The organism is Pseudomonas sp. GW822-FHT07A10, from assembly GCF_058798795.1.
This window is the reverse complement of the sequence record NZ_JBXAKV010000001.1, coordinates 288,358-403,700: the sequence shown is the minus strand read 5'-3', so window position 1 is coordinate 403,700 and position 115,343 is coordinate 288,358. Positions and strand designations below refer to the sequence as shown.

97 protein-coding genes and 4 pseudogenes (2 of these 101 only partly in view) are annotated in these 115,343 nt (G+C 58.1%); 66 read left to right on the top strand and 35 right to left on the bottom strand.

Annotation, left to right across the window (positions count from 1 at the left end; all coding sequences use genetic code 11):
• A protein-coding gene (locus AC1RL4_RS01715; protein WP_018927846.1) for an IclR family transcriptional regulator crosses the window boundary here: on the bottom strand, window positions 1-51 show its 5' portion. 690 nt of this gene lie to the left of the window's left edge; only the first 51 of its 741 coding nucleotides appear in the window; the start codon lies at window positions 49-51; the stop codon falls past the left edge of the window.
• A 60-nt stretch (window positions 52-111) separates the two neighbouring features.
• Entirely contained in the window at window positions 112-1,086 is a 975-nt protein-coding gene (locus AC1RL4_RS01710; RefSeq protein ID WP_026286553.1) for a helix-turn-helix domain-containing protein, read from the bottom strand.
• 214 nt (window positions 1,087-1,300) lie between these two features.
• On the opposite strand from AC1RL4_RS01710, the gene AC1RL4_RS01705 reads away from it, so the two are divergent.
• The 5 genes from AC1RL4_RS01705 to AC1RL4_RS01685 all read left to right on the top strand — a co-directional run bounded on the left by AC1RL4_RS01705 (window position 1,301) and on the right by AC1RL4_RS01685 (window position 5,706).
• Window positions 1,301-2,677, top strand: coding sequence for an aspartate aminotransferase family protein (locus AC1RL4_RS01705; protein WP_018927844.1), 1,377 nt, complete (start codon window positions 1,301-1,303; stop codon window positions 2,675-2,677).
• Window positions 2,678-2,710: 33 nt separating this feature from the next.
• On the top strand, window positions 2,711-4,165 hold the full coding sequence (locus AC1RL4_RS01700; protein ID WP_028940850.1) for an aldehyde dehydrogenase family protein: 1,455 nt from the start codon (window positions 2,711-2,713) through the stop codon (window positions 4,163-4,165).
• A gap of 105 nt (window positions 4,166-4,270) precedes the next feature.
• Window positions 4,271-4,834 carry a cytochrome b gene (locus AC1RL4_RS01695; protein WP_018927842.1) on the top strand — a complete coding sequence of 188 codons (564 nt, stop codon included), beginning with the start codon at window positions 4,271-4,273 and terminating at the stop codon, window positions 4,832-4,834.
• A 154-nt stretch (window positions 4,835-4,988) separates the two neighbouring features.
• Window positions 4,989-5,372 (top strand): fluoride efflux transporter CrcB, encoded by a 384-nt coding sequence (crcB, locus tag AC1RL4_RS01690; RefSeq protein WP_019578583.1) that lies wholly within the window; start codon window positions 4,989-4,991, stop codon window positions 5,370-5,372.
• 10 nt (window positions 5,373-5,382) lie between these two features.
• Window positions 5,383-5,706: a DUF190 domain-containing protein gene (locus AC1RL4_RS01685; protein ID WP_019578582.1), complete on the top strand. Its 324-nt coding sequence runs from the start codon at window positions 5,383-5,385 to the stop codon at window positions 5,704-5,706.
• 121 nt (window positions 5,707-5,827) lie between these two features.
• Here AC1RL4_RS01685 and AC1RL4_RS01680 read toward each other — a convergent pair whose 3' ends face one another.
• On the bottom strand, window positions 5,828-7,165 hold the full coding sequence (locus AC1RL4_RS01680) for an alginate export family protein (RefSeq protein WP_019578581.1): 1,338 nt from the start codon (window positions 7,163-7,165) through the stop codon (window positions 5,828-5,830).
• 237 nt (window positions 7,166-7,402) lie between these two features.
• Here AC1RL4_RS01680 and AC1RL4_RS01675 point away from each other — a divergent pair, with 237 nt between their 5' ends.
• The 17 genes and pseudogenes from AC1RL4_RS01675 to AC1RL4_RS01595 all read left to right on the top strand — a co-directional run bounded on the left by AC1RL4_RS01675 (window position 7,403) and on the right by AC1RL4_RS01595 (window position 21,731).
• Complete coding sequence (locus AC1RL4_RS01675) at window positions 7,403-7,795, top strand: DUF6152 family protein (RefSeq protein WP_019578580.1); 393 nt, start codon at window positions 7,403-7,405, stop codon at window positions 7,793-7,795.
• A gap of 62 nt (window positions 7,796-7,857) precedes the next feature.
• Window positions 7,858-8,640, top strand: coding sequence for a hypothetical protein (locus tag AC1RL4_RS01670; protein WP_230172170.1), 783 nt, complete (start codon window positions 7,858-7,860; stop codon window positions 8,638-8,640).
• A 32-nt stretch (window positions 8,641-8,672) separates the two neighbouring features.
• Window positions 8,673-10,181, top strand: coding sequence for an alpha/beta hydrolase domain-containing protein (locus AC1RL4_RS01665; RefSeq protein WP_096480374.1), 1,509 nt, complete (start codon window positions 8,673-8,675; stop codon window positions 10,179-10,181).
• A 20-nt stretch (window positions 10,182-10,201) separates the two neighbouring features.
• Entirely contained in the window at window positions 10,202-10,690 is a 489-nt protein-coding gene (locus AC1RL4_RS01660) for a DUF6644 family protein (protein WP_019578577.1), read from the top strand.
• Between the two features lie 32 nt (window positions 10,691-10,722).
• Complete coding sequence (locus AC1RL4_RS01655) at window positions 10,723-11,211, top strand: DUF6644 family protein (protein ID WP_019578576.1); 489 nt, start codon at window positions 10,723-10,725, stop codon at window positions 11,209-11,211.
• A gap of 38 nt (window positions 11,212-11,249) precedes the next feature.
• Complete coding sequence (locus AC1RL4_RS01650; protein WP_230172168.1) at window positions 11,250-11,972, top strand: DUF6162 family protein; 723 nt, start codon at window positions 11,250-11,252, stop codon at window positions 11,970-11,972.
• Window positions 11,969-12,901: a metal ABC transporter solute-binding protein, Zn/Mn family gene (locus tag AC1RL4_RS01645; protein ID WP_019578574.1), complete on the top strand. Its 933-nt coding sequence runs from the start codon at window positions 11,969-11,971 to the stop codon at window positions 12,899-12,901. The genes AC1RL4_RS01650 and AC1RL4_RS01645 overlap by 4 nt, the downstream gene beginning before the upstream one ends.
• Entirely contained in the window at window positions 12,898-13,605 is a 708-nt protein-coding gene (locus AC1RL4_RS01640; protein WP_018927831.1) for a metal ABC transporter ATP-binding protein, read from the top strand. The genes AC1RL4_RS01645 and AC1RL4_RS01640 overlap by 4 nt, the downstream gene beginning before the upstream one ends.
• Window positions 13,602-14,507 carry a metal ABC transporter permease gene (locus tag AC1RL4_RS01635; RefSeq protein WP_018927830.1) on the top strand — a complete coding sequence of 302 codons (906 nt, stop codon included), beginning with the start codon at window positions 13,602-13,604 and terminating at the stop codon, window positions 14,505-14,507. The genes AC1RL4_RS01640 and AC1RL4_RS01635 overlap by 4 nt, the downstream gene beginning before the upstream one ends.
• A 35-nt stretch (window positions 14,508-14,542) precedes the next feature.
• Window positions 14,543-15,499, top strand: coding sequence for a metal ABC transporter solute-binding protein, Zn/Mn family (locus tag AC1RL4_RS01630; RefSeq protein ID WP_096480377.1), 957 nt, complete (start codon window positions 14,543-14,545; stop codon window positions 15,497-15,499).
• Between the two features lie 12 nt (window positions 15,500-15,511).
• Window positions 15,512-15,853 (top strand): hypothetical protein, encoded by a 342-nt coding sequence (locus AC1RL4_RS01625; RefSeq protein ID WP_019578571.1) that lies wholly within the window; start codon window positions 15,512-15,514, stop codon window positions 15,851-15,853.
• An 8-nt stretch (window positions 15,854-15,861) separates the two neighbouring features.
• Complete coding sequence (locus AC1RL4_RS01620) at window positions 15,862-16,686, top strand: DUF4198 domain-containing protein (protein WP_028940857.1); 825 nt, start codon at window positions 15,862-15,864, stop codon at window positions 16,684-16,686.
• A 151-nt stretch (window positions 16,687-16,837) separates the two neighbouring features.
• Window positions 16,838-18,223, top strand: coding sequence for an anthranilate 1,2-dioxygenase large subunit (gene antA / locus AC1RL4_RS01615; protein ID WP_028940858.1), 1,386 nt, complete (start codon window positions 16,838-16,840; stop codon window positions 18,221-18,223).
• Window position 18,224: 1 nt separating this feature from the next.
• Complete coding sequence (gene antB, locus AC1RL4_RS01610; protein ID WP_018927825.1) at window positions 18,225-18,713, top strand: anthranilate 1,2-dioxygenase small subunit; 489 nt, start codon at window positions 18,225-18,227, stop codon at window positions 18,711-18,713.
• An 18-nt stretch (window positions 18,714-18,731) separates the two neighbouring features.
• Window positions 18,732-19,763 (top strand): anthranilate 1,2-dioxygenase electron transfer component AntC, encoded by a 1,032-nt coding sequence (gene antC / locus AC1RL4_RS01605; protein WP_096480380.1) that lies wholly within the window; start codon window positions 18,732-18,734, stop codon window positions 19,761-19,763.
• Window positions 19,764-20,165: 402 nt separating this feature from the next.
• Window positions 20,166-20,432: pseudogene (locus AC1RL4_RS01600) on the top strand (PAS domain-containing protein); the annotation flags it as partial.
• 225 nt (window positions 20,433-20,657) lie between these two features.
• On the top strand, window positions 20,658-21,731 hold the full coding sequence (locus AC1RL4_RS01595) for a methyl-accepting chemotaxis protein (RefSeq protein WP_413696007.1): 1,074 nt from the start codon (window positions 20,658-20,660) through the stop codon (window positions 21,729-21,731).
• Window positions 21,732-21,877: 146 nt separating this feature from the next.
• Here the strand turns inward: AC1RL4_RS01595 and AC1RL4_RS01590 are convergent, their stop codons facing one another.
• The 6 genes from AC1RL4_RS01590 to AC1RL4_RS01565 all read right to left on the bottom strand — a co-directional run bounded on the left by AC1RL4_RS01590 (window position 21,878) and on the right by AC1RL4_RS01565 (window position 26,690).
• The gene (locus tag AC1RL4_RS01590; RefSeq protein ID WP_019578566.1) at window positions 21,878-22,279 is read right to left on the bottom strand and encodes an ExbD/TolR family protein; all 402 of its coding nucleotides are present in this window, start codon (window positions 22,277-22,279) and stop codon (window positions 21,878-21,880) included.
• A gap of 1 nt (window position 22,280) precedes the next feature.
• Window positions 22,281-23,006 (bottom strand): MotA/TolQ/ExbB proton channel family protein, encoded by a 726-nt coding sequence (locus AC1RL4_RS01585; protein ID WP_019578565.1) that lies wholly within the window; start codon window positions 23,004-23,006, stop codon window positions 22,281-22,283.
• An 85-nt stretch (window positions 23,007-23,091) separates the two neighbouring features.
• Window positions 23,092-23,904, bottom strand: coding sequence for an energy transducer TonB (locus tag AC1RL4_RS01580; protein ID WP_230172165.1), 813 nt, complete (start codon window positions 23,902-23,904; stop codon window positions 23,092-23,094).
• A gap of 36 nt (window positions 23,905-23,940) precedes the next feature.
• A complete protein-coding gene (locus AC1RL4_RS01575; protein WP_019578563.1) occupies window positions 23,941-24,966 on the bottom strand; it encodes an ABC transporter substrate-binding protein in 1,026 nt (341 codons plus the stop codon).
• Between the two features lie 25 nt (window positions 24,967-24,991).
• Window positions 24,992-25,804: an ABC transporter ATP-binding protein gene (locus AC1RL4_RS01570; RefSeq protein WP_019578562.1), complete on the bottom strand. Its 813-nt coding sequence runs from the start codon at window positions 25,802-25,804 to the stop codon at window positions 24,992-24,994.
• A 1-nt stretch (window position 25,805) separates the two neighbouring features.
• Window positions 25,806-26,690: an ABC transporter permease gene (locus AC1RL4_RS01565; RefSeq protein WP_096480384.1), complete on the bottom strand. Its 885-nt coding sequence runs from the start codon at window positions 26,688-26,690 to the stop codon at window positions 25,806-25,808.
• Window positions 26,691-27,072: 382 nt separating this feature from the next.
• Here AC1RL4_RS01565 and AC1RL4_RS01560 point away from each other — a divergent pair, with 382 nt between their 5' ends.
• Complete coding sequence (locus AC1RL4_RS01560; RefSeq protein ID WP_019578560.1) at window positions 27,073-28,161, top strand: LLM class flavin-dependent oxidoreductase; 1,089 nt, start codon at window positions 27,073-27,075, stop codon at window positions 28,159-28,161.
• A 72-nt stretch (window positions 28,162-28,233) separates the two neighbouring features.
• On the opposite strand, the gene AC1RL4_RS01555 is transcribed toward AC1RL4_RS01560, so the two are convergent.
• Both AC1RL4_RS01555 and AC1RL4_RS01550 read right to left on the bottom strand, forming a co-directional pair.
• Window positions 28,234-29,028, bottom strand: a complete 795-nt coding sequence (locus AC1RL4_RS01555) for a class II aldolase/adducin family protein (protein WP_019578559.1) — start codon at window positions 29,026-29,028, stop codon at window positions 28,234-28,236.
• 345 nt (window positions 29,029-29,373) lie between these two features.
• Window positions 29,374-30,279 carry a LysR family transcriptional regulator gene (locus AC1RL4_RS01550; RefSeq protein WP_493118968.1) on the bottom strand — a complete coding sequence of 302 codons (906 nt, stop codon included), beginning with the start codon at window positions 30,277-30,279 and terminating at the stop codon, window positions 29,374-29,376.
• A gap of 220 nt (window positions 30,280-30,499) precedes the next feature.
• On the opposite strand from AC1RL4_RS01550, the gene AC1RL4_RS01545 reads away from it, so the two are divergent.
• The 12 genes from AC1RL4_RS01545 to AC1RL4_RS01490 all read left to right on the top strand — a co-directional run bounded on the left by AC1RL4_RS01545 (window position 30,500) and on the right by AC1RL4_RS01490 (window position 47,450).
• The gene (locus AC1RL4_RS01545) at window positions 30,500-31,108 is read left to right on the top strand and encodes a cysteine dioxygenase family protein (RefSeq protein ID WP_019578557.1); all 609 of its coding nucleotides are present in this window, start codon (window positions 30,500-30,502) and stop codon (window positions 31,106-31,108) included.
• Window positions 31,105-32,688 (top strand): rhodanese-related sulfurtransferase, encoded by a 1,584-nt coding sequence (locus tag AC1RL4_RS01540; protein WP_230172163.1) that lies wholly within the window; start codon window positions 31,105-31,107, stop codon window positions 32,686-32,688. The genes AC1RL4_RS01545 and AC1RL4_RS01540 overlap by 4 nt, the downstream gene beginning before the upstream one ends.
• Window positions 32,689-32,807: 119 nt before the next feature.
• Window positions 32,808-33,776, top strand: a complete 969-nt coding sequence (locus tag AC1RL4_RS01535) for an ABC transporter substrate-binding protein (RefSeq protein ID WP_019578555.1) — start codon at window positions 32,808-32,810, stop codon at window positions 33,774-33,776.
• A 28-nt stretch (window positions 33,777-33,804) separates the two neighbouring features.
• Window positions 33,805-35,175, top strand: a complete 1,371-nt coding sequence (locus tag AC1RL4_RS01530) for an LLM class flavin-dependent oxidoreductase (protein ID WP_019649113.1) — start codon at window positions 33,805-33,807, stop codon at window positions 35,173-35,175.
• Between the two features lie 14 nt (window positions 35,176-35,189).
• Window positions 35,190-36,200, top strand: coding sequence for an ABC transporter substrate-binding protein (locus tag AC1RL4_RS01525; RefSeq protein WP_230172161.1), 1,011 nt, complete (start codon window positions 35,190-35,192; stop codon window positions 36,198-36,200).
• 244 nt (window positions 36,201-36,444) lie between these two features.
• The gene (locus AC1RL4_RS01520) at window positions 36,445-37,632 is read left to right on the top strand and encodes an acyl-CoA dehydrogenase family protein (protein ID WP_230172159.1); all 1,188 of its coding nucleotides are present in this window, start codon (window positions 36,445-36,447) and stop codon (window positions 37,630-37,632) included.
• Window positions 37,629-38,588 (top strand): D-isomer specific 2-hydroxyacid dehydrogenase family protein, encoded by a 960-nt coding sequence (locus tag AC1RL4_RS01515; protein ID WP_096480391.1) that lies wholly within the window; start codon window positions 37,629-37,631, stop codon window positions 38,586-38,588. The genes AC1RL4_RS01520 and AC1RL4_RS01515 overlap by 4 nt, the downstream gene beginning before the upstream one ends.
• A gap of 420 nt (window positions 38,589-39,008) precedes the next feature.
• On the top strand, window positions 39,009-41,141 hold the full coding sequence (locus AC1RL4_RS01510; RefSeq protein WP_230172157.1) for a TonB-dependent receptor: 2,133 nt from the start codon (window positions 39,009-39,011) through the stop codon (window positions 41,139-41,141).
• A gap of 52 nt (window positions 41,142-41,193) precedes the next feature.
• A complete protein-coding gene (locus AC1RL4_RS01505; protein ID WP_019578549.1) occupies window positions 41,194-42,768 on the top strand; it encodes a flavin monoamine oxidase family protein in 1,575 nt (524 codons plus the stop codon).
• Window positions 42,769-42,792: 24 nt separating this feature from the next.
• Entirely contained in the window at window positions 42,793-43,290 is a 498-nt protein-coding gene (locus AC1RL4_RS01500; protein ID WP_064617170.1) for a RidA family protein, read from the top strand.
• 37 nt (window positions 43,291-43,327) lie between these two features.
• Window positions 43,328-45,817 carry a TonB-dependent receptor plug domain-containing protein gene (locus AC1RL4_RS01495; protein WP_230172155.1) on the top strand — a complete coding sequence of 830 codons (2,490 nt, stop codon included), beginning with the start codon at window positions 43,328-43,330 and terminating at the stop codon, window positions 45,815-45,817.
• Between the two features lie 250 nt (window positions 45,818-46,067).
• Window positions 46,068-47,450, top strand: a complete 1,383-nt coding sequence (locus AC1RL4_RS01490) for an LLM class flavin-dependent oxidoreductase (protein ID WP_019578546.1) — start codon at window positions 46,068-46,070, stop codon at window positions 47,448-47,450.
• A 25-nt stretch (window positions 47,451-47,475) separates the two neighbouring features.
• On the opposite strand, the gene AC1RL4_RS01485 is transcribed toward AC1RL4_RS01490, so the two are convergent.
• The gene (locus AC1RL4_RS01485; protein WP_019578545.1) at window positions 47,476-47,640 is read right to left on the bottom strand and encodes a hypothetical protein; all 165 of its coding nucleotides are present in this window, start codon (window positions 47,638-47,640) and stop codon (window positions 47,476-47,478) included.
• Window positions 47,641-47,829: 189 nt separating this feature from the next.
• On the opposite strand from AC1RL4_RS01485, the gene AC1RL4_RS01480 reads away from it, so the two are divergent.
• Window positions 47,830-48,804 carry an aliphatic sulfonate ABC transporter substrate-binding protein gene (locus AC1RL4_RS01480; protein ID WP_230172153.1) on the top strand — a complete coding sequence of 325 codons (975 nt, stop codon included), beginning with the start codon at window positions 47,830-47,832 and terminating at the stop codon, window positions 48,802-48,804.
• Between the two features lie 165 nt (window positions 48,805-48,969).
• Here AC1RL4_RS01480 and AC1RL4_RS01475 read toward each other — a convergent pair whose 3' ends face one another.
• Window positions 48,970-51,990, bottom strand: a complete 3,021-nt coding sequence (locus AC1RL4_RS01475) for an EAL domain-containing protein (RefSeq protein ID WP_493118959.1) — start codon at window positions 51,988-51,990, stop codon at window positions 48,970-48,972.
• Window positions 51,978-52,997, bottom strand: a complete 1,020-nt coding sequence (locus AC1RL4_RS01470; RefSeq protein WP_019578542.1) for a substrate-binding domain-containing protein — start codon at window positions 52,995-52,997, stop codon at window positions 51,978-51,980. The genes AC1RL4_RS01475 and AC1RL4_RS01470 overlap by 13 nt, the downstream gene beginning before the upstream one ends.
• Before the next feature lie 657 nt (window positions 52,998-53,654).
• On the opposite strand from AC1RL4_RS01470, the gene AC1RL4_RS01465 reads away from it, so the two are divergent.
• The 9 genes and pseudogenes from AC1RL4_RS01465 (at window position 53,655) to AC1RL4_RS01425 (ending at window position 62,923) form a co-directional block, all read left to right on the top strand.
• Window positions 53,655-55,856: a type VI secretion system Vgr family protein gene (locus AC1RL4_RS01465; RefSeq protein WP_230172150.1), complete on the top strand. Its 2,202-nt coding sequence runs from the start codon at window positions 53,655-53,657 to the stop codon at window positions 55,854-55,856.
• Window positions 55,857-55,867: 11 nt separating this feature from the next.
• Window positions 55,868-56,314, top strand: coding sequence for a DUF6484 domain-containing protein (locus AC1RL4_RS01460; protein ID WP_019578540.1), 447 nt, complete (start codon window positions 55,868-55,870; stop codon window positions 56,312-56,314).
• A gap of 15 nt (window positions 56,315-56,329) precedes the next feature.
• The gene (locus tag AC1RL4_RS01455) at window positions 56,330-57,442 is read left to right on the top strand and encodes a DUF2169 family type VI secretion system accessory protein (RefSeq protein ID WP_028940908.1); all 1,113 of its coding nucleotides are present in this window, start codon (window positions 56,330-56,332) and stop codon (window positions 57,440-57,442) included.
• Window positions 57,439-58,479, top strand: coding sequence for a hypothetical protein (locus AC1RL4_RS01450; protein ID WP_155954666.1), 1,041 nt, complete (start codon window positions 57,439-57,441; stop codon window positions 58,477-58,479). Before AC1RL4_RS01455 ends, AC1RL4_RS01450 begins: the two co-directional genes overlap by 4 nt.
• Complete coding sequence (locus AC1RL4_RS01445; protein WP_230172149.1) at window positions 58,479-59,693, top strand: PAAR-like domain-containing protein; 1,215 nt, start codon at window positions 58,479-58,481, stop codon at window positions 59,691-59,693. The genes AC1RL4_RS01450 and AC1RL4_RS01445 overlap by 1 nt, the downstream gene beginning before the upstream one ends.
• A gap of 23 nt (window positions 59,694-59,716) precedes the next feature.
• Entirely contained in the window at window positions 59,717-60,643 is a 927-nt protein-coding gene (locus tag AC1RL4_RS01440; RefSeq protein ID WP_230172145.1) for a hypothetical protein, read from the top strand.
• A gap of 42 nt (window positions 60,644-60,685) precedes the next feature.
• The gene (locus tag AC1RL4_RS01435) at window positions 60,686-61,951 is read left to right on the top strand and encodes a TIGR02270 family protein (RefSeq protein ID WP_230172143.1); all 1,266 of its coding nucleotides are present in this window, start codon (window positions 60,686-60,688) and stop codon (window positions 61,949-61,951) included.
• 61 nt (window positions 61,952-62,012) lie between these two features.
• Window positions 62,013-62,263: pseudogene (locus tag AC1RL4_RS01430) on the top strand (LysE family translocator); the annotation flags it as partial.
• A gap of 159 nt (window positions 62,264-62,422) precedes the next feature.
• A complete protein-coding gene (locus tag AC1RL4_RS01425) occupies window positions 62,423-62,923 on the top strand; it encodes a helix-turn-helix transcriptional regulator (RefSeq protein WP_018927751.1) in 501 nt (166 codons plus the stop codon).
• Window positions 62,924-62,980: 57 nt separating this feature from the next.
• Here the strand turns inward: AC1RL4_RS01425 and AC1RL4_RS01420 are convergent, their stop codons facing one another.
• A complete protein-coding gene (locus AC1RL4_RS01420; RefSeq protein WP_230172369.1) occupies window positions 62,981-68,035 on the bottom strand; it encodes a trifunctional serine/threonine-protein kinase/ATP-binding protein/sensor histidine kinase in 5,055 nt (1,684 codons plus the stop codon).
• A gap of 353 nt (window positions 68,036-68,388) precedes the next feature.
• Between AC1RL4_RS01420 and AC1RL4_RS01415 the strand changes: the two genes are divergently transcribed.
• On the top strand, window positions 68,389-69,381 hold the full coding sequence (locus AC1RL4_RS01415) for a response regulator (RefSeq protein WP_305409250.1): 993 nt from the start codon (window positions 68,389-68,391) through the stop codon (window positions 69,379-69,381).
• A 41-nt stretch (window positions 69,382-69,422) separates the two neighbouring features.
• The gene (locus AC1RL4_RS01410; protein WP_019578533.1) at window positions 69,423-69,788 is read left to right on the top strand and encodes a response regulator transcription factor; all 366 of its coding nucleotides are present in this window, start codon (window positions 69,423-69,425) and stop codon (window positions 69,786-69,788) included.
• 4 nt (window positions 69,789-69,792) lie between these two features.
• Here the strand turns inward: AC1RL4_RS01410 and AC1RL4_RS01405 are convergent, their stop codons facing one another.
• Window positions 69,793-70,725 carry a helix-turn-helix transcriptional regulator gene (locus AC1RL4_RS01405; protein ID WP_204125122.1) on the bottom strand — a complete coding sequence of 311 codons (933 nt, stop codon included), beginning with the start codon at window positions 70,723-70,725 and terminating at the stop codon, window positions 69,793-69,795.
• 584 nt (window positions 70,726-71,309) lie between these two features.
• Between AC1RL4_RS01405 and AC1RL4_RS01400 the strand changes: the two genes are divergently transcribed.
• The 4 genes from AC1RL4_RS01400 (at window position 71,310) to AC1RL4_RS01385 (ending at window position 75,243) form a co-directional block, all read left to right on the top strand.
• Window positions 71,310-72,659 (top strand): MFS transporter, encoded by a 1,350-nt coding sequence (locus AC1RL4_RS01400; RefSeq protein ID WP_230172135.1) that lies wholly within the window; start codon window positions 71,310-71,312, stop codon window positions 72,657-72,659.
• Window positions 72,660-72,757: 98 nt separating this feature from the next.
• A complete protein-coding gene (locus tag AC1RL4_RS01395) occupies window positions 72,758-73,450 on the top strand; it encodes a fumarylacetoacetate hydrolase family protein (RefSeq protein WP_230172134.1) in 693 nt (230 codons plus the stop codon).
• Window positions 73,451-73,493: 43 nt separating this feature from the next.
• Window positions 73,494-74,252, top strand: coding sequence for an SDR family oxidoreductase (locus AC1RL4_RS01390; RefSeq protein WP_230172133.1), 759 nt, complete (start codon window positions 73,494-73,496; stop codon window positions 74,250-74,252).
• Window positions 74,253-74,286: 34 nt separating this feature from the next.
• Entirely contained in the window at window positions 74,287-75,243 is a 957-nt protein-coding gene (locus tag AC1RL4_RS01385; protein ID WP_230172131.1) for a 2-hydroxyacid dehydrogenase, read from the top strand.
• Between the two features lie 98 nt (window positions 75,244-75,341).
• Here the strand turns inward: AC1RL4_RS01385 and AC1RL4_RS01380 are convergent, their stop codons facing one another.
• Complete coding sequence (locus AC1RL4_RS01380) at window positions 75,342-78,491, bottom strand: efflux RND transporter permease subunit (RefSeq protein WP_230172130.1); 3,150 nt, start codon at window positions 78,489-78,491, stop codon at window positions 75,342-75,344.
• On the bottom strand, window positions 78,488-79,597 hold the full coding sequence (locus AC1RL4_RS01375; protein WP_096480409.1) for an efflux RND transporter periplasmic adaptor subunit: 1,110 nt from the start codon (window positions 79,595-79,597) through the stop codon (window positions 78,488-78,490). Before AC1RL4_RS01375 ends, AC1RL4_RS01380 begins: the two co-directional genes overlap by 4 nt.
• A gap of 219 nt (window positions 79,598-79,816) precedes the next feature.
• Between AC1RL4_RS01375 and AC1RL4_RS01370 the strand changes: the two genes are divergently transcribed.
• Window positions 79,817-81,277 carry an efflux transporter outer membrane subunit gene (locus tag AC1RL4_RS01370; RefSeq protein ID WP_230172129.1) on the top strand — a complete coding sequence of 487 codons (1,461 nt, stop codon included), beginning with the start codon at window positions 79,817-79,819 and terminating at the stop codon, window positions 81,275-81,277.
• A 100-nt stretch (window positions 81,278-81,377) separates the two neighbouring features.
• Entirely contained in the window at window positions 81,378-82,163 is a 786-nt protein-coding gene (locus AC1RL4_RS01365) for an SDR family NAD(P)-dependent oxidoreductase (RefSeq protein ID WP_018927739.1), read from the top strand.
• A gap of 112 nt (window positions 82,164-82,275) precedes the next feature.
• Here the strand turns inward: AC1RL4_RS01365 and AC1RL4_RS01360 are convergent, their stop codons facing one another.
• Together AC1RL4_RS01360 and AC1RL4_RS01355 are read right to left on the bottom strand one after the other, a co-directional pair.
• Window positions 82,276-83,547 (bottom strand): OmpP1/FadL family transporter, encoded by a 1,272-nt coding sequence (locus tag AC1RL4_RS01360; protein WP_230172125.1) that lies wholly within the window; start codon window positions 83,545-83,547, stop codon window positions 82,276-82,278.
• Between the two features lie 198 nt (window positions 83,548-83,745).
• Window positions 83,746-84,372 carry a TetR/AcrR family transcriptional regulator gene (locus AC1RL4_RS01355; protein ID WP_018927737.1) on the bottom strand — a complete coding sequence of 209 codons (627 nt, stop codon included), beginning with the start codon at window positions 84,370-84,372 and terminating at the stop codon, window positions 83,746-83,748.
• 384 nt (window positions 84,373-84,756) lie between these two features.
• On the opposite strand from AC1RL4_RS01355, the gene AC1RL4_RS01350 reads away from it, so the two are divergent.
• The gene (locus AC1RL4_RS01350; RefSeq protein ID WP_230172124.1) at window positions 84,757-85,932 is read left to right on the top strand and encodes a PAS domain-containing sensor histidine kinase; all 1,176 of its coding nucleotides are present in this window, start codon (window positions 84,757-84,759) and stop codon (window positions 85,930-85,932) included.
• Window positions 85,933-86,414: 482 nt separating this feature from the next.
• On the opposite strand, the gene AC1RL4_RS01345 is transcribed toward AC1RL4_RS01350, so the two are convergent.
• On the bottom strand, window positions 86,415-87,341 hold the full coding sequence (locus tag AC1RL4_RS01345) for an AraC family transcriptional regulator (protein ID WP_204125129.1): 927 nt from the start codon (window positions 87,339-87,341) through the stop codon (window positions 86,415-86,417).
• A gap of 165 nt (window positions 87,342-87,506) precedes the next feature.
• Here AC1RL4_RS01345 and AC1RL4_RS01340 point away from each other — a divergent pair, with 165 nt between their 5' ends.
• From AC1RL4_RS01340 to AC1RL4_RS01330, 3 genes are all read left to right on the top strand, one after another.
• Window positions 87,507-88,205: a zinc-binding dehydrogenase gene (locus tag AC1RL4_RS01340; RefSeq protein ID WP_230172123.1), complete on the top strand. Its 699-nt coding sequence runs from the start codon at window positions 87,507-87,509 to the stop codon at window positions 88,203-88,205.
• A 44-nt stretch (window positions 88,206-88,249) separates the two neighbouring features.
• Window positions 88,250-89,272, top strand: coding sequence for an alpha/beta hydrolase (locus AC1RL4_RS01335; protein WP_096480416.1), 1,023 nt, complete (start codon window positions 88,250-88,252; stop codon window positions 89,270-89,272).
• Window positions 89,273-89,361: 89 nt separating this feature from the next.
• The gene (locus AC1RL4_RS01330; RefSeq protein ID WP_230172122.1) at window positions 89,362-90,570 is read left to right on the top strand and encodes an MFS transporter; all 1,209 of its coding nucleotides are present in this window, start codon (window positions 89,362-89,364) and stop codon (window positions 90,568-90,570) included.
• A gap of 72 nt (window positions 90,571-90,642) precedes the next feature.
• On the opposite strand, the gene AC1RL4_RS01325 is transcribed toward AC1RL4_RS01330, so the two are convergent.
• Window positions 90,643-90,831, bottom strand: a complete 189-nt coding sequence (locus tag AC1RL4_RS01325; RefSeq protein ID WP_230172121.1) for a short-chain dehydrogenase/reductase — start codon at window positions 90,829-90,831, stop codon at window positions 90,643-90,645.
• Between the two features lie 139 nt (window positions 90,832-90,970).
• On the bottom strand, window positions 90,971-91,402 hold the full coding sequence (locus AC1RL4_RS01320) for an Lrp/AsnC family transcriptional regulator (RefSeq protein ID WP_019578517.1): 432 nt from the start codon (window positions 91,400-91,402) through the stop codon (window positions 90,971-90,973).
• Window positions 91,403-91,602: 200 nt separating this feature from the next.
• On the opposite strand from AC1RL4_RS01320, the gene AC1RL4_RS01315 reads away from it, so the two are divergent.
• From AC1RL4_RS01315 to AC1RL4_RS01300, 4 genes are all read left to right on the top strand, one after another.
• Complete coding sequence (locus AC1RL4_RS01315) at window positions 91,603-92,322, top strand: YczE/YyaS/YitT family protein (protein ID WP_028940926.1); 720 nt, start codon at window positions 91,603-91,605, stop codon at window positions 92,320-92,322.
• Between the two features lie 99 nt (window positions 92,323-92,421).
• Window positions 92,422-93,906 (top strand): AmmeMemoRadiSam system radical SAM enzyme, encoded by a 1,485-nt coding sequence (amrS, locus tag AC1RL4_RS01310; RefSeq protein WP_230172118.1) that lies wholly within the window; start codon window positions 92,422-92,424, stop codon window positions 93,904-93,906.
• On the top strand, window positions 93,903-95,048 hold the full coding sequence (locus AC1RL4_RS01305; RefSeq protein ID WP_230172110.1) for a trans-sulfuration enzyme family protein: 1,146 nt from the start codon (window positions 93,903-93,905) through the stop codon (window positions 95,046-95,048). The genes amrS and AC1RL4_RS01305 overlap by 4 nt, the downstream gene beginning before the upstream one ends.
• Window positions 95,049-95,110: 62 nt before the next feature.
• On the top strand, window positions 95,111-96,367 hold the full coding sequence (locus AC1RL4_RS01300) for an aminotransferase-like domain-containing protein (protein WP_028940929.1): 1,257 nt from the start codon (window positions 95,111-95,113) through the stop codon (window positions 96,365-96,367).
• An 84-nt stretch (window positions 96,368-96,451) separates the two neighbouring features.
• Here the strand turns inward: AC1RL4_RS01300 and AC1RL4_RS01295 are convergent, their stop codons facing one another.
• The 4 genes and pseudogenes from AC1RL4_RS01295 to AC1RL4_RS01280 form a co-directional block, all read right to left on the bottom strand.
• Complete coding sequence (locus AC1RL4_RS01295; protein ID WP_028940930.1) at window positions 96,452-97,084, bottom strand: LysE family translocator; 633 nt, start codon at window positions 97,082-97,084, stop codon at window positions 96,452-96,454.
• Window positions 97,085-97,442: 358 nt separating this feature from the next.
• A pseudogene (locus tag AC1RL4_RS01290) lies at window positions 97,443-97,686 on the bottom strand (Arm DNA-binding domain-containing protein); the annotation flags it as partial.
• Between the two features lie 454 nt (window positions 97,687-98,140).
• A pseudogene (locus tag AC1RL4_RS01285) lies at window positions 98,141-98,383 on the bottom strand (spermidine/putrescine ABC transporter substrate-binding protein PotF); the annotation flags it as partial.
• Between the two features lie 40 nt (window positions 98,384-98,423).
• Window positions 98,424-98,669 (bottom strand): hypothetical protein, encoded by a 246-nt coding sequence (locus tag AC1RL4_RS01280; RefSeq protein WP_271043238.1) that lies wholly within the window; start codon window positions 98,667-98,669, stop codon window positions 98,424-98,426.
• Window positions 98,670-98,849: 180 nt separating this feature from the next.
• Between AC1RL4_RS01280 and AC1RL4_RS01275 the strand changes: the two genes are divergently transcribed.
• Window positions 98,850-100,553, top strand: coding sequence for a VPA1262 family N-terminal domain-containing protein (locus tag AC1RL4_RS01275; protein ID WP_493118944.1), 1,704 nt, complete (start codon window positions 98,850-98,852; stop codon window positions 100,551-100,553).
• On the top strand, window positions 100,550-102,487 hold the full coding sequence (locus tag AC1RL4_RS01270) for a hypothetical protein (RefSeq protein WP_493118942.1): 1,938 nt from the start codon (window positions 100,550-100,552) through the stop codon (window positions 102,485-102,487). The genes AC1RL4_RS01275 and AC1RL4_RS01270 overlap by 4 nt, the downstream gene beginning before the upstream one ends.
• Window positions 102,488-103,308: 821 nt before the next feature.
• Here the strand turns inward: AC1RL4_RS01270 and AC1RL4_RS01265 are convergent.
• Window positions 103,309-104,124, bottom strand: a complete 816-nt coding sequence (locus AC1RL4_RS01265) for a hypothetical protein (RefSeq protein ID WP_493118940.1) — start codon at window positions 104,122-104,124, stop codon at window positions 103,309-103,311.
• Between the two features lie 215 nt (window positions 104,125-104,339).
• On the opposite strand from AC1RL4_RS01265, the gene AC1RL4_RS01260 reads away from it, so the two are divergent.
• Entirely contained in the window at window positions 104,340-104,558 is a 219-nt protein-coding gene (locus AC1RL4_RS01260; protein ID WP_493118939.1) for a hypothetical protein, read from the top strand.
• 102 nt (window positions 104,559-104,660) lie between these two features.
• Here AC1RL4_RS01260 and AC1RL4_RS01255 read toward each other — a convergent pair whose 3' ends face one another.
• The 4 genes from AC1RL4_RS01255 to AC1RL4_RS01240 all read right to left on the bottom strand — a co-directional run bounded on the left by AC1RL4_RS01255 (window position 104,661) and on the right by AC1RL4_RS01240 (window position 108,244).
• Window positions 104,661-105,329 carry a hypothetical protein gene (locus AC1RL4_RS01255; protein WP_493118937.1) on the bottom strand — a complete coding sequence of 223 codons (669 nt, stop codon included), beginning with the start codon at window positions 105,327-105,329 and terminating at the stop codon, window positions 104,661-104,663.
• Window positions 105,319-105,783, bottom strand: a complete 465-nt coding sequence (locus AC1RL4_RS01250) for a hypothetical protein (protein ID WP_493118935.1) — start codon at window positions 105,781-105,783, stop codon at window positions 105,319-105,321. The genes AC1RL4_RS01255 and AC1RL4_RS01250 overlap by 11 nt, the downstream gene beginning before the upstream one ends.
• A gap of 139 nt (window positions 105,784-105,922) precedes the next feature.
• Entirely contained in the window at window positions 105,923-106,891 is a 969-nt protein-coding gene (locus AC1RL4_RS01245) for a GIY-YIG nuclease family protein (protein WP_493118933.1), read from the bottom strand.
• A gap of 129 nt (window positions 106,892-107,020) precedes the next feature.
• Complete coding sequence (locus AC1RL4_RS01240; protein WP_493118931.1) at window positions 107,021-108,244, bottom strand: hypothetical protein; 1,224 nt, start codon at window positions 108,242-108,244, stop codon at window positions 107,021-107,023.
• Window positions 108,245-108,463: 219 nt separating this feature from the next.
• Here AC1RL4_RS01240 and AC1RL4_RS01235 point away from each other — a divergent pair, with 219 nt between their 5' ends.
• A complete protein-coding gene (locus AC1RL4_RS01235) occupies window positions 108,464-109,033 on the top strand; it encodes a hypothetical protein (RefSeq protein ID WP_493118929.1) in 570 nt (189 codons plus the stop codon).
• Window positions 109,034-109,095: 62 nt separating this feature from the next.
• Here the strand turns inward: AC1RL4_RS01235 and AC1RL4_RS01230 are convergent, their stop codons facing one another.
• The 3 genes from AC1RL4_RS01230 to AC1RL4_RS01220 all read right to left on the bottom strand — a co-directional run bounded on the left by AC1RL4_RS01230 (window position 109,096) and on the right by AC1RL4_RS01220 (window position 113,111).
• Window positions 109,096-111,333, bottom strand: coding sequence for a hypothetical protein (locus AC1RL4_RS01230; RefSeq protein ID WP_493118927.1), 2,238 nt, complete (start codon window positions 111,331-111,333; stop codon window positions 109,096-109,098).
• A 406-nt stretch (window positions 111,334-111,739) separates the two neighbouring features.
• The gene (locus tag AC1RL4_RS01225; protein WP_493118926.1) at window positions 111,740-112,447 is read right to left on the bottom strand and encodes an RES family NAD+ phosphorylase; all 708 of its coding nucleotides are present in this window, start codon (window positions 112,445-112,447) and stop codon (window positions 111,740-111,742) included.
• A complete protein-coding gene (locus AC1RL4_RS01220; protein ID WP_493118924.1) occupies window positions 112,440-113,111 on the bottom strand; it encodes a hypothetical protein in 672 nt (223 codons plus the stop codon). The genes AC1RL4_RS01225 and AC1RL4_RS01220 overlap by 8 nt, the downstream gene beginning before the upstream one ends.
• A gap of 580 nt (window positions 113,112-113,691) precedes the next feature.
• Between AC1RL4_RS01220 and AC1RL4_RS01215 the strand changes: the two genes are divergently transcribed.
• A protein-coding gene (locus tag AC1RL4_RS01215) for an AAA family ATPase (RefSeq protein ID WP_493118922.1) crosses the window boundary here: on the top strand, window positions 113,692-115,343 show its 5' portion. Its footprint extends 181 nt past the window's final position; the window shows 1,652 of its 1,833 coding nt (coding positions 1-1,652); the start codon lies at window positions 113,692-113,694; its stop codon lies off the right edge, out of view.

Here is a 115,343-nt window from a genome sequence, read left to right as displayed (position 1 = left end):
TTCCGGGCGAAACAGGTCGAAGACCATGAGCAGGCGGCGCAGGCTATTCATCTTTCTCTACATCCTTGTGAAGCCAACGGTCACCCCACACTGCTTTCAGCGGGCGGGTGTTCAGGCATGAGCGCAACCGGTGATGGCAGCGCGGGGGGTATGGGATGGCAACTCTGCGAACAGCTCCTGGTACTCCGCCGCAAAATGGCTGAGGTGAAAGAAGCCCCATTGGGCAGCGGCATCGCCGATCGAGAGATGCGACGCGCGGGTGGACATCAAGGTCCGGCGTACACCGTTGAGCCTCACAGAGCGCAAGTAATTCAGCGGCGTCGTCTCGGCAACCGAGCGAAAGCTGTTCTGCACGGTACGCCGACTGACCTGGAGTCGCTGGCACAACTCGATCACGCTGGGCACGTCGATCATCTCCGCGGTCGCCAAACGGTGGCATTTCTCGACAATGAAGCTGCGCGTGGAGCTTGCGGAGCGTTGTTGCTTGTCGCAAGCCGGGTCGGTCATGAGTTGCAGCAACTCGCCGAGCATCGCCTGTTCCAGCGCCAGCTCCCGCTCCCGATCTCGCGTGCTGTCGAGTTCTTCGTACACCAGGGCCTGGGAGAACATTGCCAGCAATCGGCGACGAGCGTCTGCAAAGCGCGGCGTGGAAACCCTGATCACCGGCTGACGCAGCAACAGGCTGACCTCCTTCGCCGAAGCCGTTTGCGCCAACGCCTGCTCGAACAATTCACGTTCAAAGGTGATCGACAGCAGCTCCATGCCCATCGGCATATGGAACATGAACTCCTCGCCACCGTGAAGAAAGAACAGGCTGCTATCGTCCGCCTCCCGTCCCTGCATCCGAATCGAACCCGGGGTGGTGATCGGCACGGCAAAGCACATCTTGCCTCGGGGAGCCACGCCGTGCTGCACGACACGCTGGTTGATCTGCTCGAGAAAGACGTGGACACCCGCCGTCGACAACTGCATCAGCGAACTCTCAGTCGAGCCTGCCGTTAGCTGACTGTAGTCCTGATTCCACTCCTGGACGGTGGCCGCATGAACATGGACGTCTCTGAAATGGCTGATAGTCTGATTTTTCATGATGTCGAAAGCCTCTGCCAATATTCTTGTTTTTAGATCGCCTTCCTATGCGATATTCGCACATAGTGAGAATTTTGCACAATTCTTTATGAGATTTTAAATTCACTGGACAGTGCGCTCAGGGCGGTCCACTCATATGCCAATTCGGGCTACCGGCCATACACACACCACGGAGATGATCAGCACACTTAAATCGACATCCAGAGTGAACGTCATGAGTGAAGCCAAACTTGAATCCCTCCACTTCGCGGATGCCCCGCGAATTACCTCCAGCACACTTCCCGGCCCCAAAACCAGCGAGGCCCTGGCGTTGTCGGCGCGTACCGAGTCGATGGCGCGCGGCGGCGGACGCATGCCCGTGGCGATGGACCGTGCCTTCGGCGCTACCTTCAAAGACCCGGATGGCAACACCTACATCGATTTGTCCGCCGGCGTGGGCGTCAGCAGCGTAGGCCGCTGCCACCCGAAAGTTGTGCAGGCGATCCGCGAACAGTCCGAAGTGCTGATGCATGCCCTGGAGGTCAACAGCACCCGGCGCACCGAGCTGGCGGCCAAGCTCTCCGAGATCGCGCCCGACGGCTTGCGTGGCGACTGCATCACCTTCTTCACGCAAAGCGGCAGCGATGCGCTTGAAGCAGCCATCAAGTTCGCCAAACGCATCACCGGGCGGCACCAGATCATCGCCTTTCATGGAGGCTACCACGGCGTATGGAACGCCTCGGGTTCCCTGACGACAGGTACGGCATACCGCAAGGGTTACGGAGCCCAAATGGGCGGGGTGATTCACGCCCCCTACCCTTACGCCTACCGTTTCCCTTTCGACACCACTCACAAAAGCGCCGAGCAGATCGCCGGCGAATACGTGGACTACCTGTTGAACACCCCCTACACCGCCGCCGATGATGTGGCTGCCGTTATCGTAGAGCCGGTGCAGGGCGAAGGCGGCTACGTGCCTCCTTCACCAGAATTCCTGCAGCTGTTGCGCAAAGCATGCGACCGTAGCGGCACGCTGCTGATCGTCGATGAAGTGCAATCCGGCGCAGGGCGCACCGGCAAGATGTGGGCGGTCGAGCACTCGGGCGTGAAGCCGGACATGCTCACATTCGGCAAAGGCATCGGCAGCGACCTGCCAATGGCGGGCCTGATCATGCGTTCGGACCTGGCGGCCGCGATTCCTGACGGATCAATGCCCAATACCTTCGCCGCCAACTCGTTGTCCGCGGCAGTGGCGCTGACCAACATCAGCATCCTGCAGGACCCGGAGCTCGATCTGCTCAACCGTGCGCACACGCTGGGGTTGGAGGCGCAGGAACGTATCCGTGGCTTCAACAGCCCGTTCGTCGCTGAAGTCCGCGGCCGCGGCCTGATGATCGGTATCGAACTGGTTGAAGACCCAGCCACCAAGGCTCCCCTGGCGCCCGAAAAAATCGGCCAGCTCATGGGTTACCTGCTGAACCACGGCGTGCTGATGATTCCCTGTGGTCGCTACAGCAACGTGATGCGAGTCATGCCGTCGCTGACGATCTCACGCTCGCTGTTCTTCAAGGCACTGGACATCTTCGGCGACGCCCTGGCTTCCCTTGAGGCATGACCCGACCACTGCACATCACTTATGGACCGCAAAATGACTGAGCACTTGAATCACTTCATCGAAGGCGCGTCCTTCGAAGCCTCCGACGGCCGTCGCATAAACCTCGTCAACCCCGTGACAGAACAGGTGTACGGCAGTTCCGCACAGGGCACGACTGAGGACGTGGACCGCGCAGTGGGGGCCGCACACCGCCAACTTGAGGGTGGCGCCTGGAGCCAGCTCGACGGCGCCCAGCGCGGTCGACTGCTATCTAAACTCGCTGACCTGGTTGAACGCGACAGCGAATTGCTGGCCGATCTGGACGCCAACGCCATCGGTCGCTCACCCATCGAACCGCGCCGGATGGACTTGCCCAACGCAATCGCCAACCTGCGTGCCGCCGCCGGCTGGGCCAACCAGCTTGAGGGACGCACCATTCCCACCGGTGGCTACTTCGGCACCAAGACCCTTTCGTACACGGTACGCGAGCCCGTGGGCGTGGTCGGCGCCATCGTTCCCTGGAATTCGCCGTTGATGATCACCGTCTGGAAGCTCGCCGCGTTGCTGGCGGCAGGCTGCACCGTGGTCATCAAACCTTCGGAAGAGACGCCGCAGTCTGCCCTGCACCTGGCGGTGCTGGCTCAGGAAGCGGGCTTCCCTGACGGTGTGATCAACGTGGTCACCGGCTACGGCAATGAGGTGGGTCGCGCCTTGTGCGAACACCCGCTCGTTGCCAAGATCAGCTTCACCGGCAGCCCCGAGGCCGGACGCGAAATCCAGCGCACCGCCGGTGTACTGTTCAAGCGCGTGGCATTGGAGTTGGGCGGCAAGAGCCCCCAGATTGTCTTCGACGATGCCTCTTTCGACGACGCGCTGCGCGGGTGTGCGCTCGGCCTGTTCGCCAACCAGGGCCAGGTCTGTGCAGCCGGCTCGCGCATCCTGGTGCACCGCAGCATCGCAGATCGCTTCGGCGCAGCGCTGGCCGATGCCGCGCAGGCAGTCAACGTGGGCGACCCTCGCCAGCCCGGTGTACAGATGGGACCGGTGGCCAAGAAAGCACAATTCGATCGCGTTAACCGATACATCCAACTGGGTATAGACCAAGGCGCCTCGCTACTGGCCGGCGGTGTATCGACGCCAGAACGGGGCTGGTTTGTCCGGCCGACGATCTTCACCAACGCGAACAACGCCATGGCGATCGCCCAAGACGAAATCTTCGGGCCCGTCGGCACGCTGATCACGTTCGACAGCGAAGAGGAAGCTATCGCACTGGCCAATGACTCCTCCTACGGCCTGGCGGCCACGGTCTGGACGACCGACCTGGTGCGAGCGCACCGCGTAGCCGCTGCGGTGAAGGCCGGTGCCGTGGGTATCAACTGCTGGAGCCCGCTGGACGCCAACCTGCCCTGGGGCGGCGTAAAGACCAGCGGTATCGGCCGTGAAGGCGGGTTCGCCGGCGCGGTGGCCTACACCGAGGAGAAAGTCATCACCGTGCTGCTACCTTCCTGAGCACGATCCCTGTCCTGACCGAATAACCCTCCGGACCCTGTGCCGCGAGGGTTAGCGTTCAAAAGTGCATCCCTGATGCCGTTGATAATCAATGGAGAGACTGCGATGAACCCGATAGATCAACAAACAACCGATCGGTATCCGACGTCCCTGCGAATGTTGCACTGGGTGCGCGCCGCACTCATCGCGGGCCTCCTCTGGGCAGGCTGGCATATGACCGGTCTGAATGACGAAGTGGCGAGCAAGTACGAGCTCTATTACCCGTGGCACAAATCCTTTGGACTGTTGGTGTTTCTGGTTGTCCTGACTCAGATCGCCCTGCGTTTTCGGACCCCCGTGCTTCCGCAGCCGCTGGAAACGCTGGCAAGTTATGAAAGGTTCCTGTCAAGGCTTACGCAGCGTGTCATGTATGCGCTCGTCGTGATCGTGCCGTTGATGGGCTACTCAATGTCGAGCACTTACACGATGAGCGACGGGGTGTTCTTTTTTGGGGTCAACCTGCCTGAGCTCCTTCCGAAAAATGACAATTGGTTCGTCGTCTTCCAATGGCTGCACAAAGTGCTCGCCTACACCCTGCTCGGGCTGATCCTGTTGCATGTCGTAGGCGCCCTCAAACATCGGTTTTACGACCGGGACCCTCGAAACGACGTCCTGCGCCGCATGCTGTAACTTGATGAGGCGTGGGCGCAAGATGTCCACGCCTTCGTGGCTCTGACCTGAGGGGGCCCGGTACAGTCACTTGCGTACGGGGTTCTTGAAGTCTTCAGTTCTGTTGTGCTTACCTGCTATCAGTTTGGCCCAGGTCTGACGAGGTGAGCCCGCCATGCTGAAATCACTCGCTGTTATCGCCGTTGGTGCGTCACTTGGTGCCTGGTTGCGCTGGCTCCTGGGCGTGAAGCTGAACGCCCTGTTCCCCACGATTCCCCCGGGCACGGTGGTCGCGAACATGGTCGGGGGCTACATCATTGGCCTGGCTATCGCGTTTTTGGCCGCCTCACCCACCTTGAGTCCTGAGTGGCGCCTGCTGATCATCACGGGTTTCTGCGGTGGGCTTACCACCTTTTCTACGTTTTCCGCCGAAACAGTTGCCCTGATCCAGGAAGGCAGACTGCTCTGGGCGCTCGGCTCAATTTCATTGCACGTCGTAGGCTCGTTGGTGATGACCGCTGCCGGGCTTTTGTCCTATCAAATCATTGGCATGCGATGAGGAGATGAAAATGAAAGGTTTTCTGGTGATTTTCTTCACTCAACAGAACCGCCGTTATCAGGGAAAGATGCTTGGCGAATGGATCGTCGATGTGGCCAAGGAGATGGGGCTGCGTGGTGCGACTCTCTCTACGGCTATCGAGGGTTTTGGACACACCGGTCGACTGCACTCTTCGCATTTTTTTGAACTCGCGGATCAGCCTACGGAGATTCGCATGGCTATCACCGAGGACGAATCCGAAAGGTTGCTCAAGAGGCTGGAGGCTGAGGAAATCTCTGTGTTCTACATAAAGACCCCAATCGAGATGGGCTTCGTCGGCAAAAAAACCACCTAGCCTGGCCCCTCCTCGATCGTCTGTTGCCTGGCGACCTCCCATCGGGAATGCGCCACCGCGGGTGGCGCCCCCGATCAAGATACCGGCAACAAACCTTCGTCGTTACGGCGTGAGCGGCGACTCAGAACGTCATCCACACGATGAACTGGAAGTAAGTGTTCGTTGATGCGCTCCCGCTCTGCAGACCACCGTCCCCGAGCCACTTTTCAGGCTTGTAGAAGCCGACCAGAGGCGAGAGTGTGACGTTATCCGTCACCATCCAATCCAGAAAAAGGTCGACCTCACGTGCAGCGAAGTCCTGCTCATGCGTACGGGAGAGCTGGTGGTAGTTGAAGGCCATTGCGTTAAGGGTCAATTTATCGGTCGGCTTGACTGAGAGGAGCACGTCGTTGATCGCCATGTTCGAGGTCACTGAACCTGCGTAATTGGCGGCGACTTCACCCTGGTATCGCTTGCGAAAACCTCCCTGGAACAGAAAGTCGTAGCCTTCGGAATAGCGCGAATATCGATAGCTCACCGTCGGTTGCCATTGGGTGTCGGCAAAGGTGTAGCCCGCTTCAAAGAACATCGCCCGCTGTGAGCCCGAGCGTTTTTCCTGACGTGCCACCTCGAACGCAAAGTCGGCATTCTCGATCCCGGCATTGCCCTGCCCACGAATGCTGTAGACGTTCATTCCCTTGCGCTCAAGCCGATCACCAAAGGCATATCGCTCGTCAACATCCAGGCCGTGCACGTACGTCGAACCGATCGAGCCGACGGGCGTCGTGTAGTCGAGGGTGGCGGCAGCCACTTCGGTCTTCGACTGCCCCGGGTTATCGGATTTGAGCCATATCAGGCTACCGTGCAGGCCCTCCAGACCACCCAGTTTCAAGACTGCCGTATTCCCGAACGCCAACCGCGGGCCAAGGTAAAAGGCGCCACCGCGATTGAACCGGCCATCCCTTACGCCCTCGATAGGGTTGAAGGCCTTCCCGGGGGCGAACCCGTCATCGGTGATCAGGAAGCCGTCCACCGTAACGAGCTGGCGGCCAAAAGAGAAATCAACGCCGTCCTTGCCCAGTGCTGGAATCAGATCACCTGACTTCCAGCCCAGGTAGGCGTCTTCCACAGCCGTTCTTCTTTCATCCCCGACGGTGAGTCCTCCCGCGTCCCCATCGCCAAATGATCCCGTACTGATCCAGCTGAGCCCACCATAGACGGAACCGGCATTGATCTTGTTTGTCGTGCCGTTGAGACCGTACTTGGCGAAGCCTTCTTGCCAGCGCATCCTGCCGGGCTCCCTCTCAGGGTCGCCAATGTAGTTTTTCTCGCTGCCGAACCAGCCAAACGCCGCCGACAGGTCGGCGTTCAGGACGGTTCCACCATCGTCTTCGTTGTAGAGCTGGTAGGCGTGTACCTGCGGCTCAAATGTACAGAGTGCGACCAGCGAAAGTAATGGGGCGTAACTGAGGGTGCGCATGACGTCTCTCCTGTTTTTATATTTATGAGGCGAGCCATGAGTGTTCCGGCTTGGGTCGCGCAAGCGGTAACCCAAATCAGCACTTTCAAGGGGCTGGCCGTCCATCCCTTCGCGCGATACCTCCCCCACTGCAAAACATCCTCAGCGCCTTCAATAGTTGCCGTTTTGGGCTACGGCCTCTGAGCGCACTCCCCCTATGCTGGGCCCATAAGAACCATAAGAACCGAGGCACCTGTCATGACCCCTTTGTCACCCTCCCCGCTGTTACGTCAGGGGCTTTGTCTTCTGACCCTCTTCGCCTGCAGTGCCCTGGCACCTGTTGCCAGTGCTCACCATTCGTTCGCGCTTTTCGACCAGACCCAGACCGTCTCGATCAAGGGTGTCGTCGAGCGCTTTGCCTGGACCAATCCCCACATCACGATTTACGTCGATACGCCCGGCCCGCCGGCCCAGCGATTCAAGATCGAAACGGGCAGTGTCAACGCGTTACAGCGCACGGGCTGGACCGCTGAGTCGATCAAGGCCGGCGAGACTGCCGAGGTGTCCTTCAAACCGTTGAAAAACGGTGAGCCAGGCGGGCTGCTCGTGGAAATCAAGAGCGGAGACGTCGTACTCACGGGCGGCGGATGAGAAGTCCCTCCCCGGCTTCCTGACGAACTCACCGACCAGACCAGCAGCGTGGAGACGTTTCAATGAAACCGACACGAACCTTGAACACGGCAATGATCTTCCTGGGCATCGCCCTCGTGACTGCCGCCGGGATGTGCAGCGCCGCAACACCTTCGAAACCTCTAAGCGACAAACACAGCGTCAGCGCACGCCCCAACATCAGCGGCACCTGGGAACGAACCCCGGACGACTGGTTCGGTGAGAACCCCGACAACCCGGTGCACCCGGGTGGGCCGATGGACCTGAAGGCGCCCTATGCCGACGAATACGTCGCGCTGAAGAAGAAGCAAGCCGCTGCGAACGAGGCCGGAACGCCGTTGGCCACAACAAGTTCCAGATGCCTGCCCGAGGGAATGCCAACGTTGATGGCGGCGCTCTTCCCGATCCAGATCATTCACGACGACAAGCAAGTGATTGTCCTCGGTGAGTATCTCCAGCAGGTCCGCCGGATTCTCTTGAACGAAGCGATGCCTGCAAAAGAGACCCTGGACCCTAAATATCAAGGCCATTCACGCGGCCATTGGGAAGGCGACACGCTCGTCGTGGAAACACAACGAGTGCGAACGGACGTGAGTTTCTACGACGTTCCGCACGGCAAAGACATGAAGATCATCGAACGCATCAGGCTGACGGCGCCGGATCACCTGGAGAACCAGGTCGTGATCGAGGACCCGCAGGTGCTCAAGACCCCGTATCGCTTCACGTTCGAGTACAAACGGTCCAACTACGCCATTCAAGAGTATGTCTGCGAGAACAATCAGATCGTGATCGATAAAGAGGGCAAGGCATCCCTCAGTCTCGAGTGAAGTCGCCATTAATCGCCATCGGAGCTGACCAAATGGAAAGACTGACAACCTTCAGCATCCTGCGGCCGACGCTGCAAAGCGCCCTGCTGTTGCTGATCCTCACGTCGAACACATTCGCAGAAGTGCCGCGCATGCCCACGGCCATCGCGGTGCCGCCCTCCGGCAAGCCACCGCTCTCGTCGGCGAAACGCCCGGGCACCGAATACAGCGACCTCGACAAGTACGGCTACATCGAGGAGGAGTTTTACCTGCAAGGCGTTGCCCCGGCCATTACCGCCTCGGGCAAAACCCTGTTGGAGGCGCCTTACACCACACGCATTCTGGTGCGCAAACCGGCTGACCCCGCGCGCTTCAATGGCACGGTCGTGATCGAGCCGTTCAGTTGGTTCGGCGAGCGCGCCGCGGGATGGATCCTGACCCGCGACTATTTGCTGCGTCGCGGCTACGCGTACGTCGGGTACACGCTGAATGTGAACAAGCCGCCAGTCGATCCCAAGTTCATCTCGGACACCCCGGCTGCCGAGGCCGAGCAGATCGCTCAGTACGGACGGATCGTGAACTTCGAGTTCATGCGCCGCTTCGACTTTGCACGCTACGCGCCGCTGGGCACCTATTACGACCCGGAACACTTCACCCGCGGTGAAGCTCCCGATCCGTTCGCTCCACAGTCCCAGGGCATCGGGGCGCAACTGGCGTTGCTGCTGAAAACCAATGCAGCGCAAAGCCCGTTGGCAGGTCTCGATGTTCAACGCATCTACGTCAATAGCTGGGCCGTAACCGCGCAAGTCTGGATGGACTACCTCGACCAGGGCCGGCACCAGCAATGGCGCATGCCCGACGCAAGGCCGCTGATCGATGCCTACATGACCGGCCGCATGGCCTACGGAGAAGTGGGCGGCGACGTCATCCGGGTGCCGCGCCATACGCCCGATGGCGTGCCGTTCGTGACCGTCTACAGCCAGTCCGAACTGATGCACGACGTGATCGAAGGCATCAACCTGCCGCCGGACACCGACAGCCCGCAGATTCGCTACTACGAAGTGACCGGCATGCCACACCTGCGGCTGGCCGACCTTGGTACGGAGCATACCGAACAGCTCGCTGCCGACATCGGCAAGGGCGACGACCCACGGTGCCGGACGCTGTACGACGAACCGGCGGAACTGATCGTCTCGGCGCTCCTGGATCGCATGGACCAATGGGTGCGCCAAGGCAAACCCATGCCGAATGCTCCGCGGGTCGCCCGCGATGGCAAGACCGCCGCGCGCGACCCTGTTACCGGCAACCTGCAAGGGGGCGTACGCCCGCCGTGGATCCAGGTGCCCAGTGCGACCTACCTCACGGATCAGGAGACCGGCTGCGGACTGATCTACGACACCAAGGTGCCTTACTCCAGGGACGTCCTTGGCCAGCGTTATGGAAGCTTCAGCAACTACGAACAGAAATTCGAAGACGCCAAGGCCCTTTCGATCAAGGAAGGGTACCTACTGCCGGAGGATGCGGCGGGTCTGCGCTCGATCGCAAAGCCTCAAGACTTCTAACCCATTGGGAAGAACAGCAAATGTCATCATCACTCATCATTGCCTGGATCTATGCGTCACCTTTGAGCACAGCCATCCGGGACATTCTCTGGATCATACCCACCGTCCAGAGCATTCATATCCTCGCTATCACAGTGCTCTTCGGCTCTGCGGTCATCTCCGATCTTCGGCTGGCGGGTGTGTTCGCCACGGACGAGCCCTTGCGTGGCGTCGTTCGCCGGTACTACCCGTGGATGCGCAATGCGCTCCTCGTCCTGCTCTTCACGGGGTTGATCATGATCATCGCCGAGCCTGATCGCGTACTCGTCAACTCGACCTTCTGGCTGAAGATGGCGCTGGTCGTGAGTGCGTTCACGCTGACCTTGCTTCTGCGGCGCCCCCTTCTGCGCCCTGCCGACGATGCGCAACGTGATGACAAGCCTCCTCTTGTCAAGGCGCTAGCCTGGCTGTCGATCGGCTTGTGGTGCGTCGTCATCATCTGTGGTCGCTGGATCGCCTACGCGATCTAAGCGTTTTCAACGAAAGCTCCCAGGTATTCGCCATGGACATTCAACCAACACTACAAGCCCTCCAGGACACCTCTGTCGCCACCTTCATCCGAGAGTCGGGCTCCGTCTTTCCAGCCCTTGAATCGGTACATGTGATCGGCATCGCTCTTGTGTTCGGGACCATCGCCGTCGTCGATTTGCGTCTGCTCGGCGTTGCCTCCCATCGCCGCAGCGCGCTACGGCTGATAAAAGATTTGCTGCCGTTCACCTGGGTCGCTTTCGTGGCTTGCGTGATCACCGGCCTGCTCATGTTCGCCGCCAATGCCACGACCTATGCCGAGAACACCGCATTCTTGTGCAAGATGGGCGTGTTACTGCTGGCGGGGCTCAACATGGGGGTATTCCATTTGGGCGTCTTTCGCCGCATTGCCGAATGGGACACAACGCTAACGCCTCCCAGCCAGGCGCGTGTCGCGGGGTTCAGTTCGTTGGCATTGTGGGCGGGCGTGGTGTTCCTCGGCCGCTGGATCGCGTTTCTCTGATGGCTCGTCTATCGCCGCGTCGCGCATCCGGTGCAGATATGCCCAGCGATCACGCAAACAGCTCAATCAAGGTGGTGCGCCCGGTATCCGGCCGATGGGAATCACTGGCATTGTTGCTTGCGGCCCTGGCAGTCATCGCCAGCGTGGCAGGCTATATAACGCTGCGCCCCCAGAAAGTCGGCCCACCGATAACCTTGAGCTGGCAGGTGCGTTCCTTCGATGGCCTGGGTGCAGTCGATCAGGCGATTCACAGCGCTCTGCTGCCAGCCGGTGAAGAAATCATCTGGTTCAACAACGATACCGGCGGCTGGATCACGCTGGAGCATGCGCAGAAAATTTTGCTGCCGCCCTTCTACCGTGACGCCTTCTGGAAGACCAATGGCGAGGTGCAGTGGCAATTGATTCTGCCTGGCACTCACCAGCCGCATGCCGCTTCCGGCGACGTGCACGTCGATGCGCCTGTCACCCCGCCGGACCAGACCGCCAACAAGGTGTCGCAAGCCACCCAGGGCCAGGGCGCTACGGTCTATTACGGCTCCGGCGGCCGCGCGCCGGGCCAGAGCGCCTACCTGCTCGTCATCGGTCACGCGCATGCCGGTGTCATGTGGGCCAACCAAGCGACGATCTGGGTCCACCGCGACCCGAACGCGCCCTACCCTGGCATCGTCAAGCCCGAATCGCTAGTCGGCGATGGCTGGCGCCAGGTCATCCCTTACAACGGTGCCAGCGAAGTCGAACGCGTAAAAGGAACCCAGCCATGACCGTTTCTACGAAACACCGCGCACTGTGGCGCCGATGCATCGCGCTATTGCTGCTGATACCCGCCATCGCACTCGCCAGCCCGGCTCCCTCTTCGGGCAAGAAGCTCAAGATCGGCGTCACACTGCATCCCTACTACAGTTTCGTGGCAAATATCGTTGGAGATCGGGCGGAGGTCGTTGCGCTCATCCCAGCGGAGGCGAATCCGCACAACTACCAGCCGCAGCCCGATGACATCACCCGCGCGATGAATATCGATGTTCTGGTCGTCAACGGCATCGGACACGATGAATGGGCCTTCCAGATCATCAAGGCCGCTGGCCGCGGGGCGACCCTGCCGATCATCCAGGCCAATGCCTCGGTTGCGCTCATTCCAATCGGCGGCGGCCAGGACGGCGTCAAGGTGGTCAATCCGCATACCTTCGTATCCACCACGGCAGCGATACAACAGGTCTTCGAGATCACTCGCCGGCTGGGGGAGCTGGACCCGGACAACGCTGCGGCGTATCGACAAAACGCCCTGACGTATGCCGCGCGTATCCGGGCGCTAAGGGCCGGCTTCATGACCCGTTTCGCCGCGCTGGATTTGTCTTCCTTCCGGTGCGCGACAACGCACGCTGGCTACGACTACATGATGCAAGAGTTCGGCCTGTTCGTGAGTGCGGTGATCGAGCCGCGTCACGGCGTCGCGCCGACTGCGCGCCAGTTGGCCAACACCATCGACGCGATCAAGAAGGCCAATGTGCGTGTGCTTTTTGCCGAGAAGAATTTCTCCCTCGACCTGGCCAAGCCTATCGAGGCAGCCACCGGCGTGAAGGTGTTCGCGCTGTCTCACATCACCGGCAATACCTACAGCCCGGACGAATTCGAGGTAGCAATGCGCGAAAACCTAGAGACCTTGGCCGAAGCCGTTGAGTTTACGCAGCGATGAACGCGATGAAAGAGGAACAAGCGATGCGCGGCCCCGCCATAGTGTTCGATGACGTCTCCCTGCAATTGGGAGGTACGCAAGTGCTCGACAAAGTGAGCTTCCGGGTAGAAGCCGGTGCGCTGCACTGCCTGGTAGGCCCGAACGGCGGCGGCAAGACTTCACTGGTGCGTGCGCTGCTGGGCCAGATGCCGCATTCAGGGACGGTCCGGTTCGAAGGCGAGGTCACGACACCCATGGGGTATGTCCCGCAATTGCCGGACTTCGACCGCAACGTGCCGATGACGGTCAACGACATCATGGCCCTTCTCGGTCAACGCAGGCCGGCCTTCCTGGGCTCAAGCCGATCTGCCAAGGCGGCCAATGCCCAAGCACTGGAGCGCACCGGCGTGGCCGGAATGGGCGCAAAACCTTTTGGCAGCCTGTCCGGTGGCCAGCGTCAGCGAGTGCTGCTGGCCCAGGCGATCAGCCCGGCGCCCTGGCTACTGATCCTTGACGAACCGACCGCCGGCATCGACGAACCGGGTGTGCGACTGGTGGAGGCGCTGGTGGCCGAGCTGAACGGCCGCGGCGTCACCATCCTCTGGATCAACCATGACCTGGAACAAGTCAGGCGCATCGCGCAATCGGTGACCGTTATCAACCGGCGGGTGCTGTTCCATGGTTCGCCCGACCAGGTCGCCTACCCTCTGGAGGCTACCCAATGAGTGCCCTGTACGAATTGATTCGCAACCAGCTCCAGGCGCTTGCCGCGAGTGGCATCCTGCCGCAACCGTTCGAGTACGAGTTCGTGATCAATGCGCTGCTCTGTGCAGTGCTCATCGGACCGCTACTGGGCGTGCTGGGCTCGATGGTGATGATCAAGCGCATGGCGTTCTTCAGTCAGGCCGTCGGTAATGCGGCGATGACCGGCGTTGCCATTGGCGTGCTGATCGGCGAGTCCTACACCTCCCCCTACTTCTCAATGTTCGGCTTCTGCCTGCTGTTCGCCCTGACGCTGAAGTACACGCAGCACCGCACCACGCTGGCCAATGACACGCTGATCGGCGTGTTCTTGTCCATCTCGCTGGCGGTCGGGGCCTCGTTGCTGCTGTTCGTGTCGGCGAAGATCAACACGCACGTAATGGAAAGCGTGCTGTTCGGTTCCATCCTGGCGGTCGACTACACCGACATGAACGTGCTGCTTGTGGTAACGGCGACGTGTGCTCTGCTCGGACTGCCGATGTACAACGGCATGCTGTTGGCCAGCCTCAATCCGAGCCTGGCACATGCTCGCGGCGTGCGCGTGCGAAGCGTCGAGTACCTGTTTGTCGTACTGGTCACCCTGGTGACGGTAGCCTGCCTGAAAATCATCGGCGCAGTACTCGTCGAAGCCCTTCTGCTCATACCGGCCGCGGCAGCACGCAACATCAGCCATTCGCTCCCGGGGCTGGTCGTGCGCGCCATCCTGATCGCGACTTTTTCCTGCGTGGTCGGCATCCTGGCACCCATGCAATTCCACATCCCCGTACCGACAGGCGGCGCAATCGTGATCGTCGCCGCCCTGGTGTTCGTCGTCACCACCGTCATCCGCGCTACCGGGGCCCGGTTCAGAGGTGCCAGCGTATGAAATGGCTTTGCATGTCACGTCGACCCTGGCTAGCGATGCTGGTACTGCTGCTGGGCAATCCGCTTTCTGCCTTCGCGGATACCGGCAGGCAGCAGGTGCTTGTCGCACTGCCGGCGGTGTATGCGCTCACCTCGACGCTCAGCGACGGCACAACCCTCAAGGTCGTCCGCCTTCCGGCAGACGCTGCCGTGCCCATGGAAAGCCAGGCCAACGCGCTGTCGCGCCTGGAGCCCGCCGTGTTCCAGCAGGCCACCGCCGTGGTTACCCTGGGCAACCTCTGGCGCGCGGATCCGCTTTACACCACGGCACGTCGCCACAATCTGCGAATCGTCGAGATCGATGCCTCGCACTCATGGGACACCGTCAAGCCCGGAGTGGCCGTGGCCCGCGTGCCATCGAACGACGTTCCCTGGGCAACCGAACGCGACGTCGATGGCGGACTGTCGCCGTACGCCTGGCTCGGCCCCGTCAACGCCATGCGCATGTCGGCGATTATCGCTACCGACCTGGCACGCCTGTCTCCCCCCGATGCGCCTCGGATAGAGCGCAACCTCGCCGCACTCGAAGGCCGATTGCGCCAGCTCAAGGCCAACTACGGTGCCCGGCTGCTGGCAGTGCCGGATCTGCGCGTGCTGTCGCTGGCCGATGAGTTCACCTACTTGTTCGGCGAGTTCGGGATTTTTGTCGACGGCTGGTTCGTCCGACAGGACATCGACTGGAGCGACGCCGACTGCACCGCACTGACCCGATACCTGCGCGAGCGTGACATCCACGTGGTGGTCCACAAGTGGGCACCGGACGCCAGGATTGCCAAGGCCATCGAGGACGGCGGCGCACGGTTGTTGATACTGGACGCCGGCAACCCGGGAATGCTCACCGACGCGGCCAACGGGTACGAAGCACTCCTGAGTTCGAACCTGGATTCCTTACTGACGGCCTTCGCGCCACTTGGCCCCAATACGAGCGGCGATCACAAATCGCCGCTCCAATGATCAACCTCGACCGTGGAGATCGAAGACCTTATGAAACCCCTAGGCTCAGCACATCGGATACTGATCGCCGGCGCCCTGGTGTTCTGCCAGGCAGCCTTCGCTCATGGCCCCGTCTTCGACTGCTACATCGAGAGCGATGATCTGGTGAAGTGCGAGGCGGGTTACACCGACGGCAGCTCCGCCGCTGGCAGAAAAGTCCATGTCCAGGACACTAGCAACAAGGTGTTGCTCGAAGGAAACGTCGGCACCGACAACACCTACGCATTCCAGCCCCCAGCCGGGAAATACTCCGTTGTGTTCATGGGCGGAGACAACCATCAAGCCACGATTCAGTCATCCGACATTTCAAGGTGAAATCGACCATGCCGATCAAACGACGACTGCTCCAGGCACTTGCCGCCGTTACATTAGGTTGCCTGACAGGCGCTGCACAGGCCCATTTCCAGATGCTCTATGTTGAGGAAACGGCGCTGCCACGTGCGGATAAACTGGAGTTCGCGCTGGTGTTCACGCATCCCTTCTCCGGCGGCCCCACCATGACCATGGATGAACCCCGCGCCTTTAGCCACATCAGCTCGCACGGCGGGGAAAAAATCGATCTGCGCCAATACTTGCGCCCTGTCCAGTGGCAGAGTCGCGATAACCAAACGACTGCCTATCGTGCGTCGATTCCGCGGGAGTTGGTTCGCTCACTGGGTGACCATATCTTCGTACTCGAGCCCGAGCCCTACCTGGAAACCGAGGAAGACGTCTACATCCAACAGTTCACCAAGCTGATCGTGAATGTGGGCGGAGTACCCGGCAACTGGGCAGAACCACAAGGGTTGCCGGTTGAGATCCAGCCACTGAACAAGCCTTATGCAAACTGGACAGGCGGAGTGTTCCGCGCCTTGGTGCTGGCCGATGGCAAGCCCGTTCCGTTCGCCGAAATCGAAATCGAATACATCAACCATTCCGTCGATATCGAGAAAAACGCCTTCGGCCAGCAAGACTATGTAACGGCACCTCAAGCTTCATTCAAGTCCCTGAGCACCTACACGGACGCCCAGGGCGTCGTGACCATCGGCCTGCCCCGGGCCGGCTGGTGGGGTATTGCAGCGCTCGACATCGGTACAACGAAAACCCACAAGGGCAAGCCCTTGTCGCAAGACGCGGTGCTGTGGGTGCAGGCCAGGGATATGAAATGAAAAGCGCATAAAGCAACCGCGCCTGATAGCCCTCACGGAAAGCGCCCCCCCCCTCAGAAACGGATAGATATCGCCTCGAATCCGGATAGATGCACCGCACAGAAAGGCTTTCAATCAGGTCGTGCCTAAAACTACAAAAAGGGTGTACCTGATGAACAGCTCTAGAAGCATTGCGCAGTGGCAAGATTACATTCAGGGTTGCCTGGATTTTCGGCCGGCTGAAGGTATTTACCGTGTCGCCCGTGACATGTTCACAGAGCCGGAACTGTTCGACCTGGAGATGGAGCTGATCTTCGAGAAGAACTGGATCTACGCCTGCCACGAGAGTGAAATCGCCAATCCCAATGATTTCCTGACGATGCGCGCAGGTCGTCAGCCGATGATCATCACCCGCGATGGAAGCAATCAGCTCCACGCGCTGATCAACGCTTGCCAGCACCGGGGCGCGACCCTGACTCGCGTCAGCAAAGGTAACCAATCTACCTTCACCTGTCCGTTCCACGCCTGGTGTTACAAAAGTGATGGCCGCCTGGTCAAGGTCAAGGCTCCGGGGGAATACCCGGAAGGTTTCGACAAAGCAACCCGCGGCCTGAAGAAGGCCCGGATCGAGAGCTACAAGGGCTTCGTCTTTATCAGCCTGGACGTCAATGGCAGCGACTCGCTGGAAGACTACCTCGGCGATGCCAAAGTGTTCTTCGACATGATGGTCGCGCAGTCTCCGACCGGCGAACTGGAAGTACTGCCCGGCAAGTCGACCTATAGCTATGACGGCAACTGGAAACTGCAGCACGAAAACGGCCTGGATGGTTATCACGTCAGCACCGTGCACTACAACTACGTCTCCACGGTGCAGCATCGCCAGCAAGTCAACTCGGCCAAGGGCGGCGGCTCCGACACGCTGGACTACAGCAAGTTGGGCGCCGGCGATGCCGAAACCGACGACGGCTGGTTCTCGTTCAAGAATGGCCACAGCCTCTTGTTCAGCGACATGCCCAACCCGACTGTACGCGCCGGGTATGCCAGCGTCATGCCGCGTCTGGTGAAGGAATACGGCCAGCAACAAGCCGAGTGGATGATGCATCGTCTACGCAATCTCAACATCTACCCAAGCCTGTTCTTCATGGATCAGATCAGCTCGCAGCTGCGTATCGTGCGCCCAGTGGCCTGGAACAAGACCGAGATCACCAGCCAGTGCATCGGCGTCAAGGGTGAGTCCGACGCAGATCGGGAAAACCGGATCCGCCAGTTCGAGGACTTCTTCAACGTTTCAGGCATGGGCACTCCCGACGACCTGGTGGAGTTTCGCGAAGCCCAACGTGGATTCCAGGCCCGCCTCGAGCGCTGGAACGAAGTATCCCGCGGCAGTGAAAAATGGGTCGAAGGCCCCACCCCGAACAGCGAGGTTCTGGGCATCAACCCGGTACTGACCGGCACCGAGTTCACGCATGAGGGGCTCTACATCAATCAGCACGGATCCTGGCAGCGCTTCCTTCTGCAAGGTCTGGCACAAAAAGCCCTGAAGTTGAAGGAGGTGTGAAATGAGCGCACTACAACATTCCGTCGAACAATTCCTCTACCGCAAAGCCGAGCTGTGTGATCAGCAGGATTGGGACGCCTACATCGCCCTGTTTGATGAACAGAGCGAATTCCACCTGCCGCAATGGGAGTCGGAGCATGTGTACACCACCGATCCCAAGCGCGGCATGTCGCTGATTTACTACTCGAACCGCTCCGGTTTGGAAGACCGGGTATTTCGTCTGCGCACAGGCAAGTCGGCGGCTTCAAACCCGATGCCGCGCACCTTGCATCAAATCAGCAATGTGCGAATCAAGGAGATCGATAACGGCTTGCTTGAAGTCAAGGCAGCCTGGGTCACGCTCTACACCCGGCAAGGGCTGTCCGAGCAGTTCTACGGCCATGTGACCTACCACCTCAAAGCGGACGCAGACAGCTGGAAGATCACTCGCAAGCACATCGTGCTGCTCAACGACACGATCAACTCAGTGCTTGATTTCTATCACCTGTGAACTGTGGGGCACGCTGTCATGAACCATAAAGTCGCTTTCAGCTTCGCAGATGGCAAGACCTCGTTCTTCGAGGTCAAGCCCAACGAACTGCTGCTCGACGCCGCGCTACGCAATGGCGTGAACATCCCGCTGGACTGTCGCGAAGGTGTCTGTGGCACTTGCCAGGGTCGCTGCGAATCAGGCCAATTCACCCAAGACTACGTCGATGAAGAGGCCCTTTCCGAACAGGATCTGGCGCAACGCAAAATGCTCTCTTGCCAGACCCGCGTGCAATCGGATGCGTCGTTCTATTTCGACTTCGATTCGAGCTTGTGCAACGCTGGCGCAACCCGGTTACTGCAAACGGTGATCACCGGTGTAGAACAGGTGTCGGCCACCACGGCGATCCTTCATCTGGACGCTTGCGGCCACCAGCAGCAATTGGACTTTCTTCCGGGGCAATACGCTCGACTGCATGTACCGGGCACCAGTGAGTGGCGCTCCTACTCATTCGCCAACCGCCCCAACCCCACCAACCAATTGCAGTTTCTCATCAGGCTCCTGCCTGATGGCGTGATGAGCAACTTCATCCGTGAGCATTGCCGCCCCGGTCAAGTACTCGAGCTCGAGGCCCCATTGGGGAGCTTCTATCTACGTCAGGTGACCAAGCCTCTCGTACTGGTGGCAGGAGGAACCGGCCTGTCGGCCTTCCTCGGGATGCTTGATAACATTGCAGAAAAAGGTGGCTGCGGGCACCCGATCCAACTGTTCTATGGCGTCACCCAGGACAATGACCTGTGCGAAACTCAACGCCTGGCTGATTATCGCGAACGAATCGCCGACTTCGACTATCACCTTGTGGTTTCAAAACCCTCCGTGGATTGGCAAGGTAAAACCGGGTGGATTCCTGACCACTTCGACCGTCAGTCCTTCGAAGCCAACCCATTCGACATCTATCTGTGCGGTCCTCCGCCCATGGTCGACGCGATTAAAACCTGGTTCAACGATCAGAAGATCGAGCAGTTCCAGATGTATTACGAGAAGTTTATCGATAGCAATTCCACACATTGAGCAACAGGGAATTATCCGGAGAGGCATCCAGATATTTCCCTGTTTTTTTATCGTCTGACTACTTCGCAGCCAACCTCCCTTCCTCAAAGAATCAGCGAGGTTTGGCGTGCACTAGACGCCATCATCCGCTGTTGCGCTACCAACAGTCGGTTTCAGCGCAGAATACAGAGCAGGCCGACACAGGCGGTTGACGTCAATCAAGTAATCCAGACAAGGCCATTCCTACAACCTTGCGTAAACCTGGATGTCGAGGACGGACCTGGAAAAAAACCATTCTGGACCCGATCCCCAATGAGCAAAATTGATGTAACTCATTGTTGTTAAATATAATTTTAAAAAAATTACTCACATTTTCCTGGCGTCTGCCGATGGCTTTTTTACCGGACCCAGGGAGCTGCAGGAATGAGGAACAACCAACCCGTTACGCAACGTGAGGTCGCGCTTGCACCTCAACAGAAACTCATCTCGACAACAGATGCTCGAGGAGTCATCACTTACTGCAATGACGCCTTCGTAGAAATCAGTGGCTTCGACAGAGCCGACCTGATTGGCGCACCGCAAAATATCGTCCGCCATCCCGATGTGCCTCCTGCCGTATTCGCCCATATGTGGGGCGCTCTCAAGCAAGGCAACCCGTGGATGGGCATTGTCAAAAACCGCTCCAGAAACGGTGACCATTACTGGGTCAATGCCTATGTCACACCGATTTTCGAAGGCAGCCAAGTGGTTGGCTATGAATCAGTCGGGGTCAAACCCACTGCCGAACAAGTTCACCGCGCCGAATCCCTCTACAAGCGCATCAGTCAGGGCAAGGCGGCCATCCCCGCGCGTGACAAGTGGCAACCGGCCCTGCTTGGCTGGCTGCCATTCCTGGTTATGGGCTTGGCGGGGGCTTTGAGTGGTGTCTTACTCAACACCTTCGTGGCCATTGCCATCACGGCAGTTGTCTCTGCACCGCTCGGACTGATCGTCACGCGCTGGCAAAAGCAGGGGACATTGCGCTTGCTACAGATGGCTGAACCCTCCACCTCCGATCAACTGATCGCGAAAATGTACAGCGACGAGTGTGGCCCTCAGGCACGCCTTGAAACCGCCTTTGTGAGCCAGGCCGCGCGCCTGAAGACCTGTCTTACACGTCTGCAGGACACCGCGGAGCAACTCAGCGGACTAGCCGGGAGGTCCGACGTATTGGCCGCCGACAGCTCACGGGGTCTTGATCGCCAGCGTGTCGAAACCGAACAAGTGTCCGCAGCGGTCAATCAGATGGCGGCGACCACACAAGAAGTCGCCAGCCATGTCCAACGCACCGCTGACGCCTCCCAAGAAGCTAACTTGCTGACCGGACGCGGACGCGATGTGGCCCGAGATACCCGCGAAGCGATCCAGCGACTGTCCGCTGTGGTTGGCGAAACCGGGCAGACGGTCGCGCAGTTGGCCAAGGACAGCAATGAAATCGGAACCGTGGTCGATGTCATCAAAGGCATTGCCGATCAAACCAACCTACTGGCCCTGAATGCCGCGATCGAAGCTGCGCGCGCTGGTGATATGGGTCGAGGCTTCGCCGTGGTGGCGGACGAGGTGCGTCAGTTGGCACAGCGCACCTCTGAATCCACGACGCAGATCCATGGCCTGATAACCAAGCTCCAGATGTCTTCCGATAACGCCGTGCAGACGATGGAAAGTGGTCGCCGTCAGGCCGAAGAAGGTGTGGTGTGGGTGCTTGAGGCAGACAAAGCGTTGGTAGGTATCAGTGAAGCGGTCGCCAATATCACTGATATGACAACCCAAATTGCAGCGGCCACTGAAGAGCAAACCGCCGTTGCAGAGGAAATCAGCCGTAATATCACCACCATCGCGCACCTGGCAGATCAGACATCAGAGCAGGCCCATCATTCGGCAGAGTTAAGCAAGGAGTTGACCCGGACGGCTAATACTCAGTATTCATTGGTCGAGCGCTTTAATCGATGACTAGAGGTGTTTGAGCTGACCGAAGAAGCTCGCAGTTGACCAGCGAAAATACGGGAGAGCACCGACCTCAAGTGGTTTGCGCCACAATCGGCATGGGGACGGCCTTCATAGGCCGTTTCCCTGCCACAATGCAATAAACCCGAAACCTATTTCGCCGTAATCACCGACAACTTGGTAATCCCCGCCCGCTCGATCGAGGCCATCGCCCGCGCTACTTCGCCATAATTCACTCCGTTGTCCGCCTGCAGTTGCACGCGCACGTCGGGATTTTTCGCTTTGGCCGCTTGTAGGTTGAACTCGAGCAGATCCGCCTGGATCTCGTCCTTGTTGATGAACACCTTGCCCTTGTCGTCGATGCTCACCACCAGCGGATCTTTCTGTTCCACCGGCGCCACCGATTCGGTCTTCGGCAGGTTGATCGGGATCGCGTTGGTCAGCAGTGGCGCGGTGACGATAAACACCACCAGCAGCACCAACATCACGTCCACCAGTGGCGTAACGTTGATCTCGCTGAGCACTTCATCGCTGTCTTGTGTGGAGAAGGCCATTTCAGGAGGCCTCCTTGACTTGCTGTCCGGCGACGGTCGCGCCGGACTTGCTCAGCACCGGGTGCAACAGAACGCGGAACGCGTTTTTCTGCGCCAGGCTGTAGAAGTCGTGGGCGAAGTCATCGAGGTCGGCGACGGTCAGTTTCAGGCGACGCAGGAAGTAGTTGTAGACCAGCACCGCCGGCACCGCGACAGCGATACCTACGCCCGTCGCAACCAGTGCTGCGCCGATCGGCCCAGCCACGGTTTCCAGGCTCGCCGAGCCTGCCGCACTGATGCCTTTCAAGGCCGACATGATGCCCCATACCGTGCCGAACAGGCCGATGAAGGGCGAGGTGCTGCCAATACTGGCGAGGATCGCCAGGCCGCTTTCAAGCGAACGCCGTTCGCGCACGATCTGTTGGCGCAGGGCACGCTCGAGACGGTCCTGGTGGTTGATCGCCTGGCTCAAGTCGGCGGCTTGTGCGCCCTCTGGCACCTGGATCGCGGCATAACCGGCCAGTGCCACGCGAGCCGCAGCGCCCGGTTGGCCATGGGCCAATTCAGCGGCGGAATCGAGACTGGAAGCGGCCCAGAAGTGTTTATGGAATTTGCGATCCTGGGTCTTGAGACGGGTGAACTGCACGCCCTTGAGCAAAGCCAGGCCCCAGGTGGCGACGGAAAAGAGGATCAACAGCCAGATGATAGTGTGTTCGATGGATTCGAAAGGGGATGCGATCAGGTTCATGGTCAGGCTCTCCAACAAGGCATTAAATCGGTTGTAGCGATGCGCCTTTTGTCAGGTGGCCCGCGGTATACGTCGACAGGTTGCGTTACTTGATTTTGAAATCGATGGGCACGCTGACCCAGCCATCCTGGGCGACATCACCCTGCTTGGCCGGGACGAAACTCCAGCGCTTGACCGCCGCCAGTGCCGCGTCATCAAGTTGGTCGCGGCCGCTGCTTTTCTGGATCTGGATTTCACCGGGCTTGCCACTGGCCAGGACGTGCACACGCAACAACACCGTGCCTTCCCAGCCGCGACGCATCGCCAGCGACGGGTATTCCGGTGCTGGGTTCTTCAAGTAACCAGCGCTGGCCGACGCCGGGGTCACCGGTTTCGGTGGCGGCGGTGCGGGTGGCGCTAGTGCGGCGACCGGTTGTGGCGACGCAGGTGACGCAGGCGGCTGCTCCACCGGTTTGGCCACGGGTTTGGGCACCGGTTTAACCACAGGCTTGGGCTTGGGAATCGGTTTGGGAGGCGATGGCTTGATCGCCAGCTCATCCTCCACGGAAGGAGGTGGCTCGACCACGGGTTGTGGAATCGGCTCCGGCGGTGGAGGCACCACCACCGGTGGCGCCGGCTGCGAGAACTCGATGGTCATCGGCGGAATCTCAGGCGGCACCACCGGCAGTTGCGGCGGCGGGGTCTGGTTGACCCAGACAATCACCGCGCCATGCAACACCAACGCGAACACCCCCAGCAAGACCGCTTCGCGGCGACTCAACACGTGCCTGGGCGTGCTGAGCTGCCGCGACAGCGCCAAGGGTTCCCGGAAGACCCGGCCAAGATCGAGCAGTTCACCGCCGGGTAGTGGGTGCCGGAACACCTCTAGGGCACTGGCGGCATTCTGGACATTGCCCATTGATAGACTCCTGTAAATCTTCAGGTAGAACCCGGACTACCGCGACGGTTCCGATTGCGTGACTGTCAGTGGCGCAGCGGAAAACACCGCCGTATCGGTGAGTTTTTCCACATCAACACGATGGGGAAAGATCTTCTTTTCCACGAACAAGTCATCGACTTGCTGCAAGGCCTGCACATCCCGCGGTTCAACCGGCAACAGCGACTCATCGCCCCAGCTGCGCAGCGTCTGCGAGACTTCAAGGGGAATGTCGTTGACCTTGGCGAAGACCCGAGCGTACTCGTCGGGATTGCGCTGCGCCCATTCGAACGCCTTGGCGAAGCGCCGCAATACATCACTCAGTGCCTTGCGTTTGAGCGGGTCGGTCAGCACTTCATCGGAGGCGGTGATAAACGTCAGCCCGGTGTTGATGCCTTCGCCACTGATCAGCACCCGAGCGCCCTTCTGCTCGGCGAATGCCTGATACACCCCGAACGTAGCCCAGGCTTCGATTTTCCCGGCGTTGAACGCCGGCAAGGCGTCGGTCGGCAAGACGAAGCCGACGTTGACGTCTTTCTCATCGACCCCGGCATTGGCCAGCGCGCGAATCAGCAGGTACTGGGAAATGCTGCCTCGGGCCGACGACACCACCACGTTGCGACCTTTCAAATCCGCAACGCTGCGAATCGTTGAATCCGGTGGAACCAGAATCGCGATCCCTCTCGATTGACTGCGCCGTACCGCGACAATCCGCAACGGCGTGCCGCCAGTCGCCGCCGCGAGCACCGGGGTATCACCGGCCGGCCCCAGATCGACAGCGCCGGCGCGCAGGGCTTCGAACAGCGGCGCGGCGCCCTGGAAGTTGGCCCACTGCACCTTGTAGTCGATGCCCTCCAGCGCATTCGCCGCCTCGACCACCGTGCGCAGGCCCTTGGCCTGATCGCCCAGCACCAGCGTCACGCCGGACAAATCTGACTGGGCCGCCGATGAGGACTTTGTCTCGACGGTCTCACCGCAACCGCCGAGCAACAGCGCGGCGCCAGACAACAGCACAGCCGTGGTTTTCCAGATGCGTCCTGGCATGGCAAAAAATTCCTTTATCAAAAAATCAGCCATGAGCAAAACGCCGGACGTTGCCAGTCGACACTGCTGGTACAGCGCCGGCCGCTTGAATCGCTGGCTCGTTCGCTTCAACCCCCAACAGGCTCAACAAACGCGCGCGGATTTGCTGAAAGCCTTCCTGACCAGTATCCCGGGCCCGCGGCAGGTCTATGGTCAATTGCTCGGCGATCTTGCCGTTGGCCAGCACGATGACCCGATCGGCCAGCAGGATCGCTTCATCCACGTCGTGGGTCACCAGCAGCACGGCCGGCGTGTGTTTGCGCCATAGCTCGATGATCAGCCGATGCATGCGAATCCGGGTCAGGGCATCGAGTGCGGCGAACGGTTCATCAAGCAGCAACAGCTTGGGCTCGCGCACCAGACCGCGGGCCAGCGCCACTCGCTGCGCTTCGCCACCAGAGAGCGTCGCCGGGTAGGCTTCCAGGCGATGGGCCAGGCCCACTTCGGTCAGCGCCTGCACCGCACGCGCCTTGGCATCGGGGATGTGCAGGCCGAGAATCACGTTCTTCCAGGCGCGCTTCCAGGGCATCAGCCGAGGTTCCTGAAACACCGCCGCCCGCGCCTTGGGCACCCGCAGCTGGCCGCTGTCGATGCTGTCGAGTCCGGCCAGGCTGCGCAATAAAGTGGTCTTACCCGAACCGCTGGCCCCCAGCAGCGCGACGAATTCGCCGGGGGCAATGTCCAGGTCCAGGCCGTCGATGACCCGCTGTTGACCAAACTGGCGCACCACATTGCGCAGCTGTACGGGTGCTGCTGAATGCGCGGTTTTAGACGCGTCCAAAAGATCGATGCTCGACATATCAGTTCCTCACAAAGGATGGGCGCCAGGCCAGGGCAAAACGCTCCAGCGTACGAATCAGTCCGTCGATCAACAGGCCGAGGACGCTGTAAATCAGCAGGCAGATCACGATCACATCGGTGCGCATGAAATCCCGCGCATCACTGGCCAGATAGCCAATGCCGGCGGTGGTGTTGATTTGCTCGACAAACACCAGGGCCAGCCAGGAAATTCCCAGGGAGTAACGCAGGCCGACGAAGAATGAGGGCAACGAGCCCGGCAGAATCACATGCCAGATCAACTCGCGACGATTCAGGCCCAGAGTGTTGGCCGCCTCGATCAGTTTGGGATCGATGTTGCGAATGCCGGCGAACAGGTTCAGGTACACCGGAAAGGTGGTGCCGGTCACGATCAGGGCAATCTTGGTGAACTCGCCGATACCGAACCAGAGAATGAACAGCGGCACCAGCGCCAGCGAAGGGATGGTGCGCAGCATCTGCATCGGCGAATCGAGGATCACTTCGCCGCGCTTCGACAGGCCGGTAATCAGCGCCGCGACGACACCGATGCTTACGCCGATGCTCAGTCCCACGAGCGCCCGCTGCAGGGATACCAGCAGATGTTTGCCCAGCTCCCCGGAAGTGATCATGGCCCAGAGCGTGCCGCCAATCTGCGACGGCGCGGCGATCACGCGTTGCGGAATCAGCCCCCACTGCGACGCCAGTTCCCACAACAGCAGCAGCGCAATCGGGCTGATCAATCGCAGCAATGCCTCAGGTGTTCGCCAGTTGCGCAACCAATCGGGGAGCAACCTTGACGCACCCCGGCTATCACCAGTGAGGCGAGCGGCCTTATTGACGGAAAACGAGCTACTGGCGCTCGGCGTATCGAAAGTCTTTTCAGTCATCAGGCTTCCTTCCTCATAAAGAACATGGCTGGAGGCGCCATGCGTCTGCTTCGGATTCATGCTATTCGTATAAAAAACCTCAGTGAAATTCTTTTTGGGAATAACCTAATATGATTAAAAATCAGATAGCTGATCAGCCAGATAAATTATTTGCATAGTAAACCGGCTCAGCCCGGGTCCTTTGCAGGGTCTGCCACCGACTCAACACAAAATGCGTATCTCTGATACATCAAACAAAAAGTAATCAATTAATTTAATAATTAACTTAGAACAAAACGGCATTTCACAGCCCTGCCCCGCTGCGCCTACTTTCCACACCACAGACCGACCCCTTGCCCGGTGGAGGCTTTAATCACGCCCGTTCAACGACAAGGAACTCATCATGAGTATTGAATTCATCGGTTACATCGGCGGTCATCATTCTTCAGAGATCCACCCTCGCAGCGGCCCTACCCTGCAACCGGAGTACGTGGAGAAAGTCGCCCGCGCTCATGACGAGGCCGGTTTCGACCGCGCCTTGGTGGCCTTCCACTCCAACAGCCCGGACAGCACGCTGATTGCCTCGCATGCCGCCAGCGTGACCAAGAATCTGAAATTCCTGATCGCCCATCGGCCAGGTTTCGCCGCGCCGACCCTGGCCGCGCGGCAGTTCAACACCCTTGATGTGCTCAATGGCGGACGCACCGCGGTGCACATCATCACCGGCGGCGACGACCGCGAACTGCGGGCCGACGGCAGTTACATCGGCAAGGACGAACGCTACGCACGCACCGATGAATACCTCGATGTACTGCGCCAGGAATGGACCAGTGAAAAGCCCTTCGACTATCAGGGCACGTACTACCAGGTCGAGGGCGCGCATTCGGCGGTGAAGTCGCCGCAGCAACCGCACATTCCACTGTATTTCGGCGGCTCATCGGCAGCGGCCATCGCGGTGGCGGGCAAGCATGCGGATGTTTATGCACTGTGGGGTGAAACCTACGAACAGGTGCGCGAAGTGGTGAACCAGGTGCGTGCCGAAGCGGCCAAACACGGGCGTAGCATCCGCTTCAGCCTGTCGCTGCGACCGATTCTGGCGGACACCGAAGCGCAAGCCTGGGAGCGTGCCGAACGCATCCTGCAACAGGCTACCGCCCTCGCCGAGCAGAACGGTTTTGTCCGCCGCGAACCACCGAACGAAGGCTCCCGGCGCCTGCTCGCGGCAGCGGCCCAGGGCTCGCGGCTGGACAAGCGATTGTGGACCGGCATCGCCGGCCTGCTCGGCGCGCAAGGTAATTCGACGTCGCTGGTCGGCACTGCGGAACAGGTCGCCGAAGCCCTGCTCGACTATTACGACCTGGGCATCACCACCTTCCTGATTCGCGGCTTCGACCCGCTCGACGATGCCATCGACTACGGCAAGCGGCTGATCCCACTGACCCGCCAATTGGTGGCCGAGCGTGAACGGCAAGCAGCGGAAAAAGTGGCTTGACCACCCCGATTCTGCGAAACAAAAAAGGGGCTTACCTTGCGGTAGGCCCCTCTCTTTTGAAGTGGATTCGTATCACTCTTTATAAGCCGTATCGCTGCGCTCCAACTGCCGAATCAGCGCATTCCAGTGCCGGGCAACACCCGGCCCGTCACCACTTTTGAACACCTCGGCCTGTTTCTCGACCTTGGCCACCACTTCGGCCGGCGGGAAGATCAGTTCGGCGTTGCCACCCGCCTGTGCCGCGATCTGAATAGTGCAGGCCCGCTCCAACACATGCAGTTGCTGGAACGCATGCTCGACGCTGATGCCCGCCGTCAACAACCCATGATTGCGCAGGATCAACACGCTCTTGTCACCCAGATCCGCCACCAGCCGTTCGCGCTCGTCCAGGTCCAGCGCAATGCCTTCATAACCGTGATAAGCCACCCGCCCGGAAAAACCAATGGAATGCTGAGAGATCGGCAGCAGGCCATCGCGCTGGGCGGACACGGCGATGCCGTCGCGGGTGTGGGTATGCAGGACCGCTTGCAGGTCTGGACGCGCACCGTGAATGGCGCTGTGGATCACATAACCGGCGTAGTTGATACCGAGCCCGGTCGGGTCGTCGACGAGGGTGCCATCGATGTCGACCTTGACCAGGTTGGAGGCGGTGATTTCATCGAACAACAAGCCGAAGGCGTTGATCAGGAAATGCTCGTCGGGGCCCGGCACCCTTGCGGAGAAGTGCGTGTAGATGTGATCAGTCCACTTGAACAAGGCCGCCAGCCGATAGGCCGCGGCCAGTTTCACACGCACCTCCCACTCTTCGGGGCTGACGCGCTGGCGAACATTTTTCGAGACACTGGATAACGGGCTGACGCTGCTCATGGCAAAACTTCCTGGATGGCCTTAAGGATCTCCAGCAAGCCTAGGGGAAGGCAAAAAATAATAAAAAGCACATTTTAATCTAAGCTAATTATTATTTTTTTTTATTATAAATCTCCCTTCTCACGCTAATGCCGTTCACTTCAGCAATTTCAGCCGCGACGCATTCTTTGTAGCAGCTGTCGAGCCTGCGAGGCTGCGTTCGACTGCGAAGCAGTCGTCAAACCAGTGATTGCGGTGTGTCAGGCAGACCGCACTAGCCGAATTCACGACTGCTGCGCAGCCGAACGCGGGCTTCGCCAGCTGCTACAGATCACATTACGGCTTTAGTAAACAGCATTACTCCCCTCACGCCGCACTCTTGATCTTCTGCAGCGACCCGGCAACCAGTTTGCCAAAGGCGTCGACCGGCCCTTGCAGGTTGCCGAGAAAATGCGGATAGATCAGCCACAGGTCCATCAGCGGCTTGAAGTCCTTGAGCAGCATCACCGCCAATTGCTCGCGGTGGGCACTGCGCTCCAGCAATGGACGCGGCACCAGCCCAAGGCCCAGGCCATCGGCGACCAGGCCCAGCTGCAACTCGGTACCGAACGTTTCCAGGTTCACCCGCAGGGCCAGGCCCTGGTCCGACAGGGTTCGTTGCAGCCCGGCGCGGAAGCCGCAACCATCAGGGTTGAGAATCCAGCCGCTCTGGTAAACGTCGGCGAGTTTGCACGGACGCTTGGGCAATTGCGCCTGGGCGCACACCACCACCAGTTCCATCTTGCCGATCGACTCACCGACAATGTTGTCGGGGAAAATCTTCCCGGCCGGGAACAGCGCAGCCGCCGCGTCCAGTTCACCGCGTTCGATTTTGCCGACCAATTGACTGCCCCACCCCGTGGCCACCTGGGCGCGCAATTCGGGGTATTCGATTCGCAGGTGCTTGAGTGCATCGAGCAGCACCACATCGCCGATGGTTTGCGGAACGCCCAGGCGCAACAGCCCGGTGGGCGGCGCGTCGGTGGCGACCAGTTCGCGCAAGGCATCCATTTCCCGCAGGATCAAACGGCACTGCTCGTACACCCGCGTGCCGATCAGCGTGGGCTTGAGCGGCTTGGTGTTGCGGTCGAACAACTCCACGCCCAACGCCTGCTCAAAGTTCTGCACACGCCGTGTGATGGCGGGTTGAGTCAGTTGCAGCGACTCGGCGGCATGGCTGATGGACTGGCAACGGATCACTTCGACAAAGGCGTCGATATCATCAATTTTCATTTGGCCCGCACATAGAGAACAGTCAATAAGATGTCTGAAAAGCATAGTTCTATTGGTGATATCTGGATAGCCCGGCGCGCCTATCGATAACGTCTAACGCTATGCACAAGGGTTCTAAATTCCTTTCAGCTATAACCTAATCATTAAAAAATAGCATATTAAGCAAAATCATTATGCTTAAATCATGACATCACTTTTCAACACGGACGATGGAATCGCCATGACCCAAGCCCGACACCCAGAGAGACTCAGAGCATTCATAGGTGCCCTGGCGGAACTGATCGACAGTAACCCCCGCGAAGGCGATTTACTGCACCGTGGCGGCAAACTGCTCGCCCAACTGGTTAGCCATGACGACTGGTTGCCCGAAGACTTTGCCCGACCAGACCCGGAGCGCTATCAGCAATACCTGCTGCATGCCGACTCACGGCAGCGTTTCAGTGTCGTCAGTTTTGTCTGGGGGCCGGGGCAAAGCACACCGATCCATGACCATCGTGTGTGGGGGCTGATCGGTATGTTGCGCGGCGCGGAGTATTCGCAGGGGTTCGAACGCCACGCCGACGGCACACTGGTGGCCGAGGGCAACCGGGTTCATCTGCTCCCCGGCCAGGTCGAAGCCGTATCGCCCCGGATCGGCGACATTCATCAAGTCAGCAACGCCTACAACGATCAGGTCTCCATCAGCATCCATGTCTATGGCGCCAACATCGGCGCCGTGCGCCGCGCGGTGTACCAGCCCGATGGCAGCGAGAAACTGTTCATCTCCGGTTATTCCAACACCGTCCTCCCCAATATCTGGGATGTGTCCAAAGAGAGCCAAGCCTTATGAGCACTGCACTCACCCGCTCCTACGCCGAGATCCGCCAGGCGCTGCTGAACCGTGAAGAACTGGCGTTAGTGGATGTACGCGAAGAAGCCCCCTTCGCCGAAGCGCACCCACTGTTTGCTGCCAACATCCCGCTGTCCAAACTTGAGCTTGAGGTGTACTCACGGATACCCCGGCGCGATACACCGGTGACGGTCTATGACAACGGCGAAGGCCTGGCGAGCATCGCCGTGCAGCGCTTGCAGGACCTGGGCTATGTCAATGTCAGGCTGCTCAAGGGAGGCCTGGAAGGTTGGCGCATCAATGGCGGCGAGTTGTTCATCGACGTCAATGTGCCGAGCAAAGCCTTTGGTGAACTGGTTGAGAGCCAGCGTCATACGCCTTCCTTGGCGGCGGAAGAGGTCCAGGCATTGCTCGACAGCGAGGCCGATGTGGTGGTGCTCGACGCCCGGCGCTTCGATGAGTACCAGACCATGAGCATTCCCACCGGCATCAGCGTACCGGGAGCGGAGTTGGTGCTGCGTGCCCGGGAGCTGGCGCCGGATCCGGCGACCCGCATCATCGTCAACTGCGCCGGGCGCACCCGCAGCATTATCGGCACGCAGTCGCTGGTCAACTCCGGCATCGCCAACCCGGTTTCAGCCTTGCGCAACGGCACCATCGGCTGGACCCTCGCCGGTCAAGCCCTGGAACACGGCCAATCGCGCCGATTCGCGCCGACCAGCGAAGAGAATCGACACATCGCCGCCCGCGATGCCCGTCGCGTCGCCGACAAAACGCTGGTGGGCCGTGCCACCCTGGCCGACCTGCAACGCTGGCAACAGGAACCGAGCCGCAGCACTTACCTGTTCGACGTACGCACCCCGGAAGAATTCGAGGCCGGTCACCTGCCCGCTTCCCGCTCCACGCCCGGCGGCCAACTGGTGCAGGAAACCGACCACTTCGCCAGTGTGCGCGGCGCGCGCCTGGTGCTGGTCGACGATGATGGCGTGCGCGCCAACATGTCGGCCTCATGGCTCGCACAATTGGGTTGGGAGGTGCATGTGCTGGATGACTTGCAGCCTGCGCACTTCAGTGAAAAAGGTGCGTGGAAGGCGCCGGTTCCCACGCCGCCGCAGGTAGAGGAAATCAGCGCTGAAACCCTGTCTCAATGGCTGGCCGAGGGTGACAGCGTGGTGCTGGATTTCACCAGCAGCGCCAACTACGTGAAACGCCATATCCCCGGCGCGTGGTGGGCATTGCGCGGGCAATTGCGTGAAGCCCTGGCCAAGGTACCGCCGGCGCAGCGGTATGTACTGACCTGCGGCAGCAGCCAGTTGGCGCGGCTGGCGGTCGCCGAGGTCGAAACGTTGACCGGAAAATCGGTGTTTCTGCTGCGCGACGGCACTGCCAGCTGGATCGCCGCGCAACTGCCGCTGGAGCACGGCGAAACTCACTTGGCTTCGCCGCGCATCGACCGCTATCGCCGCCCTTACGAGGGCACCGATAACCCGCGTGAAGCGATGCAGGCTTATCTGGATTGGGAATTCGGGCTGGTGGACCAGTTGGCCCGCGACGGTACCCATGGCTTTTTCGTGATCTGAACACCCCGGCTCGTGTGCCTTTTGCGGGCACATCAGCCACCTGACATTAAATTCGGACCGACCCCTTTCTCCAGGCGGAGGTGCCCTGAAACAGCAAGACCCGCCTGGAGCATGCCGTTATGCGCATCACCCTGCCCTTCAAATCGCTACTACTGGCCGTCGCCCTCAGCCTCGGCACCACGGCGCAAGCCGCCGACCTGCAACCGCTGCGGGTGGCCAATCAGAAATCCACGCTCAAGGTACTGCTGGAGGTGTCCGGCGAGCTGAAGAATGTGCCCTACGAAATCCAGTTCTCCGAGTTTCCCGCCGCCGCGCCGTTGGGCGAGGCGCTGAATGCCGGTGCGGTGGACATCGGCGGTCTGGGCGATGCGCCCTACGTGTTTGCCCTCGGGGCCGGCGCGCCGCTCAAAGTCGTCAGCATCGTGCATGCCGAGGGCCGCTACACCACGGCCATTCTCGCGCCCAAGGACTCGCCGCTGAACGACGCCCGCGACCTCAAGGGCAAGCGGATCGTCACCACCCGCGGCTCCATCGGTCACTTCCTGGCGATCAAGGCTTTGCGCGATGTCGGCCTGAGCACCCAGGATGTGCAGTTCATTTACCTGCTGCCCAGCGAATCGCGCATTCTGCTGGATAACGGCAGCGCCGACGCCTGGTCGACCTGGGACCCTTACACCACCATTGCCACCACGCAGAGCCAGGCCAAGGTGCTGGTCAGCGGCGACACCTTGCTGACCAATCACTTGTACCTGGCCGCCACCCGCCAGGCCATCACCGACAAGCGCCAGCAACTCGACGACTTCGTTGCCCGCATCGATCGTGCCTACCGCTGGACCAACGCCCATCCCGAAGAGTTTGCCGCCGCCCAGGCGCAAGTCACTGGCTTGCCGCTGGCGGTGCACCTGGCGGTGGCCAAAGCCACACACATAGCGCCGGTAGCGATTGACGACCAGGTCATCAGCGGTCTGCAAACCACCGCGGATATCTATCAGCAGGAAGGCATTCTCACCAAACACATCGATGTCTCCCAAGGCTTCGATAAAAGCTTCAACGCCCCGCGTGCGCAACTTAACCAGGCATCGCGCTAACGATGCGACGGATTCAGGAGTAGAAACCATGAGCAAACAACGTCAACTGAAACTCGGTGCAATGGTCCATGGCGTCGGCCATGGCTGGGGCGAATGGCGCCACCCACTGGCTCTGGCCAACGCCAGTGTGAATTTCGGCTTCTATAAACAGCAAACGCAATTGGCCGAAGCGGCGAAGTTCGACTTCGTGTTCATCGCCGACAGCCTGCACATCCACGAGAAGTCCAGCCCGCATTACCTCAACCGCTTCGAACCGCTGACCATCCTCTCGGCCCTGGCCGCGACCACCCGGCACATCGGCTTGGTGGCGACCGTCACCGTCAGCTACACCGAACCGTTCCAGGTCGCCCGGCAGTTTGCATCCTTGGACCATATCAGCGGCGGTCGCGCGGGGTGGAACGTGGTGACGTCGTGGCTCAGCGGCACCGCCGACAACTTCGGCAAGGCCGAGCACCCGCCCCACGCCGTGCGCTACCGTATCGCCAAGGAGCACGTGGCGGTGGTCAAGGGTTTGTGGGACTCCTGGGAGGACGACGCCTTCGCCTACAACAAACAAAGTGGTGAGTTTTTCACCCCCGGCAAATTGCACGCCCTGGAACACAAGGGTGAATTCTTCTCGGTCAAAGGCCCGCTCAACATCGCCCGTTCGCAGCAAGGTCAGCCGGTAATTTTCCAGGCCGGCACTTCTGAGGACGGCCGTAACTTCGCAGCCGAAAACTCCGATGCGATTTTCGTCAGCCCCGAGGGCTTCGACGAAGCGCGCGCCTACTACCAGGACCTGAAAAAACGCGCCAACGGCTTCGGCCGCGACGCACAAGAGCTGTCGATCCTGCCCGGCATCCGTCCGATTGTTGGCCGCGATGAAGCGGAAGTTGAAAGCCGCTATCAACAGGCAGTGGAGCTGGTGAGCATCGAAGATGCCATCGTCGCGCTCGGTCGACCGTTCAATGACCATGACTTCAGCCAATACCCGTTGGACGCACCGTTCCCCGAACTGGGCGACCTGGGCTCCAACAGCCAGAGAGGCGGCTCGGACCGGATCAAACAATTGGCCAAAGACGAAGGCCTGACCTTGCGTGAAGTGGCCCTGCGTTTCTCCCGGCCACGGCGCGATTTCGTCGGCACACCCGAACAGGTCGCCGATGCCATTCAGAAGTGGTTCGAGGAAGACGCCGCCGACGGCTTCATCATCAATTCGGTGTTGCCGGACGGCCTGCAGTATTTCACTGAACTCGTGGTGCCGGTGCTGCAAAAGCGCGGGCTGTTTCGCAGTGAGTACAGCGGCAACACCCTGCGCGACAACCTTGGCCTGCAAGTGCCCGTCAACCGTTACGCGCAGGCTGAAGAAAAACGCGCGGCAGTGAGCGGATCCTTCAACCCGCTGCTGGCGGCCATCTGACGAGGGGCCTGACCATGACCAAACCGATCACACACGGACAGTTCAATCGGCGCGGCTTCCTGACGGCCAGCTCCATCGCCCTCGGCGCGTTGGGGTTGTCGTCGCTGGGACTCGCCTCACGCGTGTTCGCCCAAAGCACCAACCTTTCGGACCTGACCCTGGGGGTCGCCACCTACCGGGGCCAGGACTCGTACTTCGTCGAAGACGCTGGCACCGCCACGACGCCGTACAAAGTTGAATATTCGGAGTTCGCCGGCGGAAACCTGATCGTCGAAGCGCTGGCCTCGGGCAGCCTGGACCTCGGCAATATGAGTGAGATCCCACCGATTTTCTCGATCCAGAGCCATCGCCAGCCGCGATTGATCGCAGTGCTGCAAGGCGACGTGAACAATCAGGTGTTCCTGATTCCCAAGGACTCGAAGGTCGAGTCGGTCGGCCAGTTGCGCGGCAAGCGGGTCGGCTATGTGCGCTCCACCACCTCGCACTACTTTCTGATCAAGGCGCTGAAGGAACAGGGCCTGACCCTGAACGACATCACGGCGGTGGCGCTCACTCCGCAGGACGGTTTCACCGCGTTTCAAAGTGGCCAGCTCGATGCCTGGGTGATCTATGGCGTGTTCATCCAGTTGGCGAAATTCCGCAGTGGCGCCCGGGTGTTGAAAACCGCCCTGGGTTACTTGTCCGGTAACTACCTGATCGCCGCCCGGCCCGCTGCACTGGAAGACCCGCTGCGCAAGCAGGCAATCCAGGATTACCTGCAAAGACAGGCGCGCACGCTGGAATGGATCAACAACAACCCCGAACCCTGGGCAACCAAATCGGCGCAACTGCTGGGCGTCGACAAAGCGGTGTTTCTCGACATGCACAACAGCCGAAGCCAACCCTACAAAATCATCGAAGTAAACGACCAGGCCATCGCCTCGCAACAGGAAGTCGCCGACCTGTTCTTCGATGCGGGCGTGCTAAGCGAACGGCTCGATGTGAGTCCGTTGTGGGACAGAAACTTTCGGTTGCTGCCGTTATGAACCCTGTGTTCACACAACGCTCCATTGTGACAACACCTGTGGCGAGGGGGCTTGTCGGAACGCCGCATCGCCCCGTTCGGCTGCGCAGCAGTCGTAAAACCTGGCGACTCGGTAAGGTGGGAAATCGAAACGGGGCCGCTTCGCGCCCCAACGGGGCGATGCGGCGTTCCGACAAGCCCCCTCGCCACAGTGATCATCGGAACAACTATCGACTTCTCACCTTTTTTTGATTGAGTGAATTCCTATGAGTCTTTCTTCTCAACACGCTCCGCCACTGCGATCGGTGGAAGCGGCCAACTTCGAAGCATTGCTGGAAAGCATCGGCCAACAACTCGGCGCCACTGCCCACGTTTATGACGAGAGCGGCGCCTTCCCCCATGACAATTTCAAGCTGCTGCATGAGCACGACCTGGTCGCCCTGACCGTCCCCAAAGCCCTCGGCGGCGGCGGCGCGAACCTGGCCCAGGCACGCAACGCAATCAGCGCAATTGCCAAAGGTGAGCCGTCGACGGCGTTGATCCTGGTGATGCAGTACATCCAGCACGCGCACTTGCAGGACAGTAAAAACTGGCCCGAAGCGCTGCGCCTGCAAGTGGCGCAAGACGCGGTCCAACAGGGCGCATTGATCAACGCCTTGCGGGTCGAACCCGATCTCGGCACCCCGGCGCGCGGTGGCCTGCCTGCGACCATCGCCCGACGCACCGCCGCCGGTTGGCGGATCAGCGGCCGGAAAATCTACTCCACCGGCAGCCATGGCCTGACCTGGTTCAGTGTCTGGGCACGCAGCAACGATGAAGACCCACTGGTCGGCACCTGGCTGGTGCACAAGGACACCCCCGGCATCAGCATCATCGAGGACTGGGACCACTTGGGCATGCGCGCCACCTGCAGCCATGAAGTGGTGTTCGACAATGTGCTGGTGCCGCTGGACCACGCGGTTAGCGTCAGCCCTTGGAGCGCCCCGCAACCCGAGCTCGATGCCGATGGCTTCCTGTGGATGTCGGTGTTGCTGGCATCGGTCTATGACGGGGTCGCCCAGGCAGCTCGCGACTGGCTGGTGGGCTGGCTGGAAACACGCAAGCCGTCCAACCTCGGGGCGGCGCTCTCGACCCTGCCACGCTTTCAGGAAACCGTCGGGCACATCGACACCCTGCTGTTCGCCAACCGCAGCCTGCTTGACGCTGCCGCGAACGGTCACACACCGGCCAGCAATGCTGCGCAGCTGAAATACCTGGTGACCGGCAACGCCATCCGCGCCGTCGAACTGGCCATCGAGGCATCCGGCAATCCCGGTCTGTCACGCCACAATCCGCTGCAACGGCATTACCGCGATGTGTTGTGCAGCCGTGTTCACACCCCTCAAAACGACGCCGTTCTACAAGGCGTCGGTAAAGCGGTCTTCGCCCAGCGCCAACCAAAGGAGCGCCCATGAGCCAGCTCGTTATCGCTAGCCAACTGGATGAAGACTTCAACGAAGTGATCCGCCAGCGCCTTGAGCAAACACACCCGGGGGCCAAGGTCCTCAGCGTTCCGGTCGGAGTGCCCAGCGACCTGCCGGCGGATGTCAGCATCTTGCTGGCGCGGCCGATCAATGTGCGCGGCTATCTGGCACCGGACACGCCGCCACCGGGTTGGCCGTATGGCCTGCGGTGGATTCAGGTGGTGTCTTCAGGCATTGACTTCTATCCGCAATGGCTGTTCAACGGCCCGCCGGTGAGCACGTCGCGGGGCAGCGCCGCCGAGAACATCGCCGAATTCGCCCTGGCGGCGATCTTCGCCGCTGCCAAGCGTCTGCCGGAGATTTGGGTGCACGACTCGCAATGGAACTTCAGCGCGCTGACCCCGCTCAAGGGCAGCACCCTAGGGATTCTCGGCTTCGGCGCCATCGGCCGCAGCCTGGCGGGCAAGGCCCACGCATTGGGTATCCAGGTGCTGGCGTTGCGGCAGAGTCAGACGCTGTTCGAGGTCGAAGGCGTGCAGGCGGTGCGCGACATCCATGAACTGTTCGCCCGCTCCGACCATCTGGTGCTGGCCGCGCCGTTGACCGAGGCGACCCGGCATATCGTCGACCGCGCCGTGCTCGCCAGTGCCAAACCCGGCCTGCACCTGATCAACATCGCCCGTGGTGGCCTGCTGGATCACGGGGCGTTGCTTGAAGCACTGGACAGCGGAACGATCGGCCTGGCTTCGCTGGATGTCACCGAGCCTGAGCCACTGCCGGACGGACATCCGTTGTACATCCATCCACGGGTGCGCTTGTCACCCCATACCTCGGCGATTTCCACCAACAGTCGGCATGATATTGCTGACAGTTTCCTGGCCAATCTTGAGCGTTATCTCAACGGTTTGGCGTTGGAAAATCAGGCGAACGTACAACGCGGGTATTGAGTCCAGTCGATCTACCGTCATCGCGGGCAAGCCACGCTCCTACAGTTGGAATGCATTCCCCTGTAGGAGCGTGGCTTGCCCGCGAATGCGTTTTAACTACCCCACATAAACATCAGTTTTACGCATTTCTATACAACACTTAATGCCTATTTTTTATAATTAACTTATAACTAATCGGACTTTTACAGCGCCTGTTTATACAAATACTGTTACAACCATCACCGACCCCTGACCAGGTGGAGGCCCACGGAACTGTACGTTTTTCCGGCCGACACCACCCCACGGTCAATCGCCACACCCAAACCTGAAAACCGGCTCAAGCCGCCCCACCGCCAAGGCCTGCGGCCCCTGGCCCGGGCAACGCTTTGCCGAAAAAAACATAACGACGCCAACGCAGCACTCACACACCCGGGGCTCACCATGCACAACATTTTCAGTACAAACCGTTTGCCGCTGGCCGTGTGGCTGGCGATGTTCGGGCTGTCGGCCCAGGCCGAAGAAGCCGCCAGGGAGGGAGCCCTGCCCGTGGTCACCGTGACCGCCGAACACCATACCGAGGACTTGCAAAAGACCCCGCTGGCGATTTCCGCGTTCGACGAAAAAGCCCTTGAAGACAAGCAGATCAAAAGCATCCGTGACCTCTCCGGGCAAGTGCCGAACCTGACCCTCAGCCGCCAGTCGATCTCCTACAGCGCCCAGACCTACGGGATACGCGGTATCGGCGAAACCGATCCGATCCAGGAGGCAGCCGTCGCGGTGTACGCCGATGACCTGTACATCCCGCGGGCGATTTCCTCGATGCTCGACTTCAACGACGTCGAGCGTGTGGAAGTGTTGCGTGGCCCGCAAGGCACGCTCTACGGGCGCAACAGCAGCGCCGGTGCGATCCGTGTGATCACCCGCGATCCGACCCAGGAAACCCGGGGTTTCTTCGAACTCGGCGGCGGCAACTACAACGCACAGAACGGTCGGTTCCTGATCAGCGGCCCGCTGGTGGACAACGCGCTGTTCGGCAGTTTTTCGGCGATTCGCCTGACCCGTGACGGCACCGTCTCCAACCCGACCCGTGGCGAGGATGTGAACAACGTCGACATCCAGTCCTACCGCGGCAAGCTACGCTTCAACCCCATTGATTCGCCATGGGATGTGCAACTGACCCTGGCCGGCACCTTCGACCGTGGCGACACCACTAGCTACACGCCGTTTGATGCCAACGGCCACTTCGACAAATTCAAGAGCTACAGCAGCCTCGACCCGAAGAACCGTCTCGACCAAGGCAGCTCGGTGCTGCGCGCTATCTACGCCATTGACGACCACCTGAACTTCAAATCAGTGACCGCTTATTCGGCGTTCAACCAGCCGGTGGACTACGACAACTCGGGCCAAGCGGCGCTGATCCAACAAAACCTGATCACCTACAGGCAGGACTACGCCACCCAGGAATTCCAGCTCAACGGCGACTACGACAAATTCAGCTTCAGCACCGGCCTGTACCTGTACCGCGAAAAGTTCGAAGCGGACCGCGACAACCTTACCTATTCCGTTGCACGCAACCGGGTCATCGGCCAGGGCCAATACAGCACGACCAACACTGAAAGCTACGCGTTGTATGGCCAGGGCAGTTACAAAATCACGCCGCAGCTGTCGCTGATCGCTGGCCTGCGCTTTACCCGCGAGCACAAAAACTTCGAGTACACCAACTACGCCATCAATACCAACCGGCAGATCACCGGGACCAACTTCACCGCAGAATCAAGCAAGTCGTGGCAGTCCACCAGCCCGAAGCTCGGCTTCGAATACGCCTGGACGCCGCACCTGAATCAATACGCCTACGTCGCCAAAGGGTTCAAGGCCGGGGGCTACGACAACCGTGCGCCAACCCAGGCCGCCGCCGAACAGGCGTTCTCGCCGGAAGACGTGACCACCTGGGAAACCGGCTTCAAGGGTGACTTCTTCGATCAGCGCCTGCGCGCCAACCTCGCGCTGTTCTACAACGACTACAAGGACTTGCAAACCAACGCCTACGACCCGGCTCTGGGTGTCAGCCTAAGGACCAACGTCGGCCAGGCACACACCTATGGCGTAGAACTGGAAACCCTGACCGCGCTGACCCGTGACCTGCAACTGACCGCCAACCTCGGCTACCTGGAAAGCCAGTACGACGACTTCGAAAATGCCAGCGGTGCCGGTGTCGATGCCAACGGCAAACAGTTGGTGTTCTCGCCGCGCTGGAACGCCAGCGTCGGCCTCAACTACACCATCCCGGCCGGATTACCCGGCACCTGGCTGGCCGGCACCGATGCCCAGTTCCAGACCAAGTCCTACGCCAACGCGCTCAACGACGACGTCCAGGAAATCCCCCAGCAGACCTTCTGGAACGCCAACACCCGCTACATCTCCGGCGACGGTCACTGGACCACCACGCTGGCGGTGAAAAACCTGCTCGACCGCGCCTACCCGCAATCGGTCGGCTACGTGCCCTCCAGCGGTGCCCGCTTCTACTCCATCAACGACCCACGAACCCTCTTGTTGTCCGTGCGCTACGACCTTTAACCCCTAACGCGAACACCGGATTCCTTACCGCCTGAACGCAAGGAGCACCACGATGGCTTTTACCCGCAGAGAACTGATTTCCCGTATTGCCGCCGTCGGTGGCTATTCCGCTGCTGTCGGCGCCCTCGGCGCGCTGGGGCTCACACCTCAGGCCGTGGCGGCGAGCTTCAACCCGTTGCAACTGGGCAGCAGTGGCAAAGGCAAGCATGTGGTGGTGGTCGGCGCCGGTATTTCCGGGTTGGTCAGTGCCTATGAACTGCGCAAGGCTGGCTTTACCGTGACCATACTCGAAGCCCGAGAGCGAGTGGGCGGACGCAACTGGACCCTGCGGCGTGGCACCAAAGTCGATTTCGACGACGGGGTCAGCCAGACCGTCGACTTCGATGACGGGCACTTTTTCAACGCCGGTCCCGCGCGCATTCCCAGCCATCACCAAACGATCCTCGGCTACTGCCGCGAGTTGGGCGTGGAGCTGCAAGTGCTGGTCAACAGCAGCCGCAACGCACTGGCCTTGCCGGACCCGAAACGACCGGCCTTCCAATTGCGCCAGGCGGTCAACGACACTCGCGGGCAACTATCGGAACTGCTGGCGAGAACCGTCAGCCGCAAAGCCCTGGACCAGGACTTGAGCGTCGACGACCGTCAGGCACTGTTGAACTTCCTCAAGGTCTATGGCGACCTCAACGCCGACTTCAAGTACAAAGGTTCGGTGCGCTCGGGTTACACCCGTATCCCCGGTGCCGGCGATCAAACCGGCATCACCCGTGCACCGCTGGAGCTACAGACCCTGCTCAACCCCAAGCTCTGGGGTGCGTTGGTGTTCGATGAAATCCCGGAGTTTTCCTCGACCATGTTCCAACCGGTTGGCGGCATGGACCGGATTCCCTACGCGCTCTACGAGAAGCTCAAGGATGCGGTGCGTTTCAACGCCGAAGTCAGCGATATTCAGACCTCCGAAAACGGCAGCCGCATCACCTACCGGAACCGCAAGACCGGCACAGACCAGACTCTGAGCGCCGATTACGCCATCGTCACTGTGCCCCTGCCGTTGCTGGCCAAACTACCGAGCAACTTCAGTGCACCCTTCAAGCAAGCGATTCTCAGCGCACAAAGCGATCAGGCCAACAAAGTCGCCTGGCAGTCACCGCGCTTCTGGGAAACCGACTTCAACATCTACGGCGGATTGTCGTATCTGGACCATGAAGTCAAAGGTTTGTGGTACCCCAGTGATCGGCTGAACAGTGCCCAGGGCATTCTGGTCGCGGCCTACAACACCAGCGAATCGGCCCAGGCCTTCAGCAAAAAATCCCTCGCCGAACAGTTCGCCTCCTCGCGGCAAGCGGTCGAACTGCTGCACCCCGGACACAGCACCAAACTGCAAAAACCGGTGGCCATCAACTGGGCCAAGGTGCCCTTCAGCAAAGGCCCGTGGATCGTCAATGACGAGGTCGGCGAGAGCGCTTACCAGATCCTCAACGAACCCCAGGGCCGCACGTATCTGGCCAGCGACGCCCTCGCCCATGGTGGCGTCGGCATCTGGCAGAACAGCGCCGCCGACTCGGCGCGACGCATCGTATCCCTGATCGGCCGCCATGCCGAACGCCAGCAACCGGGCGTTGCTGCCTGACTTTTTCCAATAAAGGACTGACCGATGAAAACCATGACTTTGCTCACAGGACTCCTCATGACCGCGACCGCCCTCAGCAGCCACGCCGACGAGATCAAACGCGTCGCCCTGCCCAACTCGAACTTCCCGATTTCGCTGGCGGTGTCGGTGCCGGCGCAAACCGACCTGCTGTTCGTCAGTGGCCTGCTCGCCGACCTGCATGACCCAAAAGCAGCGAAGGATACCTTCGCCGCCTATGGCGACACCGCAACCCAGACCACCTCGATCCTCAACAAGCTCAAAGGCGTACTGCAAAGCCAAGGCCTGGACCTGGGTGATGTGGTGCAACTCCGGGTGTTCCTGGTGGGTGATCCGGCCAAGGGCGGCAAGCTCGATTTCGCCGGGTTGCAGGAAGGCTATACGCCGTTCTTCGGCAGCACCGCGCAACCGAACAAACCGACGCGCACCGCCGTGCAGGTGGTCGCCCTGCCGTTGCCGGGCGGGCTGGTCGAAATCGAAGCCGTCGCCGCGCGCAAGAAGTGACACGGCCATCATCCGACATTCACGGAGTTCCACGTTGATGCTCAACTGCCCAGCGCGCCGCACGGCGCCGACTTACCGTCCGTTATTACTGCCGCTGTCGATTGCCTGCGGCCTGGCTTCGTTCAACATCGAGGCTGCCGAAAGCGCCTCACCGATCCTCGACACCGTGGTCGTCACGGGTAACCGTGGCACTGTCGAACGCACCGTCACCACCAGCCCGACACCGATCGACGTGGTAACCGGAGAACAATTGCGTTCGGTGGGCAAACCGAGTTTGTTGGAGGCGCTGAGCAAATTCATCCCCTCCTTCAACCTGCCCGACCGTGCTGGTTGGGATGCCAGCGGCGTGGTTCGCTCGGCGACCCTGCGGGGACTGACCGCGTCCCATGTGTTGGTGCTGGTCAACGGCAAACGCCGGCATACCAGCGCCACGCTGAACATCAACGGCATCAACAGCGGCGCGGCGCCCAGCGATCTCGACCTGATCCCGGTGGCGTCCATCGATCACATCGAGGTGCTGCGCGATGGCGCGGCGGCACAGTACGGCTCGGATGCGATCTCCGGGGTGATCAACATCATCCTCAAGCAGACCACCGGCGGCAGTTCCGACACCACCCTCGGCCAAGGCTACGACGGTAAACGCGGAACCGCGCAGGAAGCGCTCAATTATGGCTTTCAGGTCGGCGAAGCCGGTGTGCTCAATGTCTCGCTCGACACTCGCTACCAGGAGCGCGACAACAAGGCCGGCAGCAATGGCTACAGTGCGCATTACTATCCGCAGGCCGACGGTTCGCCCGACCCGCGTGAGGCCGATGCCAGCCACCACACCTACAAAGGCTACGGCTTGCCCCGCAGTCAACTGGCCGATATCGCCTACAACCTCGACCTGCCGCTGAACGATGCTGTCACCCTTTATTCGTTCTCGACCCTGGCCACCCGGGAGAACAATGACGGCCAGAACTTCCGCCTGCCCAATGGGCGCAACACCATCACCACCGGCCCTAATGGCTATCCCGACGGTTACAGTCCTTACTGGCTGATCAACGAAACCGACTTCCAGTCCGCCTTCGGTGCCAAGGGCGAGGATTTCGGCGGCTGGGCCTGGGACCTGAGCAGCACCTACGGGCGCAACTACGCCAAGCAACGCACCTACGACAACCAGAACCCGTCGCTGGGTGAAAACACCCCGAACAAGTTCACCTCCGGCATCTACATCGCCGACCAGTTGACCAGCAACCTGGACCTGAAAAACAGCTACGAAATCGGCCTGGCCAAGCCGCTGGATGTTGCCTTCGGCTTCGAGCATCGGCGTGAAAGCTATGAGACCCGCGCCGGCTCCGAAGCCTCGTACATCGATGGCGGCTACGTGTTTCCCGCCGGCCATCCACGCGCCGGACAACGGCCGGATCCGGGCGCTCAGGTCACCAACGGCATCAGCCCTGATGACGCACAAAAAGTCAGCCGCAACAGCGTCGCCAGCTACGTAGACCTGGGTTTCTACCCTGTCGAACAGTGGTACCTCGGCGTCGCCGCGCGTTACGAGCATTACAACGAAGGCGTCGGTGGCACTCGCAGTGGCAAACTCAGTACCCGCTATGAGTTCAACCCGGTGTTCTCGGTGCGCGGCACCATCAGCAACGGCTTTCGCGCACCGTCGCTGGCCAACCAGATATTCACCGCGCGCTCGACCGGGTTCGACACCATCAATGGCGTCTACCAGTCTTACAACTACGTGATTCTGCCGGTGGATTCGGCCGGCGCCCAGGCCCTTGGGGCCGAGTCGTTGAAACCCGAACGTTCGACCAACTTCAGTCTCGGTTTCGCCCTGACTCCCAGCGAAGACCTGAGCCTGACCGTGGACGGCTACGTGATCAACCTGCGCGATCGCCTGGTGCTCAGCGAGCGTTTCCAGGGACCGGGCGTCGCGGCCCTGCTCGACAGCATCGGCGTACCCGCCACCGCCGGCGCGCAGTACTTCACCAACGGCGCCAACACCCGAACGTCCGGGGTCGATGTGGTCGGCAATTACCGGCAGAACCTGAACCAGTTCGGCTCGGTGAGATGGACCGCGGCGCTGAACTACAACCACACGCAAATTCTCAGCGTCAACGACACACCATCACAACTGACCGCCCTGGGCAGTAACTTCCAGTTGCTCGGACGCCAATCGCGAGCGCTGATTACCAAAACCTCCCCCAGCAGCAAGATGATCTTCTCCGCCGACTGGGCGATCAGCGACTTCGACGTCAATCTGCGGCTGACCCGTTATGGCACCTACACCGAGGTCAACAGCTCAAGCGATCCAAGCCTGGATCGCGAGTATTCGGCCAAATGGATCACCGACCTCGACGTGGCGTATGCGATCAACAAACAACTGACCGTGGCCGTCGGCGCACAGAACCTGTTCGACAAGTACCCCGACCATATCGGCGTAAGCAACTCTTCGTTCGGCGATAACTGGGGCAGCTATTCACCCTTCGGCTTCACTGGCGGTTACTACTACACCCGCCTGCAATACGCGTTCTGACTCCTCGGGCGCGCAGAGCAAGAGCAAAAGCAAAAGCAAAAGCAAAAGATCGCAGGGTATTTCGAAGTGCAGCCATTCATTCTGAGCAATGCCGAGCCCGGTAAGGATGGCGCCTGAGGCTTAGGTTCCATATAGCCTGACACAAGGCTCTTATTCCATTAAAGAAGTACATATTGTTTTTATAGTGCGTTTCAATCTATGCGCTGGAGTTGATACAGAAACGTCCCTTTAAATTTGTTCAGGAGCCATGATGGCTGATCCAAAACCTCTGTTGTTTGCACTCTACGAACAAGCCAGTGTGGGATGTGGAGGTGCGCCGAGCCTCTGGACGCATCCGGCTGACGAGCGTCTGGCAATCAACTCGTTGGGCTACTGGTCGAACCTGGCGCGCATCGCCGATCAAGCCAACCTCGACATGCTGTTCTTCGGCGACGTGCTGGGTTTCTACGACGTCTTTGGCGGCAATGCCAATGCCGCGATGAAGTGGGCCGTGGAAGCTCCGGCCAACGACCCGCTGATGATCATTCCCGCCCTGGCCGCGGTCACCGAAAACCTAGCGTTCGGCGTCACGGTCACCACCAGCTATGAACACCCCTTCTCCCACGCTCGGCGCTTCAGCACCCTAGACCACCTCACCAACGGCCGGGTGGGCTGGAACATCGTGACCTCTTACCTGTCCAGCGCCGCGCGTAACTTCGGCCTTGAACAGATGATCAAACACGATGACCGCTACGAACGCGCCGAAGAATTTCTCGATGTGGTGTACAAGCTGTGGGAAGGCAGTTGGGCCGACGATGCGGTGGTCGCGGACAAAGCTCACCAGCTGTATGCCCTGGGTGATCGGGTACGGCCGATTAACCACGTCGGCGAGCACTATCGAGTCGCCGGGCCGCACCTCACCTCACCGTCGCCGCAGCGCACACCGCTGCTGATCCAGGCCGGCTGGTCGGGTCGTGGTCGCGAGTTCGCCGCCAAGCACGCTGAACTGATCTTCATTGCCAAATCCAACCCTCAGGAAATCCGTCAGGGCCTGGAGGACATATGGGCCAAGGCCCAGGCGCTCGGTCGCCAGCGTGAGGATGTGAAGTCCCTGACTGTATTGCGCATCGTCACCGCCAAAACCGAAATTGAAGCCCAGCGCAAATATGAGGCGTTGCAAAGCAACTACCACCTTCAGGCGCAACTGGTCAGTTATGCAGGCGACACAGGTATCGATATCAGTCGCTATGCCGACAGCGATGCACTGTCGACCCACACCGAAGGGCTGACGTCCTATGTCATGCGCCCCGATGGCAGTGGTAAGCCGTTGACCGCCGGGGATGTGAAGCAACGTTTTGCCAAGGTCACCCGCGGCAGCGACCTGATCCTGGTGGGCACTCCACAACAGGTAGCCGACCGGATCGAAGAACACGCGCGCATTTCCGGCACCAGCGGCTACATGATCAATCCGTTGATCAGCCCTGGCACACTCGAAGATTTCGTGGAGTTGATCATTCCCGAATTACAGAAGCGCGGCCTCTACAGAAGCCAGCCGCAAAGCGGTACCTTCAGGTCCAGGTTAAGGGAAGATGGCAGCAGCCATTTACCCGACTCGGCTTATGGCGCTTCATTCCGCTTCGGCAAGGCGCTATAGCCCGAAGGCGACTGCTCAAGCGTCATCAAGCAGTCGCCGAACGTTCGAGGAAAACGTCGCGGGGCAGCGGCGCAGCGGTGGTTCTTTCAAGGGACACTTTCAATTCCGTTCCCGGCAACTCTTCGATCACTTGTGATTGCGCCAGCAACTCCTCGCCGGGCAACTCCATCAGCACAGTGGCTATTCGCACTGGATGTGCAGGGCATTAAGGTGCGCCTCCTGCCATAACATCAAAAGAAATAAATAATAATTTATTTATTTCTAAATTGAATATTTGAAACCACTAAGCTAATTCCAAAAAAATCTTTATAAAATATTTTTTATAACCATATTCTTCATGGCAGATAGCCCTTCTCTCTTGCTGAATGCCGAGCGTGCCATGCCACAGTCCATCAAAAATGCTGAAGCGAAATTCCGTCGTCCGGTGCTGGCCGCTCTGGTGGTAGCCCTGACCTTGTCATTTACCGTCCCGGCTCAGGCCCGGGAAACGCTGCGAATCGGTTACCAGAAGTCATCGACTCTGATCACCCTGTTGAAAACCCAAGGCACGCTGGAAAAAACCCTCGCGCAGAAGAACATCGATGTGAGCTGGCATGAGTTTTCAAGTGGTTTGCCACTGCTGGAAGCGCTGAATGTCGGCAATGTCGATATCAGCGCTGACGTGGCGGACACCGTGCCGATTTTTGCTCAGGCCGCGCAGGCCAAGTTGACCTACTTTGCGCAAGAAGCGCCCTCGCCTTCCGCCCAGGCGATCGTCGTGCGCGAGGACTCGCCCCTCAAGCAACTGGCAGATTTGAAAGGCAAGAAAGTCGCGGTTACCAAGGCGGCCGGCTCCCACTATTTGCTGATCGCTGCTCTGAAAAAAGCAGGCTTGGTTTTTTCGGACATCCAACCGGCCTACCTGTCACCCGCCGATGGCCGAGCAGCCTTCGAGAACAACAAGGTCGATGCCTGGGTCACGTGGGAACCCTTCCTCACCAGCGCGCAACGTCAACTGCCGACGCGCACCCTGGCCGACGGCACAGGCCTGGCCAGTTATAAACGCTACTACCTGGCCAGCACGAGTTACGCCAAGGTGCATCCCGAAGTCCTCAAGCTGGTTTACGAACAACTGCACAAGACAGGTGACTGGGTAAAAACCAACCCACGTGACGCGGCACAAATACTCAGCCCGTTGTGGGGCAACCTCGATGTGGCAACAGTCGAATCGGCCAACACCCATCGCAGCTACCAGGTACAGCCTGTGAATGGTGACCAGTTGGGTGAGCAGCAGAAAATCGCCGATGCCTTTTTTGCCGCAGGTTTATTGCCCAAGGGGGTAGATGCCAGAGACGTCGATATCTGGAAACCGTAAGGCAGTCTTCGATTACGAGCTGACGCTCACACCCTGTTCGATCTCACGATGTCTTCCGGTCGTCCCGTAATCTGCCTGCGCAGCCTTTGAATGGGGTGGGGCTCGTTGTCTTCGTAGTGCGAGGACCACTTCTGACACAGCAGCGTTTTACCGTACGCCAAGTCATTAATGCCCGGGCATTGGACTGCGTGGACGTTTTACATCGCGTTTTCGCCTTACCGCGTCAGGGCTGGTAATGCGGCTCGGTTGAGGCAATCGGGGCGTGCGCAGTAACAGACTGATTTCCTCTGCGCTGACCGCTCTGCTGAAAAAGTGGCCCTGAATTTCATCGCAGCCGTTCTCACGCAGGAAGGTTTGCTGCTCTTCGGTTTCGACACCTTCGGCTATGACCTTGAGGTTCAGTTGGTGCCCCAACGAAATCACTGCGGTAGCGATAGCTTTGTCGTTCTCGTTGTCGGGTAGATCGTGCACGAAAGACTGGTCGATCTTGAGCCTTGCGATGGGGAAGCTTTTCAATGCGGCGAGGCTGGAGTAGCCGGTGCCGAAGTCGTCGATCGACAGACTGATCCCCATTGATTGCAGTTCCTTCATTTTGCTGATGGCTTGCTGAAGGTCTTGCATGATCAGACTTTCGGTCAGCTCCAGCTCAAGGTACATCGGGTCCAGTCCGGTCTCTTGCAAGGCATGCCTCACCCGGTCGATCAGGTCCCTTTCGATGAACTGGCGTGCTGAAATATTCACCGACATGGTGATCGGCGGCCAGCCCGCATCCTGCCAGTCCTTGTTCTGTCTGCACGCGGTATGAATCACCCAATCGCCTATGGGCACGATCAACCCGGTCTCTTCGGCCTGCGGAATGAATTTGACTGGAGACACCATGCCGAGTTCGGGATGCTGCCAGCGGATCAGTGCTTCTACGCCGATAATCTGACCTGACTGCAAATCCACCTGTGGCTGGTACAGCAGCAGGAACTCGTCATGGTTGAGTGCGTTTCGTAGCCCGTCTTGCATGGCGAGCTTGCCCTGATCCTTGTTATTCATCTCGCTCGTATAGAACTGGTAACTGTTGCGACCCAGTTCCTTGGCCCGGTACATGGCGGCGTCCGCATTGCTGAGCAACGTGTCGGTATCGCTGCCGTCAGCTGGGTAGGTGGCCAACCCCATGCTGCAGGTGACGTGGAGTGTATGCCCGCTGAGCTGAATCGGCCGCAGGATGGCTTCCTGGATCTTGTGCAGGGCTGGAGTAACGCCGTCGAGGTCTGAGGGCTGGTCGAACAGGATGATCACAAACTCGTCGCCACCCAGTCGCACGACGGTGTCGGTGCGGCGCACACACTCCTGCATGCGCTGGGCGACGGTTTTCAGCAGTACGTCTCCAGCGCTGTGCCCAAGGCTGTCATTCACCAGTTTGAATTTGTCCAGATCGAGAAACACCACCGTCACCAGCCGGCTGTAGCGCTGGGCATAAAGTATTGCCTGCTTGAGACGGTCTTCGAGCAGTGTACGATTCGGCAGCCCGGTCAGTGCGTCATGGTCGCCCATATAGCGAATGCGCTTTTCGGTCAGTTGGCGTTCTATCGCAATGCCGGCAAGAGGTGTCGCCATGTCGATCAGTCGCGTCTCGGTCGAGCTGGGGCTGCGGACGGTGTTGGAATACAAGGCAAACGTACCCAATACCTTTCGCTCATGGGACAGAATCGGCGTCGACCAGCAGGCGCGAAATCCATAGGGCGCAGCGGCTGATCGGTACTCCTCCCACAGCGGGTCCAGCTCGATATCCGTGACGATGACCGGTTCTCGTCGATACACCGCGGTGCCGCAAGAGCCGACGTTTGGACCGATCGCAATCCCGTCAATGAGCTGGTTATAGGCTTTCGGCAAACTGGGGGCAGCCCCGTGCAGCAGGTGCTTGCCATCCTCATCCAGCACCAGGATGGACACCATCATCCCCTCCAGTTGGGACTCGACCAGGTGAGCCAGACTATCGAGGACTTCTGCAAGCTCGGTGCTCCTGGCGATCAGCTCCAGGACATGACCTTGTCCGGCACGGATGATGGCTTCTTGCTCTAATCGGTTGTTTTGCAGGGCGAGCCGCTCTGTGGCGATACTCAATTGGACCGTCTTTTTTTCCAGCTGAAGACGGTCTTTGAGGAATTGATTCACCGCGCGAGCCATGTTGCCGATCTCGTCTTTCCCATGTTCCACCATCATCAAATGCGTTTTGTCAGTGCGTTCCTGACGCAATTGCCGGCTTATTTCATTCAGGCGCACGAGCACATGACGGCCCATGAAGACCCGGGTCACAAACCAGGCGAATATCAGGCTGGCGCCCAACATGATCAGTACCCATCGCTGGCTACGATTTGAGGCCTCGACCAGACGTTGCACGGCTTCGCGATAGTCTTCGGTGTAAGCACTGGATTGCGCACGGGCCACCGCGACCAGCACCCCGGCCTCATTCTTCAACTCCTCATTGAAGCGCTGGATGACGTTGTGCTGATTGATGAGCCTCAGGCGCAGGGAGAAGAGATCGGGCGTTTCCACGGCAGCGTCGGGTAACTTGCCAGCGGCGCGTGACAGGCGCTCATATCGGATCCGCAGCCGTTGTACGGCATCACTGTCATTAGCCTGCGGCAGATCGAAAAGTAACACCGCCAGTTCCAGGCTGGCCCGGGTCTGGGTCGCGGTTAACCGGGCAGCGTGATCCTCCAGGGCTCGCTCGAAGGTGACCTCGGTCTGCAACAGGCTTTCTCGCAGTTGCGCAACGATGTTGGCGGTATTGCGGAACATCTGACTCGACTGATGCATGTCGAGTATCGCCTCGCCACTGTTCGCGGCAGTCAGCTCCTGCACCAGTTGATCAAGGGCTTCAAGCTGTTCGACAGTCGCCGCATAGCTTGAACGCAGGGCGTCGGGGGAACGGGTTGTCAGAAGCTGATCGGTCTGGCGTTCGATCAGCAAGGTCCGCTGCACCATGTCTTGCCCATTTTGCATACGGACCAGTCGTTCATCCGTCAGCTGGCGGGTGGCGCTGTTTGACGTGCGCAACGCGTAGACCGCTGTGGCACCGCCCGCCAGAATCAGCAGCGCCAGCGTCAGGAACGCCAGTGTGAACTGGGCGCGCAACGATTGCGGCAATAGTCGGCGTCCGAGCCGGGAAGTAACGTCCAATGTCATGGATTCCATTGGTGGCGATAAATGTCTCGATAACCATTGTCAGGGTCGTACTGGAATTTCTTCCCGCCGTCGAAGGCGATATTGTCGGCATTGACCAGGTGAATCGGTGCTACGAAGCCGCTCACCGGCTGCCCTGCAAACAGCCGGTTCAATTCATCCATCACTTGCCAGCCATGCAGGTTGAGCGGCTCGGCCACGGTGACGGTCTGGTAGGTTTTTGCCTGTATGCGCAAGAAAGCCGAAGCGCTGCCATCACCGGCAGACAACAGACTGATGCCGTCACTGGGTATTGCAGCGTTGGTCAATGAGGCAATCGAGTAGTCGAAATAGATATCGTTGATGGCCAGTGTGTGGGTCCAGCGCTTGCCATAGCGCTGAAGCAGCTCCTTGGTGAGCGCCGGCATCTTCTCACCACTTTCAGAGATCGCCACATCGCGCACTTCCAGCAACGTACATTCCCGACAGGCCCGAATGACGTTTTCCATGGCCTTGGCTTTCGCCATGGCGATGCTGTATTTGGAGTCGGTCAGGATGACCACGCCGGCGTGTCCGTTTGACTGTGCCACTGCCGCCATGGCCGTAAGGCGAGCCACCTCGAGCGGGTCGGTCGTGACGTTCATAGCCACCGGCGTGCCGTCAATCGGCCCGGGGCGTGCCCCGGCGTGCCAGCCAACCACCGGCACATCCCTGTTGGCGAAGAGGATCAGCGCCGCATTGTTCTCAAGGGCATCGGAGCCGCACAGAATGAGGCCGTCGGGTTTCTCTGCCAGCGCATCGGAAAAGGCCTTTGCGCGCCCGGCCGATGATCCAGCGCCATCGAATATCTTCAGCGTCCAGCCCATCGCCTTGGCTGCCTCGCGAGCGCCCTGCGCGACACCGACGATGCCTCCGTTACGCAAATCCTCTGCGACAAGGGCGATGCTCTTGCCCCGCTGGGCTTTCGGGCCGGATTCAGGGCCGCTCCAGCGAACGGCTTCAAGGGTGGCCCTGGAAACGATTTCCTGCGCTTCAATCACCGTAACCGTGGCGCTTTCGACACCCGCCGCGGTTGGCAGATTCTGGCCGTATCCGGGCGTTGCCGTGAAAAGACAGAAAACCGTAATTGAAGCCATCCAGGGTAGCCAACGCCTGAGTAACCAGGGCCCGATCAGACAGGTTCGATCACCGCATGGAATGCCGGGTGTGGAGCCGATGGCGCGATCATAGTCTGGCATGGCGTCCCTTTTTGCCAAGAGTGCAGCGTTCACTATCCGAAAGGATAGTCGGTTCTGCTGCCATCAGGTCTTCGGTGGTTAAAAGTTCGCGAACTTTAGTTTTACAGTACTCATCCTTTACGCAACTTTGAAAGATGCTCTTCATAAGCACGACTGAATTCGCGCCTGAATAAATTGCGCGGGTACTCACTTTTTAGAATAAAGCCTATAACCAAAGATACTAAATAATGACCTCCGATTACCGATCTTGAAACGCCTCAGTGTTCACCCCACTGGTCGGAGAGTTTCTTGACAAGCATTGAACAGCGCTAACACTTCCTTGAATTGTAAGGGTTAGAGATGACGCCAAAGAGGCGCTGGGCAGAAGGTTAATCCGCAGGAAACGGATTCAGTCGTACGTTGCGTTATGTATTCGAGACGGCCGACTGACGCCCAAACACGAGGCAGAGGAAGCCGTGCATGGCAATCACGCAAAACAACCGTTTGGTGCAGGTCAACTGCCCCCTCGGCGGCGATGTCCTGCTGCTGCGGAGCATGGAAGGCAACGAAGAATTGGGGCGGTTGTTCCACTATGAATTGAACCTCACCTCCGAAGACCGGGCGATCACGTTCGACCATTTGCTGGGCAAGCCGATGGGCCTGACCCTGGAGCTGCACGACGGCGGCAAACGCTACTTCCACGGCATCGCCTGCAGCTGTCGACAACTGACCGGCCATGGCCAGTTCGCCGGCTACCACGTCAGCCTGCGGCCCTGGTTCTGGCTGCTCACGCGCACCTCGGATTGCCGGATTTTCCAGAACAATACGGTGCCGGACATCATCAAGCAGGTGTTCCGCGACCTCGGTTTTTCCGATTTCGAAGACAGCCTGAGCGGCAGCTACCGCCAGTGGGAATATTGCGTGCAGTACCGCGAAACCAGCTTCGACTTCGTCAGCCGATTGATGGAACAGGAAGGGATCTATTACTACTTCCGCCATGAGCAAGCGCGTCATGTACTGGTGTTGGCCGACGCCTATGGCGCCCACTCCACGGTGGCAGACTACGACTCAGTGCCGTTCTACCCGCCCGATCGGCAAATGCGCGAGCGAGATCATTTCTACGATTGGCAACTGACGCGGGAAGTCCAACCCGGCTCGCTGGAGCTCAACGATTACGACTTCCAGCGCCCCCGTGCCAACCTTGGGGTGCGCTCCAGTGTGTCGCGCAGCCATGGCAACGGCGACTACCCGCTCTACGACTACCCCGGTGAATACGCACAGAGCAACGACGGCGAGCACTATGCGCGTACCCGCATCGAAGCCATCCACAGCCAGTTCGAGCGCGTACAACTGCGCGGCCGTGCCCGCGGGCTGGGCTCCGGCCACCTGTTCACGCTGACCGGCTACGAGCGCGAAGACCAGAACCGCGAATACCTGGTGGTCAGCGCGCGCTACCACATCCACCAGGAGCCCTATGAAAGTGGCACCCAGGATCTCTCCGAGCAGTTCGTGGGCGAACTCGCTTGCATGGATGCCAGCCAGGTTTTCCACCCCCTCCCCCTGACCCCCGTGCCGATTGTCCGAGGGCCGCAGACCGCGGTGGTGGTCGGCCCCGAGGGCGAGGAGATTTGGACCGACCAGTATGGCCGGGTCAAAGTGCACTTCTACTGGGATCGCCACGACCAATCCAACGAGAACAGCTCCTGCTGGATGCGCGTCTCCCAGGCCTGGGCCGGCAAGAACTGGGGGGCGATGCAAATCCCGCGAATCGGTCAGGAAGTGATTGTCAGTTTCCTCGAAGGCGACCCGGATCGGCCGATCATCACCGGCCGCGTCTACAACGCCGAACAGACCGTGCCCTACACGCTGCCGGCCAATGCCACCCAGAGCGGCGTGAAGAGCCGTTCAAGCAAGGGCGGCTCACCGGCCAACTTCAATGAAATCCGCATGGAAGACAAGAAAGGCGCGGAGCAACTGTTTATCCACGCCGAGAAGAACCAGGACATCGAGGTCGAGAACGACGAGACCCACTGGGTCGGCCACGACCGCAGCAAGAGCATCGACAACGACGAAACCGTGCACGTCAAACACGACCGCACCGAAACCGTCGATAACAACGAGGACATCAGCATCGGCGTCAACCGTACGGAACGCGTCGGCAGCAACGAGACCATCAACATTGGCAGCAACCGCACGATCAGCGTCGGCGCCAACGAAACCGCGACCGTGACCCTGCAGCGCACCCATGCGGTAGGTATCAACGAGACGATCGCCATCGGCGCAGCGCAGGAAGTTGTCATCGGTGCCTTTCAAACGGTGAATGTCGGGGCCTACCAAAACGTCAATGTGGGCCTCTACCAGTCGACCAATGTGGGCGCCAACCGCTCGGTGGACGTGGGTGCCAATCTTTCAACCACGGTAAAGGCAAACGAATCGCGCAAGGTCGGTGCAGGACGCACGACCGATATCGACAACAACGATGCGCTGACGGTGGGCAAGGACCTTGTCATCGATGCCGGTGACTCGGTGACCATCACCACCGGCAAAGCCAGCATCGTCATGAAGAAGGACGGCACCATCAGCATCCGCGGCAAGGACATCACCATAGACGGCTCTGGTGCGATCAACATCAAGGCCAACAAGAACGTGGTGATCAAGGGACGCAAGATCCTGCAAAACTAGGAGTAACGCGTATGACGGTTCAATACCCACTACCCACCCAGGCCCGCATCGATGGCGTGGTCATCGGCGTCCTGCTCGACCTGCCGCAGGCCAGTGCGCCCCTGGTGACCTACCCCGGTTGCCCCGAGGAACAGAGCATCGCCGCCCGCAGCACCACCCTGCTCGCCCCTGAGGACATCGGCATTCAGGTGGCGCTGATGTTCGAAGATGGCGACCCTTTCCGCCCGCTAGTGATCGGCCGCCTGCTTGGCCAGGCCGCGGCACCCGCACCGGTTGCCTGCGTGCAACTGGACGACCAGCGCCTGGAATTGAGTGCCGAACGCGAGATCGTGCTGCGTTGCGGCAAGGCCAGTATCACCCTGACCCGCGCGGGCAAAGTGATTATCCAGGGCGCCTACCTGTCCAGCCGCTCCAGCGGGGTCAACCGCATCAAGGGTGGTTCGGTGCAGATCAACTAGACAGGTATTCGGCCCATGGAACTGCTCAACGCCAGCAAACTGCTTGCTGCCTATACCCAGGGCATGGAGCCCGATGGCCGCGAATCCCTGGTGGTGGTGGCCAAAGGCACTTTCAATTTACCGCTTGACGGCCACGCGGCGACCCTCGCCGACAGCCAGCAACCGCTGCTGATGGCCGATACCTTCCTCGGCGAGCCTGGTCTCAGCGCCCCGCTGCAGGAAATGGACTTCGCCCCGATCAAGCCATTCTGCGATGTGCTGGTGCGCGGCAAGGCCTATGCCCCAGGCGGGCGGCCCGTGAGGCAACTGGCTGCGGGCATTCGCGTCGGTCAGATGAGCAAAGCCTTTTCCGTCCTCGGCCCCCGGCAGTGGCAACCGGGGCTATTGGGCGTTTCTCCCGGCTTGCCGCAGCCCTTCACCGAGCAGCACATCTCTTATGCCCAGGCCTTTGGCGGCAGTCATCCGATGGCCAAAGACTCCGAAATGCGTCACTGCTACCTGGACAATCCGACCGGTTGTGGCTGGTTCCCACGCCATATGGGTAGTGCTGACATCGTTGGCATGCCGATGCCGAACACCGAGGAATTGGGCAAGGCGATCGACAGTCCCTCTGGCGACTACCGCCCGATGGCCCTCGGCCCCATCGGCCGTAGCTGGCCGCAACGCGCCCGCTTCGCCGGTACTTATGACGAGACCTGGTTGGCCGACTGCTTTCCGTTTCTGCCGGGTGATTTCGACCGCCGCTACTTTCAGGCGGCCCCTGACGATCAGCAGATCCACTATCTGCGAGGCGGCGAGGACGTGCTGCTGCTCAACCTCACACCCCAGGAGCGCGCGGGCTTTCGCATCCCCGAAATCGACGTGCCGGTGACCTTCTTCCTGAAAAAAGGCGGTCATGAGACTGTGCAGGCGGTAATCGATACCCTGCTGATCGACACCGATGCGCTCCAGGTGCAGCTGACCTGGCGTGTCGCCCGTCCGCTACGGCGCAACATGTTCGAGATCGCTCAGGTGCTGGTCGGCACGATGTCCACGGGCTGGTGGCGCGCCCGCGAACTGGGCAAGGATTACTACCCGTCGCTCTCCTCCCTGGTAAAAGACAAGCACGCACCCGAGGAGACGGACTGATGACCGCGCTTTGCATCATCGGCTCCGGCATGGTCAGTGCTGTCGGCCTCAGCGCACCCGCGAGCTGCGCGGCGATCCGCTGCGCCATCGACAATTTCCAGGAAACCCGCTTTATCGACCAAGGCGGCGAATGGCTGATTGCCGCCAGCGTGCCTTTGGAACAGCCCTGGCGCGGCCGCACCAAACTGATCAAGATGGCCGCCCGCGCCATCGCCGAGGCACTGCAAAGCACCCCCAACGTCGACCCGGAGAAAACCCCGCTGCTGCTGGGGGTGGCGGAAATCGAGCGCCCCGGCCGCCTCGATGGTCTCGATAAGGGGCTGCTGCACGCCATTGAAGCCGAACTGGGCCTGCGCTTTCATCCCGGTTCCAACGTCATTGCCCGTGGTCGGGTCAGCGCTGCCGTGGCCCTGCTGAATGCGCGCACGCTGATCTACCAGGGCGGCCATCGCCACGTGCTGATTGCCGGCGTCGACTCCTTCCTCAGCGGACCGACCCTGGCCGCTTTCGAAGCACGCGAACGCCTGCTCACCAGCCAGAACTCCAACGGATTTATCCCCGGCGAAGGTGCCGCCGCCGTGGTGCTGGCCGCCCCCGTTGCCAGCAAAGAGCCGCAATTGGCCTGCATCGGCCTGGGGTTCGGTATGGAGAAGGCCACGGTGGAGGCCGAAGACATTCCCCTTCGCGCCGACGGCCTGACTCAAGCCGTACGCGCCGCCCTGAGCGAAGTCGGCTGTGGGTTGGAGCAAATGGATTATCGGCTCACCGACATCTCCGGCGAGCAGTACTACTTCAAGGAAGCGTCCCTGGCCCTGAGCCGCACCCTGCGCGTGCGCAAGGAGTTCTTCCACCTCTGGCACCCCGCCGACTGCATCGGCGAAGTCGGCGCCGCCATCGGCCCGGCGATGCTCGCCGTGGCCCTGGCCGCCAGCCGCAAGGGCTATGGCGAAGGCCCGAATATCTTCTGCCACTTGGGCAACGACGCCGGCGAACGCGCCGCCGCGATGCTCAGTTACCAGACTGTGAGGGCTGCGTGATGGCCAACCAGGTCTTTGCCAACAATATGGAGATCTCCTGCAAGGCGGCGGACGGAAAGGCGATTGCCTGTTTTCCCGACGTCTGCTTCACCCCTCCCCAAGCACCGCCGACTCCCACCGGAGTGCCCATTCCCTACCCCAACACAGGCATGGCCAAGGACACGACCAAGGGTAGTAGGACGGTGAAGATCAGCGGCAAGGAAGTAATGCTCAAGGACAAGAGTTACTTCAAGACCAGCTATGGGGATGAGGCTGGGAATGCGCCCAAGAAGGGGGTCATCAGCAGCAAGATAAAGGGAAAGGTGTATTTCACCTCTTGGTCGATGGATGTGAAGTACGAGGGGAAGAATGTGGTGCGGCATATGGATTTGACCACCCACAATCACGGCTCAAATAGCAACACTGCACCTTGGACTTATGCAGATCGGATGTCCTTCGCTGAAGGATTGAGCGGCTGTGATGGCGAGAGAGTTAGAGCCACTGCGAATGATGCATGCGGAGAGGACTTAAAGAAAAAACCTCCGTGCCCGGACAACTCAAAAATAAAGAACGAAGAATCTGCAAGACGTAAAGCAAAACGCAAGGCTAAGAAGGCTGGCAGAAATTTTAAAAATGACTCCGAATATAAGCGGAGACACACCAACGTGATATCAGAATACAGAGCCTTTGCAAAAGCCATCAATGAAGACAATTGCCATAGAGCACTACGATGCTTTCTCACCCCATTCAAGGCAAGCAAAGGCTATTGCTGCCCGGGACAAACCGGAGACCACCTCATCGATGCGGCCTCCTTCACCGAAGGGCCGCAGTATCCCAAGCAACCCAGAAGCCAGCACCCGAAGAAACCCGGCTGGAAAAAAAATTACAACCTCAACGATGCCCCGGTCATGTGCGCAGAGGGCACCAATCATACCACCGCAACCCACGGCCAGATGCATACCCGGCGTGGGGTGGTGGCCTTGTTCGAGGCCGATGCAAAAGGTGAATGGCCAAGATCCAAGGCAACGGAGACAGGGGCCAAAGCGGCCAGGAAAACTTTCCCGGACTCCCACTGTACTCAGAAGTGCCTGGAAGCCCAGTTGAACTTGTATCACGACACAGCAAAGGACCCTGGCAAGGAACAACCGATCAGAGCCAACGCGTCCATGACCAGCGATCCACAGCAGCGCGGCAAGGCTGTGGCCGAGATGTTCGCTAGCGAGTCTGGCCACTAATTTACTCACATCAGGAGACCAACATGGACACTCGAGATCCACGGTTCAGCGGACTCAGCATTGGTACTGGAGTCGTTCGCTATTCAGACCTCTGCTATTTGATTGCCACGATCGATGCCGTTATCAACGAAGGTTACACAGGTTCGCTACTGTTCACTCTGGATCGTGGAACTTGGGGCGCCGGCACAGTGGAATGGCTTGCCTGTTCCGGAACGGTCTGCCATGTGCCGGCCGAGCGTTACCTGGTGCTGGGCACCGATGGATCGGTACGAGCTAGTGGTGGCGGCGCTGTAAAGGAAGAGGCACCCATTGCAAGCTGCGGAGTAGACCCGCGGAAGCGCGGCCCTCTTCGTGAAATACGTGGTATCGCAAAAGGTAGAGCCTATGCCGTAGGAACTTGCCGGCAGGCCTATGTTCGCGATGGAGAAGATCAGTGGAAATGCATTGACCAGAGCGCCCAAGTCGGTGACACCCTGATCACCGACACGAGCTTCGAGTCCATCGATGGGTTCAGCGAACAGGAAATTTATACGGTCGGTTGGGAAGGCGAAATCTGGAAGTACGACGGTTCCTTCTTCACCCAGCAGAATAGTCCGACCAACCTGGCGCTCTACAAAGTCCGCTGCGCGTCGGACGGTTTTACCTATGCCTGCGGCCAGCTCGGCACCTTGCTTCGGGGACGCGATGATCAATGGGAAGTGATCGAGCATGAAAGCACCAAAGAAGACCTCTGGGGCATGGAGGTTTTCGACGGACAGCTGTACCTGTCTTCCACCCATTTCGTCTATCGACTCGAGGACGGCAAGCTCAAGCTCGTCGATTTCGGGGACGAGATCCCGCAGACCTGTTATCACCTGAGCGCGGCCGACGGGATCATGTGGTCCATCGGACCCAAGGATGTAATGGCGTTCGATGGTTCGAACTGGAAGCGGATTCTGCGAATTGACTGACCCGGCTATCCCGGCCTGCCCATGCATCAGGATCGGCAACTGATGAGCACACTACCCATCATCCTTGACCTCTACACCGAAGAAGCCAGCTTCCTCGCCGTCCTGCGCGACTATGCCAAGCGCGCGCCGCATTACGATCTGGATGACCTCAGCAACCTCGACAACCGCCTCGAAGCCCACCTCGACGGCCTACGTATTGCCGGCCCCAACGGCCTGGAAACCCTCCTGACCCAACTCGGCCCGCACGCCATCGGCGAGATGTTCGCCAGTGGGGTACTGGCCTTCGAGGCGGGTAACGCGCAGGTGTTGTCGCGGCTCAGCGAGCACTTGCGCAGTGCCGTGGAAACGGAGCGCGGTTATCTGATGGCCTTGGGTTGGCTCGACTGGGAGTGGATATCGCCCTGGATCGACCGCATGCTCGCCTCCCCTGAACCCCTGTTCCACCGCCTCGGCCTGGCCGCCTGCGGCATGCACCGCCACGACCCTGGCCCTGCCCTGCTTACCGGACTTTCCCACGCCGACCCAAGCGTGCTGGCACGTGCCGCCCGCACTGCCGGCGAGCTGCGTCGTCGTGACCTGATGCCGACAATTCGTGCCCACCGTCTACACCCGGATCCAGCCACGCGCTTCTGGGCCAACTGGGCCACCGCACAGATGGGCGATGAGCACGCTCTGGAACCGCTGCGCCAGTTCGCCGAGCAACCGGGCGAGTTCCAGTACCGCGCGCTCTGCGTATTGCTGGCCTGGCAAAAGCGTGAACACAGCATCGCCTGGATACGCCAATTGATAGAGAACCCTGGGCAACAGCGCATCGGCATCCAGGCCATCGGGCTGCTGGGCGACCCGTTCAGCGTGCCCTGGTTGATCCAGCAGATGAGCGACCTGCCTCATGCCCGCGTCGCCGGCGAAGCCTTCAGTCTGATCACTGGCGCTGACCTGCCGCTGCTCGACCTGGAATTGCAGGACCTGCCGGATTTCGATGCCGGCCCGAACGACGATCCTGAGGACGCTAATGTCGCCATGGACCCCGATGAAAACCTGCCCTGGCCCGATCCGCAATTGATTGCAGCCTGGTGGCAGGCCCATGGAGGCGATTTCCAGGCGGGCGTGGGCTATGTGCTGGGGCTACAGCAGAGCGAGAGCAGTTACCGGCGCGTCCTTGTCCAGGGCCAGCAACGCCAGCGTATTGCGGCCGCCTTCGGCGTTGCTCGCTGGCGGCCGAGCGAAGTGCTGTTCCCCACCAGCGCACCCGCCTGGCGGCAAAAGATGTTGTTGGGGGAGCCAGCGTCGCCCGTTCGGCCCCTCTGAGGTTTTGCCAAAATAGAATGCAGCCCCTAAGCCAGACAGCTTGGAAATACTTAAATGGTTGGGCCTTTTCGTGCTGGCATTCATTCCGCAGTTTGTCGACCCGCACCGCGGCTCAGTGAGTATCCAGATGCAGGTGTACGGCGTGTGATTTGCTGTACTTACGGCAGCTGGATTCGCGCTCATGGGCGCTTTCGCCACTACACTTTCCGGTTTTCTACGCCAGCGGCCACGACTTGTGAATGGTCTGACGTGGGGGCAGGAATGACGTTTGTGGCATCGGGGGTATCGATCGCGGCGCTCAGCCAAAAATAGAGCAAGGGACTCGCCCCGCTGAGCACCCTACGCGCGCGCCTCGTATGGCTTTAATCACCCACGCCGATCGGTCGCGGCGTTTCATAATTCTTAAGGTTTGATTAAGGACTTTAAAGGTCGCCGGCGGACAGACTTTCCCTAACGATCAGGAGAGCCGCCATGAACCCGCAATCGGTGAATTCAGACCATCCATGTGAACTTGCGAGACCGCTGGGCGCCCTGTCCAGCTGGCAAGAGCGCCGCGCCAAGGAACTGATGCTGCGTGATATGGGCAGTTGCGTTCGCATCAGCGAGATTGCCGAACACTGCAACCTTTCGCGCAGCCATTTTTCCCGGGCGTTCAAAAAAAGTACCGGCCACTCACCCCAAGGTTGGCTGGTGAGGATGAAAATCGAAAAAGCCAAAAGCCTGCTGATCACCTCGATGCCAATCACCGACGTCGTCTATGAATGCGGTTTCGCGGACCACTCGCATTTCACCCACACCTTTAGCCGGCTGGAAGGGATGACACCCAAGGCTTGGCGGCGGGCCGTTGATCACGTGATCACAAACCGACGTCCCAACACACCAATGATTGATCGAGACATATCCGACAGGAGAATCCCCGATAGCGTGGTCGACGGCTTGCGACAACTTCGCGCGCAGGCGCTGCACGCGTGAACTGATCGAGGCCAACAGAACGAACTCCTCCCCTTTGGCCGCTCATGCGGCCTTTTTTTATCCGACGCTGGCCGCCGCGATCGGCAGATTGAAACAGATCCTGGCGCCCTGCTCGCTGTCCTGGACCACCAGCGTCCCGCCGTGCGCACCGATCACTGACCTGCAGATGGCCAGCCCCATCCCCATGCCGCTGCCTTTGGTGGTGTAGAACGCATCGAAGATTTGCTCGCGCTGCGGTGCGTCAATTCCCGGCCCATTGTCCTGGAAGCAGACTTGAACATGATCATCCTTGACCGCTGAGCCGATGATGATGCGTCCATCTGGCAACCCGGCTCCGACGATGGCTTCCTGCGCATTGGTGATCAGGTTGAACACCACTTGCTGGATCTGCACCGCATCGACCCAAACCGGGCATTGCGCATCAAGCCGGGTTTGCAGTTGCACGTTGCGGTTCGCCAGATCGGTGGCGGTCAGGCGCACGACCTCACCAATCAACTCGTCGATCTGCACCGGTAGCCGTTGCAACGGCGCCTGTTTGGCGAGCGCGCGAAGTGCCTGGATAATATCGGCGGCGCGGGCGCTGTCTGAGCGAATGTCTTCCAGCCCCTGAATCGCCTCTTCCAGATCGGGCTGATCGCGCTTAAGCCAGCGCAGGCTCGCCGAGGCGTTAGACAAGATGCCCAGCAGCGGCTGGCTAATTTCATGGGCAATCGAAGCAGACAGCTCGCCCATGACTTTAAGGTGCGAGCTACGCGCCAGTTCTGCCCGGGAACTGCGCAAGTCCGCTTCCATTTGCGCACGCAGTCGGGTGTCTTCGACCAGCTGTGCATACAGCCTGGCGGTATGCAGTGACACAGCGGCCTGAGAGGCGAGTATTTCCAGCATGGTCAGGCGCTCGGCGCTGAACAGCTTGGGGACCAGGCTGTTTTCGAGATAGACCAGACCGATCAATGTGCCTTGTCTGAGCAACGGCAGGCACAACATGGAACGCGTCTGGCGCTGTAGGAGGTCGGCGCTGTAGGCCTCGGGACAATCTGCCCGGGCATCGTCGAGCACCAGAGTGTTGCGGGTGCGCTTGCTGGCGTTGAGCACCGAGGCAGGCGCCATCTGTTCGAGCGGCTGCCCGGTGTCCAGCGCGACCCGCACGTTGCCGGCCTCGACAGAAGCGGTTGCCGCGAGTTGCAGCTCGGCGCCGCTGACAATCATCAGAACGCCATGATCGGCACCCGCCTGAATCATCAGGTGGTTCATCAGGGTTTCGACCAGTCGTTCCAGCAATACCTCTTGCGAAAGTGCGCGCGCCGCCTCGATTCCCACTTCAAGATCAAGGCGGACCTGGGTCACAGGCCGGACAGGTTCGAACGACGACTCTGTGTTCAGAAACGGGTGCAAGGCTTCCAGCTGGCGGGCCTTGCTGTTGGCCCCCCAGAGGTTGTAACAGTCGCGCGCGACGCGCAGGTGGTGATTGGCACCCGACACCAGCCCGTTAGGTAAGCAGATATCGGCTAGCTGTTCATGCGCCAGCGCCTGCTCGTGGATGAAACCGGCCGCTGCAGCAGCGATCTGGGACTGATCAAAACAGCGGATGGCAACCAGCTCCTGACCGCGTAAACGGGCGATGACCCCTTCGATCAGCAGCAATTTACTGCGAAAGGTTGCCGGGTTGAGCTCGACCCATGACAGAAACCGCAGACGTTGCCGTTCGAGTTGTTCCAGTTTTTCGGCCACCTCCCCCGGTGCCTGCGCACTGCCCAGAGCCAGGCTGTAGAACAGGTAGTAATCGGCGAGATTGATGTGTGCCGGAATGGACCAGGTCAGCGCGGCCGCCTCTTCGAAACGCCGCAATGCGTAAGGGATATCGCCGTAGTAAAACGCGGACATGCCTGAATACAGCCACGTCCAGAACAGAGTCGGCTGTGACACGCTGGTGCGGTCGATGGGGCCGAAACGGTCATGTTCAGTGCCGTCCAGTTCGGTCAGCGGCCGGTGCTGACGCCCATCGCGCAGATCGCTGGCGTACGCCTGTTGCGCCAGCAGGATGCGTTCGATGTCGATATAGTGAAACTGACGCACCCAGGCCAGGCCATGCTCCAGTTCGCTCAACACTCGTTGTAAGGGTTCGCCCATGAACAACAGATCGGAGCCGATGTGGTTGCAGGCATAACAGGACATACCCAGATCACCGCCGGCCTGACCGCACTCGAATGCTGCGAACGCCTTCTGTCGGGCGTACGCCATCGGTCGGGTCCACGGGCTGACTTGATCAAGCGCCACCAGCGTACCTGTGCGTCCGGCTTCGTAGCCGTGTTTGTCAGTGAGTTCAAGGGCCACTTCGGCGAAGGACTGCCCGTCCACATACTCGCCATAGCGCTCGGCAATCATCACGCCAAACCAGGCAAACCCATAACCGCTGCTCGGCGTGGTGCCATGCATCAACGTAAGTTCGACCATTTTCGCCAAATGCAGAAAACGAATGTCGTCGTTGACGAAGAACGAGGAAATCAACGTGCTGAGCAACTCCATGGCCACTTCGACAAGCGGGTCATCGGCCTTGGGCAAATGCACCAGATCGGCGATGCGGCGCGCGCCCACGAGTGCGCGTACCTGGGCAAACACGAGGCTCAGCTGATCGTGCGAGGGCTTGCGCTGCAGGGGAATATCCAGCAGGGCCAACCCGGTCAACGCCTCGGTTATCGCACCCTCGTAATCGGAGTGCAACGTGCGCAAGGTGGCCCGTAACCGATAGGTTTTCGCGCGGTCGAGCGCTGTGGTGGCGTGATTCAGGCAGTCGTCGAGGCGGTGTTGGGCGCTGGCCAGATCGGCCAGCAGCATGTCACATTCGGCAGCCAGCCATTGGGTGGCGAACGCCTGAGTGTAAAGGCTCGACCAACCGGTCTGCCCGAGCAGACGCTCGGCCGTGCGCAGATAGCCCACGGCCTGCTCGACAGCCGCGGTGTCCCTGGCACGTTCGGCAGCTTCGACCAACAGCTCGACGAACGCGGCACGGCGATGCGCCTCCAGTTTATCCACGTCAATACGCTGAACCTGGCTGGCGACTTCAAATACACGCTCATGGATCTGCTCACCCCACTGATCAAGCATGGCGACGGCGATACGGGCATGCTCGGCGGCGCGTCCCGCTGGCGCAGCAAGCTGACAGGCTGCCTCAAGTACACGGTCGTGGGGAAACACCAGTTGCTCACGCTCACGCAACAGAAAACCGGCATCGACCAGACTTTGCACTTCACGGTTGATCTGTTGCTGATCACACGGTAACAACCGGTGCAGCAGCGATTCATCACAGCGCCCGCCGACATACCCGGCCGTGCGCAACACTTCGCGTTCCATCGGTGCCAGCCGTTCGAATCGCTGCACCATCAAGTCCGCGACGTTATCGGCGTAACGGTAACCATCCACCTCCTCCTGGTTCCAGACCCAGCGGCGACCGTGCACGTCGAAGCACACCAAACGTTCATCGATCAACGCGCGCAACACCTGGCTGATGAAAAGAGGGTTGCCGGCCGTCTTGTAGTGCACGACTGGCGCGAGCGACTCGATAGCCTCGGGGTCGGTGTCCAGTTCAGCGGCGATCAGTTCCGCGACTGCTGGCACCGATAGTGGACCCAGCATGACGCTTGTACAGGGTAACGATTGCCCATGCTCCAACACCTGCAGCAATCCACCCTCACGCTGGAGGGACTGCGATTCGGCCTCACGGTAGGCCAGAATGAGCGCCAGATGCCGGGGCGGCCGGGCGATGAAGGCTTGCAAGAACGACAGCGTCGAATCGTCGGCCCACTGCACGTCATCTACGAATAGCACCAGGGGTCGTCCCGGCTGAGCGAAGACTTCCAAAACATCGAGTAGCGTTTGATTGGCGCGATCAAGCGCATGCCGGGCCGGCATGTTCGGCAGTTCAGGCGCGACACCGATGACCAGCTCGGCCTCGGGCGCCAGATCCGCCAGGAGTTTACCCCGTCCCTTGAGGCGTTCGATCAGTTGCTCGCCCAGCGTCTCCAGTTCCAGAGCCGGCTTGCCCAGCAGTTGGGTCATCAGCGACTTGAGGATCTCTGCCAATGGCGCGTAGGGAATTTCCTGCTGCAGCAGATTGCTCTTGCCGCTGGCCCAGTAGCCGGGCGCCAAGGGCCGGACACCCTGGTGGATCAGCGTCGACTTGCCGGCACCCGGCGCGCCACCTACCAGCAGGACCCGGGCGATGCCATCGCTGCGCACCTGACTTATCTGCTCGATCAACTGCATGCGTTCAGCCTCGCGGCCGAACAGAACATCACCGCGGGCCGCAGAAGGCAACGCATCGAAGGCGCCCAGCCGAAACCCATCAATGCGCTCGTGTTCCAGCCACTGCTGTTGGCACCAGGCCAGATCCGCGGCCATCGACTCTGCGCGCTGATAGCGGGCACCCGGTTCCTTCGCCAAGCCTTTGAGCAGCACTTGGCAGATGCCTTCCGGCAGATCGGCAACATGGATTGCCGGTGATTGCGGTTGCACGGCGGCGTGCACGTGCAGCCATTGCGAGGGGTCGCGGGCGGTGAGCGGCAGTCGGCCGGTCAGCGCTTGATAGAGGATTACGGTCAGGGCGTAGATATCGCTGCGCGCGTCAAAACTGGCGGCATCGCGCCGTACCTGTTCGGGCGCCAGGTACGGCCATTGTTCCAGACCGGGCAATTCAGCGGTGGGCACCTCTGCGGCATGACTGTGAAAACCCAGGAGTCTGACCGAATCGGCGGTTTCCACCATCAAATGGTGGGGCAGCAGGCTGGCATGGCGCACACCCGCGTTCTGCGCGCTGGCCAGCGCGTTGGCCGCCGCCACGGCGATGGCCAACAAGCGCCCCAGCGGCAGCCCGGCGTCACCGATCAGATCCATCAGCGGCGTCCCCGATGCGGGATAGATCAACAAGGGCCCCTCGGCCGAGCGGATAAACGCGACAGGTGCAATCGCCCATGCCGGATCCAGGCGCAGATGAAAATCGCGCTCAAGCCGCTGGCACGTGCCGGGCAGCTGAATCGGTGCCCGGGCGGCAAGCCAGTGTGTGCCCGACGGCCGGTCCTGAAGCGTGAACCAGGTCAGGTCATTTTCCCGGCGCAGCATGGAGAAGGTGCAGAGTTCCAGCCAGGCTTCATCGTGGACGACCTCAAGACTGCGGGAACCGGATGATGAGAGAGGACGGCTGGACATGAACAATCACCGCTGAAGATTCGTTTCGGGCTGAGCCCTGGAGTATACGCAAGGCTCTGGCCCAACGGCTGCATGCCGGTAATCCTGTCCGTAATCGGCACCATGATGGCTGTCGTGCTACCCCGTTGCCGATGGTTTTTGCGCACTGAAATCACGGTGTGTTATCCCTCGGGATAATTGCATTATGCGGGGCCGTCCCCTAGCGTGTACCTCTGATGAATCGATGCTCCGGCGTCACTCTCCATCCACGCAGTGCAGAGGAACGCATGATCCGACTCGGCCAAGCCACTATTTCCCTGGAGCGGCGCGAAGCCTTTCTTGATGGACGGCCGCTGCGTGTCGGGGGCCGGGCGTTCGAAATCCTCTCGGTGCTGATGCACGCCGATGGCCGGATTGTCAGCAAAGATGAATTGATCACACAGGTCTGGCCCGACACTGTCGTCGAGGAAAATAATCTGCAGGTGCAGATTTCCTCACTGCGCAAGTTGCTCGGTGAAAAAGAACTCATCCAGACGGTCCCGCGCCGAGGTTACCGATTATTGAAAAAACGTGAACCGCCCCTGCCCCTGTTCCATCCGGTGGCACCGGGCCCTTTGGCGACCGAGGATCAGGAGACGATCGATCCTGATAGCGTGCCGGTGTTCATCGTCGACGATGAAGCGAGCGTGCGTACAGCTCTCAGCCGACTGCTGCGGGCTGAAGGCATCGCGCACCGGATATTCGCCTCGGCCGAAGAATTGCTCAACGCTGACCTCGACACCGGCCCCGCTTGCCTGTTGCTTGACGTCAGTCTGCCCGAAACGACAGGCCTGGAACTTCAATCGGCGCTCGGACAGCGCGGGCATCCGTGGCCGGTCATTTTCATGACCGGTTTCGGCACCATCTCGATGTCGGTGCAGGCCATGAAAGCAGGTGCGGTCGAATTCCTGACCAAACCATTCAACGACGACCAGTTGTTGGACACCCTGCGCGCCACCCGTCAGCGTGCAGCGACGGCGTTCGAGCAATGGCAACGCATACAAAGCGCCCGTCAAAGGGCTGCCCTGTTGACCCCCCGTGAGCGCGAAGTGCTGCCGCTGATCGTCGCGGGTCTGTCCAATAAGCACATCGCCAACCAGCTGGGCACCAGTGAAGTCACCGCCAAGGTCCATCGCAAACACATCATGGAGAAAATGCAGACACGCTCGCTGGTCAATCTGGTCAAGCTGTATGGCTTGATCAGCACGGAGCCAGCGTTTGGCATGCAGGGTTCTTCATGACTACGGAGACTGGCTGCGCCCCCGAATCATCCCGTAGCGCCATGATCATCGTCTGCATCGTGGACGACGATGCGTCCGTACGCAAAAGCCTGGCCAATCTGCTCCGGTCGGCCGGATACCGTTCTCGGGTGTTCGCCTCGGGCGAGGAATTCCTGGCCCTCGAAAACTTCGATGACGTTGCCTGCCTGCTGTTGGATCTGAAAATGAACGGCCTGTCAGGGCTGGACGTCATGCGTGCGCTGACGCTCAAGGGCAGAAAGTTTCCAGTGATTTGCATGTCGGCACACTGGGATGAAGCCACACTGGCCGAATCCAGCCGCTATGAGCCCATCGAATGCTTGCGTAAACCCTTCAACGGCGATGCCTTGCTAAGCGCCGTCGAGTTTGCGCTGCAACGTGAGCGATGAACAATCACGTGTTGGACGGTGATTGCGGCGTATCAGGATTGAGTTGCTGACGCCTGAATTGCCCTGGAGGCTGGCCGTGGATCTGGCGGAAGCGTCGCGAAAAATAGGCCTCGTCAGCGAAACCGCACAACCTCGCCACCTCCCCCACTGGTCGTGTCCCATTGAGCAAATAATTGCGTGCCGCGTGCATCCTGCGCTCGAGCACCAGCTCAGTGAAGGTCTTGCCGATTTCCTTGCGCAACCAGTGCGTCAGGTACGTCGGTGACAGGTAAGTCGCAGCAGCCACCTTGATCAGGTTGAGGTCGGGATCGGCAATGTTCTTGCGCAAGTATTCGGACATCCTGCTCAGCGCATCGCGTCGGCTGACTTCGGCGGCATTCTCTTCGGCCAACCGCTTGAGCGGCTCGGCATACAAGGCACAAACGCTCCCCACCAGTTGCAGCAACAATCCCTTGAGCATCTCGCGAGTGCCGAACTGACGGTTTTCATCGAGCACGCGCATCTGTTCGATCAGGGCACAGACTTTGCTGAAATCTTCATCGGCCAGAATGAAATCCAGATGCTCCTGAAAGCGGAACGGCGACAACTCGGGTGCCAGCAGAATCGAGACCTCCTCCAGGTCCATCGGGTCGCACTGCAAATGCGGCAACAGGAAGGTCTGGGAAAAGTTGATCACCATGAAATTGCTGTCGGCCGGATGCGGAATCACGTGCACGCGATGCGGCAGGATGAAGGCCAGCGTGTTGCGCGGAAACGGCCGCTCGACGTTGCCGATGTGCTGCACGGTATCGCCACCGAGGTTGACCTGGATCTGGAAATACTCATGGCGATGCGGGCTGGTTTCGGCGCGCCGGCCCTTTTTGTCGCGGATGTAAAAGTCCGTCAATTCGCTGCGTTGCTGCATGACATAAGTGGGTACTCGACTCGGTGACGACATCGCCTGAGGATCCTCGACAGGTACATGGACAGGTTGTCGTCGCGCCGCGACGCAGGCGGCGACCGCAGTGATTGTGAAGGCAGACACCGCCGGCTTCAACATGTCATAGGATGACAACGAAACACAGAGAATTAATTGTATCCATGTGTGATGTGTCGCCTGTCCAAAAAACCACGAGCACGCAAAAATATTTAATCTTTTAAAAACATCAACTTATGAATCGAATAAAGCATAACGAAGGAAATGAGCTGATTTGATTTTTCTTGGACACCTGCATTGATCGCCTTTTACAGGAGAAAAAACGATCTAACGGCTCCGTTGATTTTGAGAGGTTGTACGACCACTGTAACAACCAATGCAGCCCGACCCTTCCAATAACAATCAAAAGGTGCGCTCGTGATGAACCTGCTTTTTTCCCTCGCCAACCCTCCCCCGACCGAGCCAGTCCGAAGGCGTATCTGAGCGCCTGACAGTAGCTGTCCGCGCCCTCATTCAAGTAGCGACTGCCCTGCCCCGGCACTGGGGGCATCGGCTTCGGCTGCGCGCGAACATCTCGATTCTCCTAACAATAAGAAGGTCTACCCATGTCGAATTCGCAAACCTCCCCGTCCACCGCGCCGTCGGTGAGCGCCGGCGCCCGGGACGCCCTGTTGCCTCAGCGACTACCGACGCGTCGGCGCTGGTTCATGCTGTCGTTGCTGCTGATTGCAACCATCATCAACTACATCGACCGCGTAAATATCTCGATTGCCGCACCGTTCATGGCCAAGGATCTGGGCCTGGACAAGATCGAAATGGGCCTGATTTTTTCCGCGTTTGCCTGGACCTACGCACTCGCCCTGGTCCCCGCCGGGTTCATCGCCGATCGCTTCGGTTCCCGGTTCACCTACGGGGTGTCGCTGATCAGTTGGTCGACGGTCACCGTGTGCCAAGGCTTTGCCACAGGATTCGCTTCGCTGTTCGGGCTGCGACTGGCTGTCGGTGCCATGGAGGCTCCAGCATTTCCGGCCAACAGCCGTGCGGTGACGGTATGGTTCCCAGCCCGCGAACGGGGCCTGGCCAGCAGCATTTACGTGTGCGGCCAGTATCTGGGCACGGCACTGTTTACCGGCGTGCTGTTATGGCTGGCCACGACCTATGACTGGCGCCATGTTTTCTACAGCACCGGGATACTCGGCATTGTGTTTGGTGTGATCTGGCTCTACGTGTACCGCGATCCGCTGAGCTGCAAGAACGTCAGCCAGGAAGAACTGAAGTACATCGAAGCCGGCGGTGGACTGGTCAAGAGCAGTCAGGAGCGCACCCGGTTCAACTGGCGGCAGATCGCCGAGCTGTTCAGCTATCGGCAGATCTGGGCGATTTGCATCGGCAAGTTCGCCAGCACCTCCGCGTTGTACTTCTTCCTGACCTGGTTCCCGACGTACCTGATCGAAGAACGCAAGCTGACCATGATCAAGGCCGGGGTCTTCGCCGTGCTGCCGTTCGTAGGTGCAACGGTCGGCATTCTGCTGGCCGGCATCGTCTCCGACTTGCTGATCCGTCGTGGTTACTCAATGTCCTTCGCTCGCAAGATGCCATTGGTGGTCGGCTCGATGCTGGGGATGTCGATTGTGCTGGTGAATTTCACCGACTCGAACGTGATCTGCATTGCCGTTCTGACCATTGCCTTCTTCGCCCAGGGAATCGCCTCCTCGTCGTGGGCGGCGGTGTCGGAAGTCGCGCCGAAGGAGTTGATCGGATTGACCGGCGGGGTCACCAGCCTGGCCGCCAACATCGGCGGGATCGTCACCCCGATCGTGATTGGCGGCATCGTCCACGCGACAGGCTCGTTTGCCTACGCCTTCTGGTTCATTGGCGGCGTGGCGCTGATGGGGACCTTGTCCTATTCGTTGCTGCTCGGTCGCTTGTATCGCATCGAACTCAAGGCGCGCTGAGCCAAGAAACCGTTTTTCTCCAACACGAGGCGGCTTTCGTCCAACTTTGCAAAAGATTGCCGCCGTACGCTGACGCTTCAAACAGGACGACAACAAAAATGACGATGACCGAGTACGTGTTTACCCCGGACCTGCCCGTGACCTTGCCGGTTGCCGCCAGCCAGCAACGCTTTCCCGTTGGCCGAGTATTTTGCGTCGGCCGCAACTACCCTTGGCCAGACACCCAAGGCCAGTCCCGCCAGCCGCCGGTGTTCTTCATGAAACCGGCGAGCAACGTGGTGGATGCGGCGGGTGAAGTGACTTTTCCACCGTTGACCGAAGAATTTGTCCACGAAATCGAATTGGTCGTGGCCATCGGTGAAGGCGGCGCCAATATTCCGGAGAGTCAGGCGCTGGCCTATGTCTGGGGTTATGCCGTCGGTCTTGACCTGACCCGCCGTGATGTCCAGCGTGCGGCCAAAAGCAATGGCTTGCCGTGGGAAGGTGCCAAGGTGTTTGACGGCGCCGCGCCGATGACCGCCATCGTGCCGGTGACTCGCGCCGGACACCCGGACGGTGATTTGTGGCTGAACGTCAACGGCGAAGAGCGCCAACGCGACAGCCTCGACAGCCAGATCTGGTCGGTCAGTGAAGTCATCAGCCGCATCTCGCAATCGGTAGCGCTCCGGGCCGGTGACTTGATCATGACCGGCAGCCCGGCGGGCGTAGATGTGCTGCAACCGGGCGACATCATCAATGCCGGGATCGACGGCACCGGCCAACTGGAAATGCGCGTCGGTCAGCGACCTTGAACCCGACGTACGCTCTCGTGAATTGAAAAAAGGAGATAACAATATGTCCAGTCCTTTGAAAGTGGCCCTGGTCACCGGCGCCGGCAGCGGAATCGGCCGCGCCGTGGCGCTGGCTCTGATGGCAGACGGATTCACCCTGGTGTTGGCCGGTCGCCGAGCGGAGCCTTTGCAGGCCTTGGTCGAATTGGCGCTCAGCGAAGGACACGAAGCGTTGGCGGTGCCCACTGATGTGCGCGACCCGGCCAGTGTCGATGCGCTGTTTGCCACCATCACCGAGGTATACGGACGCCTCGACGTGGTGTTCAACAACGCCGGGGTCAACGCCCCTGCAGTGCCGCTTGATGAGCTGACGTTCGAGCAGTGGCGAAACGTGATCGACACCAACCTCAACGGCGTTTTCCTCTGCGCCCGTGGTGCCTTCGCACTGATGCGCCGGCAACAGCCACAGGGCGGACGCATCATCAATAACGGCTCGATCTCGGCGCATACCCCACGCCCCTTCAGCAGCGCCTACACCGCCAGCAAACATGCGGTGCTGGGGCTGACCAAATCCCTGGCCCTGGACGGGCGCGAATTCAACATCGCCTGCAGCCAGATCGACATTGGCAACGCCCTGACCGAAATGTCGGTGCGCATGACCAAAGGCGTGCGCCAGGCCAACGGCACCATCGCCGTGGAGCCGATGGTGGACGTCAAACATGTGGCCGATGCCGTGCGCTACATCGCCGGCCTGCCGCTGGAGGCGAACGTCCTGAACATGACCGTCATGGCCAGTGCCATGCCGTTTGCCGGTCGCGGTTGAACCGGCCTTTTTTATTCCGCTACACGAGGTTTACATGAAGCCAGAAGTCTTGCAGCTCAGCCCGATCCTGATCCCTGAAATCAACGCGCGGCTCGATGAGCTGTTTACCGTCAGACGTTACTTCCAGCAGGCCGACAAGCAGGCTTATTTGCAGGAACACGGCGCGAACATTCGCGGGGTGATCACCGGCGGGCATACCGGAATCAGCCAGGCGCTGATGGCGCAACTACCGAAACTGGAAGTGGTGGCGGTCAACGGCGTCGGCACCGATGCGGTGGATCTGGCTTACGCCCGGGATCGCGGAATCCGCGTAACGGCAACCATCGGAGCGCTGACCGAAGACGTCGCCGACCTGGCCATCGGCTTGTTGATTGCCGTGTGCCGGGGTCTGTGCACCAGTGATCGTTATGTGCGTTCGGGCCAATGGCCCCATAGCCCGACGCCGTTGGCTCCGTTGCCGTTGGCACGTCAGGTGTCGGGCATGCGCATCGGGATCGTCGGCATGGGCCGGGTCGGCCGTGCCGTGGCGACCCGGGCCGCGGCGTTCGGCTGCCCGATCAGTTACACCGATCTGCAGCCGATGAGCGACGTGAACCACACGTTCATCGCCGATCTGAAGCAGCTGGCCAGCAACAGTGATGCACTGATTCTCGCGGCCGCTGCCGACAAGGCTGAAGCCATCATCAATGCCGAGGTGCTGCAGGCACTGGGCAAGGACGGGTATCTGATCAACGTGGCGCGCGGCAAGTTGGTCAACGAGGTCGATCTGGTGACGGCACTGGCCGCTGGAGAGATCGCGGGTGCGGCACTGGATGTGTTTGTCGATGAACCGAACGTACCCGAAGCACTGTTTGGTAACGAGAACGTGGTGCTGCAGCCCCATCGCGCGAGTGCGACGCTGCAGACTCGCACGCGAATGGGAGAGATGGTGGTGGCGAGCCTGGTGGACAGTTTCGCCGGGAGAATACCGCAGGGGTCTGTGACTGACTGAACATTGGCCGCCGAGGAGACGTTGCGTCCCCTCGGCGGTTCGGTGTCAGGTAAACAGCCACGTCGACGCCCACTAAAGCAGCACGCTATGGCCTACGGCTAAAGCTCTGTGGTTTGGTGAACGTCGAGAGGACGAGGTGGCGTCCTATCCACCAGGCTTGCTTGCTTATTGGCTGGTTCAGTTTTCCCCGTATGGTCAGGACGGATCTTGAACCAGATGGAGTACATCGCTGGCAGGAACACCAGCGTCATGATGGTTCCGACGAACGTGCCTCCGATCAGCGTGTAGGCCAGCGTCCCCCAGAAGACGGAGTGTGTCAGGGGAATGAATGCCAGGATTGCCGCCAGCGCTGTCAGCAGTACCGGGCGGGCACGTTGGACCGTGGCTTCGACCACCGCGTGAAACGGATCCAGCCCTTCTTGCACGTTGTGATGGATTTGCCCAATCAGAATCAGCGTATTGCGCATCAGAATGCCCGAAAGGGCGATTAGACCGACTAAGGCGTTGATACCAAACGGCTGCTGGAAGATAAGCAGTGTCGGCACCACACCAATCAACCCCAGTGGCGAGGTGAGGAACACCATGATCATCGCCGAGATCGAACGTACCTGCAGAATAATGATCAGCAGCGTCATGGCAATCATGATCGGGAACAGCGGCAACATCGCTTTACCGGCTTTGCCCGACTCCTCGATTGCACCCGCCTGCTCGATCCGGTACCCGTCAGGCAGCTGGTCGATGACCGGCTGCAGCTCCTTCATGATCACGCTCGAGACGTCCGGTGGCTGCAGGCCTTCGGCAATGTCACCGCGCACGGTAATGGTCGGCGTGCGGTCACGACGTCGGAGGATCGGATCCTCCATACGAACATCGACCTCTCCCACCTGAGACAGCGGAATCCGCTGACCCGCCGAGCCTACCAGAGTAAAACCTTCTATCCTGGCGGGATCGAGCCGGATATCACCCGCTGCGCGACCGACCACCTGCACCGAACGAATGTCCTCACGAACCGCAGTGATCGGTACTCCGGCCAACAGGAACTGCAGTTGCTGCGCGACTGAGTTTGACGTCAACCCCACCGCCTCCAAGCGATCCTGATCCAGAGCGAAATGCAGCGTCGGCGTCAGTGGCCCCCAGTCAGTGTTGACGGTTCTCATCATCGGGCTCGACTGCATCACGTCCAGTACCTGGCCCGCGATCTCGCGCAACTTTGACGGATCAGGCCCCATCACCCGATAGGCAACAGGGAACGGCGAATACGGACCAAATACAAGCTGAGTCACCCTGACACGCGCTTCTGGGGCAAGTCCCTCAGCAGCGGCCTCGCGGAGACGGAACTTGAGGGCCTCGCGCTCCTCCTGGCTGTCCGTCAGCACCACAATCTTCGCGAACGATGGATCAGGGAGTTCCGGCGCCATCGCCAGATAGAAACGCGGCGCGCCTTGCCCGATATAAGCGGTGACGATTTTTGCCTCACCCTGCTTTTGCAGCCAGGCCTCTATCTTGGCGGTGGTGGCACTGGTCTGTTCAATGGAGGTTCCATAAGGCATTTGCACTTCAATCAATACCTCTGGACGGTCCGAGGTAGGGAAGAACTGTTTCTTGACCAGGCTCATGCCGAGAATCGCCACGCCAAACATTGCGATAACAGTACCGGCTACCAGCCATTTGCGAGCGATGACACGCGTCAACACCTGGCGGAAGCGGTTGTAATTTCGGGTGTTGTAGATGGCCGCATGACCACCCTCCACCTTCTTGATGTTCGGCAACATCTTCACACCCAGGTACGGGGTAAAAGCTACCGCAACCACCCAGGAGGCAATCAGGGCAATGCCCACGATCCAGAACATGTTGCTGGTGTACTCGCCGGCTGTCGACTGCGCGAAACCGTTGGGCATAAAGCCGATAGCCGTCACCAGCGTACCGGAAAGCATCGGCGCGGCTGTATGACTCCAGGCATACGCGGAAGCTTTGATGCGGTCGTAGCCCTCCTCCATTTTCACCACCATCATTTCGATAGCAATGATGGCGTCGTCCACCAACAGTCCGAGCGCCAGAATCAACGAGCCAAGGGTGATACGGTCAAAGTTCTTTCCAGTGGCCGCCATCACCACAAACACCACCGCCAACGTCAACGGCACAGCCGCAGCGACCACAACGCCTACACGCCAGCCCATGCTGAGAAAACAGACAAGCATCACCACAAGCAGCGCGACGAAAAATTTGACCATGAACTCGCCGACGGCCGAACTGATATTTACAGATTGATCGGTGACCTTGGAGAGCGTCATGCCCAACGGCATGCCTTGATTGATCTTGACCGTCTCCGCGTCCAACGCCTTGCCCAGGTCAAGACCGTTCCAACCCTCACGCATCACGATCCCCAGCAACAAGGCCTCTTCACCGTTATTACGCACGAGAAAGGTTGCCGGATCTTCATAACCACGTTCGATCGTCGCCACGTCCGAGAGCTTCAGCGTCCGCCCCTGAACCGCAATGGGTGTGTCACGAATCTTCTGCACCTTATCGAAGGCGCCATCCAGCCGAAGAAAAACCTGCGGCCCGTCGCTTTCGATCGAGCCGGCAGGCGTGAGCACGTTCTGATTATTCAGCGCGGCAAAGATGTCCTGAGGTGATACGCCCAAGGTGGCCAGCCGATCATGGGAAAAGGAAACAAAGATGCGCTCGGGTTGCTCCCCAATAATGTTGACCTTCTTCACGCCCGGCACATGCAGCAGTTGTTGGCGCAACGACTCTGCATCACGTACCAACAGTCGCTGCGGTTCGCCTTTGGCTTTCAGGGCGAACAGTGCAAATGTCACGTCCGAAAACTCGTCGTTGACCATTGGCCCGATGACACCCGCCGGCAGCTTCCTGGCCTCATCGTCGAGCTTTTTACGCGCCTGATAGAACTCCTCCTGCACTTGCGAGGGCGGCGTGCTATCGCGCAGTGACACCATGGTGAAGGCGAGGCCAGGACGGGTGTAGGTTTCCGTGCGGTCGTACCATTTCAGTTCTTGCAGGCGTTTTTCAAGTGGCTCTGCTACCTGATCCTGCATCTCCTGCGCCGTGGCGCCCGGCCACGCGGTAATAACCGTCAACTGCTTGACCGTAAACGGAGGATCTTCCGCACGCCCCAGCTGGAAGAACGACAGGATGCCCGCAACGGCGATCAGGAAGATCAGAAACACCGTGATGGAGCGCTCGCGAACGGCGATCGCGGAGAGATTGAAGCGCCCCTCGCTCATGGATGACTCCCTGCGACCTTGACGCCATCCGGTTGAGCCAGCCTCACCTCCTCACCATCGCGCAGCAGATGCGCGCCTAACGCTACAATCTGCTCGCCGACCTTGAGATCGCCTGCGACTCGCGCTGCGTCGTCGCTCAAGCCCAAGATTTGAACAGGTCGCCAGGCCACCTTCGCAGGTGTACCGGCAATGACCCACACGCCAGTGCCTTGGCCTGGGTCATAAACGGCAGCGATCGGCACTTGTAGCCCCTGCCCTTGCGTGGTGCCTTCAGCGATCCGAAGCGTGACGGTCGAACCTATCGGTGCATTGGCCAGCGCCCCCTCAAGCACATACCGCGCCTCGAAGGTGCGTGTCATTCGGTCGGCCGAGTCAGAAAGCAGCCTCAGCTTCGCTGTAACAGCACCCGTGGTATTGCCATAAAGCGTCGCCTGCGCGGTGGATCCTGCTGCGGGGCGTAGCGTCTCGGGCAGATGCACGATGGCTTCACGTTGCCCTGCCCGCGCCAGTCGAACCACGGGCTGTCCCGGGCTGACGACTTGTCCGGGCTCGGCGAGCGTCTCCACCACTACGCCGTCGGAATCCGCAAACAGCACCGCATAACCAGAAGCATTGCGGGCTACATCAGCCTGCGCTTCAGCGGCGCTGAGCTGCGCCTTTGCGGTATCCGCTGCGGCTTTGATCTGGTCGTAAGCCGATGCGGAAATAGCGCCTGCGGCGACCAGGTCGCGATATCGCGCCTCGTCATCTGCAGTCTGCTTGGCTCGGGCCCGAGCGGCGATGACCGACTCTTGCTGTGCTCGCGCCTGCAACCCCAGGTCGATTGGGTCGAGACGCATGAGTGGCTGACCACGCTTAACGGTCTGACCGGTGTCAACCAGACGCTCAAGTATCTTGCCTGACACCCGGAAGCCCAGATCGCCCTGGACGCGGGCAGCCACGACACCCGTGAAAGAACGTGAGACGTCGGACGAACCCTGAACCGCAGAGGACCTCACCAGAGGGGCATGCGTACGTGGATCTTCAACGGTGGATGAGTCGCCACACGCCGTCAGGACGAGAGGCAACAAGCAAGCGGCAATGGGGACAGGTCGAAGCCGGCGCATAGGTTCCCTTACTTAAAAAATAGGACAGGCGCCTCATTCTCAGTCTAGTGACCATAACTGTCAATGGTCACGAATTATGAAGTACCGAACCCCATGATCTCAGCATTAGTATTGCCGAACACTGCTGGCCAAGCTCGAGCTCAGCCCAAAGAGCGTCGATTGACAGATAGTGACCATAACGTAATATAGTCACAAACATCCTCGATTGAAGGTACCTCAATGCCTCCCCTCCGCCCCATTGCTCTCTTGGTGAGTGCCAGCTTGATGACAGGTTGCGCGGTCGGTCCGGACTATCACCGTCCGGACGCCCCACTGTCGGACCATTACTTGGGGCAGTCTTCTGTCGAACAGAGGCCTGGGGCGACGCCGGCCAGTCTTGTCGCCTGGTGGGAAGGCTTTGGTGATCCGCTGTTAGCCGACTTCGTCTCCAAGGCACTTGAGCAGAACCTGGACCTGGCGCAGGCGTCGGCGCGAGTCACGCAGGCGCGGGCAGGACTGGGCGCCGCAAATGCCGCTTTACTGCCCTCGGGGAACATCAGCGGACAGGCCGCGCGCTCCTACCAGTCAATCGAGACTCCGCTCGGCCAGGTGTTGAACTCAACGCCTGGCTATGACCGGTACGGAAGTTCCTACGAGGCCAACCTCGATGCCAGCTGGGAGGTAGATGTCTTTGGCGGATTGCGCCGCGGACGCGAGGCTGCTCTGGCCGAGTACCAGGCTTCCCAGGCGGGCGTCGCTGCCACACGATTGGCCGTCGCTGCACAGACCGCCGATATCTACATCACTATCCGCGGACTGCAGACCCGGCTGGACATTGCGAATCGGCAAGTTAAAACGCAGCAGGAGTTGCTAGAGAAAGTCCAGTTGCTCTACAGCAAGGGGCTCGCCGCCAACTATCAGGTTCGCCAGGCCGAGGGGGCGCTATCGCAGGTCCAGGCGACAGTGCCGGTCCTGCAGACCGGTCTCGATGCTGCCATGAATGCGCTGGATGTCATGCTCGGCACGCCGCCAGGCACTCACCGCACACAACTGGCCAGTGCGGGGAGCATTCCTGTAGCGCCGCAGTTAAAGACGATGGGAACGCCGGCCGATTTGCTGCGCCGCAGGCCAGACCTCATTGTGGCTGAGCGCCGTCTTGCGGCCTCAAACGCGCGCATCGGGGAGGCGATTGCTGAGTACTACCCGAAATTCTCCCTCAGCGCATTGCTGGGTAGTGCTACGGCTGTATCCGCAGGCAATCTTTTCACCAGCGGCGCCAGCCAGTCAGCGGGCGTACTGGGCCTGCACTGGAGACTCTTCGACTTCGGTCGCATAAACGCCCAAATCGACCAAGCCAAGGGACAGGAAGCCGAAACCCTGGCCGCTTACCGTCAGTCTGTGCTGCGCGCCACCGAGGATGTTGAGAACGCGCTCTCCTCACTGGTGAATCGGGAAGCTCAAGCAACCACCCTCACCGGGGGAGAGGCGTCTCTGACACAGGCTCGCCAATCGTCGTTCATTGCCTATGAGAAAGGCACAGCCAGCCTGATCGATGTCCTGCACGCCGACGAGACGATGCTGCAGGCTTCCGATGCTCGGGCACAAGCTCGAACGGAATCGGCACGGGCGGCAGTCGCGGCATTCAAGGCGCTCGGTGGTGGCTGGCAGCCTCCTGAAACTCAGCCTGTTGCGACACGATGATTTAATGCACGCACCGCCCCCCTCTTTCAGCTACGACCCAATCCGAGAGCGGGTTTCGCTCTACCAATTGCTCAATAGAAACCAACCGGAGTAAAGCGAAATGAAGTCGAACGAAAATTCCTGGGTGCTCATCACCGGCGCATCAAGCGGATTTGGCGAGGAGTTTGCCCGGCAATATGCAGCGCAGGGAAAATCGCTCGTTCTGGTAGCAAGAAGGCTGAGTAAGCTCGAAGCGCTATCGGCGCAGCTGCGCGAACGCTTCGGCGTTGATGTGATCGTCGAACAAGTAGACCTGTCCTCGATCCCGGCGATCATCGGACTGCATGAGCGACTCAGCGAACGCAATATAGTGATCGATGTGCTCATCAACAATGCGGGTCATGGATTGCAGGGGCCTTTCCTGGATCAACCTCTGGATGAGTCCCTGACCATGATTGATTTGGATATCGCCAGCCTGACAGCCCTGACACGCCTTTTCGCGGCCGACATGCGAGCCCGAAAACGTGGGCACATCCTGATGGTCGCCAGCTTGCTGTCCTTCCAGGGCGTGAAGAATTTCGCCGTTTACTCTGCCGCGAAAGCCTATGTTCTTCGCTTCTCTGATGCGCTTCATCGCGAACTGAAAAATGACGGCGTCGTCGTTACCGCACTGTGCCCAGGAATGTCGGATACCGGATTTGCAGAAAGCGCCAAGCAACGGATCACACCGGCCTTGAAAATGGTGATGATGCAGCCTCAACCCGTCGTGCGTGCAGGAATCCGTGCGCTGCAAGCCGGACGCATGAGTGTGGTGCCGGGTTTTGGCAACAAGGCCATTACTGTCTTGACTTGGGCCACGCCTCGTCGGTTTCATCAGGGCCTTATGGCGCAGGTGATGGGAGTCTGAGGGGGGCGACAAAGAGGTCTTTTACCTCAGGGGAAAGGCCCGAGATGTGTTCCTAAAGGTCGGGAGGCAACGCGTGCTCCCGACAGGACATTCATTGTGTAACAGCACTCAATTAGAAGCGGTAACTCACAGACGTACCGAGCCCGTTCGCACTGTTCTTAAATTTGGCACTGTATGCACCTCTGTTCGCAGAGGCGTCGTTGATCTGCACGCTCTCCTCCCATAGGTAGGAATAAGCAACATCGATCGTGACATTGTCCGCCGGAGTCCAGCCAGCACCGAAGCTGATAACCTTCCGGTCACCCGTAGGAATACGTGGTCCACGGTTGGTGTTGTTGGTGGGAGACTGGTCGACCGAGAAGCCTGCGCGAAGTACCCATTGGCTGTTCAATTTGTACGCCGTGCCGATAGCGTGAGCCCACGTATCATGCCAGTTCTGTTCTTCGGTAATAGTGCCCAGCGAGCCGCTCAACAAAGGGGGTAAACCCGTGTTCTCGATGGTTAATTCTTTAAAGCGACTCCAGCGTGTCCAGGTACTCCCCAAATATAGAGTCCAGTCATTATTGAGCTGATGAGTCACCGAGAAATCCACTGACTCTGGGGTATCCACATCCAGCGAAGCGTCATAACTCCGGCCGCTGACCCCCAACACGCTAAAGATGCCGTCGGTGACCTTGGTCTTGGCGTCCAAGTGGTAACTGACCTTGGAATGGTAAGTCATGCCCAAGCGAGTTTGGTCTGTAGCCTGCACCAGGATACCGGCGTTGAAACCGAGGGCCGTGTCATCGCCCGTGCTTTTGAGTTTTCCGTCATTGCGACCTGGGCTAAGTGGATTGGGCACCATCCCGGACAGCTCACCGGTGATGCGGTTGATGGTCGGACCGAACCCGATCGAAACTTTGTCGTTAAAGGCATAGCTGATGGTGGGCTGGAACGTAAGGGTCGTGACCTCACTTTTGTTGGCGTAGTAACGCCCGGCAAAACCGCTGCCATAGTCAGTCATCAGACCGAAAGGTACATAAAACCCTACACCGAACGCCCAATGCTCATCGATGGGTTTGACGTAGTAACCCATAGGCACTGTGGTGGTTGGCACCATGTCGCCGTCTTCCTGGCCTCCGAATGTACTGCGGGTTTGGCTTATGTCGGTCTTCGCGAATAGAGTCGCCGCGCCCACGCTGACCTGCTCTCTTTTCAATCGAGACATACCCGCCGGATTACCGAAGACCGTGCTCGCATCTTCAGCGGAAGAGGAGCGCCCGGCAAACCCGGACCCCATCCCACTGACGCTTTGTTCATTGAGAGCGAAACCGCTTGCAAACACATTTGAAGATGCGAGCACGACAGCGAGGCCAAATGGGCTCTTGAGCAATATTTTTTTCATTGTTTGAACTCTATGGGATCACTGAGATGAAGCAGTAGAAGCAACGGCCCACCATATTTATTCATGTGACCAATTCAGTCAACGGTCACAATGCGAATAAATGAAATGCCCTTCGACGACTGGAAGAAGGGCAAAGTGAAAAGCCGTTTTGGTGATGTGTCGCTTACACAGGCATGACGTAAAACCGTTAGCCGAAGGTCAAGGCATGAGGCTACGCAAAATGAGGTTGGCGGTGAGCGTGGGCGCCTCCTCGACATAATCGAGGTTGTACTGCAGGAGTAAAGGATTGACGAAAGGCCGCAAAGCCAGATGTATCGCTTCTACTGTTTCGTCCAGGGGAGTCTTGCGTTCAAATTCGCCGATCTCTCGCCCCTCCCGCACGATTTGCAACACGAAGCGTTTGATCTGTGCGTCATAAGCCTGCGTACTGGGCCAGCTTTCCGACGCCGCAAATGCTGCAATGTCATAGAGTTTTCGGTCGTTAAAGAACAGATTCACACCTGTGGCGACCACAGTTTTGACCAATCGTCGAAAGCGTTCCGTCGGCGACAGGTCTTCTACATTGATCGCCTGCTCCACAGCCGCGACGATTTCTGCCAGACAATTTGCGCAGATGGCTTCACCGATCGCCTGCTTGGAATCAAAAAATTTGTAGATGTAGGCCTTGGAAAACCCAATGGCCCTAGCCAGGTCGGAAACCGTGGTTTTGCCGTAGCCGTACTGACTGAAGTGTTCGTTGGCCGCCGCAACAATCTGGTCTCGAATGTCGTGATCGGCTGGGCCACGGGGGCTGGGCGAAGCTGAAGATATTGATGGCTGATTCATGGGAACAGCTTACTCATCCTATCGAGGACTGACAACTTGTGACCGATAAGATAGCTAGTCACGAATCGACCATTTCGAACGACTTTTCCGAGCGCCCACAAACTTCATCACTTGAGCCGGTCGACAGTGGCTGCCTCGAGGAGTTGCTGCTGCGCGACGCACGACTGATTTATTGGAGAACATTATCTGATAGTCCTTCAGTGGTGAGTGCGGCCGCTCCTGACACCGTTGACTATCGGCTGTGGATTCAACCGGTTGATGCAACAGATTGGCTAACCCTCCGTATGTCGAGACCAAGCACTGCAAAAGGAGTAAATTTTGAGAACTTGCCCAAGTGGCGTCTATAATTTTTCAGATATCGGCCCCATTGGTCAGTGAATACAAATGCCCGCAGATGACGACTCGCTGCCCGGTTCTGAAATTCTCTTCGATGAAGCTGATTGTGGCTTACTGCTTACCGCAGAAAATGGCCAGATCGCACAGGCCAACCTCACCTTCTGCCGCTGGATTGGCTACCGCAGGAGTGAGCTGGTCGGTCGTCACATCCAAGACCTGATGAGCCCTGAAGGGAGGACGTTTCACAGGACGTACTGGGCGCCCCTTATGCAAATCCAGGGCGTGATCGCTGATGTCAAATTCGATCTCGTTCACTACAACGGACATTCAATTCCGATGATGCTCAGCGCCATCCGTTGTGAGAGTTCTGCTGGCATATTTCATGAAATGACACTGTTCAAAGCCGAAGATCGGCAAAGATACGAGCGTGAGCTGCTCCATGCCCGAATGCTCGCAGAAAGACATTTGGCAAAACACCTCAAGGATCAACGGGTGATGGATATCACCCAAGACAAGCTGCGCATCACTTACGCCGCGGCGGAAGACCGGGCCCTGTTCGCCGAGCAGCTTATCGGGATTGTCAGTCACGACCTGCGCAACCCATTGTCGGCGATAAAAATGGCAACGGAACTGCTGGGGCGCAGAGAGATGGATGCTAAACAAGCACAAATCCTTAGCCATATCACCCACTCGGCAGATCGCGCACAGCGCCTGGTGGCCGATCTGCTGGATTTCACCTTGACGCAGGTCGGGCGAGGTATCGCAGTTCTGCCCAAACCCGTTGATCTACACGAACTGGTGGCCGACTGCCTGGATGAGTTGAGCCTGGCGTTCCCCGGGCATGAGTTGTCCCACCTGCGTTATGGGCAAGGTAACTTTACTGCCGACAGTGACCGGCTCTATCAACTCATCGGCAACCTGGTCGCCAATGCAGTCGCCTACGGTGCTGCCGATAGCGGAGTCACCGTTTCTTCGCGCATCGAAGATCCAGCGGTCATTATTACAGTCCACAACCTTGGCACACCCATACCACCTGAATTGCTCAAGGACCTGTTCGAACCGATGATCCGCGGCAGTCATGACAATGCTGAACTTAGAAGTGTCGGGCTGGGTTTGTTCATTGTTCGTGAGATCGCCAGGGCGCACCACGGCGACGTGGCTGTAACGTCTTCTCTAACGAGCGGAACAACATTCACTGCAACCTTTCCTCGCACCATAAATTAGCTTGGGTTGACCTTCGCTCAACCCCTTCGCCCTCCTTTGCTAGCCGTCGATAGCGTGGTGTGTTGCTTGCCAATCTGGTCCGCGAAGACTGGTGCCCTTCAACGACAAAACGCCCACCAGTTTACTGTTTGCCCGCAAATTGCCCAATCGCTCAGGCTGGGAAAACACTGGAGTAAGCCGAACGGGATGGTGTCCTGCAGCCACGGCGCACTCCTCGGGCACATGCAAATTAGCCGAGGTTGCCGCGAGGTGCCGTCGTCGAGACTGGTTCGGGGAACGTAACTGCGAACGAAGGTGTCATCTGTATTAGGCACCGTGGTGTCGCAATCCTGTTGGGATAGAGAGGTGGTTTTCATGAACAATATTATCTACATCGTCGGGGCAGTTGTGATTGTCCTGGTTATTCTGTCGTTTGTCGGCCTTGTATAGCCTTAGCTGCCAGCTGAGAACCGTCCTGATGGCGCCTGCCTGACAGGGTGTATTTATGTTGCTACCCCCTGCCCTCGCAACATCGCAATATCCCGCTTGGGGGGTACGCCAAACAGACGGCTGTATTCGCGGCTGAACTGCGATGGGCTTTCATAGCCGACCTGGTAGGCTGCGCTTGATACTTCCTGATGCTCGTTGAGCATCAATCGCCTCGCCTCGTTCAATCGCAACCACTTCTGGTACTGCAACGGGCTCATCGAGGTGAGCTGGCGGAAGTGGTGATGAAAGGTGGGTGTGCTCATCTGCACTCGCGCCGCAAGTTCTTCGACGCGAAGCGCCGAGGCGTAATTCAACTTCAGCCAGTCGATGGCTTTTGCGATGCGATAACCCTGGCCATCGACCGAGGTAATCTGCCGCAACCTGGCAGCCTGATCACTCTTCAAGAGACGATAGTGAATTTCGCGCTGAATCAGGGGCGCAAGCACAGGGATGGCTTCAGGTTCATCGAGTAGCGCCAGCAAGCGCTCGAACGACGCCAACATGGCAGGCGTTACTGAACCAATCCCGACACCTTTCACCACTGATCGATCACGGGTTGGCGGCAAGTCACCCTGCACTATCAGCTCAGCCAGCATGCGTAGATCGAGCTTCAAAGTCAGCCCCAGGCATGGCTGCTCCGGGCTTGCCACCAGCACCTCAGAATTGGCGGGCAAGTCCAATGAGGTGATCAGAAATCGCGACGTGTCATACGGGTAGCCCTCGCCACCTACCCACAACTGTTTCTCACCTTGGGCGACGAGGATGATGCTTGGCTCGACCATGCAGACGACGGGCGGCGACGGATGTTCGCGCCTGAAAAAGCCCAGGCCCGCAATGGGCGTTCCGTAGTCACCTGGTTTCGGGATCTGCTCGCCAATGATCCGCGCAAGCGTTTCTTGTGGCGACAGGTGTTGAGCAGCGGTGTCGTGTTTGATCGTCATGTTCGCCTTGTACCTCTTCGCTGAACTCTAACTCGCCCGCTTACGACCGTCCTGCAAAAAAACAGAGACTCATAGAATCAGGCAAGTAATCCAGCGCAATGCACTACAGGGAGTCTGGGCAGAGCCGGAAAATGTTCATCCGACAAAGCCATTGAGGACTCTCCCATGCTTGTACAAGCCTATGGTGCTCATGCGGGTGACAAGCCCCTTGAACCGTTGCAAATCATTCGCCGTACACCCGTCGCCCATGACGTTCAGATCGATATTGCCTTTTGCGGCATCTGCCATTCGGACTTGCACCAGGTGCGCGCCGAGTGGGCAGGCACGCAATTTTCGGGCAAGAAAATCGGCGTGGTCGGCATTGGTGGCCTGGGCCACATGGGCATCAAGCTGGCCCACGCGATGGGCGCCCACGTTGTGGCGCTCACTACATCCGAATCCAAGCGCGAAGCGGCGAAGGAGTTAGGCGCCGACGAAGTGGTGGTATCGCGCAACGCTGAGGAGATGGCCGCGCATGCCAAGAGCTTCGACTTCATCCTCAACACCGTCGCAGCCCCCCACGATCTCGATGCCTTCCTGGTTCTACTCAAGCGCGATGGTGCGCTGACCCTGGTCGGTGCGCCCGCCTCGCCGCATCCATCGCCCAACGTGTTCAACCTGATCATGAAACGACGAACGATTGCCGGCTCGATGATCGGCGGTATCCCCGAGACGCAGGAGATGCTGGATTTCTGCGCCGAGCACGGCATCGTCGCCGACATCGAGTTGGTCCGGGTCGATCAGATCAACGAATCCTATGAGTGGATGCTCAAGGGCGACGTCAAGTATCGCTTCGTGATCGACAACGCCACATTGGCTGGCTAAGCGAAAGGCGCCAGCGAATAACCGCTCATCAAAAGGACTATCCAGTGAAAGGCATTTTGCTTGCCCTAGGGCTGCTTGCTACCTCTTTTTCTTCAACGGGAGCCGATCTGTCGAACGGCGCGGACAACTTCTACAAAAGCGAAAAAGTGACGGTAGAAAAGGTCACCTTCAAGAATCAATACGGCATGAAGGTGGTGGGCAATCTGTTCATCCTGAAGAACCTCAATCCTCAATCGAAGAATGCCGCGATCATTGTCGGTCATCCAATGGGGGCAGTGAAGGAGCAGAGTGCAAACCTCTACGCCACAAAAATGGCCGAGCAGGGATTTATCACACTGTCGCTGGACTTGTCCTTCTGGGGTGAAAGTGAGGGCACGCCTCGCCAGGCCGTTTCGCCTGATATCTACGCCGAAGACTTCAGTGCCGCCGTGGACTTTCTCGGCTCTCGCCCATTGGTCGATCGTGAACGTATCGGCGTCATCGGTATTTGCGGCAGTGGCAGCTTCGCCATCAGTGCGGCCAAGATCGATCCGCGCCTGAAGGCCATCGCCACCGTCAGCATGTACGACATGGGCGCCGCCAATCGTAATGGCCTCAAGCACAGTGTAACGATCGAACAACGCCAGCAAATCATTCGCGAAGCGGCGCAGCAGCGCAACGCCGAATTCTGGGGTGGCGAAGTCCGCTATACCAGCGGCTCACCACTGAAGCTGACCGGCAACGCCGTGGGTGACGAGTTCTACGATTTCTATCGCACACCACGTGGTGAGGTCACCCCTGCCGGCGCATCGGCGCAGACAACCACCATGCCGACGCTGACCAGCAACGTGAAATTCATGAACTTCTATCCGTTCAACGACATCGAGACGATCTCCCCTCGCCCACTGCTGTTCATTGCTGGCGCCCGGGCACACTCACTCGAGTTCAGTGAGGATGCCTACAAACGCGCGGCAGAACCTAAAGAACTGCTCATCATTCCAGATGCCGGCCATGTGGATCTTTACGACCGGGTCAACCTCATTCCATTCGCCAAGTTGACCACGTTCTTCAAAAGCAACCTGAAGTAGCACTGAGCAGTGCCCTGGCCGGGCATCCCTTCTCACGCGCGGCCTCGTTCCCGGGGCCGCGACGCTTCGCGCATTACGGGATTCAATCAATGATCCAACCCACGCTCTCAGCCCCGCGAAAACCTGAACAATCATGGGGTGCCGTATTCGCCATGTCGCTCGCCGCCTTCGTCCTGGTGGCATCGGAGTTCATGCCCGTCAGCCTGCTGACACCGATTGCCGCAGATCTGCATATCACCGAAGGGCAAGCGGGCCAGGGCATTTCAGTCTCTGGGCTGTTTGCGCTATTCGCCAGCCTCCTGACCGCTTCGGTGGCGGCGCGGGTCGACCGCAAGCCACTGCTGTTGTCCCTGACGCTGCTGATGATCGTTTCGGGAACCGTGGTCGCGTTCGCGCCGAACTACTGGGTGTTCATGGCCGGCCGCGCGCTGATCGGCGTGGCAATTGGTGGCTTCTGGTCATTGTCGGCGGCAACTGCCATACGCTTGGTGCCCGACGACCAGATCGCTCGCGCCATGGCAGTCGTCAATGGCGGCAACGCTCTTGCGACAGTGATTGCAGCACCTCTGGGCAGTTTTCTCGGAGCCTTCATCGGATGGCGCGGTGCATTTTTGTGCGTCATCCCGGTCGCGGTAATCGCCAGTCTCTGGCTTTGGGTGAGCCTTCCTGCGATGAAGTCGCAAAGCGGTTCAGGCACTGGAAATGTTTTCAGGTTGATGAAAAGCACACCGGTCACGTTAGGCATGGCGGCGGTCAGTGTCTTTTTCATGGGCCAGTTCATGCTATTTACCTACCTGCGCCCGTTCCTTGAAACGGTCACGCACGTCAGTATTTCCATGCTGTCACTGATGTTGCTCGTCCTCGGCCTGGCAGGCCTCGCGGGAACCTTCCTGATTGAAGCATTCTTGAAAAATGGCCTGCATCGCACCCTCATCGTCATCCCGATATTGATGGCGGTGATCGCGCTGGCACTCGTTTCGTTCGGCAGCTCTGTGACTACCACCACCGTCTTGTTGGGTCTCTGGGGGCTGGTTGCGACCGCGGCGCCGGTGGGATGGTGGACATGGCTGGCCAGAACATTGCCAGAGGCTGCTGAAGCCGGAGGCGGCTTAATGGTGGCGATCATCCAACTGGCCATTGCATCGGGGGCGACGGTTGGCGGGCTGGTCTTTGACTCAAGCGGTTATCGAATGACCTTCGAGTTAAGCGCCGCGTTGCTGGTCGTGGCGGCTGTTCTTGCCTTCCTGGCGGCACGCGCAGCCTCGCGAGAGCCTGTTGCATCGGAGAGCATCGCTTGAAAAAACACAAGACATGCCAAGGCGAGTCTTGTGTTCCCTGTGGGGCAATCGGTTGCAGACTGGACGGTAAAATCAGCGTGCGCTGTCGATGATTTGGCCACCGTCAGGCGTCAGGCTATACCCCGCCAAAAATTGCCCATCCTTGCTGGCGAGAAACAGCACCATCGGCGCAATGTCCTCTTCGGGTGATCCATGACGGCCGAGTACGTTAGTGGGTGCAGGCACATCGGCCGCAGTACCCCAAGTGTCTGCGACTGACATGGCATTGTTCACCGCTCCTTAAAGGGCCGTGGACGTTGATCACCAATTCAGGGGCAGATGAATCGCTGCTGGCGCCGTTCCGGGCAAACAAAATGATCACCCTTGAAATAGCTGACAGCTGACTGTTCTATGCACAGGCTCAAGGGACAAGCTTTCTTCTCTCGATAGGGACAGACAAGACAATGCTTGTACGTGTCTCACCGTACGCGTTGATCTTCGCAATGATATTTTCGATATCGGCCATTGACCTGGCATAGATCCTGATCAGGTAGGAGTCGTTACCCGTGACGTGCAGGCACTCAACGACTTCGGGTATGTCGTTGAGCGTCGCTATCAATTTGGATTTCGCAGGCTTGAGGGTGGTCATGCCGACGACAGCAGATATGCCGAACCCTAGTTTGGTTGGATCTAACTGAGCGCTATATCCCTTGATGACCCCAGAGTCTTCGAGCTTTCGCAACCGATCAGTGGTGGCGGGAATAGAAAGACCTGCGTGCTTGGACAGCTCCGTGATGGAAATGCGACCAAAGTCCTGCACCTTCCCCAAGATTTTGATGTCTATACGATCCATGTAAGCTCCCACAGCAAAAAGTATAAATTTTAATGAAAAGCACCCGATTTACATTAAAAAATAATGCACCAAAATAAAGCAGAGTGCTAGTCTATTTGCAGCCCGATAAAGCCTAACAAGAACCCGGGCAATCATTAGCTCTGAATCCTTAGCGTTACGCACTGCATAATAAAATATTCTCCTCCAAGGATGGTGCTCGTATGGAAGATGAAAAAATAAAGTGTGAAAAAAAATCCTATCCATCATTCGCGAATTATATTGGAACGCAAGTCCTAAGTTTTCGTGATTTCAAGATGGATCAGATTTTTATGTATCTGGCTGGAGTCGCACTTTTCTCGGTGGGGGCCAAGCTTTTCATAGTCAGTCAACTGGGGACTGACCCCTTAGATGTCCTGATCATCTCGATAAATAAAATACTCATGCTCGGAATGGGCGTTTGTTCGGGTATCGTTTCTCTATTTTTTCTGCTGTGGTGGATGCTCTGGAACAAGAAATACCCTCCGATAAGCCCATTTATTACAACGACACTTACAGGCCTGTTGATTGACCTCTGGTCCGTGCTGGGGCTTGGAGAGTATTTGATTGTCAGAGTGAATGAGTACACGATGTTGGCGATGGGTCTGGTGCTGTGTGCTTATTCGTCTGCACTGATTATCATGAGCGGTATTGGTATCAGGATCATGGACCTTGTGGTGCTTACCATGGTGTCCAAATGGGCGTGGTCATTCACAAAAGCCAAAATGATAATTGAAATTGGCATCTTTTCAACCGGATGGCTTCTAGGCGGGCCCTTCGGTGTGGGCACCATTGCATTCTTGTTGGTCATAGGCCCTCTTATACAGCCATTCATGAATATAAACGCCAGGCGTTTTTCGCTTAAGAATTATGGATTGACCAGCGTTTCTTCCGCCTATCAATAACTACTAGAGGATTGCTGCCACTGTGGCGGCGGGATTGTTTCGCCTCGACTATTTCAACCGATGATATTGACAGCAACTTCGTGAGATGAGGAGTGAGAGATGGACACTACAAAAAATAAAAACTGGACCTTGGAAAGCACGCCTGCAAAGTTGGAAGAAATACTCCCGAACGGCGTTGTAAAGTGTCATCTTTCTCCCCGAAACTGTGTCATTCAGGAGGGCAAAGTAGGTTTTTGCAAGGTGCGCGGAAACAGAGGCGGCCGGTTAGTTACGTTGAATTATGGCAAAGGTGTTCACAGCACCGAAGAGACCATCGAAACCGAGGCGGTATTCCACTTTGCTCCCGGAGAGCGAATCCTTTCCCTAGGCAATATCGGCTGCATGCTTAACTGCGGCTACTGCCACAATTGGAAGACCTCTCAGGCCAAGTATGTGACAGATAAAGATGTTTACTACTATACGCCTGAGCAGGTTGTAGAAACTGCCTTGAAGCATGGTATACGCGTTATCTCCTGGACGTATAACGACCCTGTTGTCTGGCATGAATTCATCCTCGACACGGCAAAGCTGGCAAAAGAAGCGGGCTTAATCAACTTATATAAATCAGCTTTTTTTATCAGTGAAGAAGCCATTGATGAACTATTGCCAGTCATCGACATATTCTCGATTTCGCTAAAATCCATCTCCCCCGAATACTATCGAAAAGTCACAACAGGCTGGGTAGAACCCGTTCTGGCTGGCATCAAGAAAGTATACGATGCTGGTAAATATGTTGAAGTCAGCACCTTGATGGTTACCGATATCAGTGACGATGAGGATACCGCCAGGAAAATTAGCCAGTGGGTACTGGATGAACTGGGCCCGAATGTACCGCTCCACTTTGTAAGGTTTCACCCTGATTATAAAATGAGTAATAGCATCAGGACGCCCGTGGATAGACTCCTGAAGGCTCGGGACATTGCCCGCAGCATGGGGGTTGAGCATGTTTATCTGGGTAACGTAAATGATGTCGAGGGCACCAATACCAACTGCAATAATTGTAACGCTCTACTCGTTACCCGCTACGGTTTGAATGCTGAACTCATCGGATTGGACAGCAACGGTTGCTGTGCCCGGTGTGGGCACGACGCACACTTCAAGTTACTGGGCGAACACAAAGCGAACACGCCAGTTGAACTGCGAGAGGCTGCATTGACCTCTTACGAGAAGCGAAAGTTCGAGTGGCATGGGGATATCGTATCGCTGCACGCCCAAGTGCTGAATACTGAAGACTTTGAACAGACCGTCTACCTGCGGCGCAACTATACCGACGGGCTCAACAGTGATTGGAAATCACTGACATTGCGGCCGTATGAAAGCTATCGATTTATTATTGCCAAGGCACGAATTGATGAATCAGGCCCTGAAGTCTGGCTTCCCAAGGGGGTGAACTCAAATCTTCATGAAGTATTCGACAGGGCTCACTTCCCAACCGAGTCGATTGAAGAGATTGGTATTTCGCAAAACGACATCACGCCGACCATTGGGTATGAAGGCAAGCAGAACATGTATGAGCAGGTTATCAAACTGGTGAGCAAATCATGAGCGTGTCTACTGAAATACTCCATATAAGGGTCGATGACCGAGAGGCCCACCCATCCGTGACGCCTATTTATCAGTGCAGCGCTTTTAGCGCTGACTCGGCGTTCTTCTACTCGAGAAAAGCCAATCCCAATGTAACTGAGTTGGAACAGGTTGTCGCTGCACTGGAAGGAAGCGAATACGCCTTGGCCTACAGCACCGGAATGAGTGCCATCTACATGGTGCTGGAGCTGCTGAAACCCGGTGGGTCGCTGGTGATCAACAAATATATCTATGGCTGTTCTTATAAGCTGTTTCAGCGATATGCGGCACGTATCGGTGCGAAACTGACGATTCTGGATCTCACCACGGAAAGTGGATTGAAAGAGTTGCCGTTGAACGTGGACATGGTCATTTTCGAAACACCGACCAATCCCTTTCTGAAAGACATTGATATTCATGCGGTCAGCAAGGCGGTTAAGCAAAACAACCCACACGCTCTGGTGGTCGTTGACAACACGTGGGCCACTCCGATATTTCAAAAGCCTCTGAACTTCGGCGCGGATATTTCTCTGTACAGCGCAACGAAGTATTTCTCCGGGCATAGCGATGTCATGGGCGGCCTGGTACTCGTCAACAATGAAATGATTTATACGCGCCTCCTCGAAGGCCGCTTTTACTCAGGCTCAATATTAGCGCCTAATAGCGCATGGCTGCTTCGCAGAAGCATGCAGACATTTAACCTGCGCATGGAGAAACACAGCAACACAACCTCCAGCATGCTCAACTATCTACGGGAACTACCCTTTATTGAGCATGTTTATTATCCACGAGTCGATGGTAAACAATTGACCGGCTACGGTGGCATTGTGTTTGTTGATATTCGGCCCGATCTGGTCCCCTTTTACAAAACCTTCACCAGCGCCCTCAAATGGTTTGGAACGGGTACGGGAATGGCCTGTGTCACGTCAATGGTTGCGCAACCCTTTAGTGGAAGCCATGCCTCGATGACTGAGCAGGAAAAAGCGGATATGGGGATTGAAAAGAGTTTGGTTCGATTGTGTTTTGGTTTAGAGACCCTTGAGGATCTTAAAGAGGATCTGCTTCAGGCATTTGTAGCCATGGAAAATATGGCCAATCAAAAAAGTGCACTTAAACCTGCGTAACAGATATTAATCATGAGCAACGAGCCTTCAACGGCTCGTTGCTTTTTTATGGAGAAGCGAGATTGCCCAGCGTACTCGAAAAAACGATATTCGAAGACCCTACTCTGAACGTTATCCATCTTCTAAACTCCATTTCCAGTGAAAATCCAGAGGCAATCTCTCTGGCGTCCGGTCGACCTGACGACGAGCAATGCGACCTGTCCCTCATCGATAAAGGGTTGGCCAGCTATACACGATACGCCGTCGATACGGAACACTCACTTGCGACACTACTTTGCCAATATGGAAAAACCACCGGGATTATCAACGGCATAATAGCCGAACACTTGCAGGTGGATGAAGGCATAAAGATTTACAACCCTGAAAGTATTGTCGTGTGTATGGGGTTTCAGGAAGCTGCGACCTTGACACTGCTATCAATTTTTGAAGGAAGTGGTGTTTTATTAGTACCTGACCCTGTATTTTCCGGAATAACGGGTATTGCGAAATTATTAAGAATAAAAATTGTACCCGTTCCCGAGGACACCTTCCTCGATCCATCTGCCCTGCGCAAGGTAGCTGAAGATCTTGAGTCCAGGGGGGAAAAGGTAAAAGCGCTGTACGCGATTTCAGATTTTAGCAACCCTACTGCTAACAGCCTTTCCTATGAAGACAGAAAGGCCATGCTCTCCTTGGCCAATGAAATGAATTTTTTTATCCTGGAGGATAATGCCTACAGCTACTTCAGGTACGAGGGAGATAAAATCCCCTTGATGAAGTCGATCGACAGTAGTCGAGTATTCCTTCTTGGCTCTTTTGCAAAGTCAATTTTTCCGGGATTGCGTATGGGCTATGTAGTCGCCCCGGAGAACGCTGGGGTGATTTCCTTTAGCGCCAGATTATGTAAAGCCAAAAGCTTGATCACCGTCAATACACCTGCCCTGTGCCAAGCAATTGTCGGAGGTTTACTGATAGAGAACAATTACTCTTTAAAACAGCTTAATCAACCAAGAGTGTTGTCTTACAGGCAAAAAAGAAACTATATGATTGAATGCCTTGAACGTGAATTCCCGATCAAGGCTGGTTCTGGAAGAAGTGTCACCTGGAACCATCCAGAGGGAGGTTTTTTCATCAATGTACAGCTGCCTTTCACCTTCGAATATTTTGAAATGTGCGAGTGCGCCAGGAACTTCAAGGTTATTGTATTTCCCACTTCCTTGTTTTCGCTGACGAATCAGGCTGTCACTCAGGTCAGGTTGTCGTTTAGCAATGCGACAGAATCAGAAATCAAACAAGCGATAGGCAACCTCAGGGCGTACATTGAATCCAGAATGCAGTAAAGCATCCTCCCGTCAGACCGTAGGGGATTGATGCCAAGGCTTACTCATCAGTCAAAGAGAAATAAGCCTTGTCTCATTTCCCGCTTAAGCTGCTGTGGCGAGCATAACGCCAGTGGCTACTTGGTAGGCACCCAGGATGGTTATGGTTGACCCGGAAAAATAGTTGATCAACCTGAGCTTTGATTGGGAGATTCTGGTCTTGAATATGGAGGAGAATCCGCTCAATCCCAGCCACCAGACAGCCGAGCCTAGAAATATACCTGTCACCATAGGCAGCACTGAGTGCTGACCGCTTTGATCATTAGCCATGCCGTCGCTCATGGCAGCAAATATCGCAATAAACGACAGGATGGTCATTGGGTTCGACAGTGTCAAAAACAGTGTACTCAAGTAGGCTTTTAGCAGGTTGGCTCGTTCACCCGCCAGGGCTGTTGAGCTCGCTTTCGATCTTATTGTTTGATAACCAATGTACGCGAGGAATACCCCCCCCAAAATACACAACCATGGCTTAAAGCTAATGAGTGTCGCTATGATGACTGTGATTCCCAGCGCACCGACAAATCCATAGATCGAATCGGCTGTGGCCGCCCCTAACCCTGTCGCGAAACCTGCTCTCCATCCGAGCGCAAGGCTCCTCTGTATGCACAACAGCCCAATGGGTCCCACAGGGGCTGCAATACAAAGCCCAATGATCATCGACTTAATGAAAATCAACATAAATGCACCTCCGCAATTGATGCTTAAAGGTTAGGGGAAGTGCTTTTTTTTATGAATTAATTATTAATTCCCATCCAGGCTTTTTCGATAATTTTGTAAGAAGTATTCTTATCTTTCCTTCATTATTAAGGCGCACTCAGTGATGAGCCTTACTAAACACGATCGGGATGCCATTCGCCTTCGACGATGACGCCAGCCAGGACTGGTCGCAGGCTTTTTCGTTTCTGCGTCGCTTTTGCATTTTGTGCGACAGATCCCACTTCAGGGACTCCCCTACCGCTCCTTCGTGGTGTTAGTTTGGGAGAGTTTCTGCCTCATCGATCAGAAATTTCTTACCCACTACCTGCAAAGGAGCGGATCGAGGATCAACCCCCTTTGCGACCTGGGTACGCGCATTGTCGCGAGCAAAACGAGCGTCTAAGGCTTAGCTCCGGATACATTCCCAAGGAGATGCGAGCCGGCTTACCCAGCCAGTTGAAACGAAAATGCCAGCTCTTGGCACCCGTCGAACTGACGAACAGGTGCAAGCCGTCCATATCCTTGAAGCTGTAATTTCTTCCGAGGTTTTTTGCGTGGCGAACAGCCGTATCAGTCAAAGGCATATGTACATCTCCTCGTCTCGATCGATTGAGGAGAGATGTACGGGTTCCAGCAATGCGTCATCTATCTGAAAACCGGCACGTCCTGGGACCGGATTTCGATGTACGTTTTAATGTACAAAAAAGCGTGGCTGATGATGGTTTTCAGCAGAACCCACTGGAACGAAAAAAGAGGCAAAAGCCTCTTTTTCCAATGCTGACGACAAAATAGCGCGCAAAAAAAAACGCCACTCAATGAGTGGCGTTTTTCTGTATTTGGAGCGGGAAACGAGACTCGCATCTGGTGTCCGACCCATTGAAATCTAAGGGGTTTATTTTCTTGCCGAAGCAGGGAAAGACTTAATCCTGGACTTATTTCTAGAGTACATCAAGCGGTCATGCTGCCAGTGTGGGGCATGCTTTCACACCGCGGACCTGCCGCCGATGACCCGGTTGCCCGCATGACCGGCGATTAGCTCTATTGCCCGTTTTTAACCCGACTCCAGATACGTGTGCGCAGCCGGTCGGTCTCTAGCGGCATCGCTTCCAGCACGAAGAGTTTCTTCATCACGCTTTCAGGCGGGTACACCATCGGGTCGTTGAGAATGGCCTTGTCGACCATGCCTTCAGCGGCAGCGTTGCCGCTGGCATAGTGCACGTGGTTGCTGATGTCAGCCATGACGTTGGGTTCCAGCAGGTAGTTCAGAAACGCGTAACCGGCCAACAGGCAAGCCGTAGAGAACCTAGGCCAAAGCACAGCGTTAGGTCAAATTCGACGACTGACGTGACATAACCATCTCCTTCAGAATCTCGCGCACAAGCCGGCTCGTCCCCGCCTCTCCACGATATTGACGTCGGTCGACGTTAGCGATAGTGAATTGATGCTTGTCCGGGCTGGTCACCTCAATAGATAAAGTGCTGTCCACATTTATCGAGCAAACGATGGCGCACTGAGGCAGACGGTTCGAAAGAACAGCTTCGAGCTCACTTTTGCTCATCGTCTCCATGGTCAATTGCTCCATTCCATCATTGAAGAGCATAAGGCTAGAACATTCTGGTGACAGACCTTGCTGCGGCTTGCCTTTCTGAGCCTTGATGTTGCAATTGCTTGCTTCTACCGCACCGATGGCATATACGCATCATTGTGCCACACCAGGCATTGGATCCATCAAGGAGGCAAGGACCAAATGTCAATCACTAACTCAAATCCGACCATACTCGACAATGATTATCAAAGTGCCGTTGTCGATGTGGCATGTCTGTTTCATAACAAGCTCTGTCACTTAGTATTTGCCACTGCACAATTACTTCCCGCCGAGCTTGGTGCTCCAGCCGAAGAACCGTCGACCAGCTGCTCGGTCAAAAAATTGAAGAGCGGCAGCCGATTGGTGCGCCGTCGCTATGTCGTGACGGCCAAGCAAGCCCAGGACTGGTATCACAACTGCCTCACTGGTGAAGTGCAATTGCTGATGGGCGATGAGCAACGTTACCAACTGCTGCACGAGAGGCTATTCCCCGAACCGGCCTGGCCACACCTAGTGACCACGGAAGACTTCGTCGCGGTCAGTGACGTGGAAGGAGTACTCCGCGTGCACCACCTGATGCCTCGTCACTGCCCGACCATAATATCTCAGCTCTGCGACACCGAGCCGGCAGCAGTCTCGTGGCTCTGCAGCGAGCTGGGTATCGATTTCCTGCGTCATCCAGAACAATTCGGCTCGGTACATCTTCTTTTGCCGAATCCCGTCTTGCGTGACCTGCAGATCAGACTCCATGTCGATGAGCATGGCGCGGAAAGAACCGTACTGCGACTGTCACCAAGACATAACCACTCGGCCACAGGTCTTCAAGTAATGATGCTGGAGCATCGGCCTACGGGAATAAGCGCCATACAAACTGTCACTGCCGAGGGCTCGTACTTAGAAATACCTCATGCAGGAACAGCTGAGAAATTCGAGCTGTTCATTCGTTGCCCGGTACGGGGCGTGCTGGTTTGGAAAAAAGAACGCAGCTACTGCAGACAGATGAATTTCGGTCTGGAGGTCATCGGTACTCAAAAAGCGATTCAAATCCCCGGCAAGGATGGCCTCTCGTTCAACGTTGCGATCCGAGAGCGGGTTTCGGAGCGTGTGATGGGCAAACCTGCTGGCGCTAACGGCATCCCCGCCAGGCTGCGCAAAGGACAGTATGACCGTCAGAGAACATCGGCAGCCGAAGGCCTAGGGCAAAAATGGCTGCATCGCAACCAAGAAGAGGCCACAAGCTTCGTCCGCCAGTTGATCGGCGAGGCCAAACATCGTGTATGGATCATCGATCCATACTTTGCCACGGCGGAGCTTTTCAGTTTCGCCGCTGCCACGGCCTATTTGAACACCGAAGTGACGATCCTCACTGGCGCAAGCACCGCAATGGCCAAGCCTGACGAACACTACAAGGACAAGGAAGCCGGAGAGGCCATGTTGCTAAACACATCCCAAGATCACATGAAGCACATCAAAGTGCGCGTGATGACGGGTGCTATGCCAACAGTGCATGACAGGTTTCTGGTAATCGACGAAGATGCCTGGTTCACCGGAAACTCGCTAAACTCGCTCGGCGAACGTGCCGGCATGATGATCAAGCTTCCCGCACCTGAGCCGGTGATCGACAAGATCAGCCAGGTTCTGCATGACCCGGATCGGACCAAAACCCTAGATGATTGGGTGCAGCATCGCCTGGCGACGCGAGAATCTGCACCGTGCTCAAAGTTCGTCAAACTGCTCCGTTGGGCCCGCAAGCTCAAACGTGGATCGCTTGGTATGCCCGGTCCTTCTTCGAGAACCGAACCGTCTGCTTTGGCGCCTGCCAGCCAAACAACGGATATGGTCGTCGAAGCGGAGAAAATGCCATGATTGATCCACGCATCGCTGAAACTGACTATTACGTCAATCGATGTATCCAAGAGGATGAAATGGCACGCGCACTCTGCGAACAGCCCTGGGTCCCCTACGCACGAGACGCCATTGCCGGACTACTGGGCCAGTTTCTCGCTAACCTCAATGGCGACACCGAAGACATTCCTGAGAAGCTCCGTGATCACAGCCTGCTGCACCGACAAGCACTCGATAATCTAGACCTGCCAGAACAGTCGAAGCATGCGATTTACACCGTGTTGCAGGCTCTGAGAAACAATGACGCAGAGCGTGGCGAAGCCCTAATCATCGGCCTTGCTCTAGGCGACGCACTACTTACACGCGCTCAGTTCAGTACCGATATCGTGCCAGTGGCATTGCTTGCCAAATACGATTACCTAATCACCATCGGCTTCACCGAAGCGACCCAGGACGCTCTCGCATCGACGGATCATCCACTGTGGCATGCATTGGAGTCTGTCATCGCCTATGAGAATGAGCTGCATGAAGATCCGGACCACTTCCGCCATCAACATCGAATGGACGTGCTCAAGGATTGGCAGCAACAAACAGACATTTGCGAGCTCTGGCATTCACATGCCTGGGGAATGAGCTATCTAGGTCCCGAAGTGCTCTCTCTGCTCATGCCTGCCCGCCGTGCCGATGCAAAACGCTTTCTTCAAATGGCTGAAAAGCTCACCTTCCCGACGATTGCGTCTGACATGCTCTACACATATGACATTCGTTACGATTTCGACCATCTGCTTACACTGTTGGAAAGTGCCCCAAACGTCCAAAGTGATGAAGGCAACTGGAACCGAAACGTGATGGCACCTCTACTGCTTGAAGTTGCCTTACGATATTTGCAAGAGCTAGGCAATCCACCGGGAAGCGCAGAGCCTATGGCAGATCTGGACGAAATCAGAATCAAGGTTCGTTCAATTCTGTCGGTGCTGCTCGCACGCCCCGACGGTGATTACCTCTGCGTGAACTGGCTGGTACACCTGCTGAGGCCGATTCACCGGGTCTGGGCCTCCAGATATGTGGATACGCTCATCGATGAATGCATTGTTCAATTGGCAAACAATGAGTTTCCAGCGGCAACGCTAATCCTGCCTCCGGTAGAGCCACTGAAAATTGGGCTTCAGGATCTCAAACTGATCACGCTAGCGGACAAGGAAGACGAGCGCGCCTACTTTCACTTCTTCATTGCATTAATACTGCACAAAAAGTTGCCCATCGCAGCGAACTTACGCGAGGCGTTCGAGAGCCTTCTGGTTGCGGCCCGCAGCCAGTTCGGTTCCTCAACCCAGTACAAATATAGTTGGCAGCATACGTTGGTCGCAGATCTCTATCTAAGCGACGAGGAGTCTGTAACCGACAGATGGCGAGTTGCATTCAACCGTTTCGCGCCGATGCTCAGACGTGATCGGCTGGGACAACCCATCAGGGATCTCGGTGTCCCAAGCCTGTTCCTTGCGGGAGTGGGCATCGCCATGATCCGAACGGGCACGAGTCCGGACGCCCCGCCGGCTCTTGCGGCACAGATGACCGAGCTGTGGTCGGCGGTCTTGGAGGCCGCCTTCCACGCCCATGTCTGCTCCGATCCTTTTGACACCTGGGCAACTGTGATCGAAGACCTATTTCGGTGTTATCCAAGGATCCAGAAGCTCCAGGGGGATGATCAGTCAAGCGCCCTGCTGACTTACATCGAGCGCCTGGGCACAGATAATCGCTTGCTTACCTTGGCTATCACAGCACTTGGCACAGCAGGGCTAGATCTGCGCGAAATTACCGAGGACGACAGCCTGCAAATAGAATGGGAGGATCGCATCACCACGTACCTCGCGTGGAGCCTGCAATTTGAGTCACGCCAGCTACCAGCTCATCTGCGCAGTTACTGGCACAAAAGACGCCATCGACGAGTTTCTTGAGGTCCCCGGGCCTGGCCAGTCTGCGTAAAGCGGCGCCGCAATACGCTACAAAATGGACGCCGCTTTTTATGGATCTAAGCCGATATACCGGGAGAGATGCGACACGAGAAGAGGCGTAGGCTGTCCAAAGACTCAATCAATGTTTGCAGAAGGCCTAGACCTTGACGATGATGCGTGCACAGGAACAATTCGGATCGAGATCAACGATACACTCGCTGAGAGGTCCGAGATTTGGCGCATTGATGTCGTAGGAAATGTCCAGGGAGACCCGGACAACTGGAAGCATCGTAGAAACGTCGGCGCGGGAGGTGCTGTTTTGCAACGCATTGAATGCTGCCCAAAACTGCTCATGGCTGCCTAAAGAAAAGTCCTCCAGTCTGAACGAAGGTGTTCTGTCCGAAAGCAGACGGCGGAAAACCTCCGCGATAGAGGTTTTGCCGCAGTTGTTGCGTCCCCAATCAACGTGGTGCCGTCTTCAAGACCGAGGCTAACGTCCTGAAGCAACCTGAAATTTCGTATTTCAACGCGCTCGATCTGTATGATGTCCCTACCGTGAAATCGTTAGGCCATCACTGTAGACGTTAAGGCAGCGTAGTCAATTGCGAAGATAATGCAGCTCGGCGCCCACAACTAAAAGCGCTCTTCCAGACGCAATGACGCCTCCATTGAAACGTTCCGCGCAACGAGTGGCCTCTGCGAACTTCAGAAATCAGCCGACTGTAATCGACTATCGCATCGCAACTATTGGGTTGGCGGACACCAGCTTCGGGTCGATAATCGCCCTAGCTGACTGACTACTTTCGGCCAACACTAGCCATACGTTAAGCAACCACTGGTGTGCCGAAGGGGAATTCCATACTCGTTACTTCACGCATTATTGCTTCCGCCGCCTTTTGGGTAGGGAGAATTGAGGCGCGAAAGGCTGAAGCCACCGAATATTCCGATGAGCGCGAGATTCTAACCCACTTCTCATTTTTTGGGCTTGGCCAGCAGAGCACTGCATTCTGGCCAATATTGGGATGGATGTACTCGCTTAGACGATCGTAGTCACGACGGCATTCGGTGTATGAACTTTTCTTCGATGAGCGATCAATCCTTGTCATGATATTTTTGGCTTGAATTGTCAGCATGTCGTCTTCGCTAAACTCTCTGAGCTTGGATGGCGTGGCCGAGGCAATCACATCTTTCACAAGATCCAGGCGGTTCCCGCTTGTTGCGTTAATGAGCGCCTTATCTATAGAGATCACTCGATCAAAATACCTATCAGGGTGATCGCCACGGTTTTTCTTCATATGATCAAATAGGTCAAAGACCACGGCAAAAATCTCAACCATGCTTCTTGCCGCGAACAGCATTGAATAGAAATTTTTTGAGGAGAATCCATCCAAATACATCCTGAGAAAGTGGTTCACCTTGTAGCTAGTGATAAACGTGAAATGCATCAGCCTGGCAGCAATGACCTGCTGAGCGTAATTTCTAAGCTTCTGCTCATCGTTTGCATATTCGGCTGCGTGGGATACCATCACAGGCATTGGGAAGTCGTAGTCTTCGGGAAAGTTCTCGGTCCACAAAAGGACTGCTTCGAGCCGCGAGAGCTCCGTTTTCCAGCTATCAGGTAATGAAGGAAGTTCAGACATAAGCCTATCAAATAAGTAGGCGACAGAACAGGCGCAAAGCTCCCACCACTTCTGTCGCATGACGTTCCCTGCTCATGCATAACCCCCTGAGCTAACTGTGCCGACCGCTTGAGGCACAACACTGGCAAAGGCGAAAAAACGACCAAGCCTGCCTCAAGATACGAAGTTGTCGGCAATGTGTCTACCGTCTGCTATGGCTCAGGCGCTTTTCGTCTATGAGCCCGTTTCTGGTCGAACGATCCCCCCAAAGTCCGCGTCCTCCCGAATCTGTTGAAAAAGGTCGGATTTCAGAAACCTATACTGAGTCTGAGCAATTGATCTTCGAGCTGAGCAGGGCAAAGCATTCCGAAGCGGAAGCGGCTAACAAAGTTTTGACACACTCGGGGTCAACAGGAACTATTGCCATTTCCATGTCGCTGGTGGGTTTGTTGTGAGACAAATGAAGGGCTGATTAGCCCTGCGCTTCGCTAGAATCCTTGCGGGGAGCAAAAGTGTCTTAAGCTCGAAATAACACCATACTTCCTTTCGTATTCATTTCACCCGCCCTTCGCGCGGATCATCCGGGCTTGATAACTAAAAAATGAGGAAAGCGTTTGAAGGGTCTGTCCTACTGGTTGGATCTCCCACATGAAACAGACAGTTGGGAAGCCTTCAACATTATAAGAGCCGCATGGGATAGCTACGTATTTTTCGTTTACTGCCTGTTGTTTCAGCGGTCCCCCACTGAAACTGTCATGATCATAAGAAATCTTAAGATCACTCCAAGCGGCGGTACGGTTAGGGTTAAAAAGTTTAGACCGACTCCCAACCAAGAGAAATACCGCAGCCGCTTTTGGATACTTCGCCTTGTACGCGCAAAGTTTCTCAAGATCGCGGACGACCTCTGCCACACCTAATTGGTCATCGGCTAAGAGTGTCTTGATTTCGAACATTCCCCACACACCATCCCCGACGTTATTAACAATAACATCCGGAATGCATCCTCCAAGACTGTGATGTTCAACCATTTTTTCATTCTGTTTGATCATGTCAGCACTTGGCAAATGTACGGTGAGCAACTCGACCATTGCCTGCTGCACGCATGCCTCGGCAAGGTGACCGTCCGGTGCGGCACCAGTAGAGGTATTAAGCGAAGCGACTCTTATAGCGACTCCTTGGTTGAGAAGTTTGGCGAGAGGGATCGAAAAGTCGCGACTACTGCGCATACTGAATATCTTCAGATGAGATAACAAAGAAATCTTCCGTCACTCCACATTCTCGAGCAGCACGCTCTAGAGATACGTAGTTCCATACAGGACGTAATTCACTATCAAAACTGACCAATGCATATGAGTCTTTATCCGAGATACCAGTTCCTTTTGGATAATACTCAACCCAACGAGAATGAGCAGCAATGTGCTCGTAATTCAGTTCACGCCGAAGACTATACCAACGTTTTCGATGGAGCTTGTACACTCCCTCGTCGTATAGCGCTCGCACTGCCTTTACAAATATATCCTCTACCGCATTAGTAACGGAGGTGCCTATATAATTTCTGAGCTGCGCGCAGAAAAAAATCGACGTACCATCTTGATTCACACGTGCCCGAAGAAAGCAGGTGCCTACCTGTCCAAATCCAGGGAAATGAAACCGTCGAAAATCCTTTTGGAAGATAGTCATCAAAGAACTCATAAAAAAATTGGGAAAAGTTACGTTAGGCGATGGCTCGGAAAGATGTGGTGGCACACTGTTCGATAGCGCAGGAAACCGACCATAGATCAGATCCTACCCTAGGAGGCACTTTGGCCGTTGATTCGAATCACGAAGGTGCAGCCCCATCGCTCCCCCGTCCGCTGAGATCATGAGACAGAGGTGAGATGTCACCGACGCCACGTCCCACCAGCAACTTGAGCGTTGCCTCTGGGTCAACGCTCCACCATGGGCCACCCCGCACATGTTGCCAACCCACTCTACGCATAAGATTTACCGTAGCCTTGGCGGCTAAACGCGCCGCCTCCGACTCGGCGATCATTCCCAAAGATCGGACGCTTAAAACCTCAACAGGCTTATACATCGCGGTCCATTCCGAACCTTTGCCCGCAAAGTGACGACGAATGCGTGCGACCGGGTTGCTGCTGTAGCCTACAAAGTACCGGTCCCCTTCTAGCAGTAACACGAATAGCGAGTACTCTCCGCCATTGTCCAACTCAGTATGGCCGACAACGTCGCAGGGTGGTTGTCCTGCGGCCATCGCGGAGGCGACACTGTTAAAGGCCTCGACGCCAGGCAGAGCACCTACCACGTCATGGTGACCATGACTGATCAGGGCCTTGGCGGTGAGTTCATGGCTCAGATTAGTAAAGAAGCCACCTCGAACATTCTGATACCCATGGATGCGCATCAGCGCGAGAACTGCTTCGTTCTCTGCCAACTCGCCGGCCCTGTAATCAACCTCTCCCAAGTCGACCCGGCGCACTTCGCGGACAGGTGGATGAAGGCGTGTCCATTGAGATCCCGTGCCACTGAAATGCTTTTTGATGCGACGATTTGAATCCTTTGCCTGCCCCACATAAAACTTCCCGTTTGCCAGTTCCAAGACATACAGTTCGCGAGCGGCAAGCTCCAGTTTCCAGTCCATGGTGAGATCCATACCAATGTCGAGTCCGTAATATATGCACGAGTCGCTGATGTTGCCATTCACCAAACGGCGCAACGGCATCGATATATCGCATCGCTTAGCGCAATCGCATTTCGCGAAGAGCAGCTTTGATCGATAGTTGCCGTTCATTAATGTTTCCTCTTGGTCAGAATCAGTAGCATGCGAACACTGAACATTGGCCAGGCATCGCAACATCCGCGACACGGTATGCGGGATGGACATTTCGTTTCGCTACAGGATGGTCATCCTGCAAATTTCCTACTCAAACGTTCCCATCGGCGGCAACCGCTGCAAAAGCGAATTACTTAGCGCATCACGCAGTCCTGTCGGGATGCTCGGTGGTCCCTGCCGAAAAATCGGGCTCACCATCTGCCCGTCAAACTCATTGAGAATGGTGTCGATGATCTCATCTGGTACCTTCGTCATATCGTATTGAACGATGGGCGTGGTGCCAGGAAACAATGTGTGTATTGCCATGAGTTGCGCCAGCTCGGCCAGCTTCAGTTCATGTGTCGCGACAAAGGCGATTTCGACATGGCCACCATTCACTGGCGGCTTCAATAGCAGTTCTGGCGTTCTCAGCAGCAACAAGTCCCACGCGGTAGCGGAAATATTTCTGAGCGCCTTTTTACGTGAGGTGTTCTCCTTGATTCCGAGCAGAGAGCCTGCTTGCCCGCTGAAGTAATGCAAAGCCAACTGGCTTTCCCGCGCAAGCGAGACATCTACCGTGGAGCTGATAAACCGCTGATAAGCAATATACTGGTCTGCTGCCGAGGCGCCTCGCATTTCAAATTCCCGTAACAGAACCATCTTCAGCAATGCTATCTCGGTGACTTCAACTGTCTCCAGAGCCTTACGCTGGGTGTGGGTTGCGATAAATGAATGCACATGCCGCTCGGCAATCTCATCAAGGGAATCTACGCCCTCCTTCGCAAGATAATGCGCGACGGCGGCCGGGAGCAGGCGGACGTTACCTGTCGCCAGAAAATAACCGGTGTCCATGGCTAGGAACCGATAAAGCAACCGTAAGCGCCGTGTGGCATGAAGTATGAAATTTGCGCGCGTTGATTTTGCATACTGCTCGACCAAAAAGAAGCCCGCGTTGATATCCCAGCCTTCGCGCGAGACAAACTCAATAAAGCCTCGCATGCCATCATCTATCTCAGCACCAGACATCAGCGCTGCGATGCCGTCCAACAAATTGGAATCGACCACGACCCTGGCACAGGCCGGATAACTCAACTCGCCCTCTTCCCGGTACTGTTGGTTAATTAGGTAAGGTTGTTTACCGCCGAACTGATCGATCAACATGACGGGCTTATTGACACCAAAAATCTTCGTGCCGCGTAGCCAAGGCGAATCAATTGGGGAATCTTTCACCAGCCACTGGAATGCCGTCACGATGCTGCCCTCCATTTCCCAAGAGTTTTTTTGAATAACTGCATTCCGAGCCTTGTGCAGCGCGAAATGAGCAACGATCAACTCGACACTGTGTCCATAAGGATGTCCATCCTAAACCCTTTCCGCGCTATCTCGCATGGCTGTGTGGATCATACAGGGAGTCTGGGTGACGGTCCGCTCGAGGTATGCGCTGTCACTCGTCAGGTTCCCCCTCCGCCTCGCGCCGCTACGGGGGCAGCAGCCTAGATTCCCAGCCTGGCGCCGGCCATAATGAAGGCCCAATAATGCGTAGGCGCGATCATGAAAACAGCTCTAGGGATAGGACTGGTGCTAGTGCTGGTCGTGACAACCTTTACGGCGCTCGGCCTCTCTGAAAACAATCACATGCTGGTCTTCGGCCTGCTCCTGGCGGTGATCTCAGGCCTTGTAACCATCGCCCTCGCCGCCACGGCGAAAATCCAAGCGCTGCGCGCGACCTTTGAGCCCGCCCCCTTGGTCGCTCAGAATAAGTCGCACTCTTTCAGCAACACCACGGCAATGCACCACTACCCTAGCGAGGAGCTCCGTGAACTGGCATCGCTACGCCAGGACCTGCGCACGCTGCAGGATCTGCACGGTAATGCCGTGTTTGAGATTGCCGCACTGAAAACGCACATGCGCCTGTGCTTCGACAACATCCGCTACCACGAGCAAATCACCCTTCCCCACGCGCTGGCAGGTCAGGCCGGTGCCTTTATTGTTGCAACGCTGCGGACGCTCGTGGGCACGGCATTGTGCGCTCTGCCCGATATTGCCTATGCGCTGGCGAAGGCCGTCAATGTACTGCTCGTTGACGGCTGGCAGCACGTCAATCATTGGCGCGCCGACTGAACGCCCGATTACAGCGTGCTGATTTACGCCACCCCGGATACCGACCCATGGGAAACACGGCCTCAACCCGGGAACATGATGGCGGTGAAGCTGTAGGGCTGCTGCCACTCTTCGATCATGCGCCCCACGACAACGCAGCGGGCTTTGCCAGTCTGCGCCAGTATGTCCTGAGCGAACTGACCAGCCACTTCATTGCGCGTGCTGGAGAGCATGCGCGGAAAAACGTAGAACGCCACCACGCTATCGCTGTAGGGCGCCGGCAAGACAGCGAGCCCTCGCGGCTGCTTGGGATCATGCGGGTTCGCCGCAACATCCTGTTTAAGCGACAGTAGCTCGTCATCCAGGCTGTCGCCAGCGTGAAAAGCGATGTCGAGCAGCGCCAGACTGACTGTCGTCCAGCCGTGACGGCTTCGACGGTGCGCCTCTAGGATCATATAGCGCAGCGTGTCGGGTAACAGCAGCGTTGGCTTCGGCAGGCTTACTCCGGCATCACGGCTGGTGTAATAGAGGTCAATGGGCTCGGACAGGCCGGAGATGGCAAACAGTGCATCAGTCCGCGCGACTTCCCCCATGCCAAAGGCGGTTTGCAGATAGAATCCGAGATAGTCCAGTTCATCGCCTAGCAGCCCCGTCGAGCGCTGGACAGGTCCGCGATTAGCCAAATAGTGAAGGATGTATGCCGGCTCCTCCAGGATATCTAAAATGCAGCCAAGGTCGGCCAGATTCACCGTCGGAGCAAGCTCCAGATCCGCCGGCACCCAACCTGCCTCCTTCAACTCCGCTTCGCAACTGGCGAGAATGGAAAAGTCCTCCAGTGTCACCGACAGCCGAATCACCTGATCGATTACCCCAGCGTCAATCCCTAGGGATGCAACAACCTGCTGACTGACCTCATCACCACGCTTGGCGGCGTCAATCATCTGCGCCAGTCGATCTGACTGAATGGCCGGTTCGACCAACAATTCCTGCACATGGCGCTTAACTCGCTCTGGCGCCCCGCGTAGACCCTGTACGCTCAAAGCACCAGATTTCGCCTCAACAATCAGCACCGTACGATCGAGGATCAGCAGTACATCCGTCTCGTAGCGGTCTACCCCGACCGCCCACTTGACTCCCGCTTGCAGCCGGGCGGAAGGAAATGCCCCTCGCAGCAGATCGCTCACTTGTGCTTCCAGGTACTCGGCCCGTGTCCGGGCCATTTTTTTCCTGACGGCCGGCGTGAGGTTTCCCAACAGCGAACGCATGACGCTATGAATATGACTGAATACTAACTGTGGCATGGGGAAGAAGTACTCAAGTCCGGTGCTGATACAGGGTGTAGACCAGATCGGATTACCCATGAAGAAATGGGGTATGTCGTCGGCGCTTAAGCTCCCAGGTTCCCGCGACAAGCGCTCCAACACCCGTACCACGACGCTTCGATCACGGCCGGTGGCGTGTGCGATGTCTTCGGAGTCCACGATGGCCAGCTTGAGAAGTTGAATATCGGCGTGAGACATTATCCAACCGGCCAACTGCTCACGGCTTACGGTTTCCGGAATTTCGCGCAGAAACGCCTCAGGATCACCTTCGACAAAGTCAGGCTCGCGAAAAAAAGCGTGGACCATTTCAGCATGGGTGTGGCAACGGATAATCGCGCCCAATCGCCGCAGACGTTCTGACGCGCGCTGCTCGACATCCACGAGCAAGGCCTTAGCCACCTCGATCACGTCGGTCGCGCCGAATCCGTAGGCGGCGATAAGGTCGTCGTCCAACACGCCATAAAGCTCGCGAGCAATGCGTAACACGGCACCATGGTAGCCCCAATTTCTGACGAACTGGGTATGCCCGCGCAAGCGTTCCTGGAGCAACAACACGGCGCGCTCATCCAACCCCTTCGTCCCGGACAGTGAGGTGTACCGGGCCTGGTAAAATGCGTCCGCTAGGGCTTTCAGGCGCTCGATTAACTGCTGAATCTCGTCGGGGTCAGCCGGGCGCTGCCCCCACTGATCCTGACGCAACGTCAGGATCAAGGCTTGCAGCAATTCGACATGCGGCTGCCCGATGCCCGACATTAGACTGCGTTGAGCTACGCCCTCGGCACTGACCGGTGCCTGCAGCCCGTAATGGGCGAGGACCGCCAGCAGGTGCAGAGGGTAGCAGCGTTGCAGTAACGCGCAAATGTCGCTGCACAGGACCGGCAATTGCCGTTGGCTCTCGATCCCGTTTGCCACCAGTTGCGCTCGCAGCTCATCAGGATCCATCGAACTGTAAGGGTGAATCGTCCACCCCCCAGCGAGCAACGCCGACGCATCATTCATGAGGTTCCCTTCCATTTTTCCGTATCACCAATGGCGACTTAGCCGAGCAGATCACCCTACAGTGTCGCACACCGAGCCGCCCGAACCGCGCCCTGCTGGGAGAGGCATGCCAAGAGGCGTGACGGCCGCGTGTGCCAACGCTGGAGTCAGCTTTTAACCAGGGGTTAATAGCGGACAGGCGCCTTACGACGTCATTGATCTGCAAGATGAAAACGCGGGTAAACCGGGACGCGTCCTATAGAGATGATTTCAAAGCCTTTCGCTGAGAAATACGGCATCTTGGGCCTCACTCGGCCTGCTGTTTGGAGCAGGTCGTCACGCCCCGCTCGAAGTAGACAATTAGCATCGTCTGATCGCTGACATTTTGGAAAATTCTCAATCCAGAGGCACTGTTCGGTCATTTGACTCAGCTTTTTCCCGCGACGATGACGACCCCAATCCGGTCAGCCAAATTTAGTACGGTGTCGAACAGATTCGAATCCCCGGTCAAACTGCGTGACGCCCCTTGCGAATGGAGCGCACCGCCTGGAATCCGGTCACCGAAGAGCACCACCGCGCGTGCCGAATCATCCTGTCTCGACACCCAAGACAGCCCTTGCACATCCGGGTATTGACGGTGGATCGCCTCCGCCCATTTGCGCGTTGCGGGGTACTGATCTTTCTCAGTGTCGATTAATTGCTTGCGAGTGACGCCCAATTTACGCAGGGGGACACTGGACAGATCAACCAGGTGCAGCGGCTGGCTAACCTGGACGGCTGAATGCACCTGCCCAGACAGCTTGCCTTTGTCAAAGCTCTTGAAGCCAGCCGTGTGGGGAACGTCGTGGAAAACGGTCTCCATCAAGGCACACTCGACTGTCGTGCCACCATACAAGGTGGGAATCGCTTGATTCTGATCATCCTGGATTGGGCTGAAGCGTGCATTGCCGTGCACACCGGGATTGAATTGATCTGGCTGATATTTATCCTGATGCACACGATGGAGCACGTCGCCTTTAGCAAGAACCGTGAGAGTCACGTGCAGCGTAGCCGCGGGAACCGGGGTGACGGACGCCGCCAAATCGGTGGCCGGTGTCGCCATGCTATCGCTGGACTCGGTACGCTGCTTAGCCATGGACAATGCCCTGGATCTCATCCAGTGCGGCAGCAATCACCCGATCAGGTGCCGATGCCAGCAGGTCCTGGGGCCTTTTACCGCCCAGAAAACTGTTATCTGACCGAAACCAGTAAGCCATACCCCAGCCGTCCTTGTGGCCACCGAAAGCCTCAATGACTTTGGCTAGCGCCTTGAACGGCCGATAGCCCGCGTCCGGATCCAAGCCGTAACCAGGGAAATAGTCGACCCCTCCGTGATTGATGGCAAAGATCTGCCCCTGCTTTTTCCACTTGTTGGGCTGGGCACTCGGGTTGCGGGTACTCAACTGGGCCACCTGCGCGATATCTGCGGAGGTCAACCAGTCACCGCTCTCCAACACCGCTTTGCGGGCTTGTACCAGCATCGCCGCTTCCTTGAGCAGGCGAGGTGAAGGCGGCTTGCGCGTCACAAACACCTCGGCCAGACGCTCCAGCGCCTTCGGGTCCTGGCGCTCCTGCAGCACCTCATACATCGAGGAGGCCACATGGGCAAAGTTTTCCGCCAACGCTTCAAATACGCCGAGCTTGATACGATCGAAAGACACGACCAGCACTCGATCCGCGTGCGAGCGGCTCAAGCTAGCCCGAGCCTCCTTAGGTGTACCTACCAAGGTCGAGACGCCCGATTGCTCTGTAACGCTCATGGAGAATCTCCTCACCAGTTATCTACATTATCCAATCCTAGCATATCTTTGATAACCCTAGCTCTGACCTAACCCCCCATTCATCTGGATGCATAGATAGGTTTGAGGGGAGCACGCCGTGCCGCCGACCAGCGCGATGACTCAGGGGCAAGAAGCTTATAGACACGATCTTGACTTTCAGGTGTTGCGAGCGATCTCGCTCAAGACCAGCAATGGTGGACCGAAAGAGTTGGCATAACCCAGCTCAGCACTGCTTGGATTCCCAGCGCACCACAACGTAAATCTTCGGGTGGTCCCGCCCCCTAACCCCTACGACTGAAGACCTGCACCACATCGACCTAAAAAGGTGCTTTCCGGTCAACAGGCATTGCGCGCAAGGCAACGCTGATCGCGGGAATCGATACCCTTCGCGTCCAGCTCGTACGCCGACGGATCCTCGATCAAGTTGCATAAAGCCCCCTATGAAACGAGCGCCCCCTCAGAAGCACTCTCTCAATACAACTTTTCGTAGCAGCGCACTGGCAAATGGGCGCATTGAGCAATACCCTGCCCGTACCGACCCAACGTTACGAGCTGAAACATGTCAGGGATTGCCATATTTGAAAGCCCACGTTGGCTACGAGATCTTCTCCGCTTCTTGCCGCTGAAGAGCCAATTCGTCCTGTCAGGCAACATCCGCGACCTGCAGGCCAGTGAAGTGGCGCCCGGCACGGTGACTGCGCAGAGCTTCAATCAAACCCTCTGTAATGCCCTGCTCGATGCCGGCTACACCCAAGTCATCGCCTGGGATCCCGTGTCCGGTTTCCGGACAATCGACAAACCCGGCTCCGCCCCTGAAGCCGGCCAGACGTTGCTTCAGGAACTTGGCCTGACTCCGGTAAATGGCGCAGCCCCCGCAGGTATCGATCTGCTGGGCGCCACCCTGCCACGACTGGTGGGTCGTGCTGGCGAACCTATCGCGCTGATCATCGATTTCGCCTCACGCCTGGTGGTTCGCAACGACTCCCTCAGCGCTGCTGAACACCAGCTCTTCACCCAAGCCCTGGTGCAATCCCATCAGGCTCGCAGCCGTCCGGCCACAGAGCTGCGCAAACCGTTCTTCAATACCCTGCTATGGCTGGTGGAAAAAGAAGGTGATTTGCCCGACTGGTTGCTGGTCGACAACCCGCGCCTGCGCCACATTCCCGTGTCCAAACCCGATCAATTGTCCCGCCGTGCATTGGCACCGGCGTTGCTCAAAGGGCTCAGTGGCAGCCAGGGCGCCAGCGAAGTGGTCATGCATCAGGCTGTGGAAGCCTTCGTCCAGAACACGGAGGGATTGCTGCTGCTCGATCTCAGCGCCATTGCGCAACTGGCGCGGGTCGAGGGTGTAGCCATTGAGCAGATTGCCGATGCGGTGCGCCGCTACAAGATCGGTGTCACCGAGGACCCGTGGCTGAAAATCGACCGTCAGCGTATCCGGCATGCGGACGCGCTCGTCCACCAGCGGGTCAAAGGCCAGGAGCATGCGGTGACGCACATGCTAGACATCGTCAAGCGCGCGATGACAGGCGTCGGCGCCAGTCGCAAGGGCAACCGTCCACGGGGCGTAGCCTTTCTCGCGGGGCCAACCGGCGTGGGCAAGACCGAACTCGCCAAAACGATTACCAGCCTGTTGTTCGGCGACGAAAGTGCATATATCCGCTTCGACATGTCGGAATTCAGCGCCGAACATGCCGATCAACGTCTTATAGGCGCACCGCCCGGCTACGTCGGCTATGACGTCGGCGGTGAGCTGACCAATGCTATCCGCGAGAAACCGTTCAGCGTGGTGTTATTCGATGAAATCGAAAAAGCCCACCCACGGATTCTCGACAAGTTCCTGCAGATCCTCGACGACGGAGTGCTGACTTCAGGCCGCGGTGATCGGGTGTACTTTTCGGAGGCCCTGATCGTGTTCACTTCCAACCTGGGGATCTATCGCCAGGGCGACAATGGCGAACGCGTTGCCAACGTCCTGCCGGGCGAAGCCTTCGAGCAAGTCCAGAACAAGGTGCACAGCGAGATCGACCGGTATTTCAAGCTGGTGCTCAACCGGCCGGAAATCCTCAATCGAATCGGCGAGAACATCATCGTCTTCGACTTCATTCGCGAAGGCGTTGCAGTGCAGATCTTCGAACAGATGGTCAACGCCACCTTCAACGACCTGCAGGGACAGAACCTGTTTATCGAATTGGCCCCCCAGGCACGCCA

Bases quoted from the DNA above. Each gene is read 5' to 3' on its own strand.
- AC1RL4_RS01710 (WP_026286553.1), bottom strand. From the start codon at position 1,086: ATGAAAAATCAGACTATCAGCCATTTCAGAGACGTCCATGTTCATGCG.
- AC1RL4_RS01705 (WP_018927844.1), top strand. From the start codon at position 1,301: ATGAGTGAAGCCAAACTTGAATCCCTCCACTTCGCGGATGCCCCGCGA.
- AC1RL4_RS01700 (WP_028940850.1), top strand. From the start codon at position 2,711: ATGACTGAGCACTTGAATCACTTCATCGAAGGCGCGTCCTTCGAAGCC.
- AC1RL4_RS01695 (WP_018927842.1), top strand. From the start codon at position 4,271: ATGAACCCGATAGATCAACAAACAACCGATCGGTATCCGACGTCCCTG.
- crcB (WP_019578583.1), top strand. From the start codon at position 4,989: ATGCTGAAATCACTCGCTGTTATCGCCGTTGGTGCGTCACTTGGTGCC.
- AC1RL4_RS01685 (WP_019578582.1), top strand. From the start codon at position 5,383: ATGAAAGGTTTTCTGGTGATTTTCTTCACTCAACAGAACCGCCGTTAT.
- AC1RL4_RS01680 (WP_019578581.1), bottom strand. From the start codon at position 7,165: ATGCGCACCCTCAGTTACGCCCCATTACTTTCGCTGGTCGCACTCTGT.
- AC1RL4_RS01675 (WP_019578580.1), top strand. From the start codon at position 7,403: ATGACCCCTTTGTCACCCTCCCCGCTGTTACGTCAGGGGCTTTGTCTT.
- AC1RL4_RS01670 (WP_230172170.1), top strand. From the start codon at position 7,858: ATGAAACCGACACGAACCTTGAACACGGCAATGATCTTCCTGGGCATC.
- AC1RL4_RS01665 (WP_096480374.1), top strand. From the start codon at position 8,673: ATGGAAAGACTGACAACCTTCAGCATCCTGCGGCCGACGCTGCAAAGC.
- AC1RL4_RS01660 (WP_019578577.1), top strand. From the start codon at position 10,202: ATGTCATCATCACTCATCATTGCCTGGATCTATGCGTCACCTTTGAGC.
- AC1RL4_RS01655 (WP_019578576.1), top strand. From the start codon at position 10,723: ATGGACATTCAACCAACACTACAAGCCCTCCAGGACACCTCTGTCGCC.
- AC1RL4_RS01650 (WP_230172168.1), top strand. From the start codon at position 11,250: ATGCCCAGCGATCACGCAAACAGCTCAATCAAGGTGGTGCGCCCGGTA.
- AC1RL4_RS01645 (WP_019578574.1), top strand. From the start codon at position 11,969: ATGACCGTTTCTACGAAACACCGCGCACTGTGGCGCCGATGCATCGCG.
- AC1RL4_RS01640 (WP_018927831.1), top strand. From the start codon at position 12,898: ATGAACGCGATGAAAGAGGAACAAGCGATGCGCGGCCCCGCCATAGTG.
- AC1RL4_RS01635 (WP_018927830.1), top strand. From the start codon at position 13,602: ATGAGTGCCCTGTACGAATTGATTCGCAACCAGCTCCAGGCGCTTGCC.
- AC1RL4_RS01630 (WP_096480377.1), top strand. From the start codon at position 14,543: ATGCTGGTACTGCTGCTGGGCAATCCGCTTTCTGCCTTCGCGGATACC.
- AC1RL4_RS01620 (WP_028940857.1), top strand. From the start codon at position 15,862: ATGCCGATCAAACGACGACTGCTCCAGGCACTTGCCGCCGTTACATTA.
- antA (WP_028940858.1), top strand. From the start codon at position 16,838: ATGAACAGCTCTAGAAGCATTGCGCAGTGGCAAGATTACATTCAGGGT.
- antB (WP_018927825.1), top strand. From the start codon at position 18,225: ATGAGCGCACTACAACATTCCGTCGAACAATTCCTCTACCGCAAAGCC.
- antC (WP_096480380.1), top strand. From the start codon at position 18,732: ATGAACCATAAAGTCGCTTTCAGCTTCGCAGATGGCAAGACCTCGTTC.
- AC1RL4_RS01590 (WP_019578566.1), bottom strand. From the start codon at position 22,279: ATGGCCTTCTCCACACAAGACAGCGATGAAGTGCTCAGCGAGATCAAC.
- AC1RL4_RS01585 (WP_019578565.1), bottom strand. From the start codon at position 23,006: ATGAACCTGATCGCATCCCCTTTCGAATCCATCGAACACACTATCATC.
- AC1RL4_RS01580 (WP_230172165.1), bottom strand. From the start codon at position 23,904: ATGGGCAATGTCCAGAATGCCGCCAGTGCCCTAGAGGTGTTCCGGCAC.
- AC1RL4_RS01575 (WP_019578563.1), bottom strand. From the start codon at position 24,966: ATGCCAGGACGCATCTGGAAAACCACGGCTGTGCTGTTGTCTGGCGCC.
- AC1RL4_RS01570 (WP_019578562.1), bottom strand. From the start codon at position 25,804: ATGTCGAGCATCGATCTTTTGGACGCGTCTAAAACCGCGCATTCAGCA.
- AC1RL4_RS01565 (WP_096480384.1), bottom strand. From the start codon at position 26,690: ATGACTGAAAAGACTTTCGATACGCCGAGCGCCAGTAGCTCGTTTTCC.
- AC1RL4_RS01560 (WP_019578560.1), top strand. From the start codon at position 27,073: ATGAGTATTGAATTCATCGGTTACATCGGCGGTCATCATTCTTCAGAG.
- AC1RL4_RS01555 (WP_019578559.1), bottom strand. From the start codon at position 29,028: ATGAGCAGCGTCAGCCCGTTATCCAGTGTCTCGAAAAATGTTCGCCAG.
- AC1RL4_RS01550 (WP_493118968.1), bottom strand. From the start codon at position 30,279: ATGAAAATTGATGATATCGACGCCTTTGTCGAAGTGATCCGTTGCCAG.
- AC1RL4_RS01545 (WP_019578557.1), top strand. From the start codon at position 30,500: ATGACCCAAGCCCGACACCCAGAGAGACTCAGAGCATTCATAGGTGCC.
- AC1RL4_RS01540 (WP_230172163.1), top strand. From the start codon at position 31,105: ATGAGCACTGCACTCACCCGCTCCTACGCCGAGATCCGCCAGGCGCTG.
- AC1RL4_RS01535 (WP_019578555.1), top strand. From the start codon at position 32,808: ATGCGCATCACCCTGCCCTTCAAATCGCTACTACTGGCCGTCGCCCTC.
- AC1RL4_RS01530 (WP_019649113.1), top strand. From the start codon at position 33,805: ATGAGCAAACAACGTCAACTGAAACTCGGTGCAATGGTCCATGGCGTC.
- AC1RL4_RS01525 (WP_230172161.1), top strand. From the start codon at position 35,190: ATGACCAAACCGATCACACACGGACAGTTCAATCGGCGCGGCTTCCTG.
- AC1RL4_RS01520 (WP_230172159.1), top strand. From the start codon at position 36,445: ATGAGTCTTTCTTCTCAACACGCTCCGCCACTGCGATCGGTGGAAGCG.
- AC1RL4_RS01515 (WP_096480391.1), top strand. From the start codon at position 37,629: ATGAGCCAGCTCGTTATCGCTAGCCAACTGGATGAAGACTTCAACGAA.
- AC1RL4_RS01510 (WP_230172157.1), top strand. From the start codon at position 39,009: ATGCACAACATTTTCAGTACAAACCGTTTGCCGCTGGCCGTGTGGCTG.
- AC1RL4_RS01505 (WP_019578549.1), top strand. From the start codon at position 41,194: ATGGCTTTTACCCGCAGAGAACTGATTTCCCGTATTGCCGCCGTCGGT.
- AC1RL4_RS01500 (WP_064617170.1), top strand. From the start codon at position 42,793: ATGAAAACCATGACTTTGCTCACAGGACTCCTCATGACCGCGACCGCC.
- AC1RL4_RS01495 (WP_230172155.1), top strand. From the start codon at position 43,328: ATGCTCAACTGCCCAGCGCGCCGCACGGCGCCGACTTACCGTCCGTTA.
- AC1RL4_RS01490 (WP_019578546.1), top strand. From the start codon at position 46,068: ATGGCTGATCCAAAACCTCTGTTGTTTGCACTCTACGAACAAGCCAGT.
- AC1RL4_RS01480 (WP_230172153.1), top strand. From the start codon at position 47,830: ATGCCACAGTCCATCAAAAATGCTGAAGCGAAATTCCGTCGTCCGGTG.
- AC1RL4_RS01475 (WP_493118959.1), bottom strand. From the start codon at position 51,990: ATGGAATCCATGACATTGGACGTTACTTCCCGGCTCGGACGCCGACTA.
- AC1RL4_RS01465 (WP_230172150.1), top strand. From the start codon at position 53,655: ATGGCAATCACGCAAAACAACCGTTTGGTGCAGGTCAACTGCCCCCTC.
- AC1RL4_RS01460 (WP_019578540.1), top strand. From the start codon at position 55,868: ATGACGGTTCAATACCCACTACCCACCCAGGCCCGCATCGATGGCGTG.
- AC1RL4_RS01455 (WP_028940908.1), top strand. From the start codon at position 56,330: ATGGAACTGCTCAACGCCAGCAAACTGCTTGCTGCCTATACCCAGGGC.
- AC1RL4_RS01445 (WP_230172149.1), top strand. From the start codon at position 58,479: ATGGCCAACCAGGTCTTTGCCAACAATATGGAGATCTCCTGCAAGGCG.
- AC1RL4_RS01440 (WP_230172145.1), top strand. From the start codon at position 59,717: ATGGACACTCGAGATCCACGGTTCAGCGGACTCAGCATTGGTACTGGA.
- AC1RL4_RS01435 (WP_230172143.1), top strand. From the start codon at position 60,686: ATGAGCACACTACCCATCATCCTTGACCTCTACACCGAAGAAGCCAGC.
- AC1RL4_RS01425 (WP_018927751.1), top strand. From the start codon at position 62,423: ATGAACCCGCAATCGGTGAATTCAGACCATCCATGTGAACTTGCGAGA.
- AC1RL4_RS01420 (WP_230172369.1), bottom strand. From the start codon at position 68,035: ATGCTGCGCCGGGAAAATGACCTGACCTGGTTCACGCTTCAGGACCGG.
- AC1RL4_RS01415 (WP_305409250.1), top strand. From the start codon at position 68,389: ATGATCCGACTCGGCCAAGCCACTATTTCCCTGGAGCGGCGCGAAGCC.
- AC1RL4_RS01410 (WP_019578533.1), top strand. From the start codon at position 69,423: ATGATCATCGTCTGCATCGTGGACGACGATGCGTCCGTACGCAAAAGC.
- AC1RL4_RS01405 (WP_204125122.1), bottom strand. From the start codon at position 70,725: ATGTCGTCACCGAGTCGAGTACCCACTTATGTCATGCAGCAACGCAGC.
- AC1RL4_RS01400 (WP_230172135.1), top strand. From the start codon at position 71,310: ATGTCGAATTCGCAAACCTCCCCGTCCACCGCGCCGTCGGTGAGCGCC.
- AC1RL4_RS01395 (WP_230172134.1), top strand. From the start codon at position 72,758: ATGACGATGACCGAGTACGTGTTTACCCCGGACCTGCCCGTGACCTTG.
- AC1RL4_RS01390 (WP_230172133.1), top strand. From the start codon at position 73,494: ATGTCCAGTCCTTTGAAAGTGGCCCTGGTCACCGGCGCCGGCAGCGGA.
- AC1RL4_RS01385 (WP_230172131.1), top strand. From the start codon at position 74,287: ATGAAGCCAGAAGTCTTGCAGCTCAGCCCGATCCTGATCCCTGAAATC.
- AC1RL4_RS01380 (WP_230172130.1), bottom strand. From the start codon at position 78,491: ATGAGCGAGGGGCGCTTCAATCTCTCCGCGATCGCCGTTCGCGAGCGC.
- AC1RL4_RS01375 (WP_096480409.1), bottom strand. From the start codon at position 79,597: ATGCGCCGGCTTCGACCTGTCCCCATTGCCGCTTGCTTGTTGCCTCTC.
- AC1RL4_RS01370 (WP_230172129.1), top strand. From the start codon at position 79,817: ATGCCTCCCCTCCGCCCCATTGCTCTCTTGGTGAGTGCCAGCTTGATG.
- AC1RL4_RS01365 (WP_018927739.1), top strand. From the start codon at position 81,378: ATGAAGTCGAACGAAAATTCCTGGGTGCTCATCACCGGCGCATCAAGC.
- AC1RL4_RS01360 (WP_230172125.1), bottom strand. From the start codon at position 83,547: ATGAAAAAAATATTGCTCAAGAGCCCATTTGGCCTCGCTGTCGTGCTC.
- AC1RL4_RS01355 (WP_018927737.1), bottom strand. From the start codon at position 84,372: ATGAATCAGCCATCAATATCTTCAGCTTCGCCCAGCCCCCGTGGCCCA.
- AC1RL4_RS01350 (WP_230172124.1), top strand. From the start codon at position 84,757: ATGCCCGCAGATGACGACTCGCTGCCCGGTTCTGAAATTCTCTTCGAT.
- AC1RL4_RS01345 (WP_204125129.1), bottom strand. From the start codon at position 87,341: ATGACGATCAAACACGACACCGCTGCTCAACACCTGTCGCCACAAGAA.
- AC1RL4_RS01340 (WP_230172123.1), top strand. From the start codon at position 87,507: ATGCTTGTACAAGCCTATGGTGCTCATGCGGGTGACAAGCCCCTTGAA.
- AC1RL4_RS01330 (WP_230172122.1), top strand. From the start codon at position 89,362: ATGATCCAACCCACGCTCTCAGCCCCGCGAAAACCTGAACAATCATGG.
- AC1RL4_RS01325 (WP_230172121.1), bottom strand. From the start codon at position 90,831: ATGTCAGTCGCAGACACTTGGGGTACTGCGGCCGATGTGCCTGCACCC.
- AC1RL4_RS01320 (WP_019578517.1), bottom strand. From the start codon at position 91,402: ATGGATCGTATAGACATCAAAATCTTGGGGAAGGTGCAGGACTTTGGT.
- AC1RL4_RS01315 (WP_028940926.1), top strand. From the start codon at position 91,603: ATGGAAGATGAAAAAATAAAGTGTGAAAAAAAATCCTATCCATCATTC.
- amrS (WP_230172118.1), top strand. From the start codon at position 92,422: ATGGACACTACAAAAAATAAAAACTGGACCTTGGAAAGCACGCCTGCA.
- AC1RL4_RS01305 (WP_230172110.1), top strand. From the start codon at position 93,903: ATGAGCGTGTCTACTGAAATACTCCATATAAGGGTCGATGACCGAGAG.
- AC1RL4_RS01295 (WP_028940930.1), bottom strand. From the start codon at position 97,084: ATGTTGATTTTCATTAAGTCGATGATCATTGGGCTTTGTATTGCAGCC.
- AC1RL4_RS01280 (WP_271043238.1), bottom strand. From the start codon at position 98,669: ATGGAGACGATGAGCAAAAGTGAGCTCGAAGCTGTTCTTTCGAACCGT.
- AC1RL4_RS01275 (WP_493118944.1), top strand. From the start codon at position 98,850: ATGTCAATCACTAACTCAAATCCGACCATACTCGACAATGATTATCAA.
- AC1RL4_RS01270 (WP_493118942.1), top strand. From the start codon at position 100,550: ATGATTGATCCACGCATCGCTGAAACTGACTATTACGTCAATCGATGT.
- AC1RL4_RS01265 (WP_493118940.1), bottom strand. From the start codon at position 104,124: ATGTCTGAACTTCCTTCATTACCTGATAGCTGGAAAACGGAGCTCTCG.
- AC1RL4_RS01260 (WP_493118939.1), top strand. From the start codon at position 104,340: ATGAGCCCGTTTCTGGTCGAACGATCCCCCCAAAGTCCGCGTCCTCCC.
- AC1RL4_RS01255 (WP_493118937.1), bottom strand. From the start codon at position 105,329: ATGCGCAGTAGTCGCGACTTTTCGATCCCTCTCGCCAAACTTCTCAAC.
- AC1RL4_RS01250 (WP_493118935.1), bottom strand. From the start codon at position 105,783: ATGACTATCTTCCAAAAGGATTTTCGACGGTTTCATTTCCCTGGATTT.
- AC1RL4_RS01245 (WP_493118933.1), bottom strand. From the start codon at position 106,891: ATGAACGGCAACTATCGATCAAAGCTGCTCTTCGCGAAATGCGATTGC.
- AC1RL4_RS01235 (WP_493118929.1), top strand. From the start codon at position 108,464: ATGAAAACAGCTCTAGGGATAGGACTGGTGCTAGTGCTGGTCGTGACA.
- AC1RL4_RS01230 (WP_493118927.1), bottom strand. From the start codon at position 111,333: ATGAATGATGCGTCGGCGTTGCTCGCTGGGGGGTGGACGATTCACCCT.
- AC1RL4_RS01225 (WP_493118926.1), bottom strand. From the start codon at position 112,447: ATGGCTAAGCAGCGTACCGAGTCCAGCGATAGCATGGCGACACCGGCC.
- AC1RL4_RS01220 (WP_493118924.1), bottom strand. From the start codon at position 113,111: ATGAGCGTTACAGAGCAATCGGGCGTCTCGACCTTGGTAGGTACACCT.